The organism is Porphyrobacter sp. LM 6, from assembly GCF_001720465.1.
In the GTDB taxonomy this organism is placed as follows: Bacteria; Pseudomonadota; Alphaproteobacteria; order Sphingomonadales; family Sphingomonadaceae; genus Erythrobacter.
Genome location: NZ_CP017113.1, coordinates 959919 through 1068660, shown reverse-complemented (window position 1 = coordinate 1068660; position 108742 = coordinate 959919). Strand labels below are relative to the sequence as shown.

Here is a 108742-nt window from a genome sequence, read left to right as displayed (position 1 = left end):
GAGGTGTCGAGCTTGGCCAGCCAGCCAAAGTAGTTGCTCGAGTAGTAGGCGCCAGTGAGGTAGATATTGCCGGCGGCATCGATCCAGCCGCCGTTGATGAATGGCCCAGAGACGTTTCGGGTCCACAAAAGCGCGCCGTCCCGGTTCCATTTGAACACCGCGCTGGTGGCGCTGGCGTAGATGTTTCCGCTGCCGTCAGTGCCGAGGATCTGGAAATTGACTACGGTTGAACCAAACGTCGCATACCAGAAGCTCTCGTTCGATTTGCCGTAGAGATTGGAGAGCGAGACCGGACCCGATGCAACGCCGGCAAGAGAACGCACGGCCGCCTCGCCAAGTGAAGTCGTGGTGGTTGAAGTACGTCCCAGTTCGACCGCGACATTGCCAAGCGATATAGGCCCTGAGGTCTGCAGCGTCATGCGCGGGCCTCGAGGCGATCGACCTTGTCAGCCAACTCTTTCACGGCTTCGACCAGCATGCCAACCAGATTGCCATAGGCGACAGACAGCAGGCCATCGTCGTGGGCCATCACCGCCTCGGGCACGATCGGCGCCAATTCCTGAGCCACTAGGCCAATCCCGCGGCTACCAGTGTCGCGCCGCGTAAAGATAACCCCTCGCAGGCTTCGGACTTGGTCAAGCGCACCTGCGATGGTTGTAATGTCGGCTTTGAGCCGGGCATCGGAATAGGCTGTGATATCGCCGGTCGCGGTGATTGAGCCCGACACGGAGATGCTGCCGGTGAAGCTGTCGCCCGCCTTGTTGGCAGGCGTAAATCCAAGCGCGCCGGTCACATCGCCGGAGGTCATGGACGAGCCAGCGGTGACCCGGCCTTTCGCATCGACGGTGACCTTGAGATAGGTCCCGGCCGTCACGCCGGAGTTTGCCAGGGTCGCGGCGAACGACAGGTTTGCAGAGCCGTCAAAGCTGCCGCTGGTGCCAGTGACATCGCCTGTGAGCGCAATGATCCGCCCGGTCGCCCACTTGGTCGCAGTGGCAGCATTGCCGGTGCAGGAGCCGGATGAACCCGTGATCGATCCGCTGCTGGTGATGTAGCCGCTTGGATTGGTGGAATTGTAGGGCGTGAAGCCCAGCGCGGTCGTCACCATGGCCGAGGTCAGATTGCCAAAGCCTACCTGGACGACGGTGCCGCCTGCGGTCTTCGAAAATAGCTTCTGGTCGGCCAGATTGACCGCGAGTTCGCCCGCCTGAAGCGAAGCGGCCGCAGGGACGCTGGATGCGGTCGAGGACCGTTTAAGCAGGATGGTGCTCGGCATCAGAAAGTACCACCATCCAGTGTCACGCCATCAATCGAGCCACCGGTGATTGCGACGTTGCTCGCCGCCTGCGTCGACATGGTGCCAAGGCCAGAAATGTCGGTGTTGGGGATCGTGGCCGATGCGGTGAAGGCTGCGGTGCCGTTACCCTTGAGGTAGCCGGTAAGCGTGGTTGCCCCCGAACCGCCCTTCGCCACGCCGAGCGTACCGCCGATATTGCCCAGCGTCAGGTTCGCTTCGTTAACATCGACTGTTGGGTTACCGGCCACACCATCGCCATTGGTGACTGCGATCTTGGTCGAGCCGGCCGCTAGGGTGCGTGCTGCCACAGTTCCTGCTGCTGTCCGGGCAATGATCCCATTGGTGGCAAGGTTATGGAGTGCGAGCGCCTGACCGGTCAGCCCAACGCTGTCAGCAGCTACGGTAATGCCTGTGCCGGCACCCACGTCGATCGTGTTGCCAGTCTTGGTGAGGCCATTGCCGGCGACGATCTGCCCTGCGCCATTGAACTGGACGAAGGTGATCGCTGTCGTGCCCAGAGTGCCGCCAACATCAACCGTGCAGAGATAGCCGACGTCGGCGTTCACCGAGCCTTGTTCGACAAAGAGGTAGGCCGAGACATGCTCGTCCCAGGTCGAGAGATCGACGGCCCGGGACCAGGCGCCAGCGGCAACGACATAGACGCCATTTGCCGAAGTCGAGGTCTGGTCCTTCACCAGCACTCGGTCACCAACGGCAAGAGCTACCCCGTCGATGGTCATTGCCCCGGAAAGCGAGGCGATGTTCGCGGTCGATGCAGCTTTCACCGAAGCCTTGGGATCGAGCCCCTGAACGGTCAGATCAACGTAGTTCTTGGTGGCTGCGTCCTGGGCAGCTGTCGGGTCAGCAAGACCAGTGATGCGCTGGCTATTGAAGTCCAGCGCAGCGGTAGGTGCAGCCAGCTGGTCGAGCCGGTTCGCCCGCACTCTGGCATCAGTGAAGTAGAGGTTGGTGCCTTCCGCAACATCGCTGCTCGAGAGCGTGATTGCGCCGGTCCGGCCAGCAACCGAGGTCACCGGGAAGGTGATCGCAACATTGCTGGCCGCCGTCACGCGCCCCTTGGCATCGACTGCGACCTGGCCAACCTGTGTAGCGGAGCCATAAGTCCCAGCGGTGGCGCCACTATTGGCGAGTGTCAGCGCAATCGAGGCGTTCGCAGAGCCATCAAAAGTCGCAGAGCCCGTGCCGTCACCCGTGATCGAAAAGGTCCTCGCAGTCGCAAGCTTGGTCGCGGTTCCTGCATTGCCGTCGATGGAGCCCGAAATTGTCGAGGTGAAGGTCTTGACCCCGGCGATGGTCTGGGCACCGGTCGTCGCCACAAAAGCACCCGAGCCGCCGATCGCGATGACCGAGGTCGCCGTGCCGCCAGCGCCGCCCGTGCCGGTGCCGTAATAGAGGGTGTTGTCCTGTTCGTTGAACGCGAGCTCGGCATTGGCAAGCGAAGCCGGAGCCCCAGCCGCACCGCCTGCAGCCCGCCGCTTGATGCGCAGGGTATTGGCCATCAGAAATTACCTCCGTCGACCAGTCTGGTCGCTTTCTCGTTGATCCATGTGTTGGTGGGGGATGAGTAAGTGAGGACGTCCCCGCCCTCGGGCGTGGCGAGATCGACATCGCTGAGATCGGTCAGCGCGCTCAGCGGCCCGGGTGGGCCAGGAGGACCCTGTGGCCCGGTGAACCCGCGTGGGCCCGAGATCCCGGCACTCGAGACATCTAGGGTGATGCTCGTGCCGTCACTCTCGACAAGGATGGTCTGGACCGCCTCGACGATCTGAAGCGCTGCACTCATTCGACATCAAACGTGAGGGTCGGAAGAACCTCACGCTCCCCGCTGTCGTTCTCGAAGCCGAGGGTCAGCCAAACCCGACCAGCGCCGGGAGCCAATGGAGTGGTCTGCTCGTCGGTCCATAGAACCTCGATCTGCCCGCCCGAAGCTGGGATCAGGATCGCAAGCGCGGGCGGTGCAATGTTCGGACTTTGATCGATGACCATGAGCGTGAGCCCGGAAAGATCCCGGGCCAGTCCTGCGCTTTGGTCGGCAAAAAAGGTGGCGCGCACGCGCTTAGTGCCGCCCCGGCGAATGGTCAGCCTGGTCATCGATGCACCTGATCGGAAAAGAGGGTGGCGGGAGCCGAAGCCCCCGCCATTGAGCATCAGCCGATGCGGGCCGTAGCCGTCTTGCGGAACAGGACGCCGCCGATACCGGTCAGTGCCAGCACCACGGTCAGGACGTCAGTCTGATCGAGCCCGGCGGGCAGAACGCCGAGCGTACCGGCAATGCCCCAGAGGCTGCCAATGACGCCGGTCCAGATGGCCTTCGAGGTCCACCAAGGTTTGAGGTCTTCCATGTCATTTCTCCAATAAAAAACCCGCCAGAAGGCGGGCGGGATGATCCATCTGCAATGTGCAACGGATGGTTGGGTCAGGCTTCGTTGGTGGAGAGCGCACCGGTTGCTGCCAGTTCTACTGGCTTTGCTGTTGCGGGTGCAGCCTTGTAGACGGGACGGCGGACCGCGATGCAGCGATCCTTGGCAATGCGGGTGATGGTCACGCCATCGGACTGGTTTCCGCCAAGCACATGAAAGGCGCCATAGTCCTGGCCGATGTAGAGCCCGACATGGCCGGAGACCTCACCACGCCGGAACACGAGCACATCACCAAGCTGGGGCTTTGCGCTCCCGTCCTTGCCGAAGTTCACCCAGCTCCTCGCCCAAAGTGGCTGGCTTGGCAGCGCCTTACCTGCTCGTTTGGCGACAATGGCCGCGAAGAGCCCGCACCAGGGGATCTCGTCGCGGTTGTAGACCTTGGCGAGCCCCAATTCCTTGGCCCAGCCGAGGATTACCGGATTATCGGCGGAGCCCTGCGCTTCAACGGTGCCGAAGAGCTTCCGGGCTTCTGACACCATCTTTGGCAAAGGTTGCAAGTCATCGAGCCAGCGGTAAGCTGGCGGTAGCGGGTTCATGGGTTCTCTCCTTTTGGAGGTTAGCGGCCTGAGAAGCCTTTGAAGGCGGCAGTGATCACTGCGATCGCCGCAACCAGGGTCGATAGCCATTTGACGAAGCGCACAACGCCAGTGGCCGTGTTCCAGGCGTCAAGCAGGTCTTTCAGTTCCTTGCGCACGGCCTTGAGCTCTGCCTGGACGGCTTCGAGGTCAGCACGGATCAGGGCCATTTCCACTGCGGGGTCTTGTTCGGGCATGGGAGGTCTCAGCGGATCGAGCAGATGATAGCGATGTCACCGGGCAAGAGATCGACAGAGTAGCCCGGCATCGGATTGAAGTCGGTCTCCCGCTGGCGTGAGCCGGTGGCGTAGTGGACGAACAGCGCGGGGTCGCTCAGCACGTGAGGCTCGGTCAGCACCTCCAAACGGTACTGAACACCCGGCGTCCGCTTCAATTTCTGTACCACGCAGCACAGCGTAAAGTCGTCTTGGAAGTGGCGGGTGAACTCGCCAGCAGGCAGATAACCGCCGCCGTTCTCGACGTTGTGGCAGCCGGGCGTCCAGGCTTGCGTGATAGGGCCATCCGGCCCCTCGAAGACGTACTCGGCCGATCCGTTGATGCAGATGGACACATGCTCGCACAGGGTCCAACCGACACCAGCCTCGTGCATCTCGGCGATGGTGGCATTGAGACGGGGCGGCACAAAGTCCAGCATCGGCCAGAGCCTCCACGAGTTTGCTGGCCGGCGGAACGTGAAGTCGTTCTTGAACACCCCGTAGTTGATCTCGAGGTCGTCGTTGATCGCGATCACCTCGTCGGTGACCGTCGGCCTGCGCTCTGCCTGCATGTCCTGTTTTCCTCTAGCTAACCGTGACCGAGACAACCTCGCGCACAACGTGGGCGCCGGACTGGCCGCCCGATGTGCTGATCGCGGCGCCACCCTGGGTCGCGGAGAGGTTGAACGTGTCGGTCGCGGCGTTGACGACGAAGTAGGTTGTGTTGGCGAAGATTCCGGCCGGAAGCACTCCGGAGGTCGTGAACTGGACCCGCTTGCCGTTTGTCAGTCCGTGACCTGCTGAAGTGACCGTCGCCGGAGTTGCGATGGTGATCGTGGCGGTGCGCGGCAGCATGCAGGCAAAGACGTTGCCGCTCAGCGTGCCATTGGCCTGATAAGCTGTGATAGGGTCCTTGTAGCCATAGCGGGTGCCAGAGCCGGAGCCTGTGAAGCTGAGTGCCGCGCCGCCAAGCGTGGCCGCAATCTTGAACGCGCTCGCACTGACCACCGACTGGACATAGTAGATGGTGAACGCAGTCAGTCCGCTGGGCATGCCGCCGCTGCAATAGAACTGGACCGGATCGCCGACGGCAAGCCCATGCGACGTCCAGTTGATGGTGTTGGTGGGCGATGGACTGAAGGTGATCCCAGTGACGTAGGTCGCCCAGGAAACCGAGCCCGCGCTCAAGAGATAGACCGTGCCGTTGATGCGCAAACGGCTGGGCTCGGGCGTCAAACTGTATCCGTCGAGACCGATCAGCGTGCGCGACGTCGCAGCGTAGAAATCATACTCATGGGCAATCGCGCGGATGTTGCGACCCTGCCAGTTTGCCGGCGTGAAGGCGCCGCTCACAAGTGATGTGAAATAGCCGCCATCAGCGCCGAACTGCTCGCCAGCGCTGTATTTGTCGCCCCACGAGTAGTAGCTGACGGGCAGATCTATCTGCCGCTCGTCGCCTCCTGATCCGAGTAAGACTCCAAGCACGCCGGACATCAGCTAATCCCCGTGCCGGAAACGAACCAGACGTTGGCCTCGACCTTTATCAGCGTGGCAAGGCCGCGCACGGCGAGCGTCCGATTGCCAGTGCTGGTGGTGCCGGCCTGACAGAGTGTCACGCCTGAACCCTGCGCGATCGTGATGGCTGCGCCGCCGTTGTTGACGATGGTGATGGTTGTCCCGATCGGGAAGCCGACAGTGCCATTGGGGGGCACAGTGATGGTCTGGGCCGCTGAATTGAGCGAATAGATGTGCTTGCCATTGTCAGCCGCGACCAGCTGGTAGGAAGCGCTCTGGGCATTCTGAGGCACTTCGCGAAATCCGATCGCCCAGGCCGAACCGCCCGCATCATTGACTGAGGAGCCGCTGGCCGCACCCGAGATCGTCTTGTTGGAAAGCGTCTGGCTATCTGTCGTCCCAACGACTGCACCGGTCGGAACCGACCTGCCGGACCAGGAGGCGAGATTGGCGCTATAACCCTGGACATCACTGCCGATGACCAGCCCCAGATTGCTGCGAGCGGTTGGCGCATCGGGTGCGCCGGTTCCGCCATTGGCCATGGCTACCGTGCCCGTAATTTTGGCGCCGGACAGTGAGGTCAGCCAGGCGGGATCTGCATAGGAGCTGGTGGTAAGCACGGCATTGCCGGAAACCGAAGGTGCGGAGAGCGCCACCGTCCAGGAGGCAATCGTACCGCTCCCTCCGACCATCGCCACATTGACGGCGAGCGCACCGGTGCCGCTCGTGTAGGCGGTGATTTGGCCATGCATCCAGTTTGCCGGGCTGGCCGTGCTGGTGATCGTCACCCATTGTCCGACGACAAAGACTTTGCCGGTCTGGACGGTCAGCGATTTGGAGCCGGTGCCGATAGCCAGCGAGGTCGTACTCGTGGCGCTGGTGCCGGGGGCATTGACGGCCGTAGCTGCGCTCGCGGCAGCATTGGTGGCGTAGCCATTGACCTCGACCGCCAGGGCATTGGCCTCCGTGCCGAAGGTTGGCAGGGCGCCAAGGAAAGCATCCGCGCGCGCAGAGAAGTTCGCCGCATCCGTCCGGGACGGCGGCGTGGGCAGTGCTGTGATAGGCATGAAATTACCCCTCGGGGTGGATCAAGTGAGCCCTTCGATTGTCAGGCTGCAATAGCTGACGGTCGGGTAGGCAAGGTCGATCGAGAACTCTTTGTAGAAGCCGTAGACCGTGAGGCTCTCGAAGCTTTCGGAGCCGATCCAAAGGACCGGCGATGCGCGCAGAGCGGCGAGATTGCGGGCCACGTCATCAATGGCGCTGGTCGGCATAACGACCCGGGCCGTCATCCTCTTGGCAAAGGCGCGCTCGACCACCGAGGTAACCCCGAACTGGTCGGTCTCTTTCCTCGAATAGTCGATGATCCCGATGTCGACGCCGTGCTCGGTCTCACCGATCGTAAACTGCCGGCCGAATATCAGCGCGCCGCAGGAAACAAGGTCAGCCGGATTGTCGCGCGTGACCGTGACGGTGATAATGCCCGCCTCGTAGACCGGTACATCGAGAAACAGCAGGCTCGACTTGCGTCCAACCGGCTCGAAGAACCAGCTGAACCAGTTGTCGATGGCCGTGCCGCCGAGATTGAAGCTCTGGGTCTTGGTGTAAAGCGTGGAGCCCGACACTGTGAGCGATACCGTCGCGCTCTCTGCATCAGTGTCGATAAGCGCAACCCCGTCCGTGGCGCCTGGCGCCAGCACAACCTGCAAGCTTCCGGTCCGTGTCGTGGCGGTGCCAACCCTGTCATCGAACATGGCCCAGCGGTTGGTCGGCCCCAGATCGAGCCACTTGGTCGGATCGCTTGCCGGGTTGACCCCTGTCGAGGCTACCAGTGCTTCGTAGCGCCGATGGGTGGATGTCAGGATTACCCGGGCACCCACCGCATAGGCTGTTCCGGCTGCCCAGACCGGGTGGTCATTCTCCGGGGCCGTGCTGCTGGTCAGCATGGCATCGGTCAGCGTGGTGGGGCGTATCAGCTTCATGCCGCTGTCCTCACCGCCAGGGCGTCGCCGTCCGGGGTAACTCGTTCCAGGATGCGGGCGGTCTTGCTGGTGCCCGAGGCAATCGTCGCTGAGGCAATTCGCTGCTCATCGCGCAGATCCGCCACTTCCTGCCGCAGCGCCTGCAGTTCTCCGATTAGGGCAGACTGACCGTCATTGGCCGGGATGGTCGCCACGCCCATCTGGTTCGCCGCGAACTGGTCCCACCAACCGGGTGAAGAACTGTCGTCCGGCGCCACTTCGACCCCGACGGTGGCGCCGGACGCCTGATTGATGATCGCCAGCGTCTGCTCAAGGCTGGCAGCCGTCAGACCCTGCAGGCGCGCCAGATCCTCGCCGGACCTGGCCGTATTTGCAGCGACCGACAGCAGTGCTTGGCTCAGAGCAGGCAGCGATTTGGCAGCCTCCTGGTCCCCGCCGCGCGCCAGCATCGAGGCATTGTTGAACTTTGCCAGTGCCTCGGCATAGCTGTTTGACCTTGTGCCCGTAACACCCCGGATCCGCTCGATCTCGGCGATCAGGCCGTCGGTGATCGCTGCCCAGGCCGAGCGCAGTTTCTCCGCGGCATTCGCTGCATCTTCGACCGCCTCCTTCTGATCTTCGAGGGCCCAGATCTGAAGCTGCAGGGCGCGGTTGCTTGCATCGATCTGGGCCAGATCAAGCGCCCGAAGCGCAGCGGTATTGCCTTGAACCTCCAGCAGCTGTCGCTCGAGCGACAGGCGTTCATCCGCAATGGCGGCCGCACTGGCTGCGTCTTGGGCTGCGCCGATGAGCTCCGCAAAGGCTGGCGCAAGCTGGATCAGTGTCACATAAGCCGCGCGGCCAGCCTCGGTGGTCAGATCCTGCGCTTCGACCAGCGAGCGGAAGCCTGCGATACTTTGCGGCAGTTGAAGCCCGAGGCTCTCGAACACCAGAGCCATCTGCGCGGTCTGGGCCGAGGCTTGCTCGGCCTTGCTGTAGTAGAGCGCAAAATACTCGCCCGTCGCCGAAGTCATATCGCTGGCCGAGCCGAACAGGTCGAAGAGGTTCATCTTGGCCGCAAGGCTCAGATCCTCGACCGAGGTGCCGAGCAGGTTAAGCGAGGAACTCACCGCCTCGACACTGGAGGCAACACGGATCAGCGTCTCGAAATAGCCTTCGCCGACCTTCTGGAATTGCTCAAGCCCAGGCACGGCATAGCGAGCCAAATTGTCGGCCGCTGCGCCAAAGACAGCGGTCAGCTTTTCCTGGATCTCGGCACCGGTCAGACCCTTCAGATCGATCTTGCCGATATTGACCACGAAACCCTGTAGGCGGGACTGAACTTCGCCAAGCGACAAGCCCAGAGGGCTCGCTGCGGCCGAGATCGCATCATAGAAACCGGAGAAAATGAGCGCAAACTGGCGCTCAAGCTCAGCATCAGCCGCCGAATATTGGGTCGAATAACTCGAGCCCATACTGATCCCGAGGAACTTCTTGGTCTTCTTGACGTCAGAGTAATAGCTCGCGTCAAACCCGTCGGAGAGGATCTCTGCCAGCGACTGGCCGCGACCGAAGATGCCCTGGCCGGTAATCGTAGTCTTGGTGCCGAACAGTGCGCCGAACGCCTTGCCGACTAGCCCGACCAGACCGCCCAGAATGCCGCCGATGATGGGGATCTTGTTCAGAACGGCCCCGACGCCTTCCAGCCCCCTACCGATGAGGCCGGTCACGCCCGTGGACTGATAGCCGGTGTTTACACCTGCAGCCGAGGCTTCAGCGCCATTGGTGCGGATGATGAGGTTGGTAAGCCCGCCGATATTGGCTTCGATGTTGCGCAAGGAAGCCAGCATGGCGGCGGAGTAGCGCATGGTCAGCGTGTCGACCTCCCGCAGGTGATCGATGGCTTTGGCAATACTCTCCGACTTTGCGGTGCTGTCCCCAAACACTGTTCCGGTGCCATCATTGGCGGCAGGCAGTTTTGGAGACCCGCCAAAGGCGCCGCTGATCGCGACACCGAGAGATGCAATGACACCGGCCGTGATAGCACCCGCGGCGATATTGAGCGGGAAAGGCAACGAGCGGATGGCGTTCACGACGGCTTCAACGGCCTTGATGCCGGTCGTAATGATCGAGTTGCCCTGTTCAACACCGGCGCGAGCGGTGTCGGAGGCTGCCATGGCGGTATCGCTGGTGACCTTGGCTGCGGTCTGCGCGCCAATGAGGCCAATCTTCACCGCGGCATTCTTGATGGCGATCGCCAGTTCAAAGGCGCGGAACACCTTCTCGGCCGCCAGCAGCGCCTTGTAGCCGTCCGAGCCCTCCTTGAAGAAGCCCTTCGCGGCCGAGGCGAGATTGCCATAGTGATTAATCTCGGCCGATGCCTGGGCGGCACGCGCATCGGCATACTGGAATGAAGTGCGTCCATATTCGCGCTCGGCTTCAGCCACGCGCTGGGCTGCAGCCACCTGCGCCGAAGCAAAACGCGTGATCTCGACGCTGATCGCGCCAATAGCACCGCCAACCGAGCCAAAGGCATCAGCCATGTTCTGTGCCGCAGCCTCAGTGGCAGAGACCATGTCCTCCAGGCTCTGCAGGAACTGCTCCTGTTCGCCCTGCGCAAAGTCCGCCTCCATCAGGCGGGTGCGGGCCGCGCGATATCGCTCCCAAGCTTCGACACCGCGTTCCAGAACGATCTGCTCGCGTTCGGCTTCGAGATTGGCGAGTGCTTGAGCGCGGGCCGATTGGCCAAGCAGAGAGACCTGCTGTTCGAGCGGCGCAACTGTCTGGCGAAGGAACTCCGAGGTCGCGAAAGCCCGGGTCGCCTGTTCCCAGGCTTCGCCGGCTTGGAGAATTGCAATCCGTGTTTCGTCGGTCGGCGCCTTGAGCGCCGCCATGGCGACTTCCATCCGCTTGATCTCGATCGGGGTCTTGCCAATCTTCGCTGTCTCGAGCGCGAGGTTGGCGGCAAAGTCGCGGGCAGCTTTTAGCGCCCGTTCGGCTTCAGTTTCCTTCGGGCCTTTGGCGCTGCTGGCACCGTCGCTGCCGTCGCCGCGGATCTCGTCCGCCTTTGCGGCAAGCCGGGCTTTGGCAGCAGCGATGCTATTCTCCCGCCACCGCGCCGAGAAGGCATCCATCATGCCCATGGCATCGCCAAAAGCCGAGGCGAACTCGTCGCGGACCTGTGCGCCCATTCGGGCCGTCGAGCCGGCAAAGCTGTTTTCCATGCGCGGCAGAGCCACGCTCTCGATCCGGGTGATGGTGGCAAGGCCCACTCGATCGAGCATAGGGTTCACCCATTCGGCGAGCCAGTTGAGGGCAGCGATCGCTTTGTTGGCGAGGTATTCGATGCCGCTGATTGCCAGATTAGCGGCGCCCACGGCGGCTTCACCGATCACGCCGGGCAGTGCGGTCCAGGTGACTCGGATCGCATTGAACCCGCCAACCCAGCCAGCATAGAGAATGGCGACGGCGTATTTGCCAGCAGTCAGAACGGCCTCAAAGGCCGTGACAGCCCAATCCTTGAGGGTCGAGAATACCGAGCCTAGGTTGAGCCCATCCGAGACGGTCTTCCACAGTCCCTTCATGGTGTCGCCGATCGTGATCCCTACGGGGCCCAGCTTTTCCATTTCCTTCTTGGTGAGGCCGAGGCTTTGCGCATAGCGGTCTAGCTCGCCCGTCTGTTTGACGCTCGACTGGAACAGTTTGAATGCGCCGAACGCGATGCCGGCGGCAGCAGCGGCTGCGAGAAGATAGGGGTTGGTCAGTGCAGCCGCGGCAGCACTGGCAGCAAGCCCCAGCAGCGCCCGGGCCATGCCGCCGATGCCGACGCCGGCCTGCATTGCGATCTGCCCGATCTGCGTGCCCTGCTGCATGAACACGGTCATGGGTTTCTGGCCGGAGAACAGGCCGACCACCATGTCGTTGAGCTGAAAGACGAGGTTCTGGACATGATGCCCCGCAAGCTTCGCCGAACCACCCATGCGCGTGACACCGCCGCCACCGACCGCATTGAGCGCCCGGTCAGCACGCGAGGCGCTGTCCGCCATATCGCCCATCGCGCCTGCCACCGTGCGCTTCATGTCGGCCATCTCCTTTTGGAGCCGGGCGACGTTGGTGATCATTTCAATTTCGAGGGTGCCTGCTTTCACGTGCTGGGCTCCTTCGACATCATCAGCGCCCGGAAGGCGTTGGTCACTTTCCGGGAGACTTCATCTCGGTTGAGGACGGACGTGGCAGTCCATGGAGGCGGGCAATCAGGCTCGCGGGCGCGGACGGTTTCAGCGACGAATTCGATAGAAAGCCGTCGCAAGAGGCGGACCAGCCACGGAGGCAGATCGAGCCCCATGCAGTGCTGCCACTCGCCAATCGTGGCCCAGGAGATGGGGACTGCGCCCATCGCGCCGGGATTGGTGGGGCCGACTTCCATGAGCCAGTCGATCACCCAAGGGGTGCGTATGGGTGGAAAGTCCGGAGCAAGGTCGTCGATGGCCATTCGCTGCAGGCGGGTCAGCGGATCAGCATGGGTGTCGGGTTTGATTTGTTTGGTAGTGCGCGGCTTGGGAGCCGTGCCCAGCCACGCCAGTTGCCGGGCGTAAAGGCTCAGCTCTCGGCCGAGCTCTTCGTAAAATTTGCCCAGTCATTGATGTGAGCGGCGACCTGCGTGGCGATGAACCCGATCGATGGATCGGCATAGGCCTTGCGAAACAGTTCCTGGCCTTCGAGCCCGTCGGCGGGCGGATAGGTGAAGCCGTTGAAGCTGACCGTGCAGGCAGCCAGAAAATCAGCCTGCTCGGCAAGCTTCTCCTCGGCCGTCTGGTCCATCTTTCCGCGCTTCTTGATCTTGTCCATCAGCTGGTTCTGCTGGCGAGCCTGGGCGCGCTGGTAGACCTTGGAGCCTGGACCGTAGACCGTGATCGAGAGGCGCTTGCCCTTTTCGTCGAACAGCGGGGCGTCGTCGCCACCCACCAATTCGAGGGTCGAGGTATCGGTGGCGGCGAGCGTCGTGATGTCGAACATCAATGTTCTCCTTGGCAATGTCGCAATGATCTGGGAAATGCCGGCCCGAGTGCGGGCGTGGCGGAATTGGTAGACGCACCAGATTTAGGTTCTGGCGCCTAACAGCGTGGGGGTTCGAGTCCCTTCGCCCGCACCATGCCGATATGGCTGCGCGGATGTGGCGGAATGGTAGACGCCCGAGACTTAAAATCTTGTGAGGGTATCCTCGTGCGGGTTCGAGTCCCGCCATCCGCACCACAGCATCATTATGGCGCGAGTACTTCAACGATACCGACACCGGCGGAGTTGGTGGTGAGTTCGAGGGTCACGGTGGCAGTGGTGATCTGATCGACCGAACCGACATTGACCTTGAAGCTCATGACTTGCGCCTGGAAATAGTACTTGTCGCCGTTCTGAGTGGTGACGAGGAAGCTGTGATCAGCGTCCGAGAGCGAGGCAGATTTGAGCAGGATTTGGCCGGCATCATCAGTGTCGAGGCCGAGTTGGATCTGCATCGTGCCCTGGTTAAAGCTGCCCTTCTTCTTGACGACGCCGCGGCTACCGACTGGGTTGAAGGTGACGAGATTGAACTCGCGGCCGAACTCACCGAGGTCGGAGACTTCGCCGACCACGGTCATGGTGAGCGCATTGTAGCCGGTGGCGTCAAAAGTCGCAGGGGTAGAGGCCGACACCTTCAAGGTGGTGCCGGCGGAAGTCCGAACTGTCATGGCAATGGGTCCTTATGAAGGTGAGGCTCAACGCGCCTCGTTGAATGAGACGCGGAAGTCCTGCGTCTGCATGTGGATGCCGGTCTCCTCGTCGAGGAAATCAGGACCGGCGGAATCGGTGTGGACGGTGACGTCGGTCAGCCCGTCGATGGCGGGCATCTGGTCGGCAGCGGCATTGCGGACAGCTGCGATAATGGCTTTCACTTCAGGGTAGGTCCGGGCCAGAACGGCCACCTGCACGCGTTCGGTGACGCGGCGTTTCGGGCCTGGCGCAGGAATGTTGCGATCCACGCCGCTGACCGACATCAACGATATGGCCGGCAAGTCCGTGCCTTGTGGCAGCATCCCGGCGGCAATCCGCGCGACAGGTACGAGCGAGGTCAGCCCGGTGTCGGCCACCAGGAGCGAGCGAACCGCGATCACCCCGTTCATTCGTCGTCGACCTCGAGGGTTGGCGCCTTGAGGTTCCCGATCTGGACCCGGTGGGCGATGTAAGCACCCATGGCATTCACCGCTTCCTCCGCTTTCTGGTCAAGCGCGGGGCGCAGGAAGGGTTTTGCAGCGTGACCCGGGTGCATGACGGTGGGGCCGACGAAGTTCTCGCCAATCTTGAGGCTTCCGCGCTTCACCATCTTGTTGATCGTGCCGATGCTGACTTTTCGGGGCCCGTGCCGGGTCTCACGCACCGGCCTGTCCGCCTCGGAAACCGAGATCAAGTGAGGTGCGACCCCATATTCAATGAACAGCCCGAGATAGGAGCCGGACCCGCGCAGTTTGACGTAGGATGAGAGCTTGGCGCCCTCGGTCCGGGTGCCGATCCCGATCGCGCGCTTCAATTGTCCGTTCTTTACGGGGACATTGGCCTTGGCCTGCTGTTGAATGACCTTGGCCCCGGCACGCAGACCGCCACGGATCACGTTGCGTTCGAGGTTTTTGGGCAGTTCATCGAGCAGACGCAGCAGTTCCGGGCCGCCCCTGAGCCTGATGGTCATGGCGCGGCTCCTTCGCTGGAGAGTTCTTCAGTCATGATCTCCATGGCCTCGCGCCGGCCAATGGTGGCCGGTCCGGAAATGATCTGATGGGTGCGATTATCAATGATGATCCGCATATCTGCGGCGAGCCCTGCGAGATAACGGATGCGAATGCGGGCAGGACGGCGGCTGATCTGGATGCTGTCGGCGAGACGCTGGGCCCGTGAGGGCAGAATGTCCTTCACTTCAGCCCAAACGCAGGCAAATTCGGTCCAGGTGACGGCTTCAGTGCCGTATTGCGGGTCGCGATCCACCACCTTGCGCTCGATTTGGATCCGCCTGTCGAGCTTCGAGGCTAGATCCAGCGGCATTGGAGCTGACCCACCAGTGTATCGAAGGCGAGACAGGGCGCGCCTTCGCGGTTTTCGAACATCGAGGCGGTTTTGACGAGGATTGCAGCGCGGGCGATCGCCAGATCCGCGTCATACTCGCTAAATCCGGCCGAGAGCGTGATCCGGATCAGACCGTCCGCGCCCAGTTCCGGCCATGACCTGCCAGAGGCCGGACGGATGCGGGTGAACCCATTGCGCTTACGAGCAACATAGTCGGTTTCCGGCAAAGTGACTGCTGCTCCATTCACGGCCGTGTAGCGGATCTCGGCTACCGTCACCGGACGAACCGGCACGGTGATCTCCGGCGACCAGCTTTCAAGCTGGAGTTCGAGCGTCTGCTCGCAAAGCTTTAGCCCGGTCAGCAGTTCCAGCTCGGCCTGGGCGGCATCAAGTTTTGCTCCCAGCAGCAGATCCTCGTCGCGGCCATCAAGGCGCAGCTGCTGGCGCGCTTCCTCGAGCGTCACGGCCCGGTCCTGAGGCGGCTCGAGCGTGACGATCTCGGACATTAGCCGGCCTTGTTGCGCGTATTGGCGCCGGCCTTGTTGGCAATCGGCGGCTGCTCGGCAGGTTCAGCGGTTTCCGGAGCCTCAGGCTCAGGCGCTGATGCCGGCTTAGCCTTGGTGGTCGGCGCGCCATCGACTTCGATGGCAAGTCCGCGCTCGATCAGGCTTTTGCCCGCAAGATCATCGATCTCGAAGATCTCGCCGGTGGTGATGTTGTCAGAGCTCACCGAGCTCACGTGAATGGTATCGAGTGCCTGCAAATGCATGGGCTATCTCCTTGGTAAGTTGGATGGGCTGACCTTCAGGCCAGCCCATCCCAGTTCATCAGACCTTGGTCGCCGCCGTGGCCGCAGCCGCAAAGTCACCCTTCACGAAGGCCTCAGGACGATAGACTGCAAGAGCGAGACGTTCTTCGGCGAGCACCGTGACTAGGTTCTTGCGGAAGTTCTGGTCATCCTCGGTCGAGATCTCGACCACCGCGTCCATGCGGTCGAAAATCTGGGCGCCAAGCTGGAAGGCACCGGTCAGGAACTTGCCGGTCGCCATTGACTGAGTGGACACCACCGGCTGGCCCCAGAGCGTGGGCGTGATCGTCCCCTGCGGGTTGCCGACGATGAACTGGCCTTGGCCATCCTTCAGCAGCTCGATCGCCGCCCAGTCCGCCGGGTGAAGCACCACGCCGGTCGACATGAGTTCGGACAGGGCGGTCTGTAGCATGGCAAGGCGCAGCACATCGATCCGGGTCACCGTCGCCGGAATGGTGATCGGCGGCGTGAACGCGGTAGCCTGCGTGTAAATGCCGGCGAGATCCGTGCCCGTGCCGCTACCATTGAGCAGCTGGTTTTCTTCGACCAGTGCGAGGCCGTAGCGCAGACGCCCGTCGATATAGGACTGAAGCATCGGCACATCGTCGAGGATCTGGCGGGTCGCCAGAACCCAGTGGGCGATGGTGGTGACGTTGCTAGTCAGAACATCGAACTTGATGTCGGACTGCGGCTTGGTCGGGCCCGTGGTTTCCGAGACGGTCGCGGCCGCATTGGCGTAGCCCGTTTCCTTGACATACTGCACCGAATTGCTGGCAGTCCGCCCCGGGGTCAGCAGGTCGCGCACCGTCAGACGGCGCTGGCCGGGCATGATGATGCCAGGGGCGCGGTCAGAAACGATGAGATCACCGGCCGAACCATTGGCATCGGTGGTGAGCGCAGAAATGATGGCCTTTACCTCAACGCTGGCGCGCCCCCGAACCGTATTGTTACCAAGGAAGGCCTTGATGGCCTCATCAGCCACGACCTGCTCGCCGATCGTCTTGAACTCCGGCGAAGCGTCATCAGCCACGCGGCGGGCGAGCTTCTGCTCGACCTCATCGAGCCGTGCCTTGGCTTCGTTGAGCGCTGTCAGCGCTTCGTCTGCCAGTTCCTTGGTGGCGTTGGAGAGGTCTTCGCCGCGCTGCGCTTTGCCCAGCGCTTCTTCAGCCAGTGCCTTCACCTTGTCGTGCTTGCCCTCGAGATCGGATTTGATCTCGTCGTGGCGGGCATCGAGAATACCGCGCAGTTCAGCCTGCTTGGCATCAAGGGTCGATTTGACTTCACCGAGGCGCGCGTCGAGCACGCCTTTCACTTCGCCGGCAAGCTGCTCGGCGGTCTTCTGATCGCTCATATAATTTGTCCTGTGTGGGAGTGGGTTCAGGCGCGAAGCTGCGCCTGCAAAGCCGACAGGAAGTCGGAAGGGGTGCTGCCAGACTCACTCCGGAACAGCGGCGCCAGGCCTTTGCCCGCAATTGCGGTGGCTTGGCTTTTCGAGAACCCTGCCTCGCGCAGGAAATTCTCAAATTCGGGAAGCGTCGGGAGCCGGCCATCCTCGACGATCGATTTCACGCTGGTGATCACCGCGCGCTCGTTCATCGGGATGGTAACAAGGCTCACCTCGTAAAGGGCAAGTTCGAGAAGCTGTCGGGTCTTTCCCACCAACTGCTCGCGGATCGTGCGATAGCCAATCGAAAGGCCTCCGATCGCACCGTCACGCACCAGCGCATGAGCCTCTTGGCCAGAACGCGAGGTGAGCGAGATCTGGCCTTTAACCACAAGGCCATCGCGGCTTTCGGCAAAGTCCGTCCACACGCCTGCCGGGCGGGTCTGATCGTGATACATCAGCATCGGCACAGACTTGCGGCCTTTTAGGGACCGGGCGAGTGCTCCGGGCACGATGACATCGCCGCCTGCATCGACATTGCCGTAACCAGCCGCGAGCCCCTCGATCTTCCCGTCTTCGGTGACGGCCTTGGTATCGAGAACAAAATCGAGATGGTTCATTGGGCAACTCCGGGATCTGCAGGCGGCAGCGCAGGCACAACGCTCGTGCCGGCCTGCGTAATGGGTACATTCTGCATCTGCATGCGGGGGACATCGCCGCCCACGACAGGCGGCAGGTTTTCAAGGGCGCGGACCTCGTTGATGGTCATCACGCCGTTCGAGAGCATCTGCTGGTAGAAGGAGGCCCGCGCGCCGCTGTCGCCGCGCAGCAGACCCTCGAGGTTGAACTCAATGACGAGGCCAGCCTGACGATCAGCCGGAGAAAGCAGCTGCTTCGCCAGCGCCTGCTCGATGCGTTTCAGACGTCGTCGCAGCGTGAACTTCTGAAACCCCAGCGTCTGCTGCTCGAGGCCGGTACCCCAGCTCGTGGTCTTCTCAGTGTGTCCGACCATGAAAGGCGGCACGCCGAAAAAGCGGCAGACCTCCTCGACCGAGAAGGCCCGGCTCTGCAGCATCTGTGCATCTTCCGGACTGATCGAGAGCTGAACCCAGTCCATCCCGCGATCGAGCAGCATCGGCCGCCCGGCATTGATCGCGCCGGCAAACTTCTCCTGCAGCAGCTCCTCGGCCATTTTGCGTTGATCGAGGGTCAGCGTGTCGGCAGTCTTCAGGAGCCCAGAGGGGCGCACCCCATTGCGAAACGTGTCGCCCGAGGCTCGTTCGATCGCCTGGGCGAGCCCGAAGGTCTGGCGGCCGAACGAGAGGGTCGAAAGCCCGCCCAGAGGATTGCCACCGAAGCCCCGGATGTGGAGCATGTTGTCCTGAGAGGCGATCTGCCGAACGCCGTTGTCCGACCACTCGTATTCGAGGCTGCCGTCGCGCAGACGGCGCACGGTCATCAATTCCGGCGCGATTGGTACGCTGAGCGCCACCACCCGGCCATTGCTGCCCCGGATGATCTCGGCATAGGCATTGCCATTGAGCTCAATGCAGGCGCAGATGAACTCCCAGAAATCGACCGCGGTCTGGTCGGCATTGGGGCTGTCATGCAGGATCCGGTAGAGCGGATGGTCAGTTGCTATCGTCCGCGCGCCGCCTCGGGTCCGGTAGACCATGAGCGGCAGCGAGGCGATCGTGCCGGCCAGCAAATTCACGCAAGCCCAGGCCGAGGCGAGCCCTAGGACCGAGGTGGTCGAAACCACCTCGCCAGTTGTAGTCGTGCGCCCACCCACCGCCTGCACCAGCCGTGGATCGGTGAGGCCGATAGAGCGCGCGATGTAGCCGAACGCCTTCTGGAAAATGTTCATGCCTTCAGGCTCTTCAGCCAGTCGTCAATGGAGCCGCTGGTGTCGCCTGCCATTGCCGCCCCCACTGCCATGCACAGCGCGACGGCTGCGTCGATCTTGTTGATGGCCCGCTGCTTGGAGAGCCACTTGTTGTCCCAGCGGTCGGTCTCGGTGACCGCCGACATCATTGCAGAAATGAGGACCGGATTGCGCTTCAGGCGGATGCGGCCCTCTAATATCAGTTCTTCAAGGTGCCGCAGCGAGCCCGGCATCCAGAGGCCTTCGGTCATCTCACCCGCTGGCTTGGCCCGCTTGGTGCCGCCCTGCGGATGCTCGACAAAGGTCAGGTCGAGCCCGAGCTCGGCCACTTCTTCCTCGAACCGGCGAAAGGCGTAACGGTCATAGGCGACCGCCTCGACCCGGTAGTCCGAAGCAAGTTCGGCGAGTGCCTGCGCCACATGACGAAAGCTGATGTTCTCGCCGGTCGGCGCATTCAGAAATCCGTCTGCGACCCAGAGGTCGTATGGCTGTTTGTCCCGCAGCACGCGTGCCGCCAACGTATCGCCTGGCGTCCAGACTTCGACCCAGGCATCAAAGCAGGGCTTGCCGTCCTTCTCGCCATTGCGCTGGACTGCCGCCAATGCGGTCAGGTCGCGGTTCTGACTGAGGTCGAGCCCGAGCCAGACAGACTGACCGGCCTTGGGCTCGAACTCTGCAAGCAATGGCTCGAGCGTTGCCCGAGCCATCCAGGCAGTTTCGGCATCGGTCCAGACGCAGAAGTGAAGACGCAGAATTCCGTTGAGCTGTCCGGGGATAGCCTTGGCCTGGGCCACGACCTCCGAGAGATATTGCTCCGTAATCGTCACACCCAGCAGCGGGTTTGCCTTGATCCAGCAGCTGGGGTCGCTCAGCGGATCGTCGCCCTCATCGAGCGCGCAAACGTAGCTGAACGTCGTGTCGTCGATAACCTGACCCAGAAAGGTCGGGTCGGTCACTGCATCGGGATTACCAGCCGCAACCCGGACCGCGTGTTCGTGTTCCTCCCACGCGACTGAGTTGCGGTCCGAACCGGAGTTCGTGATCATGAACAGCAGCGGATCGCGGCGGAACTTGAAGCCGCGCTCCAGCATTTCGATGATCGAGCGATCCGGAAGCTCGTGGATCTCGTCCGCCAGCACAAAGTATGGCCGCGGGCCCGAGCCAGTCTTGCCGGTATCGCGCGACACCGGTCGAAAGAAGCTTCCGCTTGCCAGATGCGCGATGTTGAATTCGCGCCCCGGACCGCCCGAGAAGTTGAGCCTCCGATCCAAGGCTGGTGATTGCCGGACCATCCGCACCGCATCGCGGAACAGAATGTTGGCCTGCTCCTTCTTGGCCGCCGCCGCGTAGATCTGGGCGCCGGCCTCCTTGCAGGCGGTCATACCGTAAATGCCAATGCCGCCAGCAACCGGGGACTTCCCGTTACCTTTGCCTTGTTCGATGTAAGCCCGGCGGAACCGGCGCCGGCCGTCTTTTCGCTTCCAGCCGAACAGCGAGCCGACGATGAAGGCCTGGCTTGGCTGGAGTTCGAAGGGTTGCCCCTCAAACTGGCCTTCTGACAACTTCAGCACCTCCTCGAAAAAGGCGAAGGCGTGGTTTGCGGCCTCATGGTCGAACCAGATGCCATCCTTACGCTTCAGATCGTCGATGTGCCGCTGGCAGGCATTACGAACGTGCGGCCCGGCAACAATCTCACCCGACACCACCGCCTTGGCATAGGCCAGCGTGCGGTCAGGCGAAGAACCGGTCGGCGGGATCGCCAGTTTCTTGCGGCGGCTCGGCCGAGATCCTGCTCCTGGCACTGGGCGTCATCCCGAATTCTGCGGCGTAACGCATCATGTCCGCCGCCGCCTTGTTGGCGGTGCCCACCAGTGGGTTCTGGATCGCGTTGCCGTTCGATGTCTTGATCATGAGGCCGCCGGTCAGCTTGTCCTTCTCGGCCATCTTGGCGATTGCGCGCTCAGCCTGAACCCAGCGTCCGTAGGCTTGTGTGTAAGCAGCGAGCGCAGCCCGATCGATTTGGGAGAGGATCCCGAGGTTGAAGAGCTCGGTTGCTACCCGGCTCCATTCCTCGACCGCGTCGGCGGAAAGGTGGGCGGGCGCCGCCGGGATCGCTGCCTTGGTCTTGGCTTCCTTGCGGTTCAGTGTCCGCTTGCCGGGATTACCCGTGACCAGCTTCAGATGGGTAGGCTTGGGTTTCGTTCCGGGTTTCATGGCCGAGCGCCTTCCTCTATGTCTCGCGCCTGACCGGTTCCAAGCCTCCCAAATCCGAGGACACGACGATATTTGAATTTCTGATCATGGCCGTTGCCGCAGCGATTGCACCGCAAGGAACGACGTTTACTTGCACGCCGACCCGGGTCTGGGACGGTGATGGGCCGGTCTGGTGCGCCGAAGGTCCGCGTATCCGCCTGTCCGGCATCGCTGCGCGTGAAAGCGACGGTAGCTGCAGATCCAATCAGCCATGCCCGCGTGCCTCAGCGGAAGAAGCTCGAGATGCGCTGGTCAGGCTGATCGGCCGCCCGGTTGGCGTGTCGCGTGAAGGGCATATTCTGGTAAGCGGTCCGGCAATGGAGTGCCGCTCTGAAGGCGGGGCCGGTGGGGCACGAACTGCGGCTTGGTGCGTGTCGCCGAAATCTGGCGATATCTCTTGCGCGATGGTCAGGGGTGGCTGGGCTCTGAGATGGGATCGGTACTGGCGGGATCATCGCTGCTGACGATCCCAGCTATTTCATTGAAGGTCCGGCCATCGCCTTCGAGGGTAGCAGTCTTGCCGGTAAAATCCTGCCAGCGCTTCACGGCGACATCGATGTAAGCGGGGTTAAGCTCGATGGCATGCACTGCGCGGCCGGTCATCTCGCCGGCGATGATAGTGGTGCCCGAACCAGAGAAAGGCTCATAGACCGCTTGGCCTGGGCTGGAGTTGTTCTCGATCGGGCGCTTCATGCACTCGACCGGCTTTTGCGTTCCGTGACCCGTCTCGTTCTTCTTGGGCTTGGCGATATGCCAGACGGTCGTCTGCTTGCGGTCGCCGGCCCAGTGACCTTTTGCGCCCTTTTTCACAGCATACCAGCACGGCTCATGCTCCCAGTGATAATCGCCGCGCGAGAGGACGAGCTGGCCCTTGTCCCAGATGATCTGGGAGCGAAGCATAAGATCGCAGGCAGCTAGGCTGTCGCCGACCACGCCCGCATAAAGCCCAGCGTGCCAGACATAGGCGACATCGCCCGGGAACAATGCCCAGGCTTCGCGCCAGTCGGCCTTATCGTCGTTCAACACCTTGCCTTTGGCGGTGCCAGAAGCGGCAACGCCGGCCTTCTCACGCCAACCCGGGTCATATTCGACGCCATAGGGCGGATCGGTCACCATCAGATGGGGAGAGACGCCGTTCAGTGCCTTGGCGACCGTATCGGCATCGGTGCTGTCGCCGCAGACCAGCCGGTGCTTTCCCAGCAACCAGACATCGCCGGGTTTGGCGACGGGATCGATCGGAGCCTCGGGGATCTCGTCCGGGTCGGTGTTGCCCTCGGTCTTCTCGGCCAACAGCTTTGACAGCTCGTCGTCCGAGAACCCGGTCAGCATCAGGTCGAAGTCGAAGCCCTGCAGATCGCCGAGTTCGACGGCCAGCAGTTCGAGGTCCCAACCAGCGTTCAGCGCCAGCTTGTTATCCGCGATGACGTAGGCCTTCTTCTGGGCTTCACTCCAGCCCTTGGCGACCATGGTCGGGATCTGGGTCAAGCCCAGCTTTCGCGCAGCAAGCAGACGGCCATGACCAGCGATCAGGCCGCCATTTTCATCGACGAGGATCGGATTGGTCCAGCCCCATTCGCGGATTGATGCCGCGATCTGGGCGACCTGCTCATCCGAGTGCGTGCGGGAGTTGCGCGCGTAGGGCGTAATCTTCTCTATCGGCCAGAGCTCGCTGCTCTGGGCCGGCCAGTTCTGATCCATAGATGTCCTAGAAACGGGTTCGGCCGCAGGAGCCCGGAAGGCTTGCGGCACTTGTTTGCAATGTTGAAAAATCGCTATGGGCGTTGGTGGTGGGGCCTGTAGCTCAGTTGGTTAGAGCTGGCCGCTCATAACGGCTAGGTCGCGGGTTCGAGTCCTGCCGGGCCCACCAATCAAATCAGATCGAGTTCGTTCAGCACCTTGGCCGTGTCGAGCAACTGATCGGTCCGCACTATGATCTCGATGGCCATGCTATCGGCGGAGGCACTTGCATAGACGCCGCCCTCGTAGAGTTCCTCCTCGATCGTCTCGAGCACCGTGACGATCCGGCTACGGTCGAAATTCTCGGGCAGAGTGCGGATCGCAAGGCGAATGGTGCTGGTGATGCCCGCGCTCATTCCGCTTCTGCCATGATTTCGTAAAGGCCGACAAAGCCAGTCAGGTAGGGTAGCCCCTTAGGGATACTGGTTTCGCGCGATGTTGCGCGGTCGATCTTCCATCCCATCCAGCGGGTGATGGCTGCGTCGATCGCTGCACCAATAGTAAGCCCGGCGTGAATCCCATTGTGCACGTCGTCTGCGAAGTGCCGGCCGTGGCGGCTATCGAGAAAATCCCGAACGCCCTCGGCGCTTCCACCGGTGGCCTTGGCAACTGCCGGGAATACTATCCCCCAAGCTTCCTGAGCGTCCGTAAAGCCAGCTGCAGTTCCGAAGAAACCCCAGGCTTCGTTCGCAGTCGGAAGGGTCGGCTTGGTCATCTGCATCGCTCCGTCTTTGTGAAGCGACTACCGCTCTGTTCGGAGACGATAGCAACTCAAATAGACGGAATTCTGAGACTTTCGGGTTTCTGACCCCCGGTCGCTGACTCGCGGTTGCGAAAAGTTTGGGCCAAGCGCGGTGTCCCCCGCCGAGGGGCCAGACTTTGGGATCCCGCCCCCCTCTATTTGCAATCAGCCGAATGTGTCTAAATGGGCCGAGAGGTGGATGATGGCAGACATTCAGAAGGAACTGGCCCTTCGGCTGGCCTGGTACATTGATCGTTACGGCGAGATCCCGCAGAACGATCAGGCTATGCTTTGGGGCGTCGCAACCGGCAGGCTCCAAAATGAAACTGCAACGCGCCTTGCGGATCTCACCGATGAGATCCTGGAGTACTTTAGAACTATCACTTAGCCGGATAACGGCCATCCATCGGGGCCCACGGCGACCGTCCTGCGTTTGCCGAATTGTTCGGCAGTCCGCCTGGCATGGCACTCGGCGCAGAGGCAGCGAATGTTGCTGTCCTCATCCGATCCACCATGGGCCAGCGGCACAATATGGTCAGGTACCGTCGCCTCGCGGACAATCCCGGCGGCGGCGCAGTCGCGGCATAGAGGTTCTGCCTTGAGGCGCCGAATGCGCTGGGCGACCCCGCGTCTTCCACGAAGTCTATGCTTTTGATCGCATTCCGCGAGATGGTTAGATATAATCAATCCAAAGTCTAATCCGGGATCGAAGTGGGATTCGTATGCCACCAAAGAACGTAAGGGTGACTGCAGAAATTTGGGGTGCCGGTCCTGGGATGGGCGGCACTTCCTATGTCGAATTCAAACTGAATGACGAAGTTTACGACGTGTTCGCAGGTGGAACATCACTCGATGGTCGAGAAAAGCTAGGAGAGGTGAAGCTTTCGGATGGCTGGCGAGGCCGCGTTTCCTTCATTGTTGAGAAATCCCCGCCGTATCATGAGGAAAAATCCCCCGATGATATCGACGTTCGTGGCGCGAAAATCCCAGAAGCTCAGCTTCTTGCCGCTGCCTGGTCAGGCGAAGCGGGATGTCAATTCGTCGGTCTAGTGCTGGAGTTAGACGATGTCGAAATCGAAAATATGATCGAACAGACGCAAGATGATTTGGCAGGCGCCATAGATACGGTCGCGTATGCTCGCTTTGAGCTAGGCTGTGACGACGCAGATGTTTTTCGTGAAATACGTAATATGGTTGAACTCAACAGCGTGGATTGGGACATGTTGAGATCCAGTTTGGATGCCAAGGCTGCTGCGGATAGTGCCAAGCTTCAGCTTGAGAGGGAGACGGAACGGCGCACCAGGGAGGGCGCCATAAGCCCGCACAAAAGTGAAATTGAGATTATTATAAAAGCTTGGGCTTCTAATGAGGAGCAAAATGGTCGTGCAGCAGGCCCTGGCCTAGTTGCCGCTTTGAAGTACGCCCTGGAAAATTACGTCGTTCGAGAGGGGCAAATGCCAACTGGGCTTTTTGAATTCAACTTTTCGTATAAAACTTCGACATTTGGCAGACCCAAGACGCGAGTTATCGAGGTGGATCTAGATATGGTCAAGCCTAACTGAGTACGGATGTTTTCTTAAAATCCTATGCTTATGAGCCTGACCCTCAGCAATGAATGAGTCAGCCTGAAACGAACAACGCCCGAAAGCCTGTGGGCTCCGGGCGCAGTTCTGAGCTTTGAATTTCGGAACAGATACGCTCCCAACAATGCTTCGTCAACAACAAAATTACATTTTATCGATGAATCACAGTTTGTTATTTCAAATGCTAGGCGGACGAGACTAAGCCGCAACCGCTACTAATGCGGAAGAGCCGGCACAGTGCATCAAGCCCATGCCCGAGGTTTCTGAGGTCCGCTGGCGACCAGAATGCGGCGTCGGCATCTTGGCAAACCAATGCATGGACAAGGAGGCTCGGCTTGCGGCCAACCATTCCCGGGGCATCACTGTCAGCAGTTCGAAGCATCAGAATTGCACTGGCCGCCTGCTTGCGAACGCGCTCGACCAACTCAGGATCTGGCTCTGGAGCACTGCCACCGAAGATCCCCTCGTTGATCAGCAACGCGGTGACGGAGCGCGGCTGGTCCATGGGCAAACCCATGACAGCCCGGTGGCGAGCCATTATCTCCCCGTAAAGCTGTCCGGCTGCATATTGGTCGGCGCTCAAGTGTCCGGCAAATGCCAGTCGACCCATGGCGGTGCCGAGCCGTTCGTCCTTTGCCTGGCGCGCCGTTACGCCGTAATGGCGCTGCCTGGCCTCAAGCACGGTCGACATCGCTTCGCGCTGGGTTTCTTCCCTTGGCCGCTTACCGCAGGGTAAGCGTTTGCCTGGCTTACGTTTACGGCCGCGCGCCATTCGCACCTCCGTACAGTCGTTCGCCGATTGCGCGGATTGCCTCTCGCTCAAGGGCTGTGAGCCGTTGGTCGCTGACCGAGACAGCAAGGATACCATTGCGCCACCCATCGCGGCGGAGCTGTTCACCGTCTCGCTGCCGAGCGCTGTCATAGATCCGGGAGGTCATGCCCATCAGCGCACCTCCCTGAGTAGAGCGGCATAACCGATCACATCCACGACGCTGTCGACATGGCCTGGATCGTAAGCCAGCCGGGCAAGCTTCAGATCGATCATGCATAGTGCGACTTGCGCAGGCGTGATGGGTGTGCCCAACGTGATCGACCAGCGCTTGGCGATTTCACCGAACTGCTCGGCGGGATCTCCGTAATCGTCCCGCCGCTCTTCGAGCACCTTGGCGGTGTGGCCGAGAATGGACCAACTGGTCATCGGACACCTCCACGGGTCTCAACGGCCCAGAGGAGTATGGCGATCGCGTCGGCCTCGTTGTCATCGGCTGGGGCAAACCCGCGTTGCCGCACGGCATCGATAACAGCAGCCTTGTCGGCATTGCCCTTGCCGGTTGCAAAGCGCTTGATGGTCCCGACAGGCACGCCTTGATAAGCGACTAGGCGTTCTTCGCACCATGCGGTCAAAATGCCGAGCAGCCCGCCGTAGACGTGGGCGGCGTCAGTGCCGGCATGGCGACGGACCTCCTCAAAGTAGATCGCCTCGATCGGACCTGCGTCTTCATCCAGCTGATCTAGATATCGCTTGAAACGCAGGAAGCGAATGCCGCCGCCATCATAGCGGGAGTGTTTCAGCGATACCGTGCCGCTGGTGATGAAGTCATCACCCGTCTTGAGGGCCCAGCCTGAGGTCGTGCCAAGGTCAAGGGCGAGGACAGCACCGGGGCCCAAGCCGGCAGCAGATGTGGTGGGACGGCCTATATCCGAACATTCGGATGCGCCTGAGGCTATCTGGTTCAAAGCAATCCTCCAAACGAAGGATCGCCGCGTCGAGAGCCGATATAGCTCGCGGTCTAGGGGCGGAGAAGCAAAAGAAAAGGCTCAGTGATAAATCTGAAACTCAAATTTTGCTCAGGGCCGGAAAATGGCTGAATGTCATAGAGTTGGTCTGATATCTCAATATCTCAATATCTCAATATATATATTAAATACCTAAGCCATCCATCTCCTCCTCCCCCTTTATCGCGCGCGCGAGAGAAATGGAGTTTTTGAGGAAATGCAAAAAACCCCAGTTTCCTGGGGCTCCGGGCCATTGAGAAATTTCATTGAGGCTTTTTTGTCGCTGAGAATTAGCTGTTGGAGACCGAGCTTTGCAGTGGTCAGAGGACTGCTTCCAGTCCCTTGCGCTCGATCAGATGCAGCAGCTTCAGCGAGGAGCCGCTGGGATGCTTTGCTCCCGCCTCCCACTGGCGCACCGTCGATGGACTAATGTTCAGAAGCGAGGCGAGGACCGTCTGGCTGATGGACTGTCGAGCTCGGAGCGACTTGATCTTTTCCGCATCAAAGTCAGGCACTGGCTCAAGGCACAGAGTGTCAAACTTGCGCATTTGACGTTGGTCGATGAAGCCGAGCTTTTCAAAGCCTGCAGCCGTCTCATGGAGCGCCGCAAGCAGATCGCTCATCGACTTAGCTTTCGTCGCCAAATCAATGACTTCGAGATCTTGCCGCTTGAAAGGACTGTACCACTAAGTGGTATAGTCTGAAAGCCCCACAATGATTGGGCCATGGGCGGGTGTGTGTTGTCACAAAGCCTTCCTGCCCACGCACCAACCTCTCAGGCAATGTCAAAATAGATGCGCTTCGCCCGCCCGCGGGCACCTTTGGCGCGCGGTATCTCCATGATCCGGATCATCCCAGCTTCCTCAAGGTGGGCGACGACCTCAGTTCGACGCCGCCGATCAACCGTTTGCGTTTGCCGCGACAGTTCGTTCCCGTCGATACCGGCACTCCCGGCATCCGCGATGACCTTGTGGACCTTTTTGACGCAGGCCTCGTACTCATTGTCGGCAACACGTTCTTTCACTGCCTGCATCAGCGTCTGAACGCTTCGGCGCGCAATACCCATGCCCCAGTCAAGGTCGGCGGTCGTAATTGCCGGATTTCCGGGATTATCAGTGATAGCCTTGATCAAAGCGAGCTTGGCCGCATTCTCAGCCAGTCGGGCGATGATGCCCGTCAGATGGGTCCCTTGGTGCCGGCGGAGCATATCGATTTGCTCCTCGCGCATTGCCCGTGCACGCAGCTCTGCCTGGGGCGTCGCATAAGACACCGTCCACGGCTTGGGGATAGCGGCTGCGGCATTCCCGAGCGGGAAGGGTGTGGATCCATCAGCACCTTTGGCCACGGCTTCCACAATGGCGACCAGATCAGCAGGTGGATCGTTGGGAACTAAATGATGCTGGGGATCGGGATAGTGGTTTTCGCTCTCGAAGATCAGCATGCGCGCAAGGCTGCCGTCGATGACGTTGTCGCTTGAGAGCGAGCCCCAGAATACTCCAGGCGTTGTGACGCCAAAAAGGCAAAGGCACGGCTGCTCGATAACCTCGCGGGGCTTTTCCTTCGTGTTGGCATAGGCGATGCCGAGGAATGTGCTGTCAGCCAGAGAATAGAACTCGGTGAGGTTATCGATAATTTCGGTCAGGTGCCGGGGAGCGCGCTTGCGATCCGCCGCCGATGAAATCAGGAACCCGACTTCGTCCAAGGGGAAATAGATCGACGGGTTTGCTGTGATAGCAGTGAGGAGACCTGCGCCCGACGCGATCTTAGATGAGCCAATGTGGTCAGCCAGGCCCGCGGCAATCATCAGTCGTGTCGATGCTCTCAGCGGATGATCCTTACCGCCCCCAGAATCAGCCACACCTATGGCATATATGTTTGTTCGCAGGTTCGTTGGCCCCGCATATCGCCGGCCAGCGGCAGCGCCGAACATCGCAAGACCAGCGCCGAGCGTAAGCCATGGTTGTGGAGACGGAGCGGAGGCACAAGTGTGCTCCACGAACTGAGCCAGAGCTCCGTCGCCTAGATCGCGAAGCCATCCAGGGGTGCCGAACCTGGGTGCAGGCTCAATAGCGACGTCACCATCTTCGATCTGCAAAGTCGCCGGAACCATGACCCTCCGGACCTTGGCCTTTTCGTTGGCAACGAACAGATCAAACTCCACATCCGCCATGATCGGCGCATGGAGCGTGGCTCCTTCAGGCGGGCTGTCTCGGCGAACCAGCTGGATAGCACGAGCCACTGCTCGACGTGGGTCACGTTGATCCAGAAAATGCCCCGAGATAGCGTTGGTGGGGTTGAGTAGGACGCCCATGATCTGGATGTCAGTGAGGCCCTCGTTCGCCATAAGGCGGGCAGCAGCGAGCCCATCACCTGAGCGGTCCAGTCCGGGCGGTGTTTCAATGGCGATCCGCAGTGGATCAAGGCTACCAAGCCCCAAATCATTTGGTTCCAGCAGCACCACCTCGGCCGGCAGCGTTAGAGTGTTCACGCTAATGGCAGCCCCGGCAGTCTTTGCCTGAGGGAAGCTCGCCGCCAGGTCCTCTGGGGCGTAGGTCAGCCCATCATCTGTGGAGGCCCAGCGCGCCAAGCACGCCTTGCGTCCGCGTGCGGCCTTTCGGCTATCGGGATAGTTCACCGATCCTGGCACCCGCATCAGCCGGTCGATGTTCTGGCAGGCATCCGCTTCGAACCAGTCGCGTACCTGAAAGTTGATAGCCTCAATACTATCGAGGTTGGCGCAAGGGCCCTCAAGCCGCCAGAAGGCCTGCAGGCCGCCGCCTGAATCGATGATAAAGCTCGGCGGGCAGCCGATACCCTGCAGAGCGGCTGTGATTTCCCCTTTGTCGAAGGCGCCGCCAGATTTGGGCGGATCGATATCAACGTGCACGAAACGAGCAGCACGAATATCGCGCTTACCAGGCTTTTTGTTGAGACCGGGCGCCACAATGTTGACGGTCCAGTAGACGTTGAACCCGTTGGCATTGGCTTTGACAGCTTCAGCCAGGGCGGTCTCGATATCAGTCCCAAAATCCTTACCGTGGACGCCAGGTCCACTGGGGTTGATCATCACGAGATGGATCTGGTCCAGGTTCGCAAACAACGGCCGGGCAAGTTCGGGATCAAATTGGAGCGTGCGCATCAGAACGGCACCTCGTTTTCCCAGATCTTGCTGACCTCGGCGCAGACCGAGACATAGGCATGGGTGAGGAAGGCGAGCCACTCCTCGGACGTGAGTACCGCCAGGTCGCTTTTGCCGAGGTCTTCAAGGAAGGCTCCGATGGCGGGGCTGGCCGCTGCGATCGCGCGTTGTTCATCAATATTGGCTTTCATCTGGCCTTTCCTTCGGGTGGCAATGTCGAGACATTTCATGGAGCAGGCCTGGATTGGGGGCGGCCTGTCGAACGGGGTTCGGGAGAAGTCGTGCCAGGCGAAACCGCGAGCCGCCCGGCCGCAAAAGCAGAGCCTCATGCCGCGAGCATCCGAGCATCAAACCGGTGACCGGAAATCTCGGTGTACTTGCCCTTTGTCCTGATACGGATGTGGGAGGGCTCGTTCAGCTCCTGCAGCCTCTCAAGGGCTGCATCAATGCTGCTCGGGACTGGTGCAGAGGCACGGCGGAGCCACCAACTCTCGGCTTTTGCCCGCGCGTATCCGGTATGCTCCAGGCAGATCCATTCACGGTAGCTGTTGAGCCCGGTGCGATAGTCTACCCGCAAAGATGGCGGCGATCCCGGCTTTTCGTGCCTGCGGTAGGTCACGCCTTTCACCTCGAGCCAATCAGGCTCGGTTGAGAGGATCGCGCGCACAGCCGGAAGCGTCGTCACCCGCCTTTCAGGGGGAGGAAACTCGAACCCGCAAGCCGGGCAGTACCGGGTCATGGTTCCACAAGCACAGCCGCACTCTGAGCACTCCTTGTAGGGTGCATCACCTTCACCCTTTTTCTTCTTCTCCGGGATGGACGGGTCATCGAAGGGACCGTGCCGCGCGATGTTCCCGCCAAAGTCGAGTATCAAGCAGTTGGTCTTGCCGGTCTCAGGCGACAGTCGGGTGCCCCGGCCAACCATCTGGATGTAGAGGCCCGTCGACTTGGTCGGGCGCGCCAAGGCAACAAGATCGACATGCCGGGCGTTGAACCCGGTGGTGAGCACGCCTTGGCTGACCAGGAACCGCAAGCGCTGCGCCTTGAAATCAGCAATGATCCGATCGCGCTCGGTTTTTTTGGTGTCCCCAAAGACCCCAGTCCCGGAGAACCCGCGAGCATTGAGCGCCTCGGCCAGCGCCTCGCAATGCTTGACCGTGCAGCCGAATACCAGCCAGCCTTGTCGGTCGCGGCCCGCTTCAACAATCCGGTCCGCAATCGCAGCGACCACATGGGCGTCCAGCGCTGAAGCTTCGAGCTGTGCTGCGATGAATTCACCGCCACGGGTGCCAACCCCGCTGGTGTCGATCTGCGTTGCCTGGCGATAGCTCACTGGCGGCGACAGCCACCCGTTGTCGAATAGCTCGCGCACGTTGGTTTCATGGGCGATGCCATCGAACAGCGCGCCTTCGCCCTGATCGAGCCTGCCGCTATCTAGACGGAAGGGGGTGGCGGTCAGGCCTACGATTTTAAGGGCGGGGTTGATGGTACGCAGGTCCGCCAGGAACTTGCCATACATCGTATCGGCATTGCGCGGGATCATATGGGCTTCGTCGATGAGCACCATGTCGACCCGGCGCGGCAGATTGTAGGCTTTCTTGTGGATCGACTGGATGGAGGCGAACAATAGCTGAGCGCCAATGTCCCGCCGCCCAAGCCCTGCTGAATAGATACCCCAAGGCGCCTCGGGCCAAAGCCCGGCCAGCTCCGCTGCGTTCTGCTCGACGAGCTCACGCACATGGGTGAGCACCAGAATGCAGGCGCCAGGGTCGGTGTCGAAGACCAGCTTTGCCCACTCGGCGATGACAAGGCTTTTGCCGGCACCGGTCGGGAGCACTACAAGGCAATCGCGTTTGCCGGCTGAAAACCAGTTCCACAGATTGGTGAGTGCTTCTTCCTGATAGGGGCGCAAGGTCAGGGGCGCGCTCATGCCACGACCTCTGACTTCTGAAGCCAACCGCCATGGGCATCGCAGCTGATACAGCGCAAACCGGCAGCATGCGGTCCGGTGCCTTCAGTCACTTTCCAACTGAGCGAGCCACAAGACCGGCAAGCTTGCCGCTTGATCACATCGCCAATGCTGTGGATGCGGGGACCACCATCTACCCAGCGGGAGCCATCACGCAGGCGGTAGACGATTTGTCCATGGCAGACGTCGATCTGCTCCCCGGCCACGAGGTCTGGCAAAAATCTATGCTCAGGGCAGCCTGCCTCCTGATCAATACGCGAAAGTTCGTGACCGAACCGCGTGCAGCGCCAGGAACCTTCCTTGCTGACCTCTACGGCCAGGCATGTGCGGCAATTGCGTTCTGCTCGTGCGCCCTCGTGGCACTGGTCAGTGAAGTCGCAGAAGCGGCATGCGAAACTATCAGGACATCCAATTCGCTGCGGGGCTGCATCGGCAAAGATAATCCGCTCCGCCTTGGCCTTCAGCGCTGCGGCATGGACGGGATCGGCATTGGTGCGCACTGCAGTCCAGCGCCGTGCGCCAGGCGAGACGCAAACGAGGTAATGCCGGTCGAGCCGGGCATAATCCATGTAGAGGACTGCTTGCGCGTAATAGGTGGGGTTCCACTCCGCGAGCGCAGATTTCTCGCCTACTTTGCGCCGCGCCTTGTCGAGGTCCTGCCACTTTTCCGAGGCCTTGATCTCGAGGACGTGCCAGGCCTTCGGCGCCTGAACGAGGCCAAGACAAACGCCGTCCATGTGACCCGCAAAGTGCCCGCCAAAGTCTCGGAAGCCAAATTGGTCGCCGCTGGCGTCGGTGTCATGGACCTCGAGACCGGGCGTGGCCTTGAGGCGGCTTACAGCCACTGTCTCGCTGGCATGACCGTCAGCAAATCGCTTCAGGGTGACGGCGTCGAACCGCACGGTCGCCACCCAGCGGAACTGATACCAGAGCGCCCGCTCGCAGGCGTTGCCGATCGCGGACATGCCAAGGTAGGCACGGCGGGTTAGAGGTTGCCCGTCCGCCAGCGCCTTGTCGGCTTGCGCTAGCGTCGGGCATGCAAAGTCCTGTAGGGCAGCCATCGCCTGCTCCTTTGATTGTCAGTCAGGGGGAAAGGCGGCAGGGCGGCGGGCTCAATCGACCGCCCTGCCTCTCAAGCGCTGGTCAGGCGCTGCGCTTCCATGGCGCGCTCGCCATCTGCCCAGTACCGGTCTGTGCTGGCCGGAAAGCAGATCCCGTGTTCACCGGTGCCGGTGCATCGCGCAGAACCTTATAGGTCTTGATCTCGTTGGAAGCCGCATAGGTCTTCCCATCGCGCCCCGTGCTCGGCGCCTTGACGGTAACCACCGCAGTCATCGGCTGCATGTGCAGTTCCTCGCTGTCCTGGACGGACAGCCGGCCAATGGCGTGGCAGATCGCAGACAAAGTGCGCTGTGCGATCTCGACTGCCTGGCGGTTGGGATTGTCGAGGTTCAGGCGGTCGTAAAGCCGGCGCCCCGCATGCTCGCCATCAAGGATCTCAAGCTCAAGCTTGAGCATGTGCCCGTTGCGGTTCGAGGTCTCGGCCATCTGCGAAGAGACGATCTGGACGGTGTAGTCCCCGGGCGGGATTGGCGAGTAGTCGCCTTGGGGTTCGACTTGTGTGGCGTCGAACATGCCTCCGAGTTGTGCCATTGCGGCAATCCTTTCTGTCAGTCAGGGGGTGGTCAGGCTGCTTCGCTGGTGCGGGCAGCCTCGCTCGACGCGGCCATGGCGGAGGCCAGCGCCTCCCAGGACAGCGGGAGTTCTGCGGGGAGATTGTGCCGGTTCTTCGCGAGGAAGGCTGGCCGCTCTTCGGTGTAAAGCGCACGGGTTCCGGCCCCGACACCGCGCACGACCTTCTTCATCCCAACATCCGTTCTGGTGACGCTGGTCTTGAAGTTGGCGAACAACACCATGTCGGCGTGTTCCTGGACGAGCGCGGAGGCCAACTTGTGCAGCTTGATCTGGTAGCGGTCGAATGGCTCCGTTTCAGGGCTATCGAAGCGCTTCACTTCAGCGTGGGCGGTCTGGATGACCGCCATGCCCTTGTCGTTCCGCAGCGCATTGATGGCGTCGAGATATTCGCGCCAGACATCAAGCGTGGCGACAAATCCGCGGCCGTAGCCTGCGTCTTCGATCGAGGCCCAAGGCTTGCTCGGATTAGCTGCGTTGTTGCGGCGGATAGTTTCTGCCCAGACCAACGGTTCGAGCCAATCCAGACTGTCGACTACCAGCGTCTCGAAGTCGTGCTTCTCTGCGTAAAGCGCAGCCATCGCATCCATGACATCCTGGAAGCCTTCAGCCTTCGGGAAGGCATCAATTGGCTGACCGGTGGGATGCCCATCTTCAATGTTGATGAGGACCGGTCGCGGCGCACTGCCGGCGAAGCTGTTCTTGCCGATGCCATGCGGTCCGTAGATCACAATCCGCGGGGGCTTCGGGACTGACAGGCGGTTGAGCGAAGAAAGGGAGATAGCCATCACGCTGCCTCCTTCTGAGCAAGCGCGACTTCGAACTTCTTCTTGCCAGGCTTTACCGTACGCGCAGGTGTGAACAGATCACGGATAGCCGGCGGCCAAGCCTTATAGCTGGTTTCCGAAACCGACAGCTTGGTGTCGACATAGTCAGCCGGGTTTTCGCCCCAGTCACGGATCGTCTCGATGGCTGCGGCAAGCTTGGCTTGATCCCAAGCGACGTTCTTGGGGACCTCAATGCGGATTTCATAATCGCCATCAATGCGGCGATGTGTGCCCGTTGTGTTGAGGCCAGCTGCATAGCGCCGGGAGAACACCCCATGGAGGATGGCAACAATCTGGGATGCTTGGGCCAGATGCGATTGGGCCTGCGTCTGCAAATTGGCGAGGAGGCCAATCGGCAGCGCATCAAGCCTCGCTGGCGGTTCGTGGAGGAGTTCCTCAAGTGTCATTTAATGGGTCCTTCAGTGAGTGGTTCGGCCTTGCGTCGGTTTGTGGTCGGGGCAGTGGTTGACGCGGCGATCGAAGATCCGTGGGCGCCTCGCGGTTGGCCCCCACTGCCCAAGAGGGGTCAGGAACTAGCGGGCGGTCTCATCAGGCCGCTTTCGCCAGTTCGTTGAGGAGGAGCTGGCCCCGCGCGCCGCGGGGGCGCGGCCGGGCAATGACCAGGTAGCTGAACTGCTCGGGTGCGATCCGGCGCTGGACTAAATGGGCAAAGCCCCGCTCAGATGCCCAGCGGGCGCGGCCGGCGAGCCTCTCAAGCACGGAGCGCTCAGGCTCTTTCAGACGTTGCCCGGGGCCTTTCCACGCGTCCTTGGCCAGAAAGCCGCGGTAATACTCAAGCGTGTCGCCAGGCATGGCATCGCCAAGCCACATACACAGGTCGAACTCGGTCATGGCGACCTTGCTCATCCTGCTTGTTGCCTTGTCGGAAGACGTCGGCCTGATGAAAGAAATGGTGGTCATCTTCACCTCTACTGGGGGATCGGGGAAAGTGTCTCAGGCACTCGCCAGACCGCTGGCGGCAAACAGCGCGCGCAGTTCGGTAATTCGGCGGTAAAGGCCGCTGCGGCTGCCTAGGCCCATGCGGACAAGCTCAGTGACCGGATGTTCAGCCAGCCAACCGCACAAGGCGGTTTCGGCATCTGTGAGGCGGGTTCCGCAGCGTGCGAGATCCAGCCGATGTTCAATTGCCCGGCGAGCATCAGCAGGCAGAGCAAAGACCGCGCTCAGGCTCTGGTCTTCGGCGATTTGATCGCGCTGAAGTGGGCAGCCATCGTCATGATCGAGCGAGCAGGGCATCATACGCCGCTCGCGCAGGATCTGCTTGGCAATGCAGCTGGCCTGGTTGGCGACAATGCGACCGGCAAAAGCACCAAGAGTGCCGCGATCCGGATCAAAGCGGTGGAGCCGGGAAAGAAGATCGGCCAGCAGATCCTGGCAGATATCGGCTTCAGCCTCGCGGCATAGGTTCAGGCTCCGGGCCAAGCGGCGGGCGGCGCTTTGGGCTTCACGTTGAAGCGTGTCGAGCGTGTGAGGGGTCATGGGTTCGTCCTGTTTCGTCATCCTGAAACTGGACTAAAGCGAGATATGGTTGGTGGTCGTCACAGAAGTGGTTGGCAGATGCACCAACCTAAGTCTCTCACTGGTGCGTGGGTTTGCGGGCGCTGTGAGGTGTGCACCAACCTTTACCAACCGTCCGCCAACCTAATCCCGACCGATCTCCCACCAGAGACCGTTTCCGCGCGATCGAATCGAGCAAAGCCCAGACACGAAAAAGCCCGCTCAGGGCGGGCTCGTTTTCGGGGTGATAAATGGCAGGCGGTCGATCAGCGCGACATGGCGACGACCAGGCTTGGCTCCATAAAGTACCAGCCAAGCCTTCCTTTTGCCTTCAGGATCACCTTCGTCCAGTCGCGCCGGCTTGAGTAGAGATGGGCAATCTTGTCTGAGCCAGAATGGGCAGCGTCGAGGATCTTGCGGAAGTGTTGTTCGGGATCACCGCTCTTGGCCGCCTCGAACAAGAACAGCATGCCGCGGGCCTGCATTTCCGTGAAATTCCAGATCCGGCCCGCATAGGAAAATCGACGGAAGTCAGGCTTTTCTGGTTCTACCTGGCTGAGGGTTCCCAGAACTGCCTGTTCAAATTCAAGGCGAGCATCCTCGCGCACCACGAGATTAGCGCGCTTGATTGAACGGGCCTCCGCTGGGTTCAACAGGCTAGCATAGTCGCCATTCGGCAAAGAGAACTCGCTGGCCATAACTTCGCCCTCCAGAAACAGGCGATATATATCGAACCGCAGCAAGTCTGCCACGCCATCGAATGTGCCCTGATGATAGGGTACCGGCATCTGGCCCCAGTCCTCAGCCTCGTAAGAGCCAAGCTCCATGGGCTGGGCGTAAATGCGGACGGACAGGGGCAGCTTACCGTTCTCGACCACATAACGCAGATCTGACTCAGAGAGATTCCAGCGGGCAATGAGTTCGTCGAGTTCGTGATAATCCTTCTTGATCCGACCCATTGCCGATTCCCTTTGTTCCGGTAATGTTCTCATATCAGCTTGACAGGACGGCAGCAATCCTGTTCTATCCACACAACCCAAATTTCTGAGGATAGATATGTCGACAACTCTGCAGGAGCGCCTTCGCGCACGCATTCGCCAGCTAGGCATGAACGTCGCCGACGTTGCCTCACTGGCGGGTGTGAACCGGTCGTTCTTGTACGACATCATCCGTGGCCGCTCGCAGACGCCCAATCTGGAGCGGCTCAAGAGTATTGCTGCTGTCGTGAAGGTCGATGTCGAATGGTTGCTCCATGGCCAGGGTGACGTTCAGGGCGAGACGCCGCTGGATGAAGGGGCGGAGTCCGACTTCATCGGGATTGCTTACGTTAATGCCCGTCCCTCCATGGGCGGCGGATCGATTCTTGAGGAGGAAGGGAAGCCTGGTCGCGATTTCCATTTCCGCCGCGCCTGGATCAAAGATCGCCTTAAGGCCGCGCCATCAATGCTGCGGGTCATGCAGGTGGAAGGGGACAGCATGCTGCCCACTCTTGTCGACGGTGATACCGTACTGGTCGACATGTCGCAGAAGATACCCCAACCGCCTGGCATTTTCGTTCTACATGATGGCCTTGGGCTGGTTGCCAAGCGGCTCGAGCATGTGCCGATGAGCGACCCGCCGCGCGTGCAGATCATTTCTGACAACACCCGCTACCCACCCTACGATTGCCTGGCTGACGAGGTGAACATTGTCGGGCGCATACGTTGGTATGGCCGGGAGATGTTTTAATCGATGGAGGGGCAATGAGTGACGGATACAACTTAACGCAGCTCAAGGCTGGAATCTTACCCCTGAGCAGGGCGCAGGAGTGGGAAGTCGCGCGTAAAGAATGGAAGCTTGTCGGTATCAGCCAAGCCGACGAGCCTGAAACCTGCCTCTGCGGGCACTTTCCTATTATCGACCTTTGCACCATCACGAATGCGATAACGGGGAATACGGTCGACGTAGGCAATGTCTGTGTGAAAAAGTTTCTCGGCTTCCGTTCGGATTTGATCTTCGCATCTATCAAGCGGATCAAGCGCAATCCGAACAAAAGCATCGGGCCCGATGCAGCAGTATTCTTTCACCGGCAGGGCATTATCAATGAGTGGGAATATCGCTTTCAGCAGGACACGGGCCGCAAACGAGACCTCACCGCCAAGCAGCTCGCAACGCGGCATTCTATCAATCGCAAGGTATTGGCATCGATTGCGCGTCGTGGGATTGCCTGAAATATGCTTTGGGATGAGGCTGCACCCTCTATCGCCCACCAAGCATCGCAGGGCCGTCACTCTGAATGCCCCTGGTGGTTCCTGCGAGGGCACCTGAACGGCGCAAAAAATATTTCATGGAGCCGCAGCTGGAAAACAATGCGCCACGCCGTGGCGTGCCTCCGCGGGCGAAAAACGGGGCGCCGAACGAGATGGTCACCGGCGCCCGATTTGACAAGTCAGCCGCTTTTGGGAAATTAAGCCTCAGCTGGCGATCGTTGGCGCTGACCTTGCGTATATGCGTTCATTAAAAATGACGGATTCGCGCGAGTTCGGAGAGGTCCAATCAGGTGGAGAACGCTCATGGCCGATAGAGACCCTCAAGACACTGAGATTCTAGCCGTCATTGACGAGTCGGCAAATGGCGTTGATCCGCAAGTGCTGATTGACGCGCTCAAGCGAGACTACGACATGGCCAGCGTCATTGAGGCGCTTCAGCGCGCAATCGAGCGTGGGAAAATCTCGCTCAACAGCGACGGCATGGTAGTGTCCCTCGTGCGCGAGTACGCGCACGCCGCCTGATCCACGAGAGGTGACTTAGTGACTGTTGGGGGGATACCGTCGCTGGATGCGGCACGGGTTAGCCGTTGTTACAGCGATGAGGCAGCCTCAGGTCAGGACCAGCGCGGCGCATTTGAGCGCGATCGAGATCGAATACTTTACTCATCGGCATTTCACCGTCTGGCAGGCATCACTCAAATCGTCCGTGCCGGTGAGCTGGACGTCTTCCACACTAGGCAGCAACACACCTACAAGGTTGCGCAAATTGGCAGACGCCTGGCCGAACATCGCATAAGAGAGCAGCCCATCGAGGCGGCACAGCATGGCCTTCACCCTGAAGTCGTGGAGGCCGCGTGCCTTGCGCATGACTTGGGGCACCCGCCTTTCGGACACGCGGCAGAGACCGAGTTGGACCGGATTGTACGCGATCCATCAATCGTAGGCGGTTGCAAGGAAGATGCAGCTGATGATGGCTACGAGGGCAATGCGCAGACATTCCGAATTCTGACCAAACTTGCGGTTCGTTACAGCCGGGACAATCCAGGCCTGGATCTCACTCGCGCAACGTTGGCCGCTACCCTGAAATACCCCTGGATTCGTGACCATGGAAAGGACGAGAAGAAATCCAAGTGGTCGGCTTACGCGTCCGAGGAGCGCGATTTCCTATGGGCACGTGAGCACTGCAAGGGCGAATATAAGACGGCCGAAGCCGAACTCATGGATTGGGCCGACGACATCGCCTACTCGGTCCACGATCTAGAGGATTTCCACCGCGTTGGGATGATCCCGTGGAGCGAGATCGTCTCCGACGAGGCTCTAGATGGCATTGTCCAAGGCGCTTTGAACTCCTGGAAAAAAGACCCCCGCTATCCTGCAGATGCGCCCCGCCGCCTTTCAGAGGCACTGGGTCGCGTTAAACGAAAGGTGACCATCTTCCCTAGTGTCACCAAAGAGGCCTATGACGGTTCGCGCGAACAACGTAGGCAGCTTCGCAATTTCACGTCCCAATTGATCGGCAACTACGTCCGCGCGATCACATTGACTAAAGACGTCGATGGGCCAGCAGTTTCAATTCAACCAGATGCTGCAGACGAGGTCAGGCTCCTTAAGCACTTCGCGCGACATTATGTCATTGGGCTCCCCGCTCTCCACGCGCAGCAATACGGTCAGAAAAAGATCGTGCGCGACCTATTCCAAATCTTTCTGGCCGAGGGGAAGCAGGGTAACTTTAAGCTGTTCCCTGCACGCCTAAGATACATCTGGGAAGACAACCACGCAGATAAGAAAGCTCGGCTAGCCGCAGATTGCGTGGCCTCACTTACGGAAAATGAAGCATACCAACTTCACAGCCGCCTGACTGGCAGCGAGAGTGGCTTAATCCTGGATCCCATCGTCCGCTGATCGTACACGGGTAACCCTGGTGATGTGGAAATTTCGTTCCTCAAATCTATCTCAAGCAGTCAGTGGGACAATCCAGAAGCAGGCTCAGTAGGAGAGTTCAGACCCCATCACGGACTAAACTCAAATGGCCAAAGCCCCTGACACTTATATGCCAGAAGCTGCAGACCGAGATGATCGGCCCTGCCGCCTGGAAGCCCAATGGCGCCCAAACCCGATCCCGCCCGACAGTATGACGCCGGCACAGCGGCGTAACGAATTGTGCGCCATTCTGGCTTTGGGCCTGGCACGCCTGCACAGGCGCAATTTCCCCGAACTATATGACGAAAAAGAAGGTTTTCCGCTACACTTCACCTCCGAACAGAGCGGTAGTGCGGCTCCAACTCACTGGAGAAACGCACAATGAAACACGACCCCGTGCTGGCTCGATTGGCCGCCATCAAAGCGGCCACAATCGGCGATCTCAAGAAACAATGGCGAGATATCTACGCTAGCGAACCGCCGCCATTTAACAGGCGCTATCTGGAAAGCCGACTGGCCTATCGCGTCCAAGAGCTCGCTTATGGCGGCCTGAAACCTGAGACGGTGAAACGGCTTCAAGACCTTGGCGAGCAACTGGATGGCGGCAACGTCGCCGTCCGTAGTATTCGAGCTGACCTGAAACCAATCGCAGGCACGCGTCTGGTCCGTGAATGGCAGGGCGTCGAGCACACTGTGACGGTCACGCTCAATGGCTTTGAGTGGCAAGGTCGTCCTTACCAGTCACTTTCGGCCATTGCCCGCGCCATAACCGGCTCACGCTGGAACGGCTGGGTCTTCTTCGGCCTCAAGAACAAGCGGAGGGCAGCATGAGCAGCGAGATCACCCGCAAGCTTCGCTGCGCGATCTATACGCGCAAATCGTCCGAAGAGGGTCTCGAACAAGAGTTCAACTCGCTCGACGCCCAGCGTGAGGCCTGTGAGGCCTATATTGCCAGCCAGCGATCCGAAGGCTGGGTCCAGGTGCGCGATCAGTATGACGATGGCGGCATCTCTGGCGGCACTCTCGACCGCCCAGCGATCCAGCGCCTTCTCTCCGACATTGAGGACGGGCTGGTCGACGTGGTCGTGGTCTACAAGATCGACCGCCTGTCACGCTCACTGATGGACTTCGCCAAGCTGGTCGAGGTGTTCGAGCGCAACAACGTGACGTTTGTATCGGTCACCCAGTCGTTCAATACGACGACCAGCATGGGCCGCCTCACGCTCAACGTTCTTCTGTCCTTCGCTCAATTTGAGCGCGAGGTCACCGCCGAGCGCATCCGCGACAAGTTCCGCGCTAGCCGCGCTAAGGGCATGTACATGGGCGGGGTGCCGCCGCTTGGCTATGACGTGAAAGCTCGCAAGCTTGTGATCAACAAGTCTGGCGCCGCCAAGATCCAATACATCTTCGAGCGGTTCCGGGAGATTGGCTCGGGCACGCATCTGCTGCGGGAGCTCGCGGAGCGAGGGATCACGACCCGCCACGGCAAACGCATCACCAAGGGGTTCCTGTATCGCGTGCTCAACAACCGAATCTACATCGGCGACGTGGTCCACAAAGGGAACCGGTACCCCGGCGAGCATGAGGCAATCATCAGCACCGAGCTCTGGGATGCCGTTCATTCTATCCTGAAGGAGAGCCCTCGGGTTCGAGGCGGACGCACGCGCGCTAACACGCCCGCCATGCTGAAGGGGCTAATCTGGGGGCAAGATGGAGCGGCATTCTCTCCGACGCACACACTGAAGAACGGAAAGCTCTACCGCTACTATATTAGCCAGACCTTGCTTCGGAACGGTGCGGGAGCGTGTGATGTCGGCAGGGTTCCGGCTGCGGAGGTCGAAGCCGCCGTTGTCGATCAACTGCGGGCAGCATTCCGTCAGCCTGAAGTCATCATTGGCGCTTGGAAGATGGCCACGCGGAGCACACCGACGTTGACCGAGGCCCAAGCGAGACAGGCTCTGAGAGATCTGGACCCGATGTGGGATGAGCTATTTCCCGCCGAGCAGGCCCGGATTGTTCAAATCATCGTCGATAAAGTCATAGTCGGCAGCGAAGGCCTTGATGTCCGGCTTCGTACCGAGGGCATTGGTGCCCTGGCCCGAGAGTTGTGTGCACCCGCCCTGGAGGCGGCTGCATGAAGGCGACCCAAGAACCCAAAATTGTCTCCGTCTTCGTACCATTCAAACTGACCAAGCGCGGCGGACGCAAGGAAATGATCCTTCCCCCAGCTTCGGAGCTGAAACGGCCTCGGCCTGACAACACCGTGCTCAAGGCTCTGGCACGAGCATTCCGCTGGAAGCGGATGCTTGAGGAGGGCTCATATGCCTCGATCACTGAACTCGCAGAGAAGGAAAAGATCGGGATGAGCTATCTCACGCGCGTGATGCGCATGACCCTGCTTGCCCCCGACATCATCGATGCGATCCTTGAGGGGCGCCAAGGGGACGGGATTGATCTGACCGTTCTAGCCGCCCCATTCCCCTTAGAATGGGGAGCTCAGCGGCGGCATTTTTCGTCGGAACCGATGGGCAGCTGAAAGGGATCAGTCCGCGCTTGCCTGCCCAGGTGAATCTCAACTAGAAATGTCATGCACACTTTTTGGAAGGTTCCGAAAAGTGATTCGGGGGTGTCCGTGGACGACAGCAAGCCAAGTTTACGATGGGGAGTGGAGCAGAAGCTCCAATTCATCGAATTTCGCTTGTTCTGGGAAGGGCACGTCAACCGCAGTGATCTGATCGACAAATTCGGAGTGTCGCCCAACCAAGCCTCAGGCGATCTCAACCGTTACATTGCCCTCGCTCCAGACAACATGGTCTATGACAAGAGTGGTAAAACCTATGTCCGTTCTCCTGCGTTCAAGCCTCTGTTTCTGAAGCTCGATGCCACCCAATACCTTTCTCAGGTCCGTTCGATTGCAGAAGGGGTAATTACTCCTGAGGACGCATGGATCGGCAACCTATCGTCCTTCGACTCCACGCCCGCACCGGCGCGGGGGGTTGACCCTGTCGTACTGCGATCGATCGTCATCGCCATCAGGCGGCATGAGGCGATCGAAGTTCTGTACCAGTCAATGTCAGCGCCAGATCCAGAGTGGCGATGGATAGCGCCTCATGCATTAGCGTTCGATGGCTTTCGCTGGCATGCCCGATCCTTCTGCGAGAAGAGCGGTGAGTACCGCGATTTCGTAATCTCTCGGATCCTTGAGACGCGTCAAACACGAGCCGCCAAGCAGCAGGCAATATCAGACGCGGCTTGGGATGAGGTTGTGGAGCTTGAGGTCGGACCTCATCCAGATCTCAGCGCTAACCAGAAGAGGGTGATTGAGCTGGATTATGGGATGGAAAATGGGAGCGTGACGATCCCGGTCCGCAGAGCGCTGCTCTACTATGCGCTAAAGCGGCTGGGGCTCGATACCGACCCTTCAGCCCGAAAACCGCAGGATCAGCAGATTATTCTACTTAATGCGAATTCAGTACAAGGGTTGATGGTATGAGTTACAAAACAAAATCGTCACTCTCATCAGTCTTGAAACTCAGAATCCTGGTAGGTTTTCTGGGCGAGCGATCTCAGTTTGGATGGTGGCCTACGTCATTTTATGAAGCATCCGGCCGACTGTTCCTTGAACCGATTTTTTCAAAATCGCAGGGCCTCGCCCAATATCACGGAGTTACTGAAGCCGCACGTCGTCTGCACGATGAGCACCTAAGCGTCGGTACATACCATCTCTTCCGCCTACCGGAGGAAATTGAGCAAGATCTTCATGACTTAATGCAAGAGGATGGTGACGCGCTATCACCTGCAACCCTTTATGGAGACGCGGAAAATGCGCTGAGCGTCTTAGAAAGCATGTCGGGAGCAATGCCAAAGGCGGGTGTTGGTCCTGTATCGACAGGAAACATTGCGGATCTCAATGATCATCTTGGTGACCTGGCGGCGGTTTACAGCGCATCGTTCAAGTCAAACACTCAATCTTTCCCCTACCTGGTGAGGTGATCGTGACAGAGGGGCCCCTTTACACAACCCAACTGCAGGCCGGCCTTGGCCTGGTTGACGAGACCAAAGAGCTTTTAGATCTCTGGGTGGCAGGCATGACCGCCTCTCAGTTGCATCAACTTGCACTGACTTCAGGGCGCTTCCCCAATGTCACCGCTCGGCGTCTGCGAAATATTGTTTCAGAGTGCTTTGCCCCACGTTACCTTATTTCGAATGGCGCTCCTGCACAGTGTTTGAAGCAGCTGTCCGGTAGCATTCCAGCGGCGGATTTAGCCCAAATCATGCTGATTTATACGGCTCGCGCGAACCCAATTTTGGGAGATTTCATACGCACTGTGTTTTGGCCTCGGTATGCAGGAGGATATGCAGACATCACCAACGACGATGCCAGAGCCTTTGTGGAACGAGCGATTGATGATGGCAAAACAAGCATACGTTGGTCAGAATCAACCGTCAGACGCATATCAGCCTATCTCACAGGTTGTTGTGCCGACTATGGCTTGCTCTCCGGAGGCTCGCGCTCGGCACGCCGCATCCACCCATTGAGAATCTCATCGGTCGCATCTGCATACCTGGCCTATGACCTGCATCTCGCAGGCGTTGGCGATAATGCCCTTTTATCACATCCTGACTGGCAGTTGTTCGGGCTGGCTAAAGATGATGTGCTCGATGAGCTTAAAAGGCTGTCCCTGAAAGGGCACCTCATTGTCCAGGTTGCAGGCGATGTTGTCCGCATAAGCTGGAAACAATCAAACATGCAGGAGCTTTGCGATGTCCTCACTCAGGGCTGACTTTGACGAGTTGCGTGAGCGCATTCGCCATGGCCGCGAGCTCGGTCATGCCAGCTTCGAGCCGATCTACTATCTGATTTTTTCTCCAGACCATATCCTTGAGGTAAAGCGTCAAACGCCTGCCTGGGTGGCGAAGCTGCACCAAGAAGGCTGGGACGTTCATTGCTTTTCGGTAGCAGAGCAAATCTGGGACTTGCTGCAAAAGGACCCCTTCTGGGAGCTTTGCGTGACGCAGGATAAAGCTTCACCTCTCGATTGGGAGCGAACGAATAAATCCTTAGCTGGCCTAATCACGGCCAGCGGAGGGCTCCTCAAGCGGCTGGAAGATGAGCTCCTGTCTCTCGAAGGCAAGTCGAACGCTCTGCTGCTCGTTACAGACTTAGAGGCGCTCCATCCATTTCTGCGGATTGGAGCTATCGAGAGCCAGCTTCAAGGGCAATTTCACGTACCGACGGTGTTTCTGTATCCTGGCGTAAGGACAGGCAAAACCCGGCTAAAATTCCTCGGCTTTTATCCCGAGGATGGAAACTATCGTTCCGTCCATGTCGGCGGTTGAGAAGCTGAGAACAGGCAAAGGGACTAAGCGGTGAACATTCGCGAATTGTTTGATCCATCTAAGGATATTTTCAGGACGATCGAAAAGGTCATCACTTATGGTGCTGCCCAAGAGGACCGGCTGAAAGCCGAAATTTCCGAATATGTTGTGACGGAAAGCATCGAGGAGCAATTCCGCAAGCTACTAGATCGGATGCAACTCGCAATGGAGGCCGGCGGTGAGAACGAAGTCGGTGTTTGGGTCTCCGGCTTTTATGGCTCGGGCAAAAGCTCGTTCACCAAGTACCTGGGCCTCGCATTCGATGACCAGTGCACCATCGACGGAACACCCTTTCTCAAGCATCTGCAGGATCGGCTGCATAAACCCCAAACGAAGGCCCTCCTCAGCACCGTCGCGCAGCGATTCCCAGCGGCGGTGGTTTTGCTCGACCTAGCCAGCGACATGTTAGCTGGTGCCACCATGGAAGAGGTATCCACGGTTCTCTATTTCAAAGTCCTGCAGTGGGCTGGGTACTCACAAAACCTCAAGGTCGCTGCTCTCGAGCGGATGATCGAGAAGGACGGCCGCACGGATGAGTTGCACCAGCGGATCGCAGAGGCTTTACCTGGCGCAACTTGGAGCCGTGTGCAAAACATGCCGTTGGCAATCGACGGACTGGTCCCGAAGATTGCTCATGAGATGTACCCGAACCACTTTCCAGATGCCAAGTCATTCTCGTCGAACACGGATGGGTTCTTCCAATTTGAGGGTCAGCGCGTCGAGGAGATGATAGACATCGTCCGCGAAAAGAGCGGAAAAGAAAATATCATTTTTATTGTCGACGAAGTTGGTCAGTACGTGGCCTCGCGCGACAACCTGATCCTCAACCTGGACGGCCTGGCGAAGAACCTGAAACGCCTCGGAGATGGCAAGGTTTGGATCATCTCTACTGCCCAGCAAACACTGACCGAAGATGACCCGCGAGCCACACTCAACTCAGACAAACTCTACAAGCTCAAGGATCGTTTCCCGATCCAAATTGATCTTGAGTCAAGCGATATCAAGGAAATCTGCTATCGACGGCTGCTTAGCAAATCGCCCTCAGGCGAGGACACTCTCGGAAAACTCTTTGATACTTATGGGCAGGCACTTAGGCATAATACGAAGCTGCAAGACGCAAAATACTACAGTGCCGACTTCAGCCGTGAAACCTTCATAAACCTCTATCCATTCCTACCGGCACATTTTGATATCCTTCTGCACCTACTTGGGGCGCTTGCTAAATCGACAGGGGGCATCGGGCTGCGTTCGGCCATCAAAGTGGTTCAGGATGTTCTCAAGGGGGAGGACGGGGTTACCGCTATGGCTGACCAGCCTGTTGGCTGGCTAGCGACGACGGTTACGCTCTACAACGAGCTCGAAAAGGATATTAGACGCGCATTCCCCTCGATCCACCAGGCGGTAGGCAAAGTCCTGGTTCGGTTCCCAGATACTCAGCGACATCAGGATGTCGCGAAAACCATTGCAGTGCTCCAGATACTTAGCAATCTCCCCATCACGGTGGAGAATGTTGCGAGCTTGATGCAGTCCTCGATCACCGCAACTTCGGAACTTGATAAGGTGCGGAACGCCGTTGATGAAATGCTCAAGGATGTCCTCGTGCCGCTCGGGGAAAAGGACGGGTATCTCGTATTCTTGAGCGAGAAGCTTCGTGACATTGAACAGGAACGTGGAGGCCTGGCATTACGTTCAGTCGATGTTCGACGCGCATTCAACGATGCCCTGCGAGATACATTCGACCCTTTGCCAAGGACAAACCTGCACGGCACATTGGCGGTCGCTTCGGGGCTCAAGATCCAATCTGGTGGAGCTGCCACGAGCTTGGCCGGTGAGCAGAACCCAATTCAAATGATAGTCGAGCTGGCCACCGGCTCAGACCATGATGCCGCTCGCAACCGGATGCTTGATGATTCCCGGAGCCGCACGGGTAAGAACGTCATTGGGCTCCTCGCCCGCAGCAACCCCGATCTCGACGATTTCGCGAATGAAATCTACCGCAGTCAAAGGATCGCAGAGCTTCATCGCAACGAACCTGATCAGGAAATCAGGGACTATTGCGCGGCTCAACTCGATAGAGCCGCCAAGCTCGCCGCCGAGCTGAAAAGCAAGATCAAGCAAACGCTGCAGGGCGGCTCCTTCATCTTTAGGGGGCAGGCCACGGCGGTCTCAACTTTCAACGTTGATCTCCTCGAAGCTTCAAAGAAGCTTTTGGCCGACGTGGCAGGGCAAGTCTTCGATCGCTATGCCGAAGCGCCCGAGAGAGTCGCGACTGATACTGCTGAAAAATTTCTCAAGGTAGCTAACCCGACGGCTATAAGTAGCAGCCTGGATCCACTCGGGCTCGTGCAGTCCGCTGGTGGGCGCGCAGGCTTCCGGACTGATCACAAGGCTATGATCAGCATTCGCGACTACATTGATAAAAGCGGTGTAGTCGATGGAAAGCGGTTGCTGGACCACTTCAGCAGCGATCCCTTTGGTTGGTCACCAGACACGACCCGCTACATACTAGCAGCAATGCTAATGGCCGGCGAGATAAAGCTCAAGGTTTCAGGGAGAGAGGTTACCGCAGCAGGGCAGCAAGCAATTGATGCCCTGAAAACCAATAACTCCTTCAAGCCGATCGGTGTGTCACTCAGAGAAGAGCGTCCTTCCAACGAAACCCTTGGTCGAGCTGCAGAGCGCTTGACCGAGCTTGTCGGTGACATTGTCATTCCCCTTGAGCAGGAAATCAGCAGAGCTGCGGCGAAGTATTTTCCAAGGTTTCAGAACGACTATGGGTCATTGTCAGAGAAGTTGAGTGGGTTAGGCCTCGCCGGCAGCGAACGCGTTCGGACCATGAACCAAGACATAGCCGACGTTCTTTTCACCGATGCTTCGGATGCGCCTCAGCGCCTTGGGGCAGAAGAGTCCGCAATATACGAAAATTTGAAGTGGGCGCTTGAGGTCAAGCGGGCGCTTGATAACGGTCTCGACATCACGGTACGCGAGCTTCAAGCCCACCGCCGCGATATTGAAGACCTTCCCAGCACCGGTGCACCTGGTGGGCTTCGCAAGGAGCTTAATGATGATCTGACGATGCTGAACGAGCGGCTCCAGAAGGATGACTTTTTCAAGCATGCCGCTGATCTCAATTCGCTCCTCACGCATGTCAAAGCTCGTGTGCGAGAAGCCGTTAGCTCCCTCTCCGATCAACAGAAGGTGCGCCTAAAGGATGGGGCGGAAGACCTTCAGCGGCTGCCCCAATGGGCAGGCCTAACGCAAGAAGAGCGCAGCAACACGCTTGCACAGTTAGAGGCGCTGGGCCTTTCCGCGGCGGAGGATCTGGCTGGACTGAGGAAGCTTTTGGCCAGAGATTACGAGATCAGCACGACGGTGGAAGAGCTGAAGCGCTCAATCATCCGCCAATATGAGGAACGCCGCCTCCAAGATATTAAAGGGGAAACAGAGACGGGCGGAGTTCGAGAACCCAGAACGATGTCTCGCTCTGTTCCGGTGCCGAGCAAGATAACATCTCCTGCCCAATTGGATGCGCTGATTGCAGCCCTAAGTGATCTCAAAATGCAAATCGCTCTGTATGATGACCTCGATGTGTCATTCACGCTAAGCGGGGATGTCTGACGATGGCGTTCGATCAGGCCACACGTAACAGACTGCAGCGCTTCGTCACTGACACGCGCCGAATTTTGGAAGAGGAGTTCACTCGCCAACTGCAGAACGATTACGGGATGGACCCGGCTTCGGGGAACGTCACCCCGATCGAGAACCTCCGGCACATTAACGATCAGCAACGCGAAACTGCGCGCATCATGCGCTATACCTTGGCTCACTATTGCGCCAGTCCGGGCACCGATGCTCGATCCGGCCTGGACCGCATTGTGCGCGAGCAGGCCTTTACCGTGCTCAATCGCCTGGCCGCACTTCGGATGGCCGAGGCGCGCGGCCTGCTGATTGAATCCGTGGGTGATGGTTTTCAGGCTAAAGGCTTCCAGCTTTACGCCAGGCTAGCAGGGGCTGGCCTTGGCGAAACAGGCGACGCCTATCGGGTCTATCTGCAGAGCGTCTTCGACGAACTTTCCCGAGATTTGCCTGGCCTGTTTGACCGATACTCACCACAGGGCCGCTTATTCCCGCGTGAGGCAGCGCTGATGCAGGTGCTGGGTCAGATCAACCACGGTGAGATTGATCCGCTGTGGGCCGAGGATGAGACCATCGGCTGGATTTATCAGTACTTCAATTCCAAGGAAGAGCGCAAAGCGATGCGCGATGCCTCCCAGGCGCCGCGCAACAGCCGCGAACTGGCAGTCCGAAACCAGTTCTTCACGCCGCGCTATGTGGTGGAATTCCTGGTTGACAACACGCTGGGCAGGCTCTGGTTTAACTGGACGGGTGGGCAAACCGCACTGCGAGACCGCTGCCAATATCTGCTGGTAAAGCCGGACGAGCAGCCCGAGATGGCTGAGCGGCTGCGTGACCCTCGCACGATCAAGCTGATCGATCCCGCCTGTGGGTCGATGCATTTCGGGCTCTATGCCTTCGACTTGTTTCAGGAGATCTATCGCGAGACTTGGGATTGGGAGCAGGCCCATGGTCCAGATGGACTCGACCGGGAAACCGGCGGCAGTCCTGATCTGAAGTCGCTCGCTGACACTTACGCCGACCACGATGCTTTTCTGCGCGACGTGCCGAGGCTGATCATTGAGCACAACATCTACGGCGTCGATATCGATCCACGCGCGGCGCAGATCGCCTCACTGGCGCTGTGGCTGCGGGCACAGCGGGCCTGGCATGACGCGGGCGTGAAGGCGAAGGACCGGCCGCAAGTGGGCCAGGGCCAAGTTGTAGCCGCTGTCGCGCCACCGGCCGAAGTGGACTTGCGCAAACGGTTCATGGCGGAACTTGATCCCCTGGATGCGGAGCTTTTCGAACAGACGCTGTTCATGCTCAAGGGCTTGCCTGAACTTGGAGTGCTGCTTGAGGTCGAAAAGGAGCTGCCGGCACTGATCCGCAAGGTCTTTGGCGAGCATGGAAACTTGTTCCGCACCGAAGACATGGCGCAGTGGCAGAAGGCCGAGGAGCGGCTTCGTGAAGCATTGACAGATTATGCACGTGCGGCGCGATCCACCTATCAGGGGCGGCTGTTCGCCGAGGATGCGTTGCAGGGGCTGAGGATGATCGACCACTGCCGAGAGGTGTTTGATGTGGTCGTTATGAATCCTCCGTTTGGCGAGCTAGCGATAAGCACTAAGGCCGCCTTAGCAAAGGCGTTTCCGCGAAGTAAGAATGACCTCCTTGCCGTCTTCGTTGAACGCGGGCTGGAGCTAATGCGAAAGGGCGCAAAAATCGGTGCGATTACTTCGCGAACTTGCTTCTTCCTCTCGAGTTTCCAGAAGTGGCGCGAAGAAATTGTCTTGGGTGTTGCACGCCCCGTGGTTGTTGCTGATTTGGGTCTAGGCGTCATGGATGACGCCATGGTCGAAGCCGCCGCCTATGTCCTGGAGAAGCAATGATGACTGAATTTTTTCGCCTCCTGGCTGATGAAGAGAAGTCGAGTGCCCTTCTTTCAGTTTGCTTTTCGCTTAAGTCTGGCGCTGACGACAATCGAGCGTTTAATGTGGATACCGACTCATTCCGTGCCGTTCCAGGAACCCCGTTTGCTTACTGGGTAAGCGACCAAGTTCGCAGTACGTTTGAGAACTTTCAGCCTTTTGAGCGCGATGGTCGAGTAGTGAGGCAGGGCCTTGCAACTGCAGATGATTTCCGTTTCGTCAGAGCTTGGTGGGAAGTATCGGCAAACAATGACAAGTGGCCAGGCTTTGCAAAGGGAGGAAAGTTCTCGCCGTTCTACGCGGATGTCTTTCTTGTTGTGAATTGGGGAGCGGAGGGAGCCGAGATCAAAAATAATCTGAATGAAAGGGGGGGATCAGGTCAAACGTATGGATGCTGGCTGACACCGCAGATAAATACTTTAGGAAGCCAGGGCTCACTTGGCCATCACGAGCAAAAAAATTCGCCCCGCAGGCGCTTGCCAGCAACTGCCTTTTTTCGCAGAGAGGTTACCTCGCATACTTTCCTGATGGTGACCAAATCGTGTCCCTGGCGTTGTTCAATAGCACCGCTTTTGACTATATATTTAAGATAACACTGGGGCGCTTTGGTTATCCAGAGTTCTTAGTGGGCATATTGAAGAAGATGCCTCTAGCTTTGCCCGACAGTTCTGCCGCTCAGCGGCTGGAGCGCCTTGCACGGACGGGATGGTCCAATAAGCGCGCGCTCGACACCATCGAGGAAACGTCGCACGCCTTTTGTTTACCGTCTGCCATTCGGGTGCGCCTTGGAGATTACGATCCTTCACTTATCGAAGCCAAACTTGACGAAATTCAGATTGAGATCGACGAGATTGCTTTCGACCTCTACGGGTTCAGCGTCCAGGATCGGCTTGCCGCGCTAGGACCAATCGGTTCAGCGGATGATGGTTCAGATGATAAATCTGAGGTTACAGACGATAGCGAAGACGATGATGCGCCTGAGGTGATTGATCAGACCGATGGCCTGCTTAGCTGGGCCGTCGGCGTTGCGTGCGGTCGCTTCGATTGGCGCCTTGCGACAGGCGAGCGCGAAGCTCCACCCGAGCCGGACCCATTCGATCCGCTCCCCGCCAAAAGCCCCGGCATGCTGCCTGATGGCGCTGCACCGTTCCATGCACACATTGGCATCCTGGTGGACGACCAAGGGCACCCACATGATCTGCCACGGCTGATCGAAGAAGTCCTTACCGGCGTCGAGGCCGAGGTTCCCAGGGAAGTCCGCCGCTGGCTGCAGCGCGACTTCTTCCCCCTGCACCTGAAGCAGTACAGCAAGAGCCGCCGCAAGGCCCCGATCTATTGGCCGCTATCAACCAGTTCGGGCAGCTACACGCTATGGCTCTATTACCCGAGCATATCCAGCCAAACACTCTACAGTGCCGTCAACGACTTTGTGGAACCGAAGCTGAAGCAGGTTAATCGTGAAGCGGACGCGCTACGCAACAAGGGTGCCGCCCGCTCACGCGACGACGAAAAGTCGCTTGAGACGCTTCAGGCGCTTGAGCTGGAACTGATCGAGCTGCGCGACACTCTGCTGCAGATCGCGCCGGCCTACCGCCCGAACCATAACGACGGCGTCCAAATTACCGCCGCCCCGCTATGGCAGCTGTTCCACCACAAGCCGTGGCAGAGGATCCTGAAGGACACCTGGGCCAAGCTGGAAAAGGGAGAATACGATTGGGCGCGCCTGGCAATGGCGTATTGGCCAGACCGGGTTCGTGAAAAGTGCAAGAGCGACAAGTCATTAGCCATCGCGCACGACCTGGAGGTGCTTTACATTGAGCCTGAACCAAGATCGCCAAAGTCTGGTAAGCTTAAAAAGGGCGCAGAATGAGCATTACCGCTTTCATCAGGGACGATGTTCTAAAGCCGCGTCTGTCGAGTGCCGGTTGCCTGGTCGTTTACGACCCCGCCCGGCGTTATCAGCAAATTTGCGCTGGCATGGCTGACGATCGTACTCGCTTCGTCGACGCATCCGACAGTAGCATCGAAAGTCGCTTGGCCGCCATTCTGGCATTGCGCGAGATCGGGCGGCCGCAAAGATCTTTTGATGAGGTTTTGGTCTATGTTCCAACAAAGCCTCCGCTGACGGATGAGGAAAAGCAAGTAGATCCTTTCGCTATTTATGCGGAGGGCGGAGCTGTTTTCCCGCATGATGATGGTGATGACTATCTGAGCCTTTGCCTTCGCGCCAAACCGGATCACGCTACCGAAGTGCGTCGTGTGTTCGCGGGTACGGCTGCTGGCCCTGCCTTTTCGGTAATCGATGCGATCGGCGGCGGCGCGAGCTGGCCTCAATTGCGCTCCGTGCTGAAAGTCGACTCTGCGAGGGAAATTCTGACCGCTTTGTTAGCGCCAACCAGCTCGCAGAACGAAGCATTAAAGGCTCAGGATGGTTGGTCCGATGAAGCACGAGAATTTGTCCAATCGACACTAGGCATGTCGGTCAAAACGCGTGGCAAGACATGGACTTCGCTTGCTGACGAGCTTTGGCGTTTCGTTCTGTTCAGCGAATTCGTTTTCGACCTTCCCGGCGTCCTGCCGGAATCTCTTAAAGGCGTTCCTCATGCATCGCCTGAGGCGAGGCCTGTTATAGAAGATGTCTGCAACAGGCTCCGAGGCGATGCTAACATCCGGAATACTTACATCGAGCGCGCAGAAACCATCGAGACGGAGCTAGACCTTCCCGCGCAATGCAGCATGATCGATGACCTTGGTGAGCGCGACACGTTTCCATTCGAGGAGCGAACGTTCCTCGATGCCGCGATCAATGGCATCACTGCCAACGATACCGATGCAACCCGAAGGATGCTGGCCCGAAACAAGAATTCTGTATGGTTGGGAAAGGGCGAAAGCCTAGCTCAGTGGGAGCTTATACGTGCAGGCCTGAGCCTCATTGAAGCTTGCGATGACTTCGAGCGTCAGCTTCCAGATCACGCTCGTTCACAGTCAGACCTCTTGGATTTTTATTTGGGGAGTTTGCGCGAAGCGGACCGGTTGCAGCGAGAATTTGAACAGGCCGTCGGAGACTTCCTTGACACACATGGGTTGATGGAAGTTGTTATTGATCAGGCACGAGGGCGTTATCGCCGACTCGCCGAAAAAGTGCAAAACGTCTTCGTCAAGCACGTTGAAACCGCTGGATGGCCGCCACAGGGGCGCTTGTCGAACGCTGACGTCTTCGACCGCCTCTTAGCTGACCGTCTAAAGGAAAGCGGGCGCCGTGTAGCATATCTTATGATCGACGCCTTGCGATATGAACTGGGCGTGGCGCTCGAAAAAATGCTTTCTGAGGATGGTCCGGTTGAGTTGCAAGCTGCTTACGCTCAACTGCCCTCGATTACACTCGTGGGCATGGCCAGTCTTTTGCCAGGAGCCCGAGCCGACTTATCCCTGGCTCTCGAAGCTGACGCGATGGTCCCGAAGCTGGGTGACGTTCGCGTAGGCAATGTCGCCCAGCGCATGGATGTGCTCAGAAAGAGGTTTGGCGACCGTTTTCAAGAGATGCCGCTTAACGAATTTGTCCGCGGCAGGCCCAGAATTTCTGAGACGACGGATCTTCTCGTTTTACGGTCCACGGAGATTGACAGTCAGCTCGAGAGCAATCCGGAGACCACTCTGGGGCTTATCCCTTCAACGTTAAAAACGATTAGGGTCGCCCTCCACAAGCTTCGAGGAATGGGCTTCAAAGAGGCAGTCATAGTTACCGATCATGGGTTTTTCCTGAATGCCCAGGCAGGAGCAGGCGATGTCTCCATGAAGCCACAAGGTAACTGGGTCATAAACGCCCATGACCGCTTGATGCTGGGGGATGGAAACGCAGACGCTCATAATGCTGTTGTTGCTGCTGAAAAACTTGGGATCAGGGGTGACTTCTCTCAGGTTGCTATGCCCCGCAGTATGGCGCCCTATCGATCGGGGCATCTCTACTTCCATGGGGGAGCCTCGCTCGCCGAAGCTGTCGTTCCTGTCCTGCTGATGCGCCTTGATGACGATGATCAGATAGCTTCAGGCAAGGTGACAGTCGAGATTTCATATAAGAACGGAGCAAAGCGGATCACAACGCGCGTACCTGTGATCGATATTAAATTAACGTCCGACGATATGTTCTCTCAAGACACTATGATGGAAGTGCTGATTGAAGCTCAGGATATTAAAGGCAATGTGATCGGGGAGCCGAGGCCAGGCGGTGACCTAAATCCTGCCACGCGGACGCTTTCTTTAATGCCGGGGCAGAGCAAGCAGATCGCTTTGAGGATGGATGCTGACTTCGAAGGAAAGTTCACCGTCAAAGCGCTCAATCCCACAACGCTGGCTAGCTTCTGCGCCATCACCTTGGAAACGGACTACACGGTATGAGCCAATTGGATGAACTCGACAGGCAGCTGATTGCCGCATTTGACGGTAAGGTTGTCCGAAAGGATCTTCTGCATCGGATCAAAAAAGGGACCAACGTTCCTACGTTCGTGTTGGAATTCCTCCTCGCCCGTTTCTGCGCCAGTGACGACCAGGCGGAGATTGATGCCGGCATGGAAGCCGTCCTTGCGACACTGCAAGATAATTATGTCAGACCTGATGAGGCCAATGCCGCGCAGTCCAAAGTGGCGACAAAAGGGAAGCACCGGTTTATTGATAAGGTCCATGTCCGGTTTGTAGAAAAGGAGAAGCGACATTGGGCTTCTCTCGAGAACTTCAATTCTCAACGGATAGCAGTTGGCGAGAAGTTCTACAGAGACAACGACCGCCTTCTGGAGGGCGGTATTTGGGCTGAAGTGACTCTAGCCCATAACGAAGTTGATGAGGATAACTACGCATTCTACATAGAAGATCTGCGTCCAATTCAGCTTTCGAGGTTCGACTTCGAGCAATACGCTGAAGGTCGGAAGTCCTTCTCGCGGGATCAATGGTTGGATGCGATTATGCGGTCTGTGGGTCTTGAGCCATCCAAGCTCTCGCAGCGAGTGAAGTTCCACTTCGTCGCCCGCCTAGCATCACTTGTGGAACCCAATTATAATTACATTGAACTTGGCCCGCGAGGCACTGGGAAGTCATATTTCTTCAGTGAATTCTCGCCTTATGCCACTTTGATATCTGGCGGACAGGCGACCAAGGCCACGCTTTTTTACAACAACGCGCGTCGGAAAGTTGGCCTGGTAGGATATTGGGATACAGTCGCATTTGACGAGGTTGGCGGCATCAAGGTTCGCGATCCAGACACCATTCAAATCATGAAAGACTTCATGGCGAATGGTCGCTTCTCGAGGGGAGCAGAGGTGATTGCAGATGCGAGCTTGAGCTTTGTCGGCAACATCGACCTTTCCGTCTCTCAGGTGGTCCACTCGACAGAGTATGATCTGTTTCAGCCCCTGCCTCCAGAGCTGGATTTGGCAGTCATGGATCGCTTTGCGGCATATATCCCGGGTTGGGAGATGCCGAAAAACAGTAGTGAGTTTCTGACCTCGAGATATGGCTTCATCACTGATTATCTCGCTGAGGCTTTTCATTATCAGTTTAAGCACACCAACCGTTATGAGGAAGTCAGCCGCCAAATTCGGCTAGGCAAGGACATTGAGGGTCGGGACGAGAAAGGGATCAAGAAAACCGTCGCAGCGTTTCTGAAAATCCTTCACCCTGATGGCGCCGCTAGTGAGCAAGATTTCGCAGAATATGTCGAATATGCCGTCGAGTGCCGCCGCCGTGTCAAGGAGCAGATGAACAAGCGGAAGCCGGACGACGAATTCGCTCGGATCAACCTCTCCTATGTGACCGCCGACGGCACGGAGGTCGTTGTTTTTTGCCCTGAGTCGAAAGATGCATTGGCCACCCAGCAGCCGGCTCGACGGCAGCTGGATAAGGGCAATGTGGCAATTACCACACCGAGCGGCGACGAGCCTATTAGGGCTCACGACGCTCCTCCCTTACAGCCTATCTCTGCATCGTCAGATGAAAGTGCGCCCCCACGGCCGGACCAATCGATCAACCGGCTTAAGGAGCAGCACTTCACTATTCTCTATGGTGATAGTGGCCATAGCTATGAGACGATCATGGGGCCATACCTGCAAGGAGCGAAGGAGGTCACAATCGAAGACCCCTACATCCGGATGCAGCATCAGATCCAAAATTTCGTTAGATTTTGTGAGACTTGCCTGAAACCTGGATCGATCAAGACCATCAACTTGATCAGCAGTTATGATGACAGCACTCAGCTGGCAGACATTTCCGAGAAGCTCGAGGATCTGAAACAGAGCCTGATCGAGGCCGACGTTGTTCTCAACATTTCCCTGAACCCCAACCTACATGACCGAGAGATCAGGATCGATAATGGATGGCATATCAAAATCGGGCGGGGTCTCGACTTTTATCAAAAGCCCAGCAGCTGGTTTGAAGTAGGCGCAAACGACCTCACGTTGCGTAAGTGCCTCGAAACCAAGGTTGACATCTTTCACGTGGCTTGAAACTCATTCTGGGAGGTTCGGTATCAAGAAATCTGACCCAGTGGTTGGTGATGAGCAACATCCGCGCTGATGTCACTCATCACCAACTCCAAAAGGATCAAGCCAGAAAAATATCTAGTTTCCTGTCCTTATCATCATCCACTAAATGCGGTTCAGTCGAGAGCCTTGGAGAATATCGGGCCCAAGAGAGCAAAAATGCCCCCGCGCCGCAGATGCACGGTGGGGAGGTTGCTACCTATAACCCTTGAAATACACGAGATTTTTTGCGCCAAACCCAAGGAATAGAATGATTCCAATGGGTTAAATGGCGGAGCAGGAGGGATTCGAACCCTCGATACGCTTTTGACGTATACACACTTTCCAGGCGTGCGCCTTCGACCACTCGGCCACTGCTCCGCATGCCCGATAGGGCAGGAAAGGCGCACTAGCGGCACAGCCGCACTTCCGCAAGGCGGTCGGGCGAGCGCGTTGGCTGCCATGGCAAATCGTGGTATTTGAGTCGTCACGGCCAGCGCTGCGCGGAATGGCATTCCCTTCGAACGCTGCCTCGAAAGCCCCTTTCCGGCCCTTGGGCGAGCGGAAAGGGGTTTTTGCTTGGGGGGTGAGTGTGCCACAACCCCCCCATGAGAACCGCATTCCTCGCCGCTTCGGCCGCTCTCGCCCTTGCCATACCGCTCGCTGCTCAGGAGGCGGCCAAGCCGACCTACCCTGCCCCGTCCGAAATCGTCGCTGCCGCGCCCAAGGCGGACTGGACGGCAATCCCGGCGGAAGACCTCTTGGTGATGACCCTTGCGCCCGATGCCGAGGGCAAGCCGCGGCAGGTGGTGATCCAGCTGATGCCGGCACCCTTCAGCCAAGGCTGGGTCCACAACATCCGCCTGTTCGCGCGCGCCAAGTGGTATGACAACATCTCGGTCAACCGGGTGCAGGACAATTACGTCACCCAGTGGGGCGATCCCAATTACGACAACCCCGAAGCGACGGGGAAGCCCAAGCCGCTGCCCGACAGGCTGAAGGTCGTGCCCGAATCCGACTATCTTACCCGCTACAGCGTGATGTCGAGTATGAACCGGCAAACCCGTCAAATGGTTACTCGGACAGACCCGCCATTGGCTGGCCCGCGGGTCAAAGATGCCTATGGTGACTCCACTTTTTCCAATGGTTGGCCAATCGGCATCTACAAGCCAGCCAATGAGCCGCCTGTGCTGCATCCAACACACTGCTACGGCATGGTCGGCGTAGGACGGAACTATTCGCCGGACACGGGCTCTGGCGCGGAGCTTTATACCGTGATCGGCCACGCGCCGCGCCATCTCGATCGCAATATCGCGCTGGTCGGGCGGGTGATCGAGGGGATGGAGCACCTCTCCTCCCTGCCGCGCGGGAAGGGCGAGTTGGGCTTCTACGCCAAGGATGAAGCCGCCAAGCGCACGCCGATCCTGACGGTGCGGGTGGCGAGCGACCTTGCGCCTTCCGAGCAACCAGCGTTCGAATATCTCTCGACCGAAAGCGAGACCTTCGCGGCCTACGCCGACGCCATCGCCAACCGCCGCGATCCGTTCTTCATCACCCCCGCAGGCGGCGCGGACATCTGCAACATCCGCGTGCCCGTGCGGCGGGTGCAGTGAGCCGCGAGGTCCACTTCACGGCGTCGATCGAGACGGTATTTATCGAAGTGGGCTTCGACCCGGCTTGGTTCGTAACCCTTCCCCCAGCCGCGGCTGCTGAAATCACTGCGATTACGCTAGCCAGCGGGGCTAGGCGCGCATTCGGGGCTGTGAAGGTCGAAGCGCGCATCGGCGGCAGCGAGTGGAAGACGCAGCTGAACGCCGGGGCGGACACGTGGACGCTGCCGATCAAAAAGCCGGTCCGGCTCGCCGAGGGACTGACTTCGGGAGTACCGCTGGCAGTCTCGCTCAAGGTTTTATAGCGCCGGTTCCTACTGCCGCTCCGCCTGCGCCACCGCGTCGCTGGCGCGCAGGGCGGAGATGATACGGTTGAGGTGACCTGCATCCTGCACTTCGACCTCGACGTCGTAGGTGACGAAGGGATGGTCGATATGCGCCTGCATCAGGGTGATGATGTTGGCCTTGTTCTGCGCGAAGATGCCCGCCATTTCCGCGAGCGTGCCGAGCCGGTCGTAGATCGTCACCGACAGCTGCCCCGCCGCGCCGACGGAACGGTTGCCCCAGGCCAGATCGATCCAGTCGCTATCAACCCCGTTCGCCAGCTCCATGCAGTCGATCGCGTGGACCAGCACGGTTTCGCCCTTGCGGCGGATGCCGACGATGCGGTCGCCGGGGACGGGGTGGCAACAGGGCGCGAGTTCGAAGGCGACGCCGGGGGTGAGGCCGCGGATCGAGATCGCGCGTTCGCGGCGTTCCCAGTGCTCGTCTTCCTCGATCCCCGCGGTGCAGCCGGGGACCAGCGCTTCCATCACCTCGCGGTCGGCGATCTTGGCCGCGCCGATGGCGTACATCAGGTCGTCAGGCTCCTCCATGCCGAGCCGTTCGACGGCGGCGCGGATCGCCTTCTTGCCGATGCGGGCAGGCACGCGCGCGGCGATTTCGTCGAACAGCTTGGAGCCGATCGCGGCGACTTCGTCGCGCTCTTTCATCCGTACCGCGCGGCGCACGGCAGCACGCGCCTTGCCGGTAACAACGAAGGACAACCATGACAGCTGCGGGCTCGCGTGGGGGTTCTTGATGATTTCCACCACATCGCCATTCGCCAGCGGGGTGCGCAGCGGCATGTGCCGCCCGTTGATCTTCACGCCTGCGGTCTGAAGCCCCAGATTGGTGTGCACCGCGAAGGCGAAGTCCACCGCCGTCGCGCCCTTGGGCAGCTGGAACAGTGCGCCCTTGGGGGTGAAGGCGAAGATGCGATCCTGATAGATCGCCATGCGGGTGTGTTCGAGCAGCTCTTCGGCATCGTGGCTGGCATCGACGATTTCGATCAGATCGCGCAGCCAGCCCACCGCGCCATCGGGCCGGTCGCCCTGCTTGTAGGCCCAATGCGCCGCGAGGCCGAATTCGTTGGTGCGGTGCATCTCGCGGGTGCGGATCTGCACTTCGACGCGCATCGATTTCTCGTACATCAGCGAGGTGTGCAAGGAGCGGTAGCCGTTCGACTTGGGGGTCGAAATATAGTCCTTGAACCGCCCCGGCAGGAACTGCCAGGTGGTGTGCAGGATACCCAGTGCGCGGTAGCAGTCCTCCTCGGTCTCGGTGATGACGCGGAAGGCCATGATGTCGGTCACCTGCTCGAAGCCGACGTGGCGTTCGGCCATCTTGTGCCAGATCGAATAGGGGTGCTTCTCGCGCCCGTAGACCTCGACCTTGAGGCCCGCCTCGGCAAGGCGCTGCTTGAGGTTGAGCGCGATTGCATCGACCTGCCCGCCATCCTGCGAGCGCAGCTGTTCGAGCCGGGCCGAGATCGTTGCGTAGGCCTCGGGCTCGAGCTCGCGGAAGGCGAGCGCCTGCATCTCGTGCATATATTCGTACATGCCCACCCGCTCGGCGAGCGGGGCGTAGATATCCATCGTCTCGCGGGCGATGCGCAGGCGCTTTTCGGGCTTCTTGATGAAGTGCAGCGTGCGCATGTTGTGCAAGCGGTCGGCCAGCTTGACCAGCAGCACGCGGATGTCTTCCGACATGGCCAGCAGGAATTTGCGCAGGTTCTCCGCCGCACGCTCGTTCTCGGGCATGGCCTCGATCTTGGAGAGCTTAGTCACCCCGTCGACCAGCCGCGCGACCTCGGTGCCGAAATGCGCCTCGATATCCTCGATCGTGGCGAGCGTGTCTTCCACCGTGTCGTGGAGCAGCGCAGTGATGATGGTCGCCTGGTCGAGTTTCAGGTCGGTCATCAACCCGGCGACTTCGACCGGGTGCGAGAAATAGGGGTCGCCGCTCGCGCGCTTCTGGCTGCCGTGCTTCTGCACGGTATAGACATAGGCGCGGTTGAGCATCGCCTCATCGGCGTCAGGGTCGTAATCGAGGACCTTCTCAACGAGTTCGTACTGGCGCAGCATGTCTATGGATATGTGGCCCCCGGCGGCGCACAGCAAGCGCGAAATGGGCTTGTTTGAATTCGTCTGCATCAAGGTGATTGCTGCGCGGCTTCCTGCTAGGACGCTGAACAACCGGCGGAGACATGAAAATGCGTTGTATCGATCCGAAGCTCGCTCTGATGGCCGCCATCCTGCTCATGCCGGTTGCGGCGCTGGCGCACGATGCCCCTCCATCGCCCCCTGCCGAGGCACGCAAGCTGGTGTTCGCCGACGAGTTCAATGCAGGCGCGCTCGATCGCGACCATTGGAACGTCGTCGGCATGGATTTCTGGGTCAACGAAGAACAGCAGGCCTATCTCGACAGCCCTGACACTGTGCAGTTCGCAGACGATATCGCAGGCGCTGATGGCGGCGCGCTCGTGCTGCGACCGGTCTATCGTCCGGGCGTCGACACGCTGAAAAGCCGCAAGGCCGACTTCATCTCGGGCCGGATCAATTCGCTCGGGAAGGCCGAATTCACCTATGGCCGGGTCGAGGCGCGCATCAAGCTGCCCGATGCCGAAGGCGTGTGGCCCGCGTTCTGGATGCTGGGCAATGGCCAGTGGCCCGACACGGGCGAGATCGACATCATGGAATCTGTCGGCGAACCGGACTGGATCGGCGTCGCGCTGCACGGGCCGGGCTATTCGGGCGAAACCCCGATGGTGAACAAGCACTTCTTCGATGGCACCGACGCGACCGCGTGGCACACCTATGCGATCGAATGGACGAAAGATGCCATCCTGTTCGAACTCGACGGGCGGCTGATCTACCGCGCGACCCGGCCGATGGTCGAGTTCTACGGTAAATGGCGCTTCGACACGCCCAAGCACCTGATCCTCAATTTCGCGCTGGGCGGGATCTATCCTTACAAGACCAGCGGCATCGCCAAGCCGTACAAGGGCCTGCCGCGAGCGACGGTGGATCAGATCAAGGCCGGCAAGGTCGCGATGTATGTCGATTGGGTGCGGGTTTACGAGCCGCTCGGCACCAAGTGATCAGCCGCGCCGCGCCTTATGACCACGTCGCGCGCGGCGGCAGGCTCATCAGGATAGCGTCGATATTGCCGCCGGTCTTCAGGCCGAAGATCGTGCCGCGGTCATAGACGAGGTTGAACTCGGCATAGCGGCCCCGGTATTCGAACATCTGCGCTTCGTCCGCTGCATCGAAGGGCGTGTTCATGCGCTTGCGCACGATCGCCGGGAAGGCTGCGAGGAACTGCTTTCCGATATCCTGGATGAAGGCGAAGTTGCGCTCCCACGAAGCGTCATCGGTGCATTCGAGATGGTCGCAGAACAGCCCGCCCACCCCGCGATGGACCTGACGGTGGGGGATGTAGAAATACTCCTCCGCCCACTTGGAATAGCGTTCGTAATAGGTCTCGTTGTGCGGATCGCAGGCCGCGCGCATGGCGGCGTGGAATTCCTGCGTGTCTTCCTCATAGGGCAGCGGCGGATTGAGGTCCGCCCCGCCGCCGAACCACGCCTTGGTGGTGGTGAGGAAGCGGGTGTTCATATGCACCGCGGGCACGTGCGGGTTGCTCATGTGCGCCACCAGAGAAATGCCGGTCGCGATAAAGCCCGGGTTCTCCGCACTTGCGCCATTGATCGATCCGGCGAATTCCTTGGCGAAGCTGCCGCGCACGGTCGAGACGTTGACCCCGACCTTTTCGAACACCTTGCCCTTCATCAGGCCTTGCACCCCGCCGCCGGGATCGGGATTGCCTTCCTCCTCGCGGTTCCACGCGGTGTACTGGAAGGCGGCGTCAGACCCTGCTTCGCGCTCGATCGCCTCGAACTCGGCGCAGATCAGATCGCGCAGATGTTCGAACCACGTGCGCGCCTTCGCCGTGTGCGGTGTCCAGTCAGTCATACATCCCCGTCCGTCATTTCTGCATACCATAGGCGAGCCAGCGCGTCGCACAACCCCCTGCCTTGCCTGTGCTCTCGACCTGCCGGGGCAGTTGCCAAGGCGGATGATTGCAGGCAATGACACGCTATGGTTCCCGCTATGTTCGCCCCTTTTCCGTTCGCCGGACACGAGCTCGCCCTCGGGGCAGGACGCGCGCTCTATTGGCCCGCCGAACGCGCGCTGCTGGTGGCCGACCTGCATCTGGAAAAGGCCAGCTGGTATGCGGCGCGGGGTTCGATGCTGCCGCCCTATGACAGCCGCGACACGCTGGAACGCATCGCCGATGCCGTGCGGCAGACGGGCGCGCGGCGGGTGATCACGCTGGGCGACAATTTCCACGATGATGCCGGCGCCTTGCGATTGGACGCGCATTGCACCGGAATGCTCGAGGCGCTCACCCGCGCGCTCGACTGGGTGTGGATCACCGGCAATCACGACGAACAGCTGCCCAAGGGCTTCGGCGGGACGATTGTGCCCGAACTGGAACTGGGCGGCATGATCCTGCGCCACGAAGCCCGCGCCGGAGAGACCGCGCCCGAACTCTCGGGCCATTATCACCCCAAGCTGCGGGTAAATGTGCGCAACCGCCATATTGCCCGGCCTTGCGCGGTGCTCGGGCGGAGCGCGGGCGGAGCGGAACGCATGATCCTGCCCGCGTTCGGCACGCTCACCGGCGGGATGGACGCAGGCGCACCCGAAATCCTCAGCGCCCTGCAACCTGCCCACCGGATAGAAGCGCTAATGCCCGCCAGGGGCCGCATAGCCCGCTTCCCGCTGTGGCAGGCGGCCGCCTAGCAATCGATATCCATCAGGGCATTGCCAACCGCGACAACCCCTTCGCGGGTCAACTCCACCAGCGTGACGCGCTTGTCTGCCTGCGACGAGGTCCGCTTGATCAGTCCAGCCTCGTCAAGCTTGTCGATCAGCCGCAGAGCGGTGGTATCAGGAATGCCCGAGATGATGCAGAGGCTCTTTGTCGAAACCTTCGCTCCACCCGCGAATTGAACAAAAAGTTCGATCAGCATTTGCCATGCTGGCTCCCCCAGCAGTTCCGGCGGCAGGTATCGCTCACGCCTGCGGCCTAACTCGCGCACGCGTATGGCAGTCCTAGCAAGATGTAACGCGTTTCGTTCGATTTTCCCGGCCTGGGTCTTGCGATGATACATGGCTCGGGCCGAGGTGGGCTCCCACTTTTGATCAATCGAGTCAGCCAGCCTCATCAACTTGCCTGCGAGCGTTCGCATGGCCGAAGGCGACATCCCCCTAGAGACTGCTTCCAACCGGCTGCGCGTTATTCCGTCGGAGTCACTTGCTGGGCGATCGGCAACGCTATGAGAGGGGCCGACGATAAGATGGCTGTCGGAACTATGCGGGATTGAAGGACCATCGAACAAGAGCGGGGACTGTCTAGACAATTCCCTCCACTCGCCGATGTCCGAGATAAGGTCCGCAAATTGGCCGGGATCGGCCGACACCGCCAAGGCAGCCGCCTTCCTGATTGCGCGCACTGCTGCCTCAGGGACCTTTGCCGTTTCGGCGACCATGTCATCGGAAATTGACCCCGCCAAAAGTGCGAAGAGCAGGCGTTTGGATTCTTCTCTTTGATCCTCGAGAGGTGGAGCCTTCATGCCGTATTCAGCCATCAATGAACCCTGTTGATCCGTCTCATTTTGAGACATACTCGCTTGGGTCAGGCCAATATGTTGGCTCCGCTTCGCCAGAAACCTGATAATTTCTGAAGGTCGGCGAGATGGGCCGACTTCTGAGGATTGCTCCATTTTGGGGAGCAAAGATCACGCGATCCGTCGCAAGACTCTCTCTGGCGCTCGCCGCCGTTTCGCTCTAAGGAGCGCCCAGCAGATAGCTACGACAGGAGAACACCCCATATCACGTCCACCCCGGCGCTCATTGGCCCCGCCCATCAAAAGTGGCCCTCGATTTGATAACATGATCAACGTCCCCAAGGTCCGCGTCATTGATGACGAAGGCGAAAACCTTGGCGTGATGTACACCCGCGAAGCGATCGAGCAGGCCAATGAAAAGGGCCTGAACCTGGTCGAAGTGTCCCCCAACGCGGACCCGCCGGTGTGCAAGTTCCTCGATGTCGGCAAGTATCGCTACGAGGCGCAGAAAAAGGCGAACCTCGCGCGCAAGACGCAGAAGACGCAGGACATCAAGGAAGTGAAGATGCGTCCGAACATCGACACGCATGATTATGACGTGAAGATGCGCAACGTGACCAAGTTCATCGAACATGGCGACAAGGTGAAGATCACCCTGCGCTTCCGCGGGCGCGAAATGGCGCACCAGCATCTCGGCATGGACCTCTTGAAGAAGGTTCAGGAAGATGTGGCCGAGGTCGCCAAGGTCGAAGCCTTCCCGCGCCTCGAAGGCCGCCAGATGCTGATGGTGCTCGCGCCCAAGTAAGCGCGCGCCGCAAGGCTCGAACATGCAAGGGGGCGGATCGGTTGGTCCGCCCCTTTTGCGTTGCGGTCTGAGGTGCTTGCCGAACGACGAGCAACGTCGAGGCTCGACCAAGTGCTGACGGAAACCGATTGCCGACAACTCCGTTTGGGCGGTTCATGCTATTGAAAACAGACAATGGCAGGTGGGGCTCAGGCTCGTCTTGCCTGCCCCTAGACTGTTCTTGACCCCCTCCAGCCCCCCGTTTGGGGGATGTTCCACGGGAAACATTGTGCCCATGATGACCCTGCCCCGCGTTCTCGCCCGCCCGGCCCTGCTTGCCGGCGCGATGCTGCTCGGCACCGTCCCTGCCGCCGCCCAGACCTCTGCGGCGACCCCGGATCTGGCGACCTTCGCCCCATCCGGCACGCCCAACAAGGACGGGATCGACTATTCGATCTGGGACGAAGCGATGAAGAGCATCGTCATCTCGATGGGGCCTAGCTTGCGCGAAGGCGCCCCGCGCCCCGATCCCAGCTTCGGCACCCGCCGCCAGTACGGCCATGTCTCGCGCTACCGGCTCGAAGGCACGCGGGTGATGTTCAGCTTCCTCGATGCCGACGTGATCGCGAGCTTCACCGAATACCGCAAGGATCTCGAGGCGACCGCTGACAAGGTGGATATTCAGTCGCTTAGCCGCAACGAACAGCTCGCCTTCTGGATCAACCTGCACAACGTCGCGATGGTTGAGCAGATTGCCAACGCCTGGCCCGTACGCCAGCCGCGCGAGATCATGATCGACGGCGTCCCGCTCGACGATGCGCGCTTCATCACGGTGGAAGGTATCAAGCTGTCCCCGCACGATATCCGCGAGAAGATCGTCTACCGCTATTGGAAGGATCCGGTGGTGATGTATGGCTTCTGGCGCGGCGAGATCGGCGGGCCTTCGCTCCAGCGCGAGGCCTTCAACGCCGATAACGTCGGCCGCCTGCTCGCCCGCGGCGCGGCCGATTTCGTCAACTCGCTGCGCGGCACGCAGGAACTTGGCGGCACGCTGCAGGTGTCCGAGCACTACCGCGAAGCCGCCCCGTTCTTCTTCCCCGCGTTCGAAACCGACGTGCGCGCGCACCTCACCCGCTTTGCCGATGAGGCCACCACCGGCCTGCTGGCCAAGACGACCGGCGTTGATCCGAGCATTTCCGAACACGACATCGCCGACCTCGAAGGCGGCGTGCGTGAGCCGACCTATTCGAACATCACCTCGAACGGGCAGGCGGTAAGCTTCCGCATCCCCCAGAGCATGGCGGCCCTCCTGCGCGAGCGCGAAACCAAGTTCCAGGAAATCATTCGCGAGGGCCGCACCGGCACAGTGACCTTCAGCAACATCGCCCTGCCCGGCGATCCTGCGGACAAGGAAACCGACGAAGTCGAATAAGCATCGGCCCAGCGCGGATCGATTCAGCGGGCTTGCAGGTATCGCCATTGGGCTGATACGCCCCGCCTATGGCTGGGGTCACAGAACAAGGATTGACGGCAAGCCGTATCGGCTTTGTGCTTGGGCCGTTGGCTTTCGCGCTCACGGCTATGATCGATGCTCCGGCCGGAATGCCCTCGGGGGCATGGCTGGTCGCTGGTCTTGTCATGTGGATGGCCGCCTGGTGGATGACCGAGGCGGTTCCGCTGGCCGTAACCGCGCTGCTTCCCTTCATCGTTCTGCCGCTCTCAGGCGTATCCAGTGCCGAGGCAACGGCGGCGACCTATTACTCGCCGATCCTGTTCCTGCTGCTGGGCGGCGCGTTCATCGCGCTGGCGATCGAGCGCACCGGACTACACCGCCGCTTGAGCCTTGCAATTCTGCGGCTGGTCGGGGCGGATGGCGGGCCGACCCGGCTGTTGCTTGCCTTCATGATTTCGGCCGGTCTGCTCTCGATGTTCATCTCGAACACCTCGACCGCGCTGATCATGATGCCGATGGCGCTCGCAGTGCTCGAAGGCGGGGATAGCGACGGGACGGAACAAGGCGCGGTGCGACAGGACGGCATTTTCGGCGCTTTGCCGATGGGCATCGCCTTTGCCGCCAGCATCGGCGGGCTGGGCACCATCGTCGGCTCCCCCACCAACGCGATCGCAGTCGGCCTGCTTGACGAGATCGCGGGCGTGCGGATCACCTTCCTGCAATGGTCGCTCTACGGCGTGCCGTTGGTGCTGCTCAGCGTGCCGCTGGCCGCGTGGATCGTGGCGCGAGTGCAGCAAGTGGAGGCGCATCCGTTCGATCTGGCCGCCGCGCGCGCCGCCATCGCTAGCCAGACCGGTTGGACCACACCGGAAAAGCGCCTTGTGCCGCTTTTCTTCCTGACCTTCATCGCCTGGGTCAGCCAGCCGGTCGTCGCGCCCATGCTGCCCGCCGGATCGTGGACCGACGGTACAATCGCGGTGATTGCCGCGCTGTCGCTGTTCCTGCTGCCCGATGGCACGGGACGCCCGCTGCTGGTGTGGCAGGAGGCCGACCGCGCGCCGTGGAGCGTTATCTTCATGTTCGGCGGCGGGCTGGCGCTGGCGGCGGGGATGCAGGCCTCGGGCCTTGCCGGATGGGTCGGGCAGGCGCTGCTGCCGCTTGAAAGCTGGCCGCTGGTGCTGGTCGCCGTGGCGGTGGTGGCGCTAGTGATCGTGGTGACCGAGTTTGCGAGCAATGTCGCCACCGCGACCGGGATCGTCCCGGTGGTAGCGTCGCTGGTGGTCGCGCTTGGCGCTGATCCGGTCTTGCTCGCCCTGCCAGCGGCCCTCGCGGCAAGCTGGGGCTTTATGCTACCCGCCGGAACCGGGCCAAACGCCATCGCCTGGGCAACGGGACGTATCCGGATCGAGAAGGTCGTTGCTGCGGGCGCACTGCTGGACGTGGCCGGCATCTTACTGATCGTCGGCGTGGTATGGGGGATTGCGGCGCTGACCTAAACGGGCACCGCGCCAACCGAGAGGAAAATGGAATGACCGACAGCCGCAAGCCTGTGTTTCTCGTGATCGGTGCCGGCGCCGGAATCGGCGGGAATGCCGCGATGCGCTTTGCCGCAGGGGGCTATCACGCGGTCATGGCGCGCCGTTCTGACGAGGCTGGCCTTGCGCGCATGGTCGGCCAGATCGAGGCAGCAGGCGGATCGGCCAGCGGCACCTTGCTCAATGCGGCCGAAGACGGCGCGATCGAAGAACTGGTGGAACGCACCGAGCGCGACATCGGCCCAATCCACGCCGCGCTTTACAATCTCGGCGCGCAGATCGGGAACCGCGCGCTTGACCAGACCCCGCACCGGATATTCGAACTCGGCTGGCGTCTCGGCACCTACGGGGTGTTCCGCCTTGCCCACGCGCTGTTCCCGGCGATGGTCGAACGGGCGCGGGACGGTGGCCCGCACGGCACGCTGCTCGTCACCTCGGCGACAGCGGCGGTGCGCGGCAATGCGGGGCAGCACAGCCACGCGGCGGCGATGGGCGGGCGGCGGATGCTGTGCCAGACGCTCAACGCCGAATTCGCGCCCCAAGGGATCCACGTCGCCCACGTGATCGTCGATGGCCCGGTCGATGCGCCCGACACGCTGGGCAAGCTGCTGGGCGAAAAATACGATGCCTTCAAGGCGAACAAGGGCCACGAAGGTATCATCGACCCGGCAGCCCTTGCCGAAACCTACTGGCACCTCGCCCACCAGCCGCGCAATTGCTGGAGCCACGAGATCGACGTGCGTCCGTGGACCGACGTGCCGTGGTGGAACGACAACCCCGATCCGCAGATCAATTCCACGGACAAGGGGTTTGCGGGGCCGCGCTGAACGCGGGTCTTAACCTGAAATTGAGTATCCTGCGCCACGCTCATGCTATTGCGCCATCAGGCCAGATGGTCGTCAGGAGCGGGGTTGCGCCATGTTGCCGGACAGTTTTGCGGACAAGTTCATTTTTGCTTCGGTCATCATGTCGGTGGCCTTGGTCTTCGCCGTGGTCCGAGGCATCTGGGGGCTGGCGAACGCATCGTCGAAAAAGCGCGACCGCGCATCGGACACACGCACTGACGAGGAACTCCCGTTGCCCGAGCCGGATCGCACTAGCGGGTTCGGGCGCCGCCGGACAGCGGGCGGCTTGCTGAGCGAGGCAAGCGCGCCGGAGAGTGCTGCGCCCCAGCCGGCGGCCAACCCGTTGGCCGGCATGGATGCCGCCACGTTTCTCCAGAAGATCATTGAGGACAACGCACCCCCGCCTCCGCATGAAGGTCTGCTCCCGCCCGCAATCGAGGCCGCACGCTGGCGCCCGATCGTGTTCCGCCCGCTGAAGCCCAAGGGGCCGGGTGCGGACGGCCTGTCCTTCTATGGCGGTGAGCCGATTGGCCCCGCCGGTTTCGCATGGCCTCGCTCGCGCGGGACCGAGGGCAAGCCGCTCAGCTTCGTGATGCAGTGGGACTGCGCGCAGCTTGCCGCGCAGGCTGTGACCGGACTGCTTCCGGCCAACGGCGTGCTCTACTGCTTTCTCGATCTCGATTGGGGCGAAAGCGACGAAGGCGGGCAGGGCCATTGCTTCCTGCACCATGCCGGGCCGACCGATTGCTGGGAGCCGATCGCGGTGCCCGCCGATGCCCGTCCGCTGTTCGGCACCAACGGCGCCTACCAGATGAGCGGCTGCTCCAATCTGGTCGACAACGCCGCCGATCACGTGCCGCGCATCCTGCCGCGCCTGCCGTTCGCGCCGGTCGCCTTTGACTATCCCACCGTCGAGCTGGACGAGGAGGAAGGCGAGCGGCTGTTCTGGGGTGACAAGTGGGCGGCCGAGCCGCTGCTCGCAGTGCAGAAGGCGGGCGGCGATGACGGCGGCCCGATCCGCGACATCGACGCGCCGAGGCCCGAATTCGCCCGCCCCTTCCCCGCCTTCCCCCACGATTTCGGCGCGATCCGGGTGCTGGCCGCTGCAATTCTGGACGAGACCCGCAACCCCAGACCGCAAATCACCAAACTCCTCTTGCCCGACCTCTCGGAGGAGGAACGCAGCGCACGCTTCGCCATGTGGCATGACGAAGCGAAAGAGCTGTTCGCGCTCGGTTGCCAGCGGCCGGTCGGCACACCCATCGACCAGCAGATCGCCGATGACGTGTGGCGCTGGGTCGAGGAACGCAAGGCTCTGCTGCGGTTCGGGTTCGACGGGCTGGTCGTGCGCGCGGTCAATCTCAGTCTCGGGGTCGACAGCAAGGCGCTGGATCGGGTTCCGGAGGAATGGATCGACAAGGCGATGCAGGTCCATGCTCTCGCCAGCGAATACATGGCTGACGAAGGCCCCGATCATTCCAAGCCGGGCGGATACGAGGAATGGCGCGCGCGTCAGGACGCAGGCGAGCTGAAGCGGGTCCGCAACGTCCATGCCCCCACCCCCGCGCATATGTTCGGCCCGCCGAGCTATGTGCAGGGCTATGTCGAGGAACTGGTCGACGATCACCTGCTACTGCTCGAACTGACCAATTGTTCAGGACCGGAGCATCACTTCGGCGAAGGCGTGCTGCAATATCTGATCACGCCCGATGATCTTGCCGCGGGCCGGTTCGATATGGTCAAGTCGGTGCTGAGCGGATACTAGCCGAGAGCGATCAGCCCCGCCATTCGCGCCGCTCTTCGGCGGAGCGCAGGACTTCGTAGGCGGTCTGGATCAGCTGGAACTGCTTGGCGGCCTCGGCATCGCCCGGCTTTACGTCCGGGTGCACTTCCTTGGCGCGGGCGCGGTAGGCCTTCTTGACTGTGTTGAAATCGGCATCGGCTTCCAGCCCCAGCACGTCGAGCGCGCGCATCTCGTCGGCCGAGCGCGAGCCATCACCCGATCCAGCCCAGCCGTAGTGCGCCGCTTCCGCATAACCGGCATTCTCGGCACGTTCGGCGCGGGCGCGTTCTTCCTTCTCGGCCTGTTCGAGACCTTCGAAGTAATCCCACCGCGAATTGTATTCAGCGGCGTGCTTCTGGCAGAAATACCACCGGTCGCGGCTGTTGGGTGCCTTGGGCGCGGGGCAATTGCCCGGTTCGTCGCAGCCATGCCGATCGCAGATGCGGACCTGGGTTGCCTCCTGCGAGGAACCATAGGCCCGCCAGCGCGGAAAGCCCCAGTCAAGCGAGCGCTTGGCGCGGCTCACAGCCCAGGTCCCGCGGAATCGGGCAGCATGTCGTTGGTCGATGGCATCAGGCGGTCAATCTAGGCGTAGTGGTGCGACATGGGAAGCGGTGAGAATGCGGGAACCAGTTGCAATGTGAAATGTTGCATTGCGACAACCCGGTTCGGCCCATGCCATGCCGACCCATGAAAGACCCGCGTGATGAGCCAGCAGTTGACCCTTTCCAGCATGTTCTCGGTGCTTGCACTGGCGGGACTGTGCGTGGTCTCCAGCGCACGCGATCTGGCGGGCTACGATGCCCCGTCCGTCGAGGCCTCGCCCTATGCGGTGCAGGCCGAGCTTGCACCCGGCCTGCTCTCCGACTGATCAGTTGATGATGACCGACGCGGCGCGGCGGTTCTGCGCCCACGCGGCTTCATCCGACGCGAGCGCCACCGGGCGCTCCTTGCCGTAGCTCACCACCGCAATGCGGCTTGCCTCGATGCCAAGGCTGACGAGGTAGTTCTTGGCGGCCGTCGCGCGGCGTTCACCCAGTGCGAGGTTGTATTCGCGCGTGCCGCGTTCGTCAGCATGGCCTTCGATGGTGAAGGTCACCTGCGGAAAGCGCGCGAAATACTGCGCCTGCGACTGGAGCGCAGCGGCATCGACCGAATCGATATTGTAGCGATCGGTGTCGAAATAGACCGTGGTCGAGGAACCGACAGCGGCGGCGAAGTGCGCCTGGGTGCCCACAGCCGGGCCGCTCTGGGTCGGCGTCGGGGTCGGGGTGTAGGTCTCGGTCGGCGCGGTTTCCGGCGGCGGGGGCAGCTGCTCGGGGCCTTCTTGGCGCAGGCCGCGAGGGTCGAGGCCGAAGCCAGCAGCAGGATCGTGGCAAGCTTGGTGTTCATGGGGTTTTCCTTTCGGCTTGTCATAGTGGCGGGCGTAAGTGTCAGGGGCGGATCGGACCCCATGCCGGATCGGAGGCATCGACCGGTGTGGGCAGGCGGCGTTCGTTCTGACCGGTCAGATCGACCTGCCAGATGCCCGAACGCCCGGAGTTCTTTTCGGTGCGGAAGAACTGGATGATGCGGCCGTTGGGCGCCCAGGTCGGGGCCTCGTCCTGCCAGCCATTGGTCAGCACGCGCATATTGCCGCCGCCGGTGTTCATCACCGCGACGTTGAAATCGCCGGCGATGCGGGTGAAGGCGATCTGGTCGCCGCGCGGGCTCCATTCGGGCGTGGCGCAACGCCCGCCGAAGAAGCTGATGCGCTTCTGGTTCTTCCCGTCGGCATCCATGATGTAGCACTGCTGGCTGCCCGAACGGTCGCTTTCGAACACGATCTTGCTGCCATCGGGCGAGTATGACCCACCCACGTCGATCCCCGGATTGTCGGTTAGCTTGATGCTCGCGCCGCCCGTGGCGGGCACGCGGTAGATCTCGGTATTGCCGCCCACCGCCATCGAATAGAGGATATACTTGCCATCAGGCGACCAGCGCGGGGCGAGCGTCGGGTTCTTGTTCTCGGTCACCAGCGTCTGCTTGCCGCTGCCGATGTCATAGACATAGATGCGCGGATTGCCGTCGACGTAAGAGAGGTAGAGGATCTTCGAATAGTCGGGCGAATAGCGCGGGGTCAGCGCGGTGGCGCTGCCGAGCGTCAGGAAGCGGTGGTTCGCGCCGTCGCTATCCATCACCGCTAGGCGCTTCACGCGACGATCCTTCGGCCCGGTTTCGGCGATATAGGCGATGCGGCTGTCGAAGAACGGGCTTTCGCCGGTCAGACGCGAGAAGATGAGGTCGGAGCACTTGTGCGCCGCGCGCCGCCAGTCGGCCGGGCCCACCACCCAGCCTTCGCGCACCAGCTCGTTCTGGAGCGCGACGTCGTAAAGGTAGCAGCTAACCACCAGCCGCCCGTCATCACGCGCGCGGACATAGCCGTGCACCAGCATCTCGGCCCCCTGCCCGCTCCACGTGCCGAAGGCAGGGGCGGTGATCTGGCCGAAACCGGGCTGCGGCAGGCTGTCCGGCCCGACCGGCTTGAACAGGCCGTTGTTGCGCAGGTTGGCGGTGATCACCCGCGCCACTTCACGCCCCAGCGCCGCCGTGCCCGCGGCATTGGCCGGCGTCGGACGATCGCGGTCGGTGGCGAAGGCGGGAATGGCGATGCCGATATCCGACCATGCGCTTTCGTCGGTGACTGTGCCGCGCAGCGGGCCGCTATCTTCGCCCTCGACTGCGACGCTTTCCACTGGCTGATCGTCGCCGATCGGCGCACCGAGATCCTGCGCGGCAAGCGGCGCGGCAAACAGCGCGGCGGTGAGAAGGAGGAGGGACTTGATTGTCATGTCAGAGCCTTCGGTTGAATTCCCATTCGAGCGACTTCCACCGGTCGTAAAATTGCTCGGGCAGTTTGAACGGAGCGGCGAGTTGGACCGCACGGATCGCACGTTCGCAGTATATCCCGGCTTGCGGCTGATTGCTGGTGGTAATGCTCGCTTGAACGACCTTGCAGCGTGGACGCCCCTTAATCGAGCCATCGAGATTGAGTTCCCAGTTGACGATCGCTTCTAGTTTCTCGGCGTCGACCCCGGATGGAGCCTGCCCCTGCCAGTGCGGGCGGATCTGGCGGGTGATCGCGGCAAACAGCGCGGCCCGCTCCGCATTGCCGAACTTCGCCGCCGGCGCGCGTGTTTCCTGCGTCGCAGTCGACGAACCACTCCCGGCGAGGAAATCATCCCCGATCCGGCTGCCGCCGCCCTTTTCACTCGCCTTGTTCGGAGTCGGGCTGGGCTGGGCGCGGTCGGGGCGCGAGCGGTCGCGGTTCGGGGCGGGCTGGTTTGCGGCAGTGCGCTGCGGCGGGGTTTTGACCTGCTCGGGCGCGGGCGCGGGCTGTTCGGCCAGAGTCGGCGCAATCGCGGCGCGGCTTTGGGCGACAGGATCGGGCGCGGCGGCCTCCAGCCCGACTTCGGTGGCAAGGCTCACCGTCATCCGCTCGGGAAAGACCGAGACATCCGAGCGCACCGCCTGCATCAGCAGCACCGCCACCAGCGCGCCATGCAGCACGATAGCGACCCCGAGGCCGACTTTCTCCTCTCTGGAAAAGGCGCGCGCTTCCACCATGCCGTCTGGACTATGGGGCCGAAACTGAACCATCGGTGACCAGCGAGATCGAGGTGAAGCCCGCGCGGCCCAGCTCGCCCATCACCCGCATCACCCGGCCATAATCGAGGCTGCGGTCGCCGCGCAGCACGATCAGCGGCGGCTCGCCCCCGCGATTGAGCATGGCCAGCGCATCGGCCAGCCCGCCTTCGCGCACCGGGGTTTCCTCGATATAGATGACACCCGCACGGTCGATCGAGATGGTGACCTGATCGGGCTGCTCTTCGACCGGCGCGGCGCGGCTTTCGGGCAGTTCGATCGGCACGCCGACGGCAGGCAGCGTCACCGTCACCATGAAGATAATCAGCAGCACCAGCATCACGTCGACCAGCGGGGTGACGTTGATCTCCGCCATCGCCGCGCGGCGGCCACGCTTGCCCTTGCGGCGGGAGGAGACACCCATCCCCATTACGCGCGGTCCAACTCGCGGCTGAGGCCGGTGTGGAGCTTGTCGGCAAAGCGCTGGAGCCCCGCTTCGTAACGGTCCACCGCCCCGCCGAAGCGGTTATAGGCGATAACGGCGGGGATTGCGGCGAACAGGCCGATGGCGGTTGCAAACAGCGCTTCGGCAATGCCGGGGGCGACCACGGCGAGCGAGGCGCTCTGCTGCGCGCCGATCTGGAAGAACGAGTTCATGATCCCCCACACCGTGCCGAACAGGCCGACAAACGGCGCGACCGAGCCGACTGTCGCGAGGAAGTTCAGCCGCCCGGCGAGCTCGTCGGCCTCTTCGGCGATCTGGCTGTCCATTGCCGCGCCGATGCGCTGGCGGGTGGCATCGCGGTCCACCGGCTGCTTGGCGGTCGACTTGCGCCATTCGTCGAGCCCCGCCGCCGCGACGCGGGCCGAGGGGATTTCCTTGCGCGCCTGCTTGGTGAGCAAGCCTTCCTGATCGCGCTGGTCCCAGAACTCGGCCTCGTAAGCGCGCGATTTCTTGGAAAGGTCGCCGATCCGCATCGAGAAGCTGACGATGATCATCCACACCCAGATGCTGGCGAGGATCAGGCCGAGCATCACCGCCTGCACGATGATATCGGCCTGGAGGAACAGCTCCACCGGATCGAGCCGGGTGGCGGCAGGGGCGGCAGCGGCGGCGCTGAGCAGGGCGAGCGTCACGGGGTCAGGTGTCCTTGTTCATGAAAGTCTGGAAAGCGGCGCGCCATTCGGCGGGCTGACGGCGCGGGCGGCCATCCAAGGTGATAAAGCCAACCCTGAGGTGGGCTTCGCACAGCATTTCCTCACCGCGGCGCGCAATCTGGTGCATCCGGCACGAGGCCGCGCCGAGTTCGGTGCACCGGGTCTCGATCACCACATCGTCATCAAGCTTGGCCGGACGCAGGTATCGAAGGTTCACCTCGGACAGCGCATAGGCACCCTCGCCCGCCTCGATCGCGGCGCGCTGGTCGATCCCCAGCAGGCGCAGCAGATCGGACCGCGCGCGTTCGAACCAGCGCAGGTAATTGGCGTGGTAAGTGATCCCCGACAGATCGGTGTCCTCGTAATAGACGCGCACGGCATAAAGATGCCGCGCACCATCGAGGATGCCGCCCGGGGGATTGGGAGAGGTCATGTCTTGCCACCTAGCGCAGCGGGGATTCGCTGCAAAGGCAGGTGTTGCGATTTGTCGCTGAACGGCGGTGAAACGAGTCCTGCCCGCGATTAACGCCGCGAGATCATCGGTCCCAGGGGCTGTCCGCCGAAGATATGGACGTGAAGGTGCGGCACTTCCTGCCCGCCATGCTGCCCGATATTGGCGAGCAGGCGATAGCCCGGCTCGACCAGACCCTTCATCCGCGCCACTTCCCCCACCGCGCGCACAAAGCCGCCGATCTCTGCATCGGAAGCCTTGGCCGAGAAATCGTCCCAGCTGACATAGCGCCCCTTGGGCACTACCAGCGTGTGCACTTCGGCCTGCGGGTTGATATCCTCGAAGGCGAAGGCCCAGTCGTCCTCGTAGACCTTCCGCGACGGGATTTCCCCGCGCAGGATCTTCGCGAAGATATTGTTGTCATCATAGGGGAGGGTTGGGTCGATCGGCATCATTCGCTCCGTGCGGCTTTCTCGGCGATGCCCGAAGTGCCCTCGCGCCGGTCAAGCTCGGCAAGCACCTTCTCGAAAGACACGCCCTTTTCAGCGAGCAGCACCATCAGGTGGAAGATCACATCGGCCGCCTCGCCGACGAGTTCCTGTTCGTCCCCAGCAAGCGCGGCGATCACCGCCTCGGTCGCTTCCTCGCCGAGTTTCTGGGCGATCTTCGCCAGCCCCTTGGCATGGAGCTTGGCGACATAGCTTTCCTCCGGCGAAGCGGTGAGGCGCTGGGCGATGGTCGCTTCGAGGCGGGTGAGGGTGTCCATGCGGGCCTTTTCGGTCAAACCCCGCGCGCGGGCAAGCCCGCCGCGCGCAGAGCCGCGTGAGCCTCTGCGATGGTGTGGTGGCCGAAGTGGAAGATGCTGGCGGCAAGCACAGCGCTGGCGTGGCCCTTGGTGACCCCGTCGACCAGATGCTCGAGACTACCCACCCCGCCGCTCGCGATCACCGGCACGCTGACAGAGTCGGCGATCTCGCGGGTGAGATCGAGGTCATAGCCCCGTTGCGTCCCGTCGCCGTCCATCGATGTGACGAGCAATTCGCCCGCCCCCAGATCGGCGACCTTCCGCGCATATTCGACCGCGTCGATGCCCGTCGGCTTGCGGCCGCCGTGAGTGAAGATTTCCCAATTGCCCCGAGGCGTCTGCCGCGCATCGACACTGGCGACGACGCACTGGCTGCCGAAGCGTTCGGCAATCTCGCCCACCAGTTCGGGACGGGCGACGGCCGCGCTGTTCACCGCGACCTTGTCCGCACCCGCCAGCAGCAGCGCGCGCGCGTCCTCGGCAGAGCGCACGCCCCCGCCGACGGTCAGCGGCATGAAACATACCTCCGCCGTGCGCCGCACCATATCGAGCAGCGTCCCGCGCCCTTCGTGGCTAGCGGAAATATCGAGGAAGCACAGCTCGTCCGCGCCCGCCGCATCATAGGCGCGCGCCTGCTCCACCGGATCGCCCGCGTCCTTGAGGTCGACGAAATTGACGCCCTTGACCACACGGCCATCGGCGACGTCGAGACAGGGGATGACGCGGATGCGGACGGTCATTGCGCCCGCGCCCCCATCGCGATCGCCGCTGCCAGATCAAGCCGCCCTTCGTAGAGCGCGCGTCCGGTAATCACCCCTTCGATCCCCTCGTGCGCGTGGAGCGAGAGGATGTGAATGTCGTCCAGCCCCTTCACCCCGCCGCTGGCGATCACTGGAATGTCGACGCGGCGGGCAAGGTCTACCGTCGCTTCGATGTTCACGCCCTTCAGCAAGCCGTCGCGCCCGATATCGGTGAACAGCAGCGAGGCGACGCCTGCATCCTCGAACCGGCGGGCAAGGTCGGTGACAGGGACGTCGGAGACTTCCGCCCAGCCCTCGGTGGCGACCATCCCGTCGCGCGCGTCCACCGCGACGACGATGCCGTTCTCCCACTCGCGGGCCATGTCTTTCACGAATTCGGGGTTCTTGAGCGCCGCCGAGCCCATCACCACCCGCGCCACGCCGAGGTTAAACCAGCCCTCCACGGCCTTGGCATCGCGGATACCGCCGCCAAGCTGCACATAGCCGGGAAAGGCGGCAACAATCGCCTCAACCGCCGCGCGGTTGCGGCTTTCGCCCGCGAAGCTGCCGTCGAGATCGACCACGTGGAGGTGCTCCGCGCCAGCCTCGGCAAAGATCATCGCCTGCGCGGCGGGATCATCGCCGTAGATCGTGGCGCGGTCCATATCGCCTTCGGCAAGGCGCACGACCTGGCCGCCCTTGAGGTCGATGGCGGGGAAGATGATCACGCCTTTGTCTCCTGTGCGCTCCTGCGAAAGCAGGAGCCCAGCGTCTGCTGGAACTGCGCTCTGATGGCTTCCTGCTTACGCAGGAACGCACAACTCCCGATTACGGATACCATGCGAGAAACCTTTCGAGTGTCGCCAGCCCATAGGCCTGGCTCTTCTCCGGGTGAAACTGCACGCCGATGATGTTGTCGCGCGCAACGGCGGCGACCAGGCCCTCGCCGTGGTCGGTCATGGCGGCGACATGGTGCGGATCGGTGGCGGCGAAGTGATAGGAGTGGAGGAAATAGGCCTCGCCCTCCTCGATCACGGCAAGATCTCTGGCATGGGGCAGGATCGCGACATCGTTCCAGCCCATGTGCGGCACCTTGATGCTCGCGTCGGATGGCTGGATCAGCCGCACCTCGCCCGGCACCCAGCCAAGCCCGGGGGTTTCGCCATGTTCAAGCCCGCGGTCCGCGAGGAGCTGCATCCCCACGCAGATACCGAGGAACGGCGCGCCGCCGATATGGACGCGCTCCTTCATCGCCTCGATCATGCCGGGGATGGCACCCAGCCCCTCGGCGCAGGCCTTGAAGCTGCCGACACCGGGCAGCACGATCCTGTCCGCCGCGCGCACGACGTAAGGATCGGCGGTAACGGTGACTTCGGCCCCCGCCGCCTTCAGTGCATTGTGAACCGAGTGGAGGTTGCCCGCGCCGTAGTCCACGAGCGCGATCACCTCAGGCATTGAACGCCTCTAGCCCCGGGAACGCCATGCGCGGGGTCCACTGGATGATGGCGAGATCGGCCAACCCCTCGGTGATGAAGGGATCACTCGACAGCAGCGATTCGGCCTCGGCGCGGCTTGCCGCCTTCACGAAGATCAGCCCGCCGTCACGCGGCTCGCGCGGCCCCCAGGCGAGGAAGTGCCCGGCCTCGTGCCCTGCCTTCAGCCATGCAAGGTGGTCCGCAAGCACCGCGTCGATCCGCTCGATCGCCGCGACATAGGTCAGCGAAGCGATGAAGATTCTAGCCACCCAGCTGCCCTTTGGTGCTCGGGATCGCGCCGCCTTTGCGCGGATCACGTTCCACCGCTTGCCGCATCGCGCGGGCGAAGCCCTTGTAGAGGCTCTCGCAGATGTGGTGGTTATTGCTGCCGTAGAGCAGTTCCATGTGGAGCGTGATGCCGGCGGCTTGCGAAACCGAGTGGAACCAGTGCTCGATCAGCTCGGTATCCCATTCGCCCAGCCGTTCCTGCGTGAACTTGGCCTTCCAAACGAGGAAGGGGCGCCCGGAAATGTCGAGCGCTACGCGGCTCAGCGTCTCGTCCATCGGCGAGTACGCCGCGCCGTAGCGCCCGATCCCAGCCTTGTCGCCGAGCGCCTGCGTGATCGCCTGCCCCAGCGCGATCGCCGAATCCTCGGTGGTGTGGTGCTGGTCGACATGGAGGTCGCCCTCCACCTTCATCGTCACGTCGATCAGCGAGTGACGGCTGAACTGTTCGACCATGTGATCGAGAAACCCGATGCCCGTGCTGACATCATAGGCGCCCGTCCCGTCAAGATTGACGGCGATGGCGATCTTGGTCTCGGTCGTATTGCGCTCAACCGAGCCGGTGCGCGGAGGGGTTTGGGCGGGGGTGCTGGCCATAGGCCCTGCGCTATAGCCCTCTCGGCGGCGGTGACAAGCGCCCCCGCTGCATCGCCGCGCTATCCCCTGCCAAAGCCGCGAGGTGGAGCGGTAAAGGCTTGACCAAGCCCGCGCGCCCCGTCACCATTTTGCATGTCATGTCCAGCGATACGCCCGATAGCCTGATCCCCTACGACGAGATCGTGCAGGAAGCCCTGCGCGCCGTGGTCGGCCGGGTACTCGGTTCGATCGTCAGCAGCGGAAGCACGCTGCCGGGCGCGCACCACTTCTACATCACCTTCAAGACGGGGGCACCGGGGGTCAACATCCCGCCGCATCTGCGCGAACGCTTCCCCGATGAAATGACCATCGTGCTCCAGAACAAGTTCTGGGATCTCGAGGTCGGGCCGCAAAGCTTCTCGGTCAGCCTGACCTTCAACCAGGTGCCGGCCAAGCTGGTGATTCCCTTTGCCGCGATCACGGCCTTCGTCGATCCGGCGGTCGATTTCGGGCTGCAATTCCAGGCCGCTGTCGAGGAGCTGGAGCCCGAAGCGCACGAGGACGCCGAAAACGATGGCCCCGATGGTGACGGGGACGGCGACGGCTCGAACGTCGTCACGATCGATTTCGGCCGCAAGAAATAGGCGCGATGGCGCGGGGCAAGCGGGCCATCAAGGGCAAAACCGACGAGGCCGAAACGCCGGCCGGCCCGGGCGGCGTGCCGCTCCCCAGCCCTAGCGCTGCTACCAATCTCATCATTGCCGACATCGTCCTGCGCGCCGCGGGCGGTTTCATCCGCGACCGGATGGAAAAGGGGATGCTGGTCAAATCCTATGACAGCGCCAAGGCGGAGCGGCTGGTCGATGGCCGCTCGCTGGTGAGCAGTGCCGCCCTGCTGGGTGCAAGCCGCCTCGCCCGCCGCTCCCCACTGGGGCTTGCGGTGGTGGCGGGGGGGCTGGCGGCCAAGGTGCTCTATGATCGCGGCAAGCAGATCGAATTGCGGCGCCGCGCGCGCAAGGCGAAGGCCAAGCCGGACGAGCCGCAAGCCTAGCCCCTCTTGATTTGTGCGCCCCTGATGGTGCAACGGGACCTATGGGCGACACCTCACACACTTCTGCCGACCATCTCCACCGACGGGGACTGATGTTCGTTCTCTCCTCGCCCTCGGGCGCGGGGAAGACCACCTTGTCGCGGATGCTGCTGGAACGGGATAGCGAGATCAGGCTGTCGGTCTCGGCCACCACCCGCCCGCCGCGTCCCGGCGAAATCGACGGTGTGCATTACCACTTCGTCTCCGCGGACGAGTTCCAGCGGATGATCGACGAGGACGATTTCTACGAATGGGCCGAGGTGTTCGGCCACCGCTATGGCACGCCCAAAGGCCGCATCCGTGCGGCGCTGAAAGAAGGGCAGGACTTCCTGTTCGATATCGACTGGCAGGGCACGCAGCAACTTTACCAGAAAGATCAGCAGGATGTGGTGCGGGTGTTCATCTTGCCGCCCTCGATCGAGGAACTGCACCGCCGCCTCCAGAACCGCGCCACCGACAGCGCCGAGGTGATCGCCGCGCGCATGGAACGCGCCCGCGCCGAGATCAGCCACTGGGACGGCTATGACTATGTCATCGTCAATGATGATGTCGAAGTTTGCTTCGACAAGGTCCGCGCGATCCTTGATGCCGAACGCATGAAGCGCGCCCGCCAGACCGGGCTGATCCCGTTTGTGCGCGGGTTGATGGCGTAACGCCGTAAGCCCCCCCTTGCCGGCAATGTTCCACGTGGAACATTGCCCTGTAGGGCACGATTTCGGGGTCTAGAGGGGGCCTAAGGGGGGTCTAGCCGAGCCTGACCCCCGCCTGTCCCCTCTGATCAATGCCCGCCCGAAGGATCGGCGAAGTGGCTCGGCAGGTGGGCGTTGACCACGCCGCCATCGACCGTCAGCGTCTCGCCCACCACGTAATCGCCCGCGCGGCTGCACAGGTAGATCGCGGCGGCCGCCATGTCCTCGGCCGTGCCGATGCGCTTGGCCGGGATGCCCGCGGCCGAGGTATCGGGCGCATCCTTCGCCGCCTTGTTCATCTCCGAGGGGAACGCCCCCGGCGCGATCGAGGTGACGACGATATTGTCCTGGATCAGCCGCGCGGCCATGCGCCGGGTCAGCTGGATCACGCCCGCCTTGGAAGCCTGATAGGCATAGGTCTCCCACGGGTTGATCCGCTGTCCGTCAATCGACGAAACGTGGATCACCTTGGCCGGATGGCCGTGCTTGCCGCCTTCGACCAGCAGGTCATGCAGCTTCTGGGTGAGGAAAAACGGCGTCTTGACGTTCAAGTCCATCGTCCGGTGCCAGCCGGCTTCCGAGAACTCGAGGTAAGGCTGCCCCCACGCCGCGCCGGCGTTGTTGATGAGGATATCGAGCCGAGTCTCGCGCGCCTTCATTTCGTTGGCGAGCGCCACCATGCCGTCCATCTGGCTGAGATCGGCGGGGATGCCGATGACCTTGTCGGCGCCGAATTCTTCAATGGTCGCCTGCATCTGCTCGATCTTGCGCGCCGAGATGTAGACCCGCGCACAGCCCGCTGCGAGCAGGCCTTCGACGAACATCTTGCCGATCCCGCGGCTGCCACCGGTGACAAGCGCAATGCGGCCTTCAAGGCTGAAAAGTGATTGAATGTCCATAAAGAAAACCTCTTACGTCTTCCCGGGCTTGACCCGGGATCCCGCTGCCTTGTTCCCCGCCGCGAGAAGGAAGCGGGACCCCGGATCAAGTCCGGGGAGACGATGTTCGTCTAGTATCCACTCAATTCGGCCACGCGGTTGGCGTGGTAATAGGCATCGCCCAGGAATTCGGCCAGCGCACGGTCGCGCTTCATGTAGAGGCCGATGTCGTATTCGTCGGTCATGCCGATGCCGCCGTGCATCTGCACGCCTTCCTGCACCGCGAGGCGCGCGGTCTTGGCGACCTTGGCCTTGGCAACGCTCGCCATCAGCTCGGCGCTCGGCGCGCCGGCATCGAGCAGTTGCTGCGCCTTGATGGTGACAGCGCGGGCGATCTCGACTTCGGAATAGAGGTGGCTGGCGCGGTGCTGGAGCGCCTGGAACTCGCCGATCAGCTTGCCGAACTGCTTGCGCTGCTTGAGGTAGGTGACGGTCATGTCCATCGCCCCGCGGGCAACGCCCACGCCTTCCGCCGCCGCGCCGACACGGCCTGCGAGCAGCATGGCATCGAGCACGGCGCGCCCGCCGTCGATCTCGCCGATCACGGCATCGCCATCGAGCTCCACGCCGTCGAACTTCGTGTGGGTCGCCATCGAGCTATCGACCAGCCGCACCGCGTCATGGCTCATCCCGGCCGCGTCCTTGGGGACGGCGAACAGGGTGATCCCGTCAGCATCCTCGTCCGATCCGCTGGTGCGCGCGGCGACCACGATCATGTCGGAACTGGCACCCTGAATGACGAAGCTCTTGGCGCCCGTCAGGCGGAAGCCGTTGCCCGATTTTTCGGCGCGGGTGGTGATGCGCTGCGGGCGGTGCTTGGCGGTCTCGTCGATCGCCACGGCAAACACAGAGTCGCCCGCGATAAGGCCAGGGAGGTAGCGGCCCTTGAGGTCGTTCGAGCCGTGCTTCAGCGCAGTCGCGGCCAGCACCGAGGAGGTCAGGAACGGCGAAGGTGTGAGGTTGCGGCCGATTTCCTCGAGCACGATCCCGGCTTCGACATGGCCCATGCCGAGCCCGCCGTCAGCCTCGTCCACCAGCATGCCGGTGAAGCCCATTTCGGCCATCTGCTTCCACAGGCCGTGGCCGAAACCGTCCTTGCAATTGCGGTCGCGCCAGTGGCGCAGCTGCTTGGCGATATTGCCTTCTTCGGCCATGAAACCGGCCGCGGTGTCGGCGAGCATCGCCTGATCTTCGTTGTGATACAGGGGCATTGGTTTTCCCTCTCCCGAAATTCTGTTCACCCCGCCCCGGGCTTGACCCGGGGCCCCGCTTTCTTGCTCTTGGCAAAAAGGCAGCGGGGTCCCGGATCAAGCCCGGGACTGGGTTGGTTGATTGCTCTCTTACGCCCCCGGCAGATCAAGGATGCGCTTGGAAATCACGTTGAGCATGACTTCCGAGGTGCCGCCTTCGATCGAGTTGGCCTTGGTCCGCAGCCAGCTGCGCGAAGGCTTGCCGCCCTCGGTCGCTTCGCTTTCCCACTCGAGGCTGCGCGAACCGCCGACCGCCATCACCAGTTCGTGGCGGCGCTTGTTCAGCTCGGTGCCGGCATATTTCATCATGTTCGGCTGCGCGGGGTGCGCCTTGCCGACCTTGATCTCGTCGAGGAACTTCTCGCCCATCGCGGTATAGGCCAGCGCATCGACATCGAACATCGCGAGTTCGGCGCGCAGCACCGGATCAAGCTCGTCGCCGAGCCGCGCGGCATGGCGCTTCATCGCCGCGCCGATCCCGGCGGTGCGATCCCCGCCATCCGCGCCCGAAATCATCTCGCGTTCGTGGCCGAGCAGATACTTGGCAACATCCCAGCCGCGGTTGATGGTGCCGACATAGGCGGGCACATCATCGCCGTAGGACTTGGGCACCTTCACATTGTCGAAGAAGGTTTCGCAGAAGGGCGAATTGCCGCTGATCAGCTTGATCGGCTTGGTCGTCACCCCTTCGCTCGCCATGTCGTAGAGCATGAAGGTGATGCCGCCGTACTTGTTCTCCTTGTCGGTGCGGACAAGGCAGAAAATCCAGTCAGCGTGATCGGCGTAGGAGGTCCAGATCTTCTGGCCGTTCACCACCCAGTGATCGCCCTTGTCTTCGCCGTAGGTCTGCAAGGAGACGAGGTCCGAACCCGAACCCGGTTCCGAATAGCCCTGGCACCAGCGGATTTCGCCGCGCGCGATTTCATTGAGGAAGCGCTGCTTCTGGCCTTCGGTGCCGAAGTGCAGCAGCGCCGGGCCGAGCATCCAGATACCGAAAGAGGACAGCGGCGGGCGCGCGCCGATGCGGCCCATTTCCTCGCGCAGCACCTTGGCTTCGGCCGGGCTGAGCCCCGCGCCGCCATATTCCTTGGGCCACGACGGCACGGTGTAGCCCTTGGCAACGCAAGCCTCGAGCCAGGCCTTCTGCGCGTCGTTCTTGAAGGTGGCGCGGCGGCCGCCCCAATAGACATCGTCCTCGTCACGCACGGGCTGGCGCATTTCCGGCGGGCAGTTCGCTTCCAGCCACGCGCGGGTTTCGCTGCGGAATGTTTCCAGATCGGCCATGCCGACTCTCCTCTCATCAAGCTCCCAATTGACGCTTACGTTAGTGGCAATTGAGCAAGCCCTGCAAGCGCTCTTCGCGCGTGCCTTGATGCCGTAGCGTCAGGTCGGCGCGATTGACGGGAGGCATAATCGGTCTAGGTTCGAAACTGAAAAAGGGAGAGTGAAATTGGCCGGATTCGCTGAGGTGGCACAGGACCGCAGGGCAAGCCGCGCATGAACCTTCCCGCCGCGCCGAAGGTCCCCTTCCGGATGAAGCTCGCCTATGGTTCCGGGGCGATTGCCTACGGGATCAAGGACAATGGCTTCGCGGTCTTCCTGCTGATCTTCTACAATCAGGTGATCGGCCTGCCTGCCAATCTGGTAGGGCTGGCGGTGATGGTGGCCCTGATCATCGATGCCTTTGTCGATCCGGTGATCGGCCACCTGAGTGATCGCACCAACACCCGCTGGGGGCGGCGGCATCCGTGGCTCTATGCCTCGATCATCCCGGTCGGCCTGTCGTGGTTCCTGCTCTGGAACCCACCCGATTGGGGACAGACCGGCACGCTGATCTACCTGATCCTGTCGTCCATTCTGGTGCGCACCGCGATTGCGCTGAACGAAGTGCCCTCGCTGGCGATGCTGCCCGAAATCACGCAGGATTATCACGAGCGCACCGATGTGATCCGATACCGCTTTCTGTTCGGCTGGGTGGGCGGGCTCTTCCTGCTGTGGCTGGCCTATGCGGTGTTCCTTGCCCCGACCCCGGATCAGCCCGCCGGACTGCTGCGGCGCGAGGGCTATGATGCCTATGCCTGGTCGGGCGTGATCATGATGATGGCCGCGATCCTTACCGTCGCGCTGGGCACGCATCGCGCGCTGGCAAAGCCGCCCGCCAAGCTGCCCCCGCGCCTGCCGCTGAGGGAGGAATTGCGGGCGATGGGCCGCACATTGCGCAACCCGGCCTTCCTGACGCTGATGGGCGCGGGCGTGTTCGCCTATGCCAACCAGGGTCTCAATTTTGCGACCAGCACCTATATGCAGACCTATGTGTGGGAGTTTCCGCGCTGGGCGCTGGCGACCTGGCCGATCACTCTGTTGGTCGGCGTTGCGCTCGCCTTCGTGATCGCGCCGCCCGTGTCGCGGCGCTGGGGCAAGAAGCACGCGGCGGCCGGGATGGCGGCGCTGGGCGTGGTGTTCGGCCTTGCGCCTTACGCGCTGCGCCTTGCCGGGCTGTTCCCGGCCAATGGCGCTCCGGCCACCTTGCCGCTGTTCCTGCTGTTTACCACGCTCGCCACGTCCTTCGCGGTTGCCACGATGATGCTGGTGGGATCGATGCTGGCCGATGTGGTCGAGGATTCCGAGATGCGGACGGGCCACCGCGAGGAAGGGCTGTTCTTCGCGGGCAATCTGTTCATGCAGAAATGCGTGACCGGGATCGGCACCTTTGCCGCCGGCATCCTGATCAGCGCGGCCGGTTTTCCCGATAATGCCGCGCCGGGCATGGTCGAACCCGCCGTGATCGAGCGTCTGATGCTGTGGTTCACGATTATCACCGCGCTGTTCATCGGCGGGGCGGTGCTGGTGTTCCTGCGCTTTCCCTTGGGAGAGGCGGACCATGCGGAACGGCTGGCCAGGCTGCGCGGCGAACACCCGCCCGCGACCCACAAATGAGAGCTTGGCGGGTGGCCAAGGCTCTGCCACGGTCGCCCGCAGATTCGAAGATTTCTAGGACGAGAGAGGAACACCCCCATGGATTTCGAACCCACCGAACGCCAGGCGTATTGGGCGGGCCGTGTGCGCGATTTCATCGAGACGCACGTGCGCCCAAACATGGATGTCTACAAGAAGCAGGACGCCGAGGGTGACCGCTGGAAGGTGATCCAGATCATCGAGGACAAGAAGAAGCTGGCCAAGGAAGCGGGCATCTGGAACCTGTTCATGCCGCCACGCAATGACAGCCACCACCATGTCGACGAGACCTTCGAATTCGAAGGCCCGGGCCTCACCAACCTCGAATACGCGCTGTGCGCCGAGGAAATGGGCCGCATCGGCTGGGCTTCGGAAGTTTTCAACTGCTCCGCGCCCGACACCGGCAACATGGAAGTGTTTCACCGCTACGGCACCCGCGAGCAGAAGGAGCAGTGGCTGCGTCCGCTGATGAACGGCGAGATCCGTTCGGCCTTCCTGATGACCGAGCCCTACACCGCCTCGTCCGACGCGACCAATATCGAGACCCGCATCGAGCGCGATGGCGATCACTATGTGATCAACGGGCGCAAGTGGTGGTCTTCGGGCCTCGGCGATCCGCGCTGCAAGGTCGCGATCGTGATGGGCAAGACCGATTTCTCGGCCCAGCGCCACGCACAGCAATCGATGATCCTGATGCCGATCGACGCGCCGGGCGTGAACATCATCCGCCACCTGCCGGTGTTCGGCTATGACGATGCCCCGCACGGCCACATGGAAGTCGAGATGAAGGACGTGCGCGTCCCCGTCGAGAACATTCTGCTGGGCGAAGGGCGCGGGTTCGAGATCGCGCAAGGCCGCCTCGGGCCGGGCCGCATCCACCACTGCATGCGCACCATCGGCGTCGCTGAAGAGGCGCTCGCCAAGATGTGCCGCCGCCTGCAAGAGCGCGAAGCCTTCGGCAAGCCGGTCTACAAGCACTCGGTCTGGGAAGAGCGCGTGGCGCGCGCCCGCATCGATATCGACATGACCCGCCTGCTCTGCCTCAAGGCGGCCGACATGATGGACAAGGTCGGCAACAAGGCGGCCAAGCAGGAAATCGCGATGATCAAGGTGCAGGCGCCTAACATGGCCCTGAAGATCATCGACGATGCGATCCAGGCCCACGGCGGCGGCGGCGTGTCGGAAGACTACGGCCTCGCCTCGGCCTATGCCCATCAGCGCACCCTGCGCCTGGCCGACGGGCCGGACGAAGTCCACGCCCGCTCGATCGCCCACATGGAGTTCGCCAAGCACGCGCCCGTTCCGGGGCCGACGGCAAACGCCCTGCGCGGCGATCACGGGCGCGCGGTCAACGACACCGGCAGCTTCAGCTCGGGCGACATGGGCGTCGCACGGTAAGTCACCGACTCTAGACCGTTCGTGTCGAGCGAAGTCGAGACACGCTCGCACGAACGGTTCTCGACTGCGCTCGAACCGAACGGAAAGAATAGACTATGGCAAAAGCCGCCATCCTTGAACAACCCGGTCAGGGCCTCCGCATTGCCGAGGTGACCTATGCCGCCCCCGGCCCGCACGAAGTGCTGATCGACACCAAGGCCTGCGGGCTGTGCCATTCCGATCTGCACTTCATCGACGGCCATTATCCCCACGCCCTGCCCTGCATTCCGGGGCACGAGGCGGCGGGCGTGGTGCGCGCGGTGGGATCGGAAGTGAAGACGGTGAAGCCGGGCGATCACGTTGTCTCGTGCCTCTCGGCCTTCTGCGGGCATTGCGAGTTCTGTGTCACCGGCCGCATGGCGCTGTGCATGGGGGCCGACACCCGCCGCATGAAGGGTGATGCCGCACGCATCAGCTTCGCCGATGGTTCGCCGGTCAACCAGATGCTCAATCTTTCGGCCCTGTCCGAACAGATGCTGATCCACGAACACGCCTGCGTTTCCATCGACAAGGATATGCCCTTCGATCGGGCAGCGCTGCTCGGCTGCGCGGTGACGACGGGCGCGGGGACGATCTTCAACGCCTGCAAGGTGACGCCGGGCGAAACCGTGCTGGTGGTCGGCTGCGGCGGGGTGGGCCTAGCCGCGATCAACGCCGCCAAGATCGCTGGCGCGGGCAAGATCATCGCTGCCGATCCGCTGCCTGAAAAGCGGGCACTCGCCGAAGTGCTGGGCGCGACCCACACGGTCGATGCGCTCGCCGAAGATGCCGCCAAGCAGATCATCGCCATTTCGAACGGCGGGGTCGATTGGGGGATCGAGGCGGTGGGCCGTCAGGCCTCGGCCGATCTCGCGGTCGCATCGCTGCGGCGCGGGGGGACGGCGGTGATCCTCGGCATGATGCCCTTGGACTGCAAGGTCGGGCTTTCGGCGTTTGACCTGCTCGGCGGCAAGAAGCTGATGGGCGCGCTGATGGGGATGAACCACTTCCCCGTCGATCTGCCGCGCCTCGTTGACTTCTACCTGCGCGGTCTGCTCGATCTCGACACGATCATCGCCGAGCGTATCCCGCTCGAGCGCGTGAACGAAGGCTTCAACACAATGCGCGCTGGCAATGCCGCCCGCACCGTGGTGGTGTTCGACTGATGGATATCGATTTCGACAAGGAAATGGTCGGCACGGTCGAAGTGACCGAGAAGGACGCGCTCGACCTCGCCTCGCTGACCCGCTGGTTCGAAGCCCATGTCGAAGGCTTCGAAGGCCCGATCAGCTACACCAAGTTCAAGGGCGGCCAGTCGAACCCGACCTACCGGATCGATACGCCCGCGACCTCCTACGTGCTGCGCCGTCAGCCGTTCGGCAAACTGCTGCCATCGGCACACGCGGTGGACCGCGAATATGCGGCGATGACCGGCCTGTACCCGACCGGCTTCCCCGTCCCGCGCACCTACGGCCTGTGCGAGGACGTGGACGTGATCGGCGCCAAGTTCTTCGTGATGAGCATGGCCGATGGCCGCAGCTTGTGGAACGGCGCGCTCCCCGGGATGGAGCCGGACGAGCGCCGCGCGATCTATCACGCGCTGATCGACACCATGGCCGACCTGCACCTCAACCAGCCCGACCAGATCGGGATGGGCGATTACGGCAAGCCGACCGATTACTGCGCGCGCCAGATTGCCCGCTGGACCAAGCAGTACAAGCTCTCCGAAACCGAGCTGATGCCGGAGATGGAGCGGCTGATCGAATGGCTCCCCCAAACCATCCCGCCGCAGCATGGCTCGTCGGTGGTGCATGGCGACTACCGGCTCGACAACGTGATCTTCCACAAGACCGAACCCCGCATCATCGCGGTGCTCGACTGGGAGCTGTCGACGCTGGGCGATCCTATCGCGGACTTCAGCTACCTGATGCTCAACTGGCACAACCCCGCCGATGGCCGTGCGGGGCTCTTGGGTCTGGATATCGAAGCGCTCGGTATTCCTTCGCAGGAAGAGGCGGTCGCCCGCTATGTCGCGCGCACCGGCTATCCGGTGCCGCCGATGGACTGGTACTTCGCCTATAACCTGTTCCGGCTGGCGGGGATCATGCAGGGCATCAAGAAGCGCGTGATCGACGGCACCGCCTCCAGCGCCCATGCCCAAGCCATGAGCGACCGCGTGCGCCCGCTCGCCGAACGCGCTTATCACTTCGCGCTCGCCGCCGGGATGCCTGCCTAAAAACCGGGCACGCCTGCGAGGTTTACGTATGCCTGCCCGCTTCGTGTGCAGCGCGTGCTTGCCGCTGCCCGCAAGGACAGCTAGGCGCGCGCTCGTAACCTGACGCTGGAGAACGCGCATGACCGATACGCTGATCGCCGCCATCGAAGCCGCGTGGGAAAACCGCGCCGCGATCACCCCTGCGGACACCGATGTGGCCGCTGCGGTCGATCAGGCGCTGGCGCTGCTCGATTCCGGGGCAGCGCGCGTTGCCCAGCCTGACGGCAATGGCGGCTGGCAGGTCAACCAGTGGCTCAAGAAGGCGGTGCTGCTGAGCTTCCGCCTCAATGATAACGGCGTGATCGATGGCGGCGCGGCGAGCGCACCGGCGTATGACAAGGTGCCGCTGAAGTTCACCGGCTGGGGCGAAAACCGCTTCCGCGAAGCCGGCTTCCGCGTGGTGCCGGGCGCGGTCGTGCGTCGCGGGGCGCACATCTCCAAGGGCGCGGTGCTGATGCCGAGCTTCGTCAACATCGGCGCCTACGTTGGCGAGAACACCATGATCGACACCTGGGCCACCGTCGGCTCGTGCGCGCAGATCGGCGCGAACGTCCACATTTCGGGCGGCGCGGGGATCGGCGGGGTGCTTGAACCGCTCCAGGCCGAACCGGTGATCATCGGCGACAACGCCTTCATCGGCGCGCGCGCGGAAGTGGCCGAAGGCGTTCGCGTGGGCGAAGGCGCGGTGCTCTCGATGGGTGTCTATCTCGGCGCCTCGACCAAGATCGTCGATCGTGCCACCGGCAAGGTCTACATGGGCGAAGTGCCGCCCTATGCGGTGGTCGTCCCCGGCTCGATGCCCGGAAAAGCCCTGCCCGATGGCACGATGGGGCCGAGCCTTTACTGCGCGGTGATCGTCAAGACAGTCGATGCGCAGACCCGCTCCAAGACCGGCATCAACGAGCTGCTCAGGGACTGATCGGGAACCATCTGCCTCGCCCGGGATTGGTTGACGTTACGGAAGGTGTTTCCGTAACGTCAAAAGACAAGCGGGGAGAGTGGAAATGGCCGATCAGAACGAAGCGATCCACATCAATGACGAAGACGCCCGCGCTGCGGTGAGCAATACGGGCCTGCGCTATGTGCTGGGCTTCAGCCTCGCCTTCGCGGTAATCGCGATGAGCCTGGTGTGGATCATCCCGGCCCTCGCGCACGCGCACTGAGGCTTACGGCGCCGCCGGTGCGGGCGGGTTGATCAAGGTCTCGAGCGGCGGCTGACCCGCCACGCTCGCGGCATAGGCTTCCGCCTCGCGCATCACGCGCAGGATGTTGCGGCTGGCAATCAGTTCCAGTTCGACCTGCGAATAGCCGCGCCGCGCCAGTTCGGCGAACAGCAGCGGATAGCCGCGCACGTCCTCGAAGCCCACGGGGCCGCTCGGCATCCCGTCAAAATCCCCGCCGATGCCGATATGCTCGACACCCGCAATCTTGCGGATGTGATCGATATGATCGGCCATCTGCGCGATGGTCGCGCGGGGTTCAGGGTTGGCCTTGTCCCACGCCGCCATCCCCGCTGCCACCGCGGCGGGCTGCCCTTGGAGCAGCGCCTTCAGCCGCGCCGTCTCGGCCTCGCGCTTGGCCGTCCATTGCCGCACCGGCTCGCTGATGAAGCGCGGCAGCGCCACCACCATCACCACCCCGCCGTTCTGCGGCAGGCGGGCCAGCACGCTGTCGGGCACGTTGCGCGGATGGCCGTTGATCGCGCGCGCACCCGAATGGCTGAAGATCACCGGCGCCGTCGCCACGTCCAGCGCGTCCATCATCGTCGCTTCGCTGACGTGGGAGAGATCGACCAGCATCCCCAGCCGGTTCATCTCGCGCACCACATCTTTGCCGAAATCGGTGAGGCCGTCGTGCTTCGGATTGTCGGTCGCCGCATCGGCCCAGGGAGTGTTGCTGTTATGGGTCAGCGTCATGTAGCGCGCACCCAGCGCATGGAGCTGGCGCAGCACGCCCAGGCTCGATCCGATCGAATGGCCGCCCTCCATCCCGAGCAGCGAGGCGACCTTGCCTTCGGCCATTGCGCGTTCGACCTGATCGGCGGTGGTGGCGAAGCGCAGGCCTTGCGGATAGCGCGCGATCAGCCGCTTGGTCACGTCGATCTGCTCGATCACCTCCTGCACCGCTTCGGGCTCGTCGGGGTTGGACGGGACATAGACCGACCAGAACTGCGCGCCGACCTTGCCCTCCTTCAGCCGCGCAAGATCGGTGTGCATCGGGCGGCCTTCGGGGTGCCCCTCGCCCGTATCAGTCGTATCCTCGAAATCGAAGGCATTGATCTGGTTTGCCACGCGGTCGCGCAGCTGGTTGGGCACATCGTTATGCCCGTCGAACACCGGCGCGGCCTCGAGCGCGGCATTGGCGGTGGCGGTGGCGGGATCGACCGGAGCGGGAGCCTGCTGCGCGGCGAGCGGGCTCGCCAGCGTGAGCGCAGCCGCAAGGGCGGCAAGCGAAGGCGCGAAAAGTTGCATGGGGTAGGCTCCCGAAGCTAGAGCGCCTGCACACACAGGCAAGGAATGGATGATGGGTGATAGCGCGGCCAGGCTGATCGAACAATTGGGCCTTGCCGCCCATCCCGAGGGTGGGTGGTACAAGGAAACCTGGCGCGGCGAAGCCGGGCCGGATGGCCGCGCGGGCGGCACCGCCATCATCTTTCTGCTGCGCGCCGGAGAGGCTTCGCACTGGCACACGGTCGATGCCGCCGAGCTGTGGCTGTGGCAGGCGGGCGATCCGGTCGAACTGCGCCTGTCCGCCAGCGATGCCGGCCCCGCGCGCTCGGTCATCCTCGGGACCGATGTGGCGGCAGGCCAGCACTTGCAGGGCCTCGTCACGCCGGGCGAATGGCAGGCGGCGCGTCCCTTTGGCGAGCCGCGCTTCGGCTACAGCCTCGTGTCCTGCGTGGTTGTGCCGGGGTTCGATTTTGCGGGCTTCCGGCTCGCCGAACCGGGCTGGGAACCGGGCCAGGGACAGGGCGCTTGACCCGCAGTATCCTGCGCTGGGTGCTGGCGGCCTTTTACCTGCTCGCCGGGGTGATCCATCTGGTGAGGCCCGAGCCTTTCCTCGCCATCACGCCCGCATGGGTGCCAGCGCCCTACACGGTGGTGGTGCTGACCGGCGTTGCCGAGATCCTCGGCGCGATCGGGCTGGTGCAGCCTGTCTCGGCGCCGCTGCGCCGCGCGGCGGGATGGGGGCTGGCGCTTTATGCGCTGTGCGTGTGGCCGGCGAACATCAACCACTTCATCATGGATATGGCGCGGCCCGATGGCGGGCTGGGGCTTGGCTACCACGTGCCGCGCATGATCGCGCAGCCGGTGATCATCTGGCTCGCCTGGTGGGTCAGCCGCGACCCGCCCGCCGCCTGAAACACGAAACAAAACGGCGCGCGAACCCTGAGGGAACGCGCGCCGCCTTGAACCATCACGCCCGAAGGCGCGAGTGCCAGATTACTTGAGGTGCTTCGAGACCGCAGCGGTCATCTTGAACATCGAGATCTGGGCGTTGCCGATCACGGCGCCAAGCTTGGCGTCGGGATTGATCTGACGCTTGTCGGTCTTGTCCTGAAGGCCGTTGGCCTTGATGTATTCCCAGACCTTCGAGGTCACCTGTGCGCGGGTCATCGGGCCCTTGCCGATCACAGCTTCGAGATCACCCGAAAGCGTCACCGGCTTCTGCAGTGCGTTGGTCGTGCCAGCCATCTTCTACTCCCTTGTCATAGTGGCAGGTTAATCAATCTCATCTTCTTCCCAGCCCGCATCGTCCTCGCCGCCCGTATAGGAAGCGTGGAGCACTGCGCAGGCGGTAATCGTCCCTTGCAGTGCAGCGAGCAGTTCCGCTCGCCCCGCGCCCGGCATCAGCACGAGCGGCAGGTCGGTAGCGAACATCTGAAACAGGTAATGGCGTGTCTCGCCTTCGGGCGGATCGGGCAGCAGCCATTCGGAATTGCCGAAAGCGTTCTTGCCGGTGCGCGGGGGCACTTCGCCTTCGAGCAGCTTGGCGCGCTGGCCCGGCAGGCCCCACACCAGCCAGTGGCACGCGGGCTCGGCCGCCTTGGACGAGGCTTCCTCGACCACCAGCACAAGCTCCTGCGTGCCTGGGGGCGGCGCGCTCCATTCGAGCGGCGGGGCGACCGCATCTTCCTCGTCGGCGGTGAAGCTCGCGTCGAGTTCTTCGCCGGCGCGGAAGGCCGGGCTGGTCAGCGCAAAACCGCCACGCGCCATCGCCTGCGCCGAGCCCAGCTTCGCAACGGCGAGGCCGGGATGGCGCGCGGACGCGGGCACGTGCGATGCCAGCCAGTCCGGGAAATCAGGCATGATTCTGTCGCTTCATCCCCGCCGTGCTAGTCCAGCGCGGGGCAAGAAACGAGGCTTGCAAGGGGAGTTTTCGCCGGATTCTGCGGAAAACCCTGCAAATGCAGGCCGAATTGCCCCCGTTTCGCGGCTTTCCGCAGGCTTTGCGACCCGCAATCCTTGCTCTTGGCCTGAGAGGGCTGCATCTTTCGCGCCCCGCGCGCCGTTATCTTGAGGCGTCGCATCTGAGCCGAAAACCGGAGTTGTGCCCCGTGTCGAACGTCGCCCGCAGCCTCTTGAGCAGCGTTCTCGCCTTCAGCCTTGTCGCCTGCGGTGGCGGCGGATCATCGGGCACCCCGCCGATCGGTGGTGGCGGACCGACCCCTTCCCCGACTCCGACCCCGACGGGCTGCGGGCTGGCCGCGCAGCAGGACTTTGCCGACCGCGTGCTCAACGAATGGTATCTGTTCCCCGATCTGCTGGCCGCTGCCAATCCGGCAAACTTCGGCAGCGTGCAGGCTTTCCTCGATGCCCGCGTCGCCCCGGCCCGCGCCCAGAACCGCGACCGCTTCTTCACCTTCGCCACCTCGATTGCCGAAGAGAACGCGTTGATCAATTCCGGCTCGAGCGCGGGCTTCGGCATCCGCCTGGCCTATGACACCTCTGCGAGCCGGGTGTTCGTGATGGAAGCCTTCGAAGGCGCGAACGGCCTCGCCGCCGGGCTCGACCGCGGCAGCGAGATCATCGCAATCGGCACCGATGCGGCGAACATGCAGACGGTCACCAGCCTGTTCGCGAGCGGGGGCACGCAGGCGGTGGTCAACGCGCTTGGCCCCTCCACCCCGGGCACCACACGGGTGCTGCGCTTTGTCCAGCCGGGCGGCGCTGTGGTCGAACGCAGCATCACCAAGACCGAATTCTCGCTCGATCCGGTGTCCGACCGCTACGGCGCGCTGATCCTCAATGATGGGACCAAGCGGGTCGGCTATCTCAATCTCAGAACCTTCATCGTCTCGGATGCTGCCAACCAGCTGCGCACCGCCTTCGGCCAGTTCGGCGCACAGGGCGTGAGAGAGCTGATCATCGATTTGCGTTACAATGGCGGCGGATTGGTGAGCGTGGCCGATACGATGGGCGACCTGATGGGTTCGGGCCGCGTCGGTCAGGTGTGGAGCCGCACCGTGCTACGCCCGTCAAAGGCAAGCGAGAACACCACCCGCACCTTCCGCAGCGAGGCCAACGCCATCGCGCCGACCCGCATCGCCTTCATCACCACGGGATCCAGCGCCTCGGCGAGCGAGCTGGTGGTCAATTCGATGATCCCTTACCTCGGCACCAGCATGGCGCTGGTGGGCGGCAATTCCTTCGGCAAGCCGGTCGGGCAGGCCGGGTTCGACCTTGCCGCCTGCGACTTGCGGGTGCGTGCGGTGACCTTCCAGACGGTAAATGCCGCAGGGCAGGGCGAATACTTCACCGGCCTCGCCAGCGTGGTGCCCAATACCTGCCGCGCGGGCGACGACATCACTCGCCCGCTCGGCGATCCGCGCGAGGCCTCGATCGCGGCGGCGCTCGATTTCCTCGGCGGGCGGACCTGCACCGCGTTCACCAGCGCGAACCAGATCAAGACCGCCGGCGCGATGACCGAAGGCCAGCGCGAACGTATCGGGCTCGATCTGCCGGATCGCGAGGCGCTGATGCCGGAGCAGCCCAACGCCGCCCAGCGCGACAATCCGGGGCTGTTCTAAAGCCCTCTTACAACCCCTGCGGGACAGTCTCGAACCCGGGAATATCGCCCAGATCGACCCAGTCCTGCTTGCTCTTGGTGTAGCAGTGGAAGGCGGGCTTCAGGATGCTGGTATCGTCCAGCGTCCCGGCCTTGATGAACATCATTCCCGGCGGGCTGTCGACGCGGGTGAAGACGGGCGAACCGCAGGTGCCGCAGAACTGGCGGCGCACGGTCGCACCGCTATCGCCGGTGTCGTTATAGGTGGTGAGCTCGCCCGTATGGCTAACCGCGTCGATCGGCACGCCGACGATGACAGAAAGGCTGCTGCCCGCCTGCCGCTGGCAGTTCTTGCAATGGCAGGTAACGCACAGCAGCGGGTCGCTCTCGCAGGTGTAGCGCACCTTTCCGCAAAGGCAGCCTCCGGTCATGGTCATGGTCTCTCTCCCCTTTGCCCGGTCAAGGCGCCTCGGCCCCGGTGAACGGCTGCTTGGTGGTATAGCCACAGCCTGCGAATGTCTCCCCGCCGAAAGCGATAGTGGCGACGAAGGGGAAGCTCCGGTCGCTCATCCCGTCGCTGCACGTCCCCGGGGTCAGCGTGGCGGTAAGCGGCTTGCCATCGAGCGTGCCGGTGAAGCCAAGCCCGCCGTTTCCGGCAAAGCGGGTGACGGTGAAGGCGGTGCCCGGCTGGCGTTCGGGCGTGGTCCAGACCCCCTTTGTGCCCTCGATCTTGAGGTTCCAGAACGGCTCGGTGCCGAGCAGAGTGACGACCTCCTCGGGCGCGACGGCATCGAAGGTCTGGCCCTTGGGATCGATGCCATCGGTCTTCGCGGGGGTGCAAGCGGCGAGCATCAGCGCGGCGGTGAGCAGAAGAGGGCGGGGCATCGGGGTATTCTCCTTGGGCATTCAGGATAGGCCGGAACCATGCCTGCGCCAAGGCATTGCCCGCGCATGGACTTTGCCCCCACCCGCGCGGCCGCGCTTGCCCGCCTCGCCCGGTTTCTCCCCGCCGCTGGCCGCCACTATGCCGAAACCCGCAACGCCGATGACGGCCCGCGCGCCGAGGGACGCGGCAATGTCAGCCAGCTTTCGCCGTGGCTCCATGGGGGCCTGATCGGAGAGCGCGAGGTGCTCGAAGCGGTGCTCGGCCAGCATTCCCCGCGCGCCGCAGAGAAGTTCATCGCCGAGGTGTTCTGGCGGATCTACTTCAAGGGCTATCTCGAACAGCGCCCCGCGATCTGGGACGATTACCGCGCGGGCCGCGATGCTGCGCTGGCTGCGCTTGAGCGCAATGCGGGCCTCCGCACTGCCTATGCGCAAGCGACCGAGGGCCGCACCGGGATCGCCGCTTTCGACGTGTGGGCCAAGGAGCTGGTGGAGACCGGCTACCTCCACAACCACGCCCGGATGTGGTTTGCGAGCATCTGGATCTTCACCCTGAAGCTCGACTGGCGGCTCGGCGCGGACTTCTTCCTGCGGCACCTGATGGATGGGGATGCGGCCTCGAACACGCTGTCGTGGCGCTGGGTCGCGGGGCTGCATACCAAGGGCAAGCACTACCTCGCGCGGGAGGATAATATCGCGCGCTACACCGCTGGCCGCCCCGAAGGCGCGCTTACAGCCGTCGGGCTGGCCGGGAATGCCGAGCCGCTTAGCGAAGCGCAGGATTATCCGCGCCAGAAGCTCAATCTGCCCGCGCCGGTAACAGCCGACGATCTGGCGCGGCCCTTCGCGCTGCTGCTGCATGACGAGGCGACGCACCACCTGCCCCTCGCCCTGCCTGCCGTGCCTTCGCTGGTGATTGGTGCGGCGCGGCCCGAGGCGCGCTCACCGGGCGCAGTGGGAGAGCCTGCGCCGCGCTTTGCGCGCGGCGCGGTGGCGAGCGGGATGGCCGAGGTTTCGGCGGCTTTCGGGTGCCGGGCGGTGGAATGGCGCGCGGGCGAGCCGCTGGCACCGCTGCTGGCGCAGGCGGGGGTGGAGCGGATCGCGCTCGCCTATCTTCCGGCGGGATGGACGCGCGATGCGCTGATGCCCGATCTCGCGCCGCTGATGGCCGAGGGGCGCGTCGTCACGCTGCTCGGCGATCTTGCGCGCGCGACTTGGCCGCACGCCAAGGCGGGGTTTTTCGGAGTGGCCAAGCAGATCGATGCGCTGCTCGGAGAATGCGGGATTGCGGGCGGCTAGTAGAGCATCGCGCGGAAAAGTGGGCACCGGTTTTCCGCGAAAGCGATGCGACAACAAGAGCCCAACCTAAAGAGCGGTTTCCGCCGCAGCGAGGCTCTCTGCCGCGCGGCGCTCGGCGCGCACGCGGTCAGCCTTGACGCGTTCCTCGGTGGTCTTGCGCGCCTGCTCTGCCAGCCCGCGCCACGTCTTTTCCGACCGCAGCTCGCGATCGCGCACATTGTCGAGCGTCGCCAGCTTGGCGAGCGCCGCCGCTTCGTCGGCGCGTTCGCAGTAGAATTCGTAGGTCTGGGCCATCGGGGTATCCTGCCGGGAGAGGGGGAGGCGGGAGTCAGGGGTGGCGGCAGGACGCACAGCGCGCCCTGCCCCCGGTATCGTGTCAGTCAGCAGCCGACAGGTTCACGGCGCTTTCCTTGCCGTTACGACCCTTTTCGAGTTCGTAGTTCAGACGCTGGTCCTTATCGAGCGAGTGCATGCCAGCGGCCTGCACGGCGGTGATGTGGACGAAGCTGTCCGACGAGCCATCGTCGGGCTGGATGAAGCCATAGCCCTTGTCGGTGTTGAAGAACTTCACGGTTCCGGTCTTGCTCATCGGGTGTTCCTTTCAAGAACAATCAGTTGTCCTGCCGCGATATGCGACAAGGTTAGTGCGTTATCGTCCGATGAAAGGAAGTCGTCGTCTGGTTTACGCCGGGGCCGGAGGTTGAAACCGATGGCAAGCGGCGGAGCACAAATTTCGAAGTCCGTCGCAAATTTCGACGTCAGCGGCGGCCATGTAGCACGGTTTGGGGCGAACGCCTAATCGGGGCGGGCCTGAGGGGGCCAAGAGGGGGTCTAAGGGGGGTCTAGAGGGGGTCTAGGAGGGGTCTAAAGGGGGCCTGAACGGGGCTGGCGGGGCCTGGATCGCGATGTTCCACGGCCAATCATCTGATTTTACGCCACTTGTTGTTTTCCACGCCCGAACCGCAAAGCCAAATGGCCGAAAGAGTGTCCCGCGCAGGCGGTGCGAGGGGCGCGGGGAGCGGTTAGCGAGGGCGGAGCGGGGACGGATCACGCTGGCGAGAATGACGCCGGGGTGGGGGTTAGGAAAGGGGCGTGCCCTTTCCAACACTTAGATATCAGAATAAAAAGGCATATGAACTATTCAGACATCGTTTCGGCCGGGCTGTCTGGCATCCACCGTCTAATCGAAAACGGCACCGAAGAAAGCTACCAGCTCGACTTCAAACGCAAAGCCAACCCGCACTCACCAATTTTAGACAAAGAAGACAGGCAAAATCTCGGTGCCGCAGCATCTGGATTCGCAAATGCTGAAGGTGGCATATTAATCTTCGGCGTAGGCACAAAAAATCATGGCGGCATTGATCGTGCCAGCGAAATTTTTGCAATTCAGCAAGTCGAAGTGGCAGCCGATCATTTTCGAGCCTATCTATTGGAGTGCGTTAGTCCGCCAATAGATGATACCGAGATTTCCGCCTTAGCGGATATCGACGGATCAGGGGTTATTGTCATTCACATCCCCAAGGGCAAACAACGTCCTCACATGAGCCGTGCCACCAACCACCATAGATTTTACCGCCGGACAGCAGATCGCTTTGAGGCAATGGAGCGTTACGAAATAGAGGAAATGTTTAGGCTTATATCTCACCCAGAATTGGATCTTGTATTCGAATATGAGCCTTCTGGATCAATTGGAGGAAATCCTCATTCGAAGCTATTTTTTGGTCTAGAGAATAACTCCAGAACAATCGCAAAATTTCCTTACATATCAATAGATGGCATTTATAATGGGCCTAACGTTTCCAATTTCGGACTGGACGGCAATGGCAACACTCCTTGGCCCAGAAGGCCTAGCCGATATCCTAGCGAGATCGTTTTTTCTGGTGGGGCCGATGCAGTAATTCACCCTGGTCAAGTCATAATGATTTCATATTTCGACTATCTTCACAACCATACCGAACGCACCCATAAGTGGTCAGCCGCTTCACTAGCTGATCATAACAATTTTTCTTTATTAATATCGTTCGGCTGTGAAAATTTTGAAAGACAAAGGAGAGAAATTGTATTTAGCCAAGATTCTCTAATTTATCAACAACAACCGTATATCCACGTAGTCATGTGAATTTTAGGAAATTCGTTTTTAGCACTGATTCATCATTTTCAATTTCCCTATTTTCGTGATTCAGATTATTTCATTCCAAATACAAAGTTTATCATTTCAATTCGCCGCTGCTTTTTGCGAAAAGAAGATAGGGAAAAACGCCCTTCGCCCCTCCACTACCTGCGGTGCCCCCTCCCCTTGCACGGGAGGATTCCCAGACCTTTGGCTTCATCACCCCACCCCAATCCCCCTCACCACAGTTTGCGCTCGCCGCAGGGTCGCTTATGGCGTCACCCATGCAGCTCACACATCTTCGCGATCTGGCGGTCGATGCACCGCTAGCCTCCGGTCACGCATTTCTGTCTTCTGCGAGCGGGATGGTGGTGTGCGGCGACGCGCTCTACGTCGTTGCCGACGATGCCCGGCATCTTGGGGTGTTCGATCTTGCGACGATGGAGCCGGGACGGCTGGTGCCGCTGATCGCGGGCGATCTGCCGCGTGATGCGGCTGCGCGCAAGAAGCTGAAGCCCGATTTCGAAATCCTGCTCGCGCTTCCCTGTGAAGGTCGGGCAGACGCAGCGGGCACCCGCCTGCTCGCGGTCGGCTCCGGATCGACGGCGCGGCGGATGCGCGGCGCGGTGATCGATCTACCTGGCAGCGTCCGCCTGATCGATCTGCAAGCGCTGTTTGCCGCGATTGCACCGCTGGTGCCCGAGACCAATCTGGAGGGCGCAGTGCTGCGGGGGGACGAACTGCTGCTGTTCAATCGCGGCAACATGGAACACCCTGCCTCGCAGATCATCGGCGTACCGCTGGCGGCGCTGCTCGATGGCGGGCCCCTCGCGGCGATCCTGCATGCGGAGCTTGCGTTGCCGGATGTCGCCGGCGTTCCCCTGACGGTGACCGATGCCTGCCTGCTCGCAAACGGCGAGATCCTGCTGTCCACCGTCGCCGAGGCCACCGACAACAGCTATGCCGATGGCGCGCTGGTCGGTGCGGCGATTGTTGCGCTCGGTGCGGATTTGCAGGTGCGGGCCATCGCGCCGCTGGAACCGCCCCTGAAGGTCGAAGGCCTGTCGGCGCAGATCATGCCGGACGGCGTGCATCTGCTGTGCGTGACGGACGCGGACGATCCCGATCAGGCCTCCGGGTTGTTCGCGGCGCGGTGGGAGCGCGTGGGGGAGCGCGGGGGCTGAATAGCGGGCGCTATCCGGGCTTGCGCAGCGTCAGCCTGATCTCCGTCACCGCGGTCGGCTCATACAGTTCCGGCACGCCCACCGCTGTCCATGCGGGAAAGGGCGCGGTGATGTAGCGGTTCTTGACCGGCACCAGCGCGTCGAGCTGGGCGGCCATCGGACCGGCGTGGAAGGTGTCGAACACCAGCACATCGTCCCATGATGCGCCCAGCCGTTTCAGCACGCCGTCCAGCCGGGCGAAGGCGCGTTCATAGGCGGGGGTGAGGCTCGTCTCGCCCTCCATCGGCGCGGCGACCACGCCGGAGAGGTAGATGGTATCGCCGTGGATCACCGCATCGGAAAAGCCGACCGCTTCCTGAAAGGCGCGGGCCTCGGCGTCCTCGGGCATGAGGGTCTGCTTGGGCGGCTGCGCGAGCGCGCCGGTTCCGGCGGCGGCGAGCAAGAGCGCAGGCACGAGCCCGGCGCGGCGGATCGGTGTAAGACGCATGGCAAATCCCCTCCCCTGGTGGACCGGTGCAGTCTGCGCCCCGCCCGCCGCGCCGGTCAAGCGCGAAGCCGGAACCCGCGCCGCCCCACGCAAAATGGCCCGCGATCTCGGGAGAGATGCGGGCGCTGCTTTTGGGTCATGGCGGCATGGCGCCGCCAGCGATCCGGCTACCGGTCGTGGTAGGCGGGGATTTTCTCTCCGGTGACGAAGCGGCCTGCGCGCACGTCGGCACCGCCTTCGCGGCGGCGTTTGCGGATGCGGCCGGCGAGCAGCGCGATGGCATCGTCATAGGCCGCGCGGCGGGCGCGATCGGGTGTCTGGGCCTGGCCCATCACGGCCATCTGGTGGTCGTATAGCAATTGGTTGAGATCCATGCGGCGGGCCTTTGGGTCGGTTTCGGAGACAGGGGCGATCGGACATGCTGACGCGTGCCCGGGGCCAAGAGTCGCGTCGAAAAGAGCACCCGGCTTTACTGGGATCGCGCTGATCTTGATCTGACTGGTAGCCAGTATGATGTGGGGCTGATCGCCGCAAATTCAACACATAATTTCAAATGAAGATAATTTTATTTCAGTTTGATTGACATGAATACGTCAAGGGCGCAGGCCCTTGCGGGGCATCCCGTCCCCAAGGGAACCGATCATGGCCAAGGGCCAACAGAGAAAAAGCCGCGAAGCCCGCAAACCCAAGGCGGACAAGGGGCCCAAGCCCAACGCCAGCCAGCCGAGCCTCAAGCCCGGCGGGATCAAGGGTCTCGAGAACTTGCGCAACAGCTGACCGGCGCAGGGGCGGATCAGATCGTGGCGGCGGCCGCATCGCGCTGGGCCCGCGGCAGCAGCACCGCGAAGGCGAGTGTGACGAGCAGCAGCGCCGGAACGTCGCCCAGCAGGTGGCCGCTGTGCATCGGCTCGTGGAGCGACTGGACGGCCATGATCGCGGCGTGCACCGCGCTCGACACGGCGATGAACCAGATCAGCGAGGCGTGCTTGAGCGGATCGCGCGCGGCGGCGATCATGAACAGCCCCAGCGTGGCGTAGACCCCGACGATCATCATGAAATATTGCGAGGCCATCGGCGGCCCTTCGTGCCACGCCCAGCCGCTCGGCCAGACCACCGCCAGCGGCGCGACGAGGCAGAACACGATCCCGAAGGCAACCAGCAGGATTTGCAGAAGGCGGTAAGCTGTCATGACGATGATCCCCCATCGGGCGCGCAAGCATGGCGCCCTGATGAGGGTGTCTGCCCTTTATGCGGGCCGGTCAATCGCGCGCCGCCGGCGGCGGGGGATTGCGCGCAGTCAGTCCGCCCGCGCGGCGAGGCCGTTCCAGATCAGCGCGAACACCAGGCCCATGGCAAAGCCGATGCTCGCTGTCAGCCCGACCAGCGCGGCCGCGGTCGCCAGCGCGAAGGGGCCGACGGTGTATTCGAAGTGGAGCATGTGGAGCCGCAGGATGAAATCGAGCACCGCCTGCCCCCAGCCCGCCGCCACAAGGCTCGCCCAGACGAGATGAAGCAACCCTAGCATGGCGCCAGTCGCCAGCCCTGTCTTCATGGTATTGATCGGTCGCATAACTGCCTCCTGCCGGATCCGTGGGTGATCCGGATCATGAAGCTATTCTAGCAGGCGGCGCGGACTGCGATTTGATCTGGCGCAAGCGCGAGGGTGGGGAGCCTCAATCGTGCTCCCGGTTCCCCGCGCCGACATAGAGCTGGTTGCCGACCTCGCGGTACTTGGCGCTCATCTCGGCCATGCCCTTCTCGGCCTCTTCCTCGCTCGCGACGAAGGTTTCGATCCCTGCGTTCTGCTTGGCGGCGAAGTCGCGCACCTCCTGCGTGATCTTCATCGAGCAGAACTTGGGCCCGCACATCGAGCAGAAATGCGCCGACTTCGCGCCTTCCGCCGGGAGCGTCTGGTCGTGGTATTGCTCGGCGGTTTCGGGGTCGAGGCTGAGGTTGAACTGGTCGCGCCAGCGGAACTCGAAACGCGCCTTGCTCAGCGCATCGTCGCGCACCTGAGCGGCCGGATGCCCCTTGGCAAGGTCCGCCGCGTGGGCGGCGAGCTTGTAGGTGACCACGCCGACCTTCACGTCGTCGCGGTCGGGCAGGCCGAGGTGCTCCTTGGGCGTGACGTAGCAGAGCATTGCCGTGCCATACCACCCGATCTGCGCCGCGCCGATGCCGCTGGTGATGTGGTCGTATCCCGGGGCGATATCGGTGACGAGCGGCCCGAGGGTATAGAACGGCGCTTCGCCGCAAGCCTCGAGCTGCTTTTCCATGTTCTGCTTGATCTTGTGCATCGGCACGTGGCCGGGGCCTTCGATCATCACCTGCACGTCCTGTTCCCAGGCGCGCTTGGTGAGCTCGCCGAGGGTGTAGAGCTCGGCGAACTGGGCTTCGTCATTGGCATCGCGGATCGATCCGGGGCGCAGGCCATCACCCAGCGAATAGGCGATGTCATAAGCCTTCATGATCTCGGTGATCTCGTCGAAGTGCTCGTAGAGGAAGCTCTCCTTGTGGTGGGCGAGGCACCACTTGGCCATGATCGATCCGCCGCGGCTGACGATGCCGGTGACGCGCTTGGCGGTCATCGGGATGTAGGGCAGGCGCACGCCTGCATGGATGGTGAAGTAGTCGACGCCCTGTTCGGCCTGCTCGATCAGCGTGTCGCGGAAGATTTCCCACGTCAGCTCTTCAGCAATCCCGCCAACCTTTTCGAGCGCCTGATAGATCGGCACGGTGCCGATCGGCACGGGGCTGTTGCGGATGATCCATTCGCGGGTGTCGTGGATGTTGCGGCCCGTGGAGAGGTCCATGATCGTGTCCGCGCCCCAGCGGGTCGCCCAGACCATCTTGTCGACTTCCTGCGCCACGTTCGAGGCCACGGCCGAATTGCCGATATTGGCGTTGATCTTGACGAGGAAGTTGCGCCCGATCGCCATCGGCTCGCTTTCGGGGTGGTTGATGTTCGAAGGGATGATCGCGCGGCCGCGCGCAACTTCGCTGCGGACGAATTCCGGCGTGATCACATCGGGGATTTCCGCGCCCCAGCTTTCGCCGTCGCGGATCAGATCCTTGGCGATTTCGCGGCCCAGGTTCTCGCGCTCGGCGACATATTCCATTTCCGGCGTGATGATGCCGCGGCGGGCGTAGTGCATCTGGCTGACGTTCATGCCGGCCTTGGCGCGCAGCGGGCGCTTCACCGCGTTGGGGAATTGCGGCACGCCGCCGCTCCGGTCGGGGCCGAGCTGGCCGTTGTCTTCAGGCTTCACCTCGCGGCCGTCGTAAGCTTCGACATCGCCGCGCGCGAGGATCCAGTCGCGGCGCAGCGGGGCAAGGCCTGCGTTGATGTCGATATGGGCCTGCGGGTCGGTGTAGGGGCCGGAGGTGTCATACACCCGCACGCTCGGCTCGCCGCCTTCAAGGTCAATCTCGCGCATCGCCACGCGGATGCCGGAGCCGGTGCGCGCGCCGACATAGACCTTGCGGCTGCCGCGGATGGGGCCGGTGGTGACGCCGATTTCGACGGGGGAATTGATGTCGGCCATGTGCTTGTCTCTCTCCAATGCTGTTCGTGAATTCCTGCGGCAGCAGGAATCCAGCGGCTGGGCTCCTGCTTCCGCAGGAGCGCACCGACAGCATCAAACGGAAAACAAGTGGCCGCCCACTCCCTCCGCCGATGCTAATCGGTTCAGGTTCGACGGGTCGTGGGGTGCTTACACCCACCTCTCAGCACAAGCGTGCTCCCCGGGGATGGCGACGGATTTAGGCCGGGCGCGCGTCCAAGTCCAGTGCGGTGTCAGGCCACCCCGCCCGCCGCCTGCCATTGGGCAATAGCATCGACCGGGAACAGCAGCATGATGACGTTGAGCGTCAGATTGTCGCGCACCACATAGCCCGCCACCAGCTCCCCGATCAGCGCGAGCGCAATCGTCACCTTCACCGGCAGCCGGAACGCGAGCCAGAAGCCGAACGCCATCCACACGATATCCGCGCCCGAATTGAGCACGCTATCGCCCGTATAGCCCCAGTTGGCGGTGACCGAGCGGAAGCGGTTGATTACCATCGGCGTGTTCTCGAGCACTTCCCACGCCGCTTCGAGAAACACCGCCAGCGGAAGGCCCCAGCGAAACGCCGTCGCTCCGCCCCAGCCGCGCTTCACGAACATCCACCAGCCGAACGCGTAGAAGATCATCCCGTGGATGATGTGGCTGGGCGTGTACCAGTTGGCGATGTGCTGGCTGTTGCCGCCATCGTTGATCTGCCCGTGCCACAGCTTCACATAGCCGCATTCGCGGATCGGCACGCGGCCCATCGCCAGCAGGACACCGATGGCGATAATGGCGATGGCGAACGAAGCGATGATCGCGCGGCGATCGGGAATAAGCGTGCCCATAAGGCTTTAGCTGCCGCGCAGGCGCTCGCTTGGCAAGCGGGCGGCGAGCGGAAGGCCGACAAAGCTGTGCAAGTCCAGATCAGCCCAGCAGGATCATCATCGCCACGCCGATCACCATCAGCGCGAAGATTCGGCGGCCCAGCGCCGCGCGCGAGGCGAGGCGGCGCGACAGCGGCAAGCCCGCCAGCGTGCCCGCGCCGCCGCCCGCCACTAGCGCGCCGAACACCGGCCAGGAAAACTGCCCGGCGGCAAGATAGCTCGCGCTCGTCGCCCCGCCGAACAGCGCAACCGACACCAGCGAGGATGCCCCTGCGTTGGCGAGTGTCATGCCGGTCGAAGCCATCAGGCCGGGCACGATCAGGAAGCCTCCGCCGATGCCGAAGAACCCTGCGGCAAAGCCTGCCGCAAGCCCCACCGGCACCAGCTTGAGCACCATCGGCGGGTTGAGCCGCACCGCCGGATCGCCTTCATCCTTGCGCGGGATCAGCATCGAGACCGCGATCGCGATCATCGCCCAGGCGAACCAGAACAGCAGCGCCTTGCCATCGACCGATTGCGCCAGTGCCGCTCCGCCAAGCGAGCCCGCCAGTCCCGATAGGCCGAAGGCCACGGCACAGGGCCATTTGACCTGCCCCGCGCGCGCCTGCCCGACCAGACCGCCGATCGCATTGACAGCCAC

124 protein-coding genes, 4 tRNA genes and 1 riboswitch (2 of these 129 only partly in view) are annotated in these 108742 nt (G+C 61.7%); of the genes, 49 read left to right on the top strand and 79 right to left on the bottom strand.

Annotated features, from left to right (window positions below):
* From BG023_RS05200 to BG023_RS05130, 15 genes are all read right to left on the bottom strand, one after another.
* Window positions 1-419 carry the 5' end (the start) of a hypothetical protein gene (locus tag BG023_RS05200; RefSeq protein ID WP_069309512.1) on the bottom strand. 973 nt of this gene lie to the left of the window's left edge, so 419 of the gene's 1392 nt are visible here — the first part of the coding sequence; the start codon lies at window positions 417-419; its stop codon lies off the left edge, out of view.
* On the bottom strand, window positions 416-1276 hold the full coding sequence (locus tag BG023_RS05195; RefSeq protein ID WP_069309511.1) for a tail fiber domain-containing protein: 861 nt from the start codon (window positions 1274-1276) through the stop codon (window positions 416-418). The genes BG023_RS05200 and BG023_RS05195 overlap by 4 nt, the downstream gene beginning before the upstream one ends.
* Window positions 1276-2817: a beta strand repeat-containing protein gene (locus BG023_RS14860; protein ID WP_069309510.1), complete on the bottom strand. Its 1542-nt coding sequence runs from the start codon at window positions 2815-2817 to the stop codon at window positions 1276-1278. The genes BG023_RS05195 and BG023_RS14860 overlap by 1 nt, the downstream gene beginning before the upstream one ends.
* Window positions 2817-3101, bottom strand: a complete 285-nt coding sequence (locus BG023_RS05185; protein ID WP_069309509.1) for a hypothetical protein — start codon at window positions 3099-3101, stop codon at window positions 2817-2819. The genes BG023_RS14860 and BG023_RS05185 overlap by 1 nt, the downstream gene beginning before the upstream one ends.
* Window positions 3098-3409 carry a hypothetical protein gene (locus tag BG023_RS05180; protein ID WP_069309508.1) on the bottom strand — a complete coding sequence of 104 codons (312 nt, stop codon included), beginning with the start codon at window positions 3407-3409 and terminating at the stop codon, window positions 3098-3100. Before BG023_RS05180 ends, BG023_RS05185 begins: the two co-directional genes overlap by 4 nt.
* A gap of 56 nt (window positions 3410-3465) precedes the next feature.
* Complete coding sequence (locus tag BG023_RS05175; protein ID WP_069309507.1) at window positions 3466-3660, bottom strand: hypothetical protein; 195 nt, start codon at window positions 3658-3660, stop codon at window positions 3466-3468.
* A gap of 74 nt (window positions 3661-3734) precedes the next feature.
* Window positions 3735-4274, bottom strand: coding sequence for a TIGR02594 family protein (locus tag BG023_RS05170; RefSeq protein ID WP_069309506.1), 540 nt, complete (start codon window positions 4272-4274; stop codon window positions 3735-3737).
* Between the two features lie 20 nt (window positions 4275-4294).
* Window positions 4295-4510 (bottom strand): hypothetical protein, encoded by a 216-nt coding sequence (locus BG023_RS05165; RefSeq protein WP_069309505.1) that lies wholly within the window; start codon window positions 4508-4510, stop codon window positions 4295-4297.
* A gap of 8 nt (window positions 4511-4518) precedes the next feature.
* A complete protein-coding gene (locus tag BG023_RS05160; protein WP_069309504.1) occupies window positions 4519-5100 on the bottom strand; it encodes a hypothetical protein in 582 nt (193 codons plus the stop codon).
* 13 nt (window positions 5101-5113) lie between these two features.
* Window positions 5114-6022 carry a hypothetical protein gene (locus BG023_RS05155; protein WP_069309503.1) on the bottom strand — a complete coding sequence of 303 codons (909 nt, stop codon included), beginning with the start codon at window positions 6020-6022 and terminating at the stop codon, window positions 5114-5116.
* Entirely contained in the window at window positions 6022-7110 is a 1089-nt protein-coding gene (locus BG023_RS05150) for a hypothetical protein (RefSeq protein ID WP_069309502.1), read from the bottom strand. Before BG023_RS05150 ends, BG023_RS05155 begins: the two co-directional genes overlap by 1 nt.
* A 21-nt stretch (window positions 7111-7131) precedes the next feature.
* Window positions 7132-8025 (bottom strand): hypothetical protein, encoded by an 894-nt coding sequence (locus tag BG023_RS05145; RefSeq protein WP_069309501.1) that lies wholly within the window; start codon window positions 8023-8025, stop codon window positions 7132-7134.
* Window positions 8022-12152: a phage tail length tape measure family protein gene (locus BG023_RS05140; RefSeq protein WP_069309500.1), complete on the bottom strand. Its 4131-nt coding sequence runs from the start codon at window positions 12150-12152 to the stop codon at window positions 8022-8024. Before BG023_RS05140 ends, BG023_RS05145 begins: the two co-directional genes overlap by 4 nt.
* Entirely contained in the window at window positions 12149-12496 is a 348-nt protein-coding gene (locus BG023_RS05135; RefSeq protein ID WP_069309499.1) for a hypothetical protein, read from the bottom strand. The genes BG023_RS05140 and BG023_RS05135 overlap by 4 nt, the downstream gene beginning before the upstream one ends.
* Window positions 12497-12603: 107 nt before the next feature.
* Entirely contained in the window at window positions 12604-13020 is a 417-nt protein-coding gene (locus BG023_RS05130) for a hypothetical protein (RefSeq protein WP_083234551.1), read from the bottom strand.
* Window positions 13021-13071: 51 nt separating this feature from the next.
* On the opposite strand from BG023_RS05130, the gene BG023_RS05125 reads away from it, so the two are divergent.
* Together BG023_RS05125 and BG023_RS05120 are read left to right on the top strand one after the other, a co-directional pair.
* Window positions 13072-13156, top strand: a tRNA-Leu gene (locus BG023_RS05125).
* 15 nt (window positions 13157-13171) lie between these two features.
* Window positions 13172-13257: transfer RNA gene (locus BG023_RS05120), tRNA-Leu, on the top strand.
* A gap of 8 nt (window positions 13258-13265) precedes the next feature.
* Here BG023_RS05120 and BG023_RS05115 read toward each other — a convergent pair.
* From BG023_RS05115 to BG023_RS05065, 11 genes are read right to left on the bottom strand one after another with little or no spacing between them, the layout of a single operon-like run.
* Window positions 13266-13727 (bottom strand): hypothetical protein, encoded by a 462-nt coding sequence (locus BG023_RS05115; protein ID WP_069309497.1) that lies wholly within the window; start codon window positions 13725-13727, stop codon window positions 13266-13268.
* A 27-nt stretch (window positions 13728-13754) separates the two neighbouring features.
* Window positions 13755-14159 (bottom strand): tail completion protein gp17, encoded by a 405-nt coding sequence (gp17, locus tag BG023_RS05110; RefSeq protein WP_069309496.1) that lies wholly within the window; start codon window positions 14157-14159, stop codon window positions 13755-13757.
* On the bottom strand, window positions 14156-14719 hold the full coding sequence (locus BG023_RS05105; RefSeq protein ID WP_069309495.1) for an HK97-gp10 family putative phage morphogenesis protein: 564 nt from the start codon (window positions 14717-14719) through the stop codon (window positions 14156-14158). Before BG023_RS05105 ends, gp17 begins: the two co-directional genes overlap by 4 nt.
* Window positions 14716-15069 carry a phage head closure protein gene (locus tag BG023_RS05100; RefSeq protein ID WP_069309494.1) on the bottom strand — a complete coding sequence of 118 codons (354 nt, stop codon included), beginning with the start codon at window positions 15067-15069 and terminating at the stop codon, window positions 14716-14718. Before BG023_RS05100 ends, BG023_RS05105 begins: the two co-directional genes overlap by 4 nt.
* Complete coding sequence (locus tag BG023_RS05095) at window positions 15054-15596, bottom strand: head-tail connector protein (RefSeq protein ID WP_069309493.1); 543 nt, start codon at window positions 15594-15596, stop codon at window positions 15054-15056. Before BG023_RS05095 ends, BG023_RS05100 begins: the two co-directional genes overlap by 16 nt.
* Window positions 15596-15859 (bottom strand): hypothetical protein, encoded by a 264-nt coding sequence (locus BG023_RS05090; protein ID WP_069309492.1) that lies wholly within the window; start codon window positions 15857-15859, stop codon window positions 15596-15598. Before BG023_RS05090 ends, BG023_RS05095 begins: the two co-directional genes overlap by 1 nt.
* Window positions 15860-15917: 58 nt before the next feature.
* Window positions 15918-17249, bottom strand: coding sequence for a phage major capsid protein (locus BG023_RS05085; RefSeq protein WP_083234550.1), 1332 nt, complete (start codon window positions 17247-17249; stop codon window positions 15918-15920).
* A gap of 26 nt (window positions 17250-17275) precedes the next feature.
* A complete protein-coding gene (locus BG023_RS05080; protein ID WP_069309491.1) occupies window positions 17276-17902 on the bottom strand; it encodes an HK97 family phage prohead protease in 627 nt (208 codons plus the stop codon).
* Entirely contained in the window at window positions 17899-19149 is a 1251-nt protein-coding gene (locus BG023_RS05075) for a phage portal protein (RefSeq protein ID WP_069309490.1), read from the bottom strand. Before BG023_RS05075 ends, BG023_RS05080 begins: the two co-directional genes overlap by 4 nt.
* Window positions 19146-20969 (bottom strand): terminase large subunit, encoded by a 1824-nt coding sequence (locus BG023_RS05070; RefSeq protein WP_199797161.1) that lies wholly within the window; start codon window positions 20967-20969, stop codon window positions 19146-19148. The genes BG023_RS05075 and BG023_RS05070 overlap by 4 nt, the downstream gene beginning before the upstream one ends.
* Window positions 20899-21381, bottom strand: coding sequence for a phage terminase small subunit P27 family (locus BG023_RS05065; RefSeq protein ID WP_069309488.1), 483 nt, complete (start codon window positions 21379-21381; stop codon window positions 20899-20901). The genes BG023_RS05070 and BG023_RS05065 overlap by 71 nt, the downstream gene beginning before the upstream one ends.
* An 86-nt stretch (window positions 21382-21467) precedes the next feature.
* Here BG023_RS05065 and BG023_RS15050 point away from each other — a divergent pair, with 86 nt between their 5' ends.
* Window positions 21468-21884: a thermonuclease family protein gene (locus BG023_RS15050; RefSeq protein WP_083234549.1), complete on the top strand. Its 417-nt coding sequence runs from the start codon at window positions 21468-21470 to the stop codon at window positions 21882-21884.
* Here the strand turns inward: BG023_RS15050 and BG023_RS05060 are convergent.
* Window positions 21829-23118 (bottom strand): site-specific DNA-methyltransferase, encoded by a 1290-nt coding sequence (locus BG023_RS05060; RefSeq protein ID WP_069309487.1) that lies wholly within the window; start codon window positions 23116-23118, stop codon window positions 21829-21831. The two genes, BG023_RS15050 and BG023_RS05060, sit on opposite strands and share 56 nt — an antisense overlap.
* A 92-nt stretch (window positions 23119-23210) precedes the next feature.
* Here BG023_RS05060 and BG023_RS05055 point away from each other — a divergent pair.
* Window positions 23211-23287: transfer RNA gene (locus tag BG023_RS05055), tRNA-Ile, on the top strand.
* Window position 23288: 1 nt separating this feature from the next.
* Here BG023_RS05055 and BG023_RS05050 read toward each other — a convergent pair.
* Window positions 23289-23513 (bottom strand): hypothetical protein, encoded by a 225-nt coding sequence (locus BG023_RS05050; protein WP_069309486.1) that lies wholly within the window; start codon window positions 23511-23513, stop codon window positions 23289-23291.
* Complete coding sequence (locus BG023_RS05045; RefSeq protein WP_069311143.1) at window positions 23510-23872, bottom strand: hypothetical protein; 363 nt, start codon at window positions 23870-23872, stop codon at window positions 23510-23512. The genes BG023_RS05050 and BG023_RS05045 overlap by 4 nt, the downstream gene beginning before the upstream one ends.
* 226 nt (window positions 23873-24098) lie before the next feature.
* Here BG023_RS05045 and BG023_RS05040 point away from each other — a divergent pair, with 226 nt between their 5' ends.
* Complete coding sequence (locus BG023_RS05040) at window positions 24099-24287, top strand: hypothetical protein (protein WP_150122790.1); 189 nt, start codon at window positions 24099-24101, stop codon at window positions 24285-24287.
* On the opposite strand, the gene BG023_RS15110 is transcribed toward BG023_RS05040, so the two are convergent.
* The gene (locus BG023_RS15110; protein ID WP_257784911.1) at window positions 24284-24628 is read right to left on the bottom strand and encodes an HNH endonuclease; all 345 of its coding nucleotides are present in this window, start codon (window positions 24626-24628) and stop codon (window positions 24284-24286) included. The genes BG023_RS05040 and BG023_RS15110 overlap by 4 nt on opposite strands.
* 14 nt (window positions 24629-24642) lie before the next feature.
* Between BG023_RS15110 and BG023_RS05035 the strand changes: the two genes are divergently transcribed.
* On the top strand, window positions 24643-25461 hold the full coding sequence (locus BG023_RS05035; RefSeq protein WP_150122789.1) for a hypothetical protein: 819 nt from the start codon (window positions 24643-24645) through the stop codon (window positions 25459-25461).
* Between the two features lie 205 nt (window positions 25462-25666).
* On the opposite strand, the gene BG023_RS05030 is transcribed toward BG023_RS05035, so the two are convergent.
* The 14 genes from BG023_RS05030 to BG023_RS04965 form a co-directional block, all read right to left on the bottom strand.
* Complete coding sequence (locus BG023_RS05030; protein WP_083234548.1) at window positions 25667-26254, bottom strand: hypothetical protein; 588 nt, start codon at window positions 26252-26254, stop codon at window positions 25667-25669.
* Between the two features lie 171 nt (window positions 26255-26425).
* Window positions 26426-26680, bottom strand: coding sequence for a DUF6378 domain-containing protein (locus BG023_RS05025; RefSeq protein ID WP_069309482.1), 255 nt, complete (start codon window positions 26678-26680; stop codon window positions 26426-26428).
* A complete protein-coding gene (locus BG023_RS05020) occupies window positions 26677-27219 on the bottom strand; it encodes a crossover junction endodeoxyribonuclease RuvC (RefSeq protein WP_233993079.1) in 543 nt (180 codons plus the stop codon). Before BG023_RS05020 ends, BG023_RS05025 begins: the two co-directional genes overlap by 4 nt.
* 359 nt (window positions 27220-27578) lie before the next feature.
* Window positions 27579-27881: a helix-turn-helix domain-containing protein gene (locus tag BG023_RS05015; protein ID WP_069309481.1), complete on the bottom strand. Its 303-nt coding sequence runs from the start codon at window positions 27879-27881 to the stop codon at window positions 27579-27581.
* Between the two features lie 152 nt (window positions 27882-28033).
* Window positions 28034-30397 (bottom strand): DUF3987 domain-containing protein, encoded by a 2364-nt coding sequence (locus BG023_RS05010; RefSeq protein ID WP_069309480.1) that lies wholly within the window; start codon window positions 30395-30397, stop codon window positions 28034-28036.
* Window positions 30397-30588, bottom strand: coding sequence for a DUF6511 domain-containing protein (locus BG023_RS05005; protein WP_069309479.1), 192 nt, complete (start codon window positions 30586-30588; stop codon window positions 30397-30399). The genes BG023_RS05010 and BG023_RS05005 overlap by 1 nt, the downstream gene beginning before the upstream one ends.
* Before the next feature lie 134 nt (window positions 30589-30722).
* Window positions 30723-32327 carry a DEAD/DEAH box helicase gene (locus BG023_RS05000; RefSeq protein WP_069309478.1) on the bottom strand — a complete coding sequence of 535 codons (1605 nt, stop codon included), beginning with the start codon at window positions 32325-32327 and terminating at the stop codon, window positions 30723-30725.
* Complete coding sequence (locus BG023_RS04995) at window positions 32324-33427, bottom strand: hypothetical protein (RefSeq protein ID WP_069309477.1); 1104 nt, start codon at window positions 33425-33427, stop codon at window positions 32324-32326. Before BG023_RS04995 ends, BG023_RS05000 begins: the two co-directional genes overlap by 4 nt.
* An 82-nt stretch (window positions 33428-33509) precedes the next feature.
* Window positions 33510-34001, bottom strand: a complete 492-nt coding sequence (locus BG023_RS04990; RefSeq protein WP_190315815.1) for a DUF669 domain-containing protein — start codon at window positions 33999-34001, stop codon at window positions 33510-33512.
* Window positions 34002-34051: 50 nt separating this feature from the next.
* Complete coding sequence (locus BG023_RS04985; protein ID WP_069309475.1) at window positions 34052-34846, bottom strand: ATP-binding protein; 795 nt, start codon at window positions 34844-34846, stop codon at window positions 34052-34054.
* A complete protein-coding gene (locus BG023_RS04980) occupies window positions 34846-35292 on the bottom strand; it encodes a hypothetical protein (RefSeq protein ID WP_069309474.1) in 447 nt (148 codons plus the stop codon). The genes BG023_RS04985 and BG023_RS04980 overlap by 1 nt, the downstream gene beginning before the upstream one ends.
* 142 nt (window positions 35293-35434) lie before the next feature.
* Window positions 35435-35806: a hypothetical protein gene (locus BG023_RS04975; protein WP_199797160.1), complete on the bottom strand. Its 372-nt coding sequence runs from the start codon at window positions 35804-35806 to the stop codon at window positions 35435-35437.
* Window positions 35807-35839: 33 nt separating this feature from the next.
* Complete coding sequence (locus BG023_RS14415) at window positions 35840-36406, bottom strand: sigma factor (RefSeq protein ID WP_083234546.1); 567 nt, start codon at window positions 36404-36406, stop codon at window positions 35840-35842.
* A gap of 263 nt (window positions 36407-36669) precedes the next feature.
* On the bottom strand, window positions 36670-37362 hold the full coding sequence (locus BG023_RS04965) for a hypothetical protein (protein WP_069309472.1): 693 nt from the start codon (window positions 37360-37362) through the stop codon (window positions 36670-36672).
* Window positions 37363-37459: 97 nt separating this feature from the next.
* On the opposite strand from BG023_RS04965, the gene BG023_RS04960 reads away from it, so the two are divergent.
* From BG023_RS04960 to brxL, 17 genes are all read left to right on the top strand, one after another.
* Window positions 37460-38131: an XRE family transcriptional regulator gene (locus tag BG023_RS04960; protein WP_069309471.1), complete on the top strand. Its 672-nt coding sequence runs from the start codon at window positions 37460-37462 to the stop codon at window positions 38129-38131.
* 14 nt (window positions 38132-38145) lie between these two features.
* Window positions 38146-38613, top strand: a complete 468-nt coding sequence (locus BG023_RS04955) for a hypothetical protein (RefSeq protein ID WP_069309470.1) — start codon at window positions 38146-38148, stop codon at window positions 38611-38613.
* Between the two features lie 342 nt (window positions 38614-38955).
* On the top strand, window positions 38956-39174 hold the full coding sequence (locus BG023_RS04950; RefSeq protein ID WP_069309469.1) for a hypothetical protein: 219 nt from the start codon (window positions 38956-38958) through the stop codon (window positions 39172-39174).
* A gap of 18 nt (window positions 39175-39192) precedes the next feature.
* Complete coding sequence (locus BG023_RS04945) at window positions 39193-40554, top strand: deoxyguanosinetriphosphate triphosphohydrolase family protein (protein WP_199797158.1); 1362 nt, start codon at window positions 39193-39195, stop codon at window positions 40552-40554.
* A 399-nt stretch (window positions 40555-40953) separates the two neighbouring features.
* On the top strand, window positions 40954-41403 hold the full coding sequence (locus BG023_RS14405) for a DUF2924 domain-containing protein (RefSeq protein WP_083234545.1): 450 nt from the start codon (window positions 40954-40956) through the stop codon (window positions 41401-41403).
* Window positions 41400-42710: a recombinase family protein gene (locus tag BG023_RS04935; protein WP_069309467.1), complete on the top strand. Its 1311-nt coding sequence runs from the start codon at window positions 41400-41402 to the stop codon at window positions 42708-42710. The genes BG023_RS14405 and BG023_RS04935 overlap by 4 nt, the downstream gene beginning before the upstream one ends.
* Window positions 42707-43108 carry a hypothetical protein gene (locus BG023_RS04930; protein ID WP_069309466.1) on the top strand — a complete coding sequence of 134 codons (402 nt, stop codon included), beginning with the start codon at window positions 42707-42709 and terminating at the stop codon, window positions 43106-43108. Before BG023_RS04935 ends, BG023_RS04930 begins: the two co-directional genes overlap by 4 nt.
* 96 nt (window positions 43109-43204) lie before the next feature.
* Complete coding sequence (locus BG023_RS04925) at window positions 43205-44065, top strand: WYL domain-containing protein (protein ID WP_069311139.1); 861 nt, start codon at window positions 43205-43207, stop codon at window positions 44063-44065.
* Complete coding sequence (locus tag BG023_RS14400; RefSeq protein WP_083234543.1) at window positions 44062-44565, top strand: BrxE family protein; 504 nt, start codon at window positions 44062-44064, stop codon at window positions 44563-44565. Before BG023_RS04925 ends, BG023_RS14400 begins: the two co-directional genes overlap by 4 nt.
* Complete coding sequence (locus BG023_RS14395; RefSeq protein ID WP_083234542.1) at window positions 44562-45356, top strand: BrxA family protein; 795 nt, start codon at window positions 44562-44564, stop codon at window positions 45354-45356. The genes BG023_RS14400 and BG023_RS14395 overlap by 4 nt, the downstream gene beginning before the upstream one ends.
* On the top strand, window positions 45337-45912 hold the full coding sequence (locus BG023_RS04920) for a BREX protein BrxB domain-containing protein (protein WP_069309465.1): 576 nt from the start codon (window positions 45337-45339) through the stop codon (window positions 45910-45912). The genes BG023_RS14395 and BG023_RS04920 overlap by 20 nt, the downstream gene beginning before the upstream one ends.
* 30 nt (window positions 45913-45942) lie before the next feature.
* Complete coding sequence (brxC, locus tag BG023_RS04915; protein ID WP_069309464.1) at window positions 45943-49569, top strand: BREX system P-loop protein BrxC; 3627 nt, start codon at window positions 45943-45945, stop codon at window positions 49567-49569.
* A 2-nt stretch (window positions 49570-49571) separates the two neighbouring features.
* A complete protein-coding gene (locus BG023_RS04910) occupies window positions 49572-51458 on the top strand; it encodes an Eco57I restriction-modification methylase domain-containing protein (RefSeq protein WP_069309463.1) in 1887 nt (628 codons plus the stop codon).
* Window positions 51455-52090: a hypothetical protein gene (locus tag BG023_RS14940; protein WP_199797157.1), complete on the top strand. Its 636-nt coding sequence runs from the start codon at window positions 51455-51457 to the stop codon at window positions 52088-52090. The genes BG023_RS04910 and BG023_RS14940 overlap by 4 nt, the downstream gene beginning before the upstream one ends.
* Window positions 52039-53367, top strand: a complete 1329-nt coding sequence (locus tag BG023_RS14390; RefSeq protein ID WP_199797156.1) for a hypothetical protein — start codon at window positions 52039-52041, stop codon at window positions 53365-53367. Before BG023_RS14940 ends, BG023_RS14390 begins: the two co-directional genes overlap by 52 nt.
* Window positions 53364-55892 (top strand): PglZ domain-containing protein, encoded by a 2529-nt coding sequence (locus BG023_RS04900; RefSeq protein ID WP_069309461.1) that lies wholly within the window; start codon window positions 53364-53366, stop codon window positions 55890-55892. The genes BG023_RS14390 and BG023_RS04900 overlap by 4 nt, the downstream gene beginning before the upstream one ends.
* On the top strand, window positions 55889-57988 hold the full coding sequence (gene brxL / locus BG023_RS04895) for a BREX system Lon protease-like protein BrxL (protein ID WP_199797155.1): 2100 nt from the start codon (window positions 55889-55891) through the stop codon (window positions 57986-57988). Before BG023_RS04900 ends, brxL begins: the two co-directional genes overlap by 4 nt.
* 305 nt (window positions 57989-58293) lie before the next feature.
* Here brxL and BG023_RS04890 read toward each other — a convergent pair.
* A tRNA-Ser gene (locus tag BG023_RS04890) sits at window positions 58294-58384 on the bottom strand.
* 227 nt (window positions 58385-58611) lie between these two features.
* On the opposite strand from BG023_RS04890, the gene BG023_RS04885 reads away from it, so the two are divergent.
* A complete protein-coding gene (locus tag BG023_RS04885; RefSeq protein ID WP_069309460.1) occupies window positions 58612-59616 on the top strand; it encodes a peptidylprolyl isomerase in 1005 nt (334 codons plus the stop codon).
* Window positions 59613-59918, top strand: a complete 306-nt coding sequence (locus BG023_RS04880; RefSeq protein WP_199797154.1) for a DUF1905 domain-containing protein — start codon at window positions 59613-59615, stop codon at window positions 59916-59918. The genes BG023_RS04885 and BG023_RS04880 overlap by 4 nt, the downstream gene beginning before the upstream one ends.
* 9 nt (window positions 59919-59927) lie before the next feature.
* Here the strand turns inward: BG023_RS04880 and BG023_RS04875 are convergent, their stop codons facing one another.
* Window positions 59928-62018: a RelA/SpoT family protein gene (locus BG023_RS04875; RefSeq protein WP_069309459.1), complete on the bottom strand. Its 2091-nt coding sequence runs from the start codon at window positions 62016-62018 to the stop codon at window positions 59928-59930.
* 122 nt (window positions 62019-62140) lie between these two features.
* Between BG023_RS04875 and BG023_RS04870 the strand changes: the two genes are divergently transcribed.
* Window positions 62141-63034 (top strand): glycoside hydrolase family 16 protein, encoded by an 894-nt coding sequence (locus BG023_RS04870; protein WP_069309458.1) that lies wholly within the window; start codon window positions 62141-62143, stop codon window positions 63032-63034.
* A 16-nt stretch (window positions 63035-63050) separates the two neighbouring features.
* Here BG023_RS04870 and hemF read toward each other — a convergent pair whose 3' ends face one another.
* Window positions 63051-63908 carry an oxygen-dependent coproporphyrinogen oxidase gene (gene hemF, locus BG023_RS04865; protein ID WP_069309457.1) on the bottom strand — a complete coding sequence of 286 codons (858 nt, stop codon included), beginning with the start codon at window positions 63906-63908 and terminating at the stop codon, window positions 63051-63053.
* Between the two features lie 138 nt (window positions 63909-64046).
* On the opposite strand from hemF, the gene pdeM reads away from it, so the two are divergent.
* Window positions 64047-64742 carry a ligase-associated DNA damage response endonuclease PdeM gene (gene pdeM / locus BG023_RS04860; protein WP_150122788.1) on the top strand — a complete coding sequence of 232 codons (696 nt, stop codon included), beginning with the start codon at window positions 64047-64049 and terminating at the stop codon, window positions 64740-64742.
* Here pdeM and BG023_RS04855 read toward each other — a convergent pair.
* The gene (locus tag BG023_RS04855; protein WP_190315814.1) at window positions 64739-65590 is read right to left on the bottom strand and encodes a MarR family transcriptional regulator; all 852 of its coding nucleotides are present in this window, start codon (window positions 65588-65590) and stop codon (window positions 64739-64741) included. The genes pdeM and BG023_RS04855 overlap by 4 nt on opposite strands.
* Window positions 65591-65894: 304 nt before the next feature.
* Here BG023_RS04855 and infC point away from each other — a divergent pair, with 304 nt between their 5' ends.
* The 5 genes from infC to BG023_RS04830 all read left to right on the top strand — a co-directional run bounded on the left by infC (window position 65895) and on the right by BG023_RS04830 (window position 71951).
* Window positions 65895-66374 carry a translation initiation factor IF-3 gene (gene infC, locus BG023_RS04850; RefSeq protein ID WP_017664928.1) on the top strand — a complete coding sequence of 160 codons (480 nt, stop codon included), beginning with the start codon at window positions 65895-65897 and terminating at the stop codon, window positions 66372-66374.
* Window positions 66375-66648: 274 nt separating this feature from the next.
* On the top strand, window positions 66649-67785 hold the full coding sequence (locus BG023_RS04845) for a DUF547 domain-containing protein (RefSeq protein WP_069309454.1): 1137 nt from the start codon (window positions 66649-66651) through the stop codon (window positions 67783-67785).
* 68 nt (window positions 67786-67853) lie between these two features.
* Window positions 67854-69302 carry an SLC13 family permease gene (locus BG023_RS04840; protein ID WP_069309453.1) on the top strand — a complete coding sequence of 483 codons (1449 nt, stop codon included), beginning with the start codon at window positions 67854-67856 and terminating at the stop codon, window positions 69300-69302.
* 32 nt (window positions 69303-69334) lie between these two features.
* Window positions 69335-70168, top strand: coding sequence for an SDR family NAD(P)-dependent oxidoreductase (locus tag BG023_RS04835; protein WP_069309452.1), 834 nt, complete (start codon window positions 69335-69337; stop codon window positions 70166-70168).
* Window positions 70169-70313: 145 nt separating this feature from the next.
* Window positions 70314-71951 (top strand): DUF1963 domain-containing protein, encoded by a 1638-nt coding sequence (locus BG023_RS04830; RefSeq protein WP_190315813.1) that lies wholly within the window; start codon window positions 70314-70316, stop codon window positions 71949-71951.
* A 10-nt stretch (window positions 71952-71961) separates the two neighbouring features.
* Here the strand turns inward: BG023_RS04830 and BG023_RS04825 are convergent, their stop codons facing one another.
* Window positions 71962-72495, bottom strand: a complete 534-nt coding sequence (locus tag BG023_RS04825; protein WP_069309450.1) for a J domain-containing protein — start codon at window positions 72493-72495, stop codon at window positions 71962-71964.
* A gap of 180 nt (window positions 72496-72675) precedes the next feature.
* Here BG023_RS04825 and BG023_RS14855 point away from each other — a divergent pair, with 180 nt between their 5' ends.
* Window positions 72676-72840 (top strand): hypothetical protein, encoded by a 165-nt coding sequence (locus BG023_RS14855; protein ID WP_190315812.1) that lies wholly within the window; start codon window positions 72676-72678, stop codon window positions 72838-72840.
* On the opposite strand, the gene pal is transcribed toward BG023_RS14855, so the two are convergent.
* From pal to hisB, 13 genes are all read right to left on the bottom strand, one after another.
* Window positions 72841-73440 carry a peptidoglycan-associated lipoprotein gene (gene pal, locus BG023_RS04820; protein WP_442956778.1) on the bottom strand — a complete coding sequence of 200 codons (600 nt, stop codon included), beginning with the start codon at window positions 73438-73440 and terminating at the stop codon, window positions 72841-72843.
* Window positions 73403-74800: a Tol-Pal system beta propeller repeat protein TolB gene (gene tolB, locus BG023_RS04815; protein WP_069309449.1), complete on the bottom strand. Its 1398-nt coding sequence runs from the start codon at window positions 74798-74800 to the stop codon at window positions 73403-73405. Before tolB ends, pal begins: the two co-directional genes overlap by 38 nt.
* A 1-nt stretch (window position 74801) precedes the next feature.
* A complete protein-coding gene (locus BG023_RS04810; protein ID WP_083234538.1) occupies window positions 74802-75575 on the bottom strand; it encodes a hypothetical protein in 774 nt (257 codons plus the stop codon).
* A 10-nt stretch (window positions 75576-75585) separates the two neighbouring features.
* Complete coding sequence (locus tag BG023_RS04805; RefSeq protein ID WP_069309448.1) at window positions 75586-76023, bottom strand: ExbD/TolR family protein; 438 nt, start codon at window positions 76021-76023, stop codon at window positions 75586-75588.
* Entirely contained in the window at window positions 76023-76730 is a 708-nt protein-coding gene (gene tolQ, locus BG023_RS04800; protein ID WP_069309447.1) for a protein TolQ, read from the bottom strand. The genes BG023_RS04805 and tolQ overlap by 1 nt, the downstream gene beginning before the upstream one ends.
* A gap of 4 nt (window positions 76731-76734) precedes the next feature.
* On the bottom strand, window positions 76735-77184 hold the full coding sequence (locus BG023_RS04795; RefSeq protein ID WP_069309446.1) for a YbgC/FadM family acyl-CoA thioesterase: 450 nt from the start codon (window positions 77182-77184) through the stop codon (window positions 76735-76737).
* 89 nt (window positions 77185-77273) lie between these two features.
* Window positions 77274-77654, bottom strand: a complete 381-nt coding sequence (locus BG023_RS04790; RefSeq protein ID WP_069311135.1) for a histidine triad nucleotide-binding protein — start codon at window positions 77652-77654, stop codon at window positions 77274-77276.
* Window positions 77654-77968, bottom strand: a complete 315-nt coding sequence (locus tag BG023_RS04785; RefSeq protein ID WP_069309445.1) for a phosphoribosyl-ATP diphosphatase — start codon at window positions 77966-77968, stop codon at window positions 77654-77656. Before BG023_RS04785 ends, BG023_RS04790 begins: the two co-directional genes overlap by 1 nt.
* Before the next feature lie 14 nt (window positions 77969-77982).
* Window positions 77983-78747 carry an imidazole glycerol phosphate synthase subunit HisF gene (gene hisF, locus BG023_RS04780; protein ID WP_069309444.1) on the bottom strand — a complete coding sequence of 255 codons (765 nt, stop codon included), beginning with the start codon at window positions 78745-78747 and terminating at the stop codon, window positions 77983-77985.
* Complete coding sequence (gene hisA / locus BG023_RS04775; RefSeq protein ID WP_069309443.1) at window positions 78744-79475, bottom strand: 1-(5-phosphoribosyl)-5-[(5-phosphoribosylamino)methylideneamino]imidazole-4-carboxamide isomerase; 732 nt, start codon at window positions 79473-79475, stop codon at window positions 78744-78746. Before hisA ends, hisF begins: the two co-directional genes overlap by 4 nt.
* Window positions 79476-79575: 100 nt before the next feature.
* The gene (hisH, locus tag BG023_RS04770; RefSeq protein WP_069309442.1) at window positions 79576-80202 is read right to left on the bottom strand and encodes an imidazole glycerol phosphate synthase subunit HisH; all 627 of its coding nucleotides are present in this window, start codon (window positions 80200-80202) and stop codon (window positions 79576-79578) included.
* Entirely contained in the window at window positions 80195-80491 is a 297-nt protein-coding gene (locus tag BG023_RS04765) for a YciI family protein (protein WP_233993078.1), read from the bottom strand. The genes hisH and BG023_RS04765 overlap by 8 nt, the downstream gene beginning before the upstream one ends.
* The gene (hisB, locus tag BG023_RS04760; RefSeq protein WP_069309441.1) at window positions 80484-81104 is read right to left on the bottom strand and encodes an imidazoleglycerol-phosphate dehydratase HisB; all 621 of its coding nucleotides are present in this window, start codon (window positions 81102-81104) and stop codon (window positions 80484-80486) included. The genes BG023_RS04765 and hisB overlap by 8 nt, the downstream gene beginning before the upstream one ends.
* Window positions 81105-81241: 137 nt before the next feature.
* On the opposite strand from hisB, the gene BG023_RS04755 reads away from it, so the two are divergent.
* Genes BG023_RS04755 through gmk form a run of 3 tightly spaced genes read left to right on the top strand, consistent with a single transcriptional unit; the run spans window position 81242 to window position 82826 of the window.
* Window positions 81242-81727: an SspB family protein gene (locus BG023_RS04755; protein ID WP_069309440.1), complete on the top strand. Its 486-nt coding sequence runs from the start codon at window positions 81242-81244 to the stop codon at window positions 81725-81727.
* 5 nt (window positions 81728-81732) lie between these two features.
* Window positions 81733-82134, top strand: a complete 402-nt coding sequence (locus BG023_RS04750; RefSeq protein WP_069309439.1) for a hypothetical protein — start codon at window positions 81733-81735, stop codon at window positions 82132-82134.
* A gap of 41 nt (window positions 82135-82175) precedes the next feature.
* Window positions 82176-82826 carry a guanylate kinase gene (gmk, locus tag BG023_RS04745; RefSeq protein ID WP_069309438.1) on the top strand — a complete coding sequence of 217 codons (651 nt, stop codon included), beginning with the start codon at window positions 82176-82178 and terminating at the stop codon, window positions 82824-82826.
* A gap of 125 nt (window positions 82827-82951) precedes the next feature.
* Here the strand turns inward: gmk and BG023_RS04740 are convergent, their stop codons facing one another.
* The 3 genes from BG023_RS04740 to BG023_RS04730 all read right to left on the bottom strand — a co-directional run bounded on the left by BG023_RS04740 (window position 82952) and on the right by BG023_RS04730 (window position 86334).
* Complete coding sequence (locus tag BG023_RS04740; RefSeq protein WP_069309437.1) at window positions 82952-83761, bottom strand: SDR family oxidoreductase; 810 nt, start codon at window positions 83759-83761, stop codon at window positions 82952-82954.
* Window positions 83762-83871: 110 nt separating this feature from the next.
* Window positions 83872-85011 carry an acyl-CoA dehydrogenase family protein gene (locus BG023_RS04735; RefSeq protein WP_069309436.1) on the bottom strand — a complete coding sequence of 380 codons (1140 nt, stop codon included), beginning with the start codon at window positions 85009-85011 and terminating at the stop codon, window positions 83872-83874.
* A gap of 129 nt (window positions 85012-85140) precedes the next feature.
* Window positions 85141-86334 carry an acyl-CoA dehydrogenase family protein gene (locus tag BG023_RS04730; protein WP_069309435.1) on the bottom strand — a complete coding sequence of 398 codons (1194 nt, stop codon included), beginning with the start codon at window positions 86332-86334 and terminating at the stop codon, window positions 85141-85143.
* A gap of 213 nt (window positions 86335-86547) precedes the next feature.
* Between BG023_RS04730 and BG023_RS04725 the strand changes: the two genes are divergently transcribed.
* The 6 genes from BG023_RS04725 to BG023_RS14850 all read left to right on the top strand — a co-directional run bounded on the left by BG023_RS04725 (window position 86548) and on the right by BG023_RS14850 (window position 92859).
* Window positions 86548-87987: an MFS transporter gene (locus tag BG023_RS04725; protein ID WP_233993077.1), complete on the top strand. Its 1440-nt coding sequence runs from the start codon at window positions 86548-86550 to the stop codon at window positions 87985-87987.
* A 78-nt stretch (window positions 87988-88065) separates the two neighbouring features.
* Entirely contained in the window at window positions 88066-89403 is a 1338-nt protein-coding gene (locus tag BG023_RS04720) for an acyl-CoA dehydrogenase family protein (protein WP_069309434.1), read from the top strand.
* A 95-nt stretch (window positions 89404-89498) separates the two neighbouring features.
* Window positions 89499-90587: a Zn-dependent alcohol dehydrogenase gene (locus tag BG023_RS04715; protein ID WP_069309433.1), complete on the top strand. Its 1089-nt coding sequence runs from the start codon at window positions 89499-89501 to the stop codon at window positions 90585-90587.
* Entirely contained in the window at window positions 90587-91657 is a 1071-nt protein-coding gene (locus BG023_RS04710; RefSeq protein ID WP_069309432.1) for a phosphotransferase family protein, read from the top strand. The genes BG023_RS04715 and BG023_RS04710 overlap by 1 nt, the downstream gene beginning before the upstream one ends.
* 118 nt (window positions 91658-91775) lie before the next feature.
* The gene (dapD, locus tag BG023_RS04705) at window positions 91776-92615 is read left to right on the top strand and encodes a 2,3,4,5-tetrahydropyridine-2,6-dicarboxylate N-succinyltransferase (protein WP_069309431.1); all 840 of its coding nucleotides are present in this window, start codon (window positions 91776-91778) and stop codon (window positions 92613-92615) included.
* Window positions 92616-92700: 85 nt separating this feature from the next.
* Window positions 92701-92859 carry a hypothetical protein gene (locus tag BG023_RS14850; protein ID WP_190315811.1) on the top strand — a complete coding sequence of 53 codons (159 nt, stop codon included), beginning with the start codon at window positions 92701-92703 and terminating at the stop codon, window positions 92857-92859.
* Window positions 92860-92862: 3 nt separating this feature from the next.
* Here the strand turns inward: BG023_RS14850 and BG023_RS04700 are convergent, their stop codons facing one another.
* Window positions 92863-94167, bottom strand: coding sequence for a dipeptidase (locus BG023_RS04700; protein WP_069309430.1), 1305 nt, complete (start codon window positions 94165-94167; stop codon window positions 92863-92865).
* Window positions 94168-94219: 52 nt separating this feature from the next.
* Here BG023_RS04700 and BG023_RS04695 point away from each other — a divergent pair, with 52 nt between their 5' ends.
* Both BG023_RS04695 and BG023_RS04690 read left to right on the top strand, forming a co-directional pair.
* Window positions 94220-94675, top strand: coding sequence for a cupin domain-containing protein (locus BG023_RS04695; RefSeq protein ID WP_069311132.1), 456 nt, complete (start codon window positions 94220-94222; stop codon window positions 94673-94675).
* Window positions 94672-95058 (top strand): DoxX family protein, encoded by a 387-nt coding sequence (locus BG023_RS04690; protein ID WP_069309429.1) that lies wholly within the window; start codon window positions 94672-94674, stop codon window positions 95056-95058. Before BG023_RS04695 ends, BG023_RS04690 begins: the two co-directional genes overlap by 4 nt.
* An 81-nt stretch (window positions 95059-95139) precedes the next feature.
* On the opposite strand, the gene BG023_RS04685 is transcribed toward BG023_RS04690, so the two are convergent.
* Window positions 95140-95391 carry an SWIB/MDM2 domain-containing protein gene (locus tag BG023_RS04685; protein WP_069309428.1) on the bottom strand — a complete coding sequence of 84 codons (252 nt, stop codon included), beginning with the start codon at window positions 95389-95391 and terminating at the stop codon, window positions 95140-95142.
* Between the two features lie 27 nt (window positions 95392-95418).
* On the bottom strand, window positions 95419-96006 hold the full coding sequence (locus tag BG023_RS04680; protein ID WP_069309427.1) for a YbhB/YbcL family Raf kinase inhibitor-like protein: 588 nt from the start codon (window positions 96004-96006) through the stop codon (window positions 95419-95421).
* Window positions 96007-96254: 248 nt separating this feature from the next.
* Here BG023_RS04680 and BG023_RS04675 point away from each other — a divergent pair, with 248 nt between their 5' ends.
* Window positions 96255-97727, top strand: a complete 1473-nt coding sequence (locus tag BG023_RS04675) for a S41 family peptidase (protein ID WP_069309426.1) — start codon at window positions 96255-96257, stop codon at window positions 97725-97727.
* Window positions 97728-97734: 7 nt separating this feature from the next.
* On the opposite strand, the gene BG023_RS04670 is transcribed toward BG023_RS04675, so the two are convergent.
* Together BG023_RS04670 and BG023_RS04665 are read right to left on the bottom strand one after the other, a co-directional pair.
* Complete coding sequence (locus tag BG023_RS04670) at window positions 97735-98142, bottom strand: GFA family protein (protein ID WP_069309425.1); 408 nt, start codon at window positions 98140-98142, stop codon at window positions 97735-97737.
* 22 nt (window positions 98143-98164) lie between these two features.
* Complete coding sequence (locus tag BG023_RS04665; protein WP_083234752.1) at window positions 98165-98590, bottom strand: COG3650 family protein; 426 nt, start codon at window positions 98588-98590, stop codon at window positions 98165-98167.
* 66 nt (window positions 98591-98656) lie between these two features.
* Between BG023_RS04665 and BG023_RS04660 the strand changes: the two genes are divergently transcribed.
* Entirely contained in the window at window positions 98657-99889 is a 1233-nt protein-coding gene (locus tag BG023_RS04660; RefSeq protein WP_069309423.1) for an FAD-binding domain-containing protein, read from the top strand.
* A gap of 66 nt (window positions 99890-99955) precedes the next feature.
* On the opposite strand, the gene BG023_RS04655 is transcribed toward BG023_RS04660, so the two are convergent.
* Together BG023_RS04655 and BG023_RS04650 are read right to left on the bottom strand one after the other, a co-directional pair.
* Window positions 99956-100183: a hypothetical protein gene (locus tag BG023_RS04655; protein WP_069309422.1), complete on the bottom strand. Its 228-nt coding sequence runs from the start codon at window positions 100181-100183 to the stop codon at window positions 99956-99958.
* 82 nt (window positions 100184-100265) lie between these two features.
* Window positions 100266-100478, bottom strand: a complete 213-nt coding sequence (locus BG023_RS04650; protein WP_069309421.1) for a cold-shock protein — start codon at window positions 100476-100478, stop codon at window positions 100266-100268.
* Between the two features lie 543 nt (window positions 100479-101021).
* Between BG023_RS04650 and BG023_RS14385 the strand changes: the two genes are divergently transcribed.
* Together BG023_RS14385 and BG023_RS04645 are read left to right on the top strand one after the other, a co-directional pair.
* Entirely contained in the window at window positions 101022-102008 is a 987-nt protein-coding gene (locus BG023_RS14385) for an AlbA family DNA-binding domain-containing protein (protein WP_083234536.1), read from the top strand.
* A gap of 275 nt (window positions 102009-102283) precedes the next feature.
* Window positions 102284-103183, top strand: a complete 900-nt coding sequence (locus tag BG023_RS04645; protein ID WP_069309420.1) for a DUF6929 family protein — start codon at window positions 102284-102286, stop codon at window positions 103181-103183.
* A 10-nt stretch (window positions 103184-103193) separates the two neighbouring features.
* Here the strand turns inward: BG023_RS04645 and BG023_RS04640 are convergent, their stop codons facing one another.
* Together BG023_RS04640 and BG023_RS04635 are read right to left on the bottom strand one after the other, a co-directional pair.
* The gene (locus BG023_RS04640; RefSeq protein ID WP_083234535.1) at window positions 103194-103670 is read right to left on the bottom strand and encodes a Rid family hydrolase; all 477 of its coding nucleotides are present in this window, start codon (window positions 103668-103670) and stop codon (window positions 103194-103196) included.
* A gap of 167 nt (window positions 103671-103837) precedes the next feature.
* Window positions 103838-104044, bottom strand: coding sequence for a hypothetical protein (locus BG023_RS04635; protein ID WP_069309419.1), 207 nt, complete (start codon window positions 104042-104044; stop codon window positions 103838-103840).
* 268 nt (window positions 104045-104312) lie between these two features.
* Here BG023_RS04635 and BG023_RS15105 point away from each other — a divergent pair, with 268 nt between their 5' ends.
* Entirely contained in the window at window positions 104313-104447 is a 135-nt protein-coding gene (locus BG023_RS15105) for a hypothetical protein (protein WP_257784909.1), read from the top strand.
* 16 nt (window positions 104448-104463) lie between these two features.
* Here BG023_RS15105 and BG023_RS04630 read toward each other — a convergent pair whose 3' ends face one another.
* The 5 genes from BG023_RS04630 to BG023_RS04610 form a co-directional block, all read right to left on the bottom strand.
* Complete coding sequence (locus BG023_RS04630) at window positions 104464-104859, bottom strand: DUF6632 domain-containing protein (RefSeq protein WP_069309418.1); 396 nt, start codon at window positions 104857-104859, stop codon at window positions 104464-104466.
* 108 nt (window positions 104860-104967) lie between these two features.
* Window positions 104968-105240: a hypothetical protein gene (locus BG023_RS04625; RefSeq protein WP_069309417.1), complete on the bottom strand. Its 273-nt coding sequence runs from the start codon at window positions 105238-105240 to the stop codon at window positions 104968-104970.
* A 103-nt stretch (window positions 105241-105343) separates the two neighbouring features.
* A complete protein-coding gene (gene thiC / locus BG023_RS04620; RefSeq protein WP_069309416.1) occupies window positions 105344-107215 on the bottom strand; it encodes a phosphomethylpyrimidine synthase ThiC in 1872 nt (623 codons plus the stop codon).
* A 103-nt stretch (window positions 107216-107318) separates the two neighbouring features.
* A riboswitch (TPP riboswitch) is annotated at window positions 107319-107427 on the bottom strand.
* 39 nt (window positions 107428-107466) lie between these two features.
* A complete protein-coding gene (locus tag BG023_RS04615; RefSeq protein ID WP_069309415.1) occupies window positions 107467-108063 on the bottom strand; it encodes a DUF2585 family protein in 597 nt (198 codons plus the stop codon).
* A gap of 79 nt (window positions 108064-108142) precedes the next feature.
* Window positions 108143-108742, bottom strand: the 3' portion of a protein-coding gene (locus tag BG023_RS04610; protein WP_069309414.1) for a sulfite exporter TauE/SafE family protein. Its footprint extends 162 nt past the window's final position; only the last 600 of its 762 coding nucleotides appear in the window; its start codon lies beyond the right edge, outside the window; it ends in the stop codon at window positions 108143-108145.

What these genes read in the sequence shown, in the direction of transcription:
- BG023_RS05195 (WP_069309511.1), bottom strand. Translation starts at nt 1,276, where the DNA reads ATGCCGAGCACCATCCTGCTTAAACGGTCCTCGACCGCATCCAGCGTC.
- BG023_RS14860 (WP_069309510.1), bottom strand. Translation starts at nt 2,817, where the DNA reads ATGGCCAATACCCTGCGCATCAAGCGGCGGGCTGCAGGCGGTGCGGCT.
- BG023_RS05185 (WP_069309509.1), bottom strand. Translation starts at nt 3,101, where the DNA reads ATGAGTGCAGCGCTTCAGATCGTCGAGGCGGTCCAGACCATCCTTGTC.
- BG023_RS05180 (WP_069309508.1), bottom strand. Translation starts at nt 3,409, where the DNA reads ATGACCAGGCTGACCATTCGCCGGGGCGGCACTAAGCGCGTGCGCGCC.
- BG023_RS05175 (WP_069309507.1), bottom strand. Translation starts at nt 3,660, where the DNA reads ATGGAAGACCTCAAACCTTGGTGGACCTCGAAGGCCATCTGGACCGGC.
- BG023_RS05170 (WP_069309506.1), bottom strand. Translation starts at nt 4,274, where the DNA reads ATGAACCCGCTACCGCCAGCTTACCGCTGGCTCGATGACTTGCAACCT.
- BG023_RS05165 (WP_069309505.1), bottom strand. Translation starts at nt 4,510, where the DNA reads ATGCCCGAACAAGACCCCGCAGTGGAAATGGCCCTGATCCGTGCTGAC.
- BG023_RS05160 (WP_069309504.1), bottom strand. Translation starts at nt 5,100, where the DNA reads ATGCAGGCAGAGCGCAGGCCGACGGTCACCGACGAGGTGATCGCGATC.
- BG023_RS05155 (WP_069309503.1), bottom strand. Translation starts at nt 6,022, where the DNA reads ATGTCCGGCGTGCTTGGAGTCTTACTCGGATCAGGAGGCGACGAGCGG.
- BG023_RS05150 (WP_069309502.1), bottom strand. Translation starts at nt 7,110, where the DNA reads ATGCCTATCACAGCACTGCCCACGCCGCCGTCCCGGACGGATGCGGCG.
- BG023_RS05145 (WP_069309501.1), bottom strand. Translation starts at nt 8,025, where the DNA reads ATGAAGCTGATACGCCCCACCACGCTGACCGATGCCATGCTGACCAGC.
- BG023_RS05135 (WP_069309499.1), bottom strand. Translation starts at nt 12,496, where the DNA reads ATGGCCATCGACGACCTTGCTCCGGACTTTCCACCCATACGCACCCCT.
- BG023_RS05130 (WP_083234551.1), bottom strand. Translation starts at nt 13,020, where the DNA reads ATGTTCGACATCACGACGCTCGCCGCCACCGATACCTCGACCCTCGAA.
- BG023_RS05115 (WP_069309497.1), bottom strand. Translation starts at nt 13,727, where the DNA reads ATGACAGTTCGGACTTCCGCCGGCACCACCTTGAAGGTGTCGGCCTCT.
- gp17 (WP_069309496.1), bottom strand. Translation starts at nt 14,159, where the DNA reads ATGAACGGGGTGATCGCGGTTCGCTCGCTCCTGGTGGCCGACACCGGG.
- BG023_RS05105 (WP_069309495.1), bottom strand. Translation starts at nt 14,719, where the DNA reads ATGACCATCAGGCTCAGGGGCGGCCCGGAACTGCTGCGTCTGCTCGAT.
- BG023_RS05100 (WP_069309494.1), bottom strand. Translation starts at nt 15,069, where the DNA reads ATGCCGCTGGATCTAGCCTCGAAGCTCGACAGGCGGATCCAAATCGAG.
- BG023_RS05095 (WP_069309493.1), bottom strand. Translation starts at nt 15,596, where the DNA reads ATGTCCGAGATCGTCACGCTCGAGCCGCCTCAGGACCGGGCCGTGACG.
- BG023_RS05090 (WP_069309492.1), bottom strand. Translation starts at nt 15,859, where the DNA reads ATGCATTTGCAGGCACTCGATACCATTCACGTGAGCTCGGTGAGCTCT.
- BG023_RS05085 (WP_083234550.1), bottom strand. Translation starts at nt 17,249, where the DNA reads ATGAGCGATCAGAAGACCGCCGAGCAGCTTGCCGGCGAAGTGAAAGGC.
- BG023_RS05080 (WP_069309491.1), bottom strand. Translation starts at nt 17,902, where the DNA reads ATGAACCATCTCGATTTTGTTCTCGATACCAAGGCCGTCACCGAAGAC.
- BG023_RS05075 (WP_069309490.1), bottom strand. Translation starts at nt 19,149, where the DNA reads ATGAACATTTTCCAGAAGGCGTTCGGCTACATCGCGCGCTCTATCGGC.
- BG023_RS05065 (WP_069309488.1), bottom strand. Translation starts at nt 21,381, where the DNA reads ATGAAACCCGGAACGAAACCCAAGCCTACCCATCTGAAGCTGGTCACG.
- BG023_RS15050 (WP_083234549.1), top strand. Translation starts at nt 21,468, where the DNA reads ATGGCCGTTGCCGCAGCGATTGCACCGCAAGGAACGACGTTTACTTGC.
- BG023_RS05060 (WP_069309487.1), bottom strand. Translation starts at nt 23,118, where the DNA reads ATGGATCAGAACTGGCCGGCCCAGAGCAGCGAGCTCTGGCCGATAGAG.
- BG023_RS05050 (WP_069309486.1), bottom strand. Translation starts at nt 23,513, where the DNA reads ATGAGCGCGGGCATCACCAGCACCATTCGCCTTGCGATCCGCACTCTG.
- BG023_RS05045 (WP_069311143.1), bottom strand. Translation starts at nt 23,872, where the DNA reads ATGACCAAGCCGACCCTTCCGACTGCGAACGAAGCCTGGGGTTTCTTC.
- BG023_RS05040 (WP_150122790.1), top strand. Translation starts at nt 24,099, where the DNA reads ATGATGGCAGACATTCAGAAGGAACTGGCCCTTCGGCTGGCCTGGTAC.
- BG023_RS05030 (WP_083234548.1), bottom strand. Translation starts at nt 26,254, where the DNA reads ATGGCGCGCGGCCGTAAACGTAAGCCAGGCAAACGCTTACCCTGCGGT.
- BG023_RS05025 (WP_069309482.1), bottom strand. Translation starts at nt 26,680, where the DNA reads ATGACCAGTTGGTCCATTCTCGGCCACACCGCCAAGGTGCTCGAAGAG.
- BG023_RS05015 (WP_069309481.1), bottom strand. Translation starts at nt 27,881, where the DNA reads ATGAGCGATCTGCTTGCGGCGCTCCATGAGACGGCTGCAGGCTTTGAA.
- BG023_RS05010 (WP_069309480.1), bottom strand. Translation starts at nt 30,397, where the DNA reads ATGCGCACGCTCCAATTTGATCCCGAACTTGCCCGGCCGTTGTTTGCG.
- BG023_RS05005 (WP_069309479.1), bottom strand. Translation starts at nt 30,588, where the DNA reads ATGAAAGCCAATATTGATGAACAACGCGCGATCGCAGCGGCCAGCCCC.
- BG023_RS05000 (WP_069309478.1), bottom strand. Translation starts at nt 32,327, where the DNA reads ATGAGCGCGCCCCTGACCTTGCGCCCCTATCAGGAAGAAGCACTCACC.
- BG023_RS04995 (WP_069309477.1), bottom strand. Translation starts at nt 33,427, where the DNA reads ATGGCTGCCCTACAGGACTTTGCATGCCCGACGCTAGCGCAAGCCGAC.
- BG023_RS04990 (WP_190315815.1), bottom strand. Translation starts at nt 34,001, where the DNA reads ATGTTCGACGCCACACAAGTCGAACCCCAAGGCGACTACTCGCCAATC.
- BG023_RS04985 (WP_069309475.1), bottom strand. Translation starts at nt 34,846, where the DNA reads ATGGCTATCTCCCTTTCTTCGCTCAACCGCCTGTCAGTCCCGAAGCCC.
- BG023_RS04980 (WP_069309474.1), bottom strand. Translation starts at nt 35,292, where the DNA reads ATGACACTTGAGGAACTCCTCCACGAACCGCCAGCGAGGCTTGATGCG.
- BG023_RS04975 (WP_199797160.1), bottom strand. Translation starts at nt 35,806, where the DNA reads ATGACCACCATTTCTTTCATCAGGCCGACGTCTTCCGACAAGGCAACA.
- BG023_RS14415 (WP_083234546.1), bottom strand. Translation starts at nt 36,406, where the DNA reads ATGACGAAACAGGACGAACCCATGACCCCTCACACGCTCGACACGCTT.
- BG023_RS04965 (WP_069309472.1), bottom strand. Translation starts at nt 37,362, where the DNA reads ATGGGTCGGATCAAGAAGGATTATCACGAACTCGACGAACTCATTGCC.
- BG023_RS04960 (WP_069309471.1), top strand. Translation starts at nt 37,460, where the DNA reads ATGTCGACAACTCTGCAGGAGCGCCTTCGCGCACGCATTCGCCAGCTA.
- BG023_RS04955 (WP_069309470.1), top strand. Translation starts at nt 38,146, where the DNA reads ATGAGTGACGGATACAACTTAACGCAGCTCAAGGCTGGAATCTTACCC.
- BG023_RS04950 (WP_069309469.1), top strand. Translation starts at nt 38,956, where the DNA reads ATGGCCGATAGAGACCCTCAAGACACTGAGATTCTAGCCGTCATTGAC.
- BG023_RS14405 (WP_083234545.1), top strand. Translation starts at nt 40,954, where the DNA reads ATGAAACACGACCCCGTGCTGGCTCGATTGGCCGCCATCAAAGCGGCC.
- BG023_RS04935 (WP_069309467.1), top strand. Translation starts at nt 41,400, where the DNA reads ATGAGCAGCGAGATCACCCGCAAGCTTCGCTGCGCGATCTATACGCGC.
- BG023_RS04930 (WP_069309466.1), top strand. Translation starts at nt 42,707, where the DNA reads ATGAAGGCGACCCAAGAACCCAAAATTGTCTCCGTCTTCGTACCATTC.
- BG023_RS14400 (WP_083234543.1), top strand. Translation starts at nt 44,062, where the DNA reads ATGAGTTACAAAACAAAATCGTCACTCTCATCAGTCTTGAAACTCAGA.
- BG023_RS04920 (WP_069309465.1), top strand. Translation starts at nt 45,337, where the DNA reads ATGTCCTCACTCAGGGCTGACTTTGACGAGTTGCGTGAGCGCATTCGC.
- BG023_RS04910 (WP_069309463.1), top strand. Translation starts at nt 49,572, where the DNA reads ATGGCGTTCGATCAGGCCACACGTAACAGACTGCAGCGCTTCGTCACT.
- BG023_RS14940 (WP_199797157.1), top strand. Translation starts at nt 51,455, where the DNA reads ATGATGACTGAATTTTTTCGCCTCCTGGCTGATGAAGAGAAGTCGAGT.
- BG023_RS04900 (WP_069309461.1), top strand. Translation starts at nt 53,364, where the DNA reads ATGAGCATTACCGCTTTCATCAGGGACGATGTTCTAAAGCCGCGTCTG.
- brxL (WP_199797155.1), top strand. Translation starts at nt 55,889, where the DNA reads ATGAGCCAATTGGATGAACTCGACAGGCAGCTGATTGCCGCATTTGAC.
- BG023_RS04885 (WP_069309460.1), top strand. Translation starts at nt 58,612, where the DNA reads ATGAGAACCGCATTCCTCGCCGCTTCGGCCGCTCTCGCCCTTGCCATA.
- BG023_RS04875 (WP_069309459.1), bottom strand. Translation starts at nt 62,018, where the DNA reads ATGCTGCGCCAGTACGAACTCGTTGAGAAGGTCCTCGATTACGACCCT.
- BG023_RS04870 (WP_069309458.1), top strand. Translation starts at nt 62,141, where the DNA reads ATGAAAATGCGTTGTATCGATCCGAAGCTCGCTCTGATGGCCGCCATC.
- hemF (WP_069309457.1), bottom strand. Translation starts at nt 63,908, where the DNA reads ATGACTGACTGGACACCGCACACGGCGAAGGCGCGCACGTGGTTCGAA.
- pdeM (WP_150122788.1), top strand. Translation starts at nt 64,047, where the DNA reads ATGTTCGCCCCTTTTCCGTTCGCCGGACACGAGCTCGCCCTCGGGGCA.
- BG023_RS04855 (WP_190315814.1), bottom strand. Translation starts at nt 65,590, where the DNA reads ATGGCTGAATACGGCATGAAGGCTCCACCTCTCGAGGATCAAAGAGAA.
- infC (WP_017664928.1), top strand. Translation starts at nt 65,895, where the DNA reads ATGATCAACGTCCCCAAGGTCCGCGTCATTGATGACGAAGGCGAAAAC.
- BG023_RS04845 (WP_069309454.1), top strand. Translation starts at nt 66,649, where the DNA reads ATGATGACCCTGCCCCGCGTTCTCGCCCGCCCGGCCCTGCTTGCCGGC.
- BG023_RS04840 (WP_069309453.1), top strand. Translation starts at nt 67,854, where the DNA reads ATGGCTGGGGTCACAGAACAAGGATTGACGGCAAGCCGTATCGGCTTT.
- BG023_RS04835 (WP_069309452.1), top strand. Translation starts at nt 69,335, where the DNA reads ATGACCGACAGCCGCAAGCCTGTGTTTCTCGTGATCGGTGCCGGCGCC.
- BG023_RS14855 (WP_190315812.1), top strand. Translation starts at nt 72,676, where the DNA reads ATGAGCCAGCAGTTGACCCTTTCCAGCATGTTCTCGGTGCTTGCACTG.
- pal (WP_442956778.1), bottom strand. Translation starts at nt 73,440, where the DNA reads ATGCCTCCGATCCGGCATGGGGTCCGATCCGCCCCTGACACTTACGCC.
- tolB (WP_069309449.1), bottom strand. Translation starts at nt 74,800, where the DNA reads ATGACAATCAAGTCCCTCCTCCTTCTCACCGCCGCGCTGTTTGCCGCG.
- BG023_RS04810 (WP_083234538.1), bottom strand. Translation starts at nt 75,575, where the DNA reads ATGGTGGAAGCGCGCGCCTTTTCCAGAGAGGAGAAAGTCGGCCTCGGG.
- BG023_RS04805 (WP_069309448.1), bottom strand. Translation starts at nt 76,023, where the DNA reads ATGGGGATGGGTGTCTCCTCCCGCCGCAAGGGCAAGCGTGGCCGCCGC.
- BG023_RS04795 (WP_069309446.1), bottom strand. Translation starts at nt 77,184, where the DNA reads ATGACCTCTCCCAATCCCCCGGGCGGCATCCTCGATGGTGCGCGGCAT.
- BG023_RS04790 (WP_069311135.1), bottom strand. Translation starts at nt 77,654, where the DNA reads ATGCCGATCGACCCAACCCTCCCCTATGATGACAACAATATCTTCGCG.
- BG023_RS04785 (WP_069309445.1), bottom strand. Translation starts at nt 77,968, where the DNA reads ATGGACACCCTCACCCGCCTCGAAGCGACCATCGCCCAGCGCCTCACC.
- hisF (WP_069309444.1), bottom strand. Translation starts at nt 78,747, where the DNA reads ATGACCGTCCGCATCCGCGTCATCCCCTGTCTCGACGTCGCCGATGGC.
- hisH (WP_069309442.1), bottom strand. Translation starts at nt 80,202, where the DNA reads ATGCCTGAGGTGATCGCGCTCGTGGACTACGGCGCGGGCAACCTCCAC.
- hisB (WP_069309441.1), bottom strand. Translation starts at nt 81,104, where the DNA reads ATGGCCAGCACCCCCGCCCAAACCCCTCCGCGCACCGGCTCGGTTGAG.
- BG023_RS04755 (WP_069309440.1), top strand. Translation starts at nt 81,242, where the DNA reads ATGTCCAGCGATACGCCCGATAGCCTGATCCCCTACGACGAGATCGTG.
- BG023_RS04750 (WP_069309439.1), top strand. Translation starts at nt 81,733, where the DNA reads ATGGCGCGGGGCAAGCGGGCCATCAAGGGCAAAACCGACGAGGCCGAA.
- gmk (WP_069309438.1), top strand. Translation starts at nt 82,176, where the DNA reads ATGGGCGACACCTCACACACTTCTGCCGACCATCTCCACCGACGGGGA.
- BG023_RS04740 (WP_069309437.1), bottom strand. Translation starts at nt 83,761, where the DNA reads ATGGACATTCAATCACTTTTCAGCCTTGAAGGCCGCATTGCGCTTGTC.
- BG023_RS04735 (WP_069309436.1), bottom strand. Translation starts at nt 85,011, where the DNA reads ATGCCCCTGTATCACAACGAAGATCAGGCGATGCTCGCCGACACCGCG.
- BG023_RS04730 (WP_069309435.1), bottom strand. Translation starts at nt 86,334, where the DNA reads ATGGCCGATCTGGAAACATTCCGCAGCGAAACCCGCGCGTGGCTGGAA.
- BG023_RS04725 (WP_233993077.1), top strand. Translation starts at nt 86,548, where the DNA reads ATGAACCTTCCCGCCGCGCCGAAGGTCCCCTTCCGGATGAAGCTCGCC.
- BG023_RS04720 (WP_069309434.1), top strand. Translation starts at nt 88,066, where the DNA reads ATGGATTTCGAACCCACCGAACGCCAGGCGTATTGGGCGGGCCGTGTG.
- BG023_RS04715 (WP_069309433.1), top strand. Translation starts at nt 89,499, where the DNA reads ATGGCAAAAGCCGCCATCCTTGAACAACCCGGTCAGGGCCTCCGCATT.
- BG023_RS04710 (WP_069309432.1), top strand. Translation starts at nt 90,587, where the DNA reads ATGGATATCGATTTCGACAAGGAAATGGTCGGCACGGTCGAAGTGACC.
- dapD (WP_069309431.1), top strand. Translation starts at nt 91,776, where the DNA reads ATGACCGATACGCTGATCGCCGCCATCGAAGCCGCGTGGGAAAACCGC.
- BG023_RS14850 (WP_190315811.1), top strand. Translation starts at nt 92,701, where the DNA reads ATGGCCGATCAGAACGAAGCGATCCACATCAATGACGAAGACGCCCGC.
- BG023_RS04700 (WP_069309430.1), bottom strand. Translation starts at nt 94,167, where the DNA reads ATGCAACTTTTCGCGCCTTCGCTTGCCGCCCTTGCGGCTGCGCTCACG.
- BG023_RS04695 (WP_069311132.1), top strand. Translation starts at nt 94,220, where the DNA reads ATGGGTGATAGCGCGGCCAGGCTGATCGAACAATTGGGCCTTGCCGCC.
- BG023_RS04685 (WP_069309428.1), bottom strand. Translation starts at nt 95,391, where the DNA reads ATGGCTGGCACGACCAACGCACTGCAGAAGCCGGTGACGCTTTCGGGT.
- BG023_RS04680 (WP_069309427.1), bottom strand. Translation starts at nt 96,006, where the DNA reads ATGCCTGATTTCCCGGACTGGCTGGCATCGCACGTGCCCGCGTCCGCG.
- BG023_RS04670 (WP_069309425.1), bottom strand. Translation starts at nt 98,142, where the DNA reads ATGACCATGACCGGAGGCTGCCTTTGCGGAAAGGTGCGCTACACCTGC.
- BG023_RS04665 (WP_083234752.1), bottom strand. Translation starts at nt 98,590, where the DNA reads ATGCCCCGCCCTCTTCTGCTCACCGCCGCGCTGATGCTCGCCGCTTGC.
- BG023_RS04660 (WP_069309423.1), top strand. Translation starts at nt 98,657, where the DNA reads ATGGACTTTGCCCCCACCCGCGCGGCCGCGCTTGCCCGCCTCGCCCGG.
- BG023_RS04655 (WP_069309422.1), bottom strand. Translation starts at nt 100,183, where the DNA reads ATGGCCCAGACCTACGAATTCTACTGCGAACGCGCCGACGAAGCGGCG.
- BG023_RS04650 (WP_069309421.1), bottom strand. Translation starts at nt 100,478, where the DNA reads ATGAGCAAGACCGGAACCGTGAAGTTCTTCAACACCGACAAGGGCTAT.
- BG023_RS14385 (WP_083234536.1), top strand. Translation starts at nt 101,022, where the DNA reads ATGAACTATTCAGACATCGTTTCGGCCGGGCTGTCTGGCATCCACCGT.
- BG023_RS04645 (WP_069309420.1), top strand. Translation starts at nt 102,284, where the DNA reads ATGCAGCTCACACATCTTCGCGATCTGGCGGTCGATGCACCGCTAGCC.
- BG023_RS04640 (WP_083234535.1), bottom strand. Translation starts at nt 103,670, where the DNA reads ATGCGTCTTACACCGATCCGCCGCGCCGGGCTCGTGCCTGCGCTCTTG.
- BG023_RS04635 (WP_069309419.1), bottom strand. Translation starts at nt 104,044, where the DNA reads ATGGATCTCAACCAATTGCTATACGACCACCAGATGGCCGTGATGGGC.
- BG023_RS15105 (WP_257784909.1), top strand. Translation starts at nt 104,313, where the DNA reads ATGGCCAAGGGCCAACAGAGAAAAAGCCGCGAAGCCCGCAAACCCAAG.
- BG023_RS04630 (WP_069309418.1), bottom strand. Translation starts at nt 104,859, where the DNA reads ATGACAGCTTACCGCCTTCTGCAAATCCTGCTGGTTGCCTTCGGGATC.
- BG023_RS04625 (WP_069309417.1), bottom strand. Translation starts at nt 105,240, where the DNA reads ATGCGACCGATCAATACCATGAAGACAGGGCTGGCGACTGGCGCCATG.
- thiC (WP_069309416.1), bottom strand. Translation starts at nt 107,215, where the DNA reads ATGGCCGACATCAATTCCCCCGTCGAAATCGGCGTCACCACCGGCCCC.
- BG023_RS04615 (WP_069309415.1), bottom strand. Translation starts at nt 108,063, where the DNA reads ATGGGCACGCTTATTCCCGATCGCCGCGCGATCATCGCTTCGTTCGCC.